The sequence below is a fragment of the Asticcacaulis endophyticus genome (genome assembly GCF_014652575.1).
In the GTDB taxonomy this organism is placed as follows: domain Bacteria; phylum Pseudomonadota; class Alphaproteobacteria; order Caulobacterales; family Caulobacteraceae; genus Asticcacaulis; species Asticcacaulis endophyticus.
Genome location: NZ_BMZB01000001.1, coordinates 517,052 through 632,394, shown reverse-complemented (window position 1 = coordinate 632,394; position 115,343 = coordinate 517,052). Strand labels below are relative to the sequence as shown.

Sequence of the window (115,343 nt, the reverse complement as noted above, 5' to 3'; positions counted from 1 at the left end):
GGTTGCGGTAAAAATCTTGACCATTTCGTCACTATTGTTGGCAAAACTCAAAGAAAAATAAGTTACAGGAATATGGTGCAACAAAAAACCCTGCTTATAGTTGATGACGACGATGAACTGCGCGAAGCTCTGGCCGAACAGCTTGAGCTGCACGAAGAGTTCAAAGTGACCCAGGCCAATAACGGCACCGAAGGCATTCGGCTGGGTAAGACGATCAATGCCGATATCATTTTGCTGGACGTTGATTTGCCGGACATGGACGGGCGCGAGGCCTGTCGGCTGCTGCGCAAATCCGGTCTGACGACGCCGGTGATCATGCTGACCGGACAATCGACCGACTCTGATCAGATTTTGGGACTGGACGCGGGCGCCAATGATTACGTCACTAAGCCGTTCCGGTTTGCGGTGCTTCTGGCGCGTATCCGTGCGCAGGTGCGTTCGCACGAAACGTCCGAAGACGCCACCTTCCGCATCGGGCCGTATGAGTTTAAACCGGCGCTTAAGCTGCTGATTGATCAGGCTCAGAAAAAAGTCCGCCTGACCGAGAAAGAAACGAACATCCTCAAATATCTCTATCGGGCGGGCGGCAAGCCGATCACGCGCGAAGAACTGCTGACTGAGGTATGGGGCTATAATGCCGGCGTCACCACCCATACGCTGGAAACCCATGTCTATCGTCTGCGTCAGAAGATCGAACCCGATCCGGCTAATGCACGGCTGCTGATGACCGACGCGGGCGGGTATCGCCTACAGTTTTAGCAGGGTCACAGACCCTGCACCCATTAGTTATTCAGGATAAGTAACCGGCATCATAATAGGGTGCCGGTTTTTTAGGGGGTGTAATGCAGGAACAGGCCGTAACTTTTAGCATTAGCGGAGACGAAGCGCTGATCATGTTTGAAGCGCTCTCTAGCTATTATGAAAATGCATCTGATAGCTGCCAGCAAACACCTGAATATCGAGTGGCATCCCGGCTAATCGCCATTCTGGAAAAGCAATTGGTTACGCCATTTGACCCGGCTTACCGTGATCATTTGAACACCGCTCGCCAAAGAGTTTTGCTTAGAGATATTCAGTAAGGTCTAGCCAGCGGCCAGCAACTATTCTTCTGTAAGGGACGCCTGATGCTCTGCATCGCCCGCTTCGTCCATGACGTACCAGACAAACCAGGTGGCGTCTTCGATTTTGCCGCCGCTGGCCAGATAGGGCTCAACGTGGGCGGGGAAGGCCTCGCGGATTTGCTGATGAAAATCAAAGTGCTGTTGCAGATCGACCATTTCCTGATGGGACAGTTCGGCGGCCATGCGCACACGCACCTCCCACGGTAAATCGGGCGGCACCATGGCTGCCGGATCGGCATCAACCCAGTCACACTCACCAATACAGCCGGGAATGCGTACCTGAAGCTGCCCGCCTAAGTTCAACAGGTTCATATCCGCCGCCGCCTTGACGACTTCGGGGATGTCTTTGACTCTCCAGGCATATTCGCCGTGCTGAACATCAGCCTTGGCTAAGATATGGGCGGGCAGTTGGGCTTCTAACGGGATGTCGGTCATGGCGGTTTCTCTGATTAGAACCTCCCCTGATTTCAGGGGAGGAGGGAGGATTTGGCTCTCAAGCAGCGAAGCGGTAGAGCATTAAAAATTCAGACCGGAAGGTGGGGTTAAACCCCGGCAAAGGTTAACCCCCTCTTCTGTTTAAGCCAGCTTAAACAGAAGCTCCCCCTGCATCAGGGGGAGTTCTTGAGGTCAAATCGTAAATTCTACCTGTATGGGGGCGTGGTCGGAGGGTCGTTCCCATTCGCGCACCCAGTCGTGAATTTTGGCGGTGATATCGCCGGTGGCGCGGGCTTTGAGTGCCGGATTAAGCAGGATGTGGTCGAGCCTTAAGCCGCGATTGGATTTACGGAAATCGGCAGAGCGGTAACTCCACCAGGTAAAAATTTTCTCAGGCAGAGGATAGGCGTCGCGGAACGGATCATACAACTCACCAGAGGTAATGAACTCACGAAACGCCTCGATCTCCTGCGGGGTGTGGCTGACGATTTTGAGCATCTGGCGGTGGCTCCAGACATCGAACTCACCGGGCGCGATATTGAGGTCGCCGCAGATCAACAGCGGATGGCCCTTATTGCGGGTTTTCAGATGGGCGCTGACCCGCTCATAAAACTCTAATTTGTGGTCGAACTTGTCATTGGCAGTGCGATCCGGCACATCGCCGCCTGCCGGAATATAGAAATTCCAGATTTCGACGCCGTTTACGACAATGGCCTGAACGCGGGCTTCGCCCCGGCGGCAAAACGGTAAAAGCTCATTGGCTTCAAACGGATAGCGTGAGGCGATGGCAACCCCGTGCCAACCCTTTTGACCGGCGATATGGATATGCGGGAAACCTATGTCGGCAAAGGCTTGACGCGGAAATTCATGTTCCTGGCACTTGATTTCCTGAAGGCAGATGACGTCGGCATCAATGGCGTTCAGGAATTTGGCGATCTGCTCCATGCGCAGGCGCACCGAATTGACGTTCCATGACACCACTGACAATCGCATTTAATTTCCTAACCGACTTATTTCCCCATTCCATAAAGAAAAAAGCCCGCTCTGCAAACAGGGCGGGCCTTAAAGGATTGGCATTTAACACGAAAGCGTAAGGAAATGCACACAAGAGAGATGCGTGAGGGTCTGTAAAGCCGCTAACCTCAACAGGTCGCCTCAGCACATAGCGAAACCGTAACACCTTTACATATTTCCGCAATCGCTAAATTTCGCCTGTAAGGCGTATCAATTCCGGGAGCCTGACGGCTTATTCAGCACAAACAGCGACGGTTTGAGGGACGCGGCAGTATTGAGCGTCAGCAAATTAACGCGGGTTGATTTGCCCTGCGCATCCACCACCGTCCAGTCGCCAAGGGTCAGCTTACCGGCCTGATCGCGGAAGGTCATGGTGATGGCACCCTCAACGTCTTTGCGGCGATCGCGGGCTTTCAGGCGAAAACCGTCAGTGGTGCGGGTGACTTCGGTGACGATCACGCCCTGATCGAGACGGATTTGCTTTGACAGAAACAGCGACAGCGGCGTGAACGACAGCGGGTACTGATCAAACGATTTCAGGCGTGGGTCCCACATATTGACGTTTTTACCATCGGCCACGACCAGCACGGAATAGGGGGCGTCATATTCAAAGCGGATCTTGCCCGGCCGTTGCAGCCACCACTGGCCGGAGGTTACGCGACCACGGGAATCGGTCTGCTCAAACCGGCCTGAGGCGGCGCTTAAAGCTTGCAGATAGGCGGTGGCGCGTTTGATGCGGGCCTGATCCTCAACCCCAAAGGTCGGTACACGCACGAACGTGGTGCCGGTGGTTTTGTTCTGGGCGAGCGCGGGCGTGGCGGCTAGGGCGGCCAGTCCTGCGATGAAAGCGCGTTTGGTATATTGCGTCATAAGCTTACCCATAAATCCAAAATCATAATTATCGAATGCTTTAACTGCCGAGCGCGGCATTTTTTCGACGTTGATTGTGGGTTTAGCAATCTACGCCTGAATGGGGCGTGAATAATTGGGCGGGCCTATAGTTAGGTTGGCAAATTTTGCCATTGGTGTTAATCTTCTCACATGACCACCATGAATATATCTCTGCCAGACACGCTGAAATCGTTCATTGATGAGCGGGTTAAGTCACGCGGCTATGGCTCGCATAGTGAATATCTGCGTGATCTGGTGCGCAAAGACGCTATCGAAGCCGACAAAGAAAAAATGCGCGGCCTTATCATGGATGGGCTAAATTCGCCTGTGGGGCGTCCATGGTCGGAAACGAAGGCTGAACTCCTGAAACGTGCCAAAAACTCACCTGAATGAAGCCGGTTATTACCCGCAGGCTTGCCGACACAGATATTGAAACGGCATTTTCATACTACATGCATGAAGCGGGTGGTGCCGTAGCCTCTGATTTTGTTGAAGCCGTCGATGCGCTGTTCAGCCATATTGAGCAATACCCGGACGCTGGATCAAATCACTATGGTGAGCAGCTTGATATACCGGGACTGCAGCATCGCTTATTAACGCGATTTCCCTATGTCGTTTTCTACATCGAACAGCCCGCCTACATGGATGTGCTAAGGGTTTTGCATCAGCAGATGGATATACCGGCGCAGTTACAGGCTAACATTTAACCCCACCCGTCTGCTTCGCTGCGCTCGCATCCACCCTCCCCTGAAATCAGGGGAGGTTCTTAAGTTCCGGGTGCAGGGTCCGCGACCCTGCTAGTGACCGGGGGGTGGGCCGACGAGGATATCGCGTTTGCCTACATGGTTGGCGGGGCCGACCACGCCTTCCATTTCCATCTTTTCCATTAGAGAGGCGGCGCGGTTATAGCCGATTTGCAGTTTTCTCTGGATGTAGGAGGTCGAGGCTTTGCGGTCGAAGGTGACGTAATAGACGGCCTTATCATAAAGGTCGTCGCCGGAACCACCGCCTTCGCCCATGCCGCCATCGCCAGAGCCTTCGCCATCGTCGTCGCCGCCGGCGGTGATGTCTTCGAGGTACTGCGGAGACCCTTGTGAGCGCAGATATTCGGCCACGGCTTCGACTTCATTATCGCCGACAAACGGGCCGTGCAGACGGGTGATGCGACCACCACCAGCCATATAGAGCATGTCGCCCTGACCCAGCAGTTGTTCTGCGCCCTGTTCCCCAAGGATAGTGCGGGAGTCGATTTTTGAGGTGACCTGGAACGAAATCCGGGTCGGGAAGTTGGCCTTGATGGTGCCGGTGATGACGTCAACCGACGGACGCTGTGTGGCCATGATCAGGTGAATACCGGCGGCGCGGGCCATCTGGGCCAGACGCTGAACGGCGCCTTCGATGTCCTTACCTGCGACCATCATCAGGTCGGCCACTTCGTCGATGATCACGACGATATAGGGCATGGGTTCCGGCACCATTTCTTCGGTCTCGAAGATCGGCTGGCCGGTTTCATCAAAGCCGGTCTGGACTTTGCGGATGAAGTTCTTGCCCTCGGCAGCCGTCGCTTTGGCGCGTTCATTAAAGGACGCCACGTTACGCACGCCGATTTTGGACATGCGGCGGTAGCGGTCTTCCATTTCCTTGACCGTCCATTTGAGCGCGACCACGGCCTTTTTCGGGTCGGTCACGACGGGCGCGATCAGGTGCGGGATGCCGTCATAGACCGACAATTCCAGCATCTTAGGGTCAATCATGATGAATTTGCACTGCTCAGGATCGAGGCGATAGAGGATCGACAGGATCATGGCGTTGACGCCGACCGACTTACCCGAACCGGTGGTGCCTGCAATCAAAAGGTGGGGCATTTTGGCCAGATCAGTGACATAAGGCTCGCCGCCGATATTTTCACCCAAAACCATCGGCAGGATGTGACCGGCTTTTTCAAACTCGGCCGAGGCCAGCATATCGCGCAGGTAAACCGTTTCGCGTACGGCATTGGGCAATTCGATCCCGATGGCGTTGCGACCCTGAACGATCGAGACGCGGCAGGAGCGGGCGGACATGTTGCGAGCGATATCATCGGCCAGAGCCACGACGCGCGCGCCTTTGACGCCGGCCGCGGGGGCCAGTTCATAGAGGGTGACAACTGGGCCGGGCCGGATCTGGTCGATCACGCCTTTGACGCCAAATTCGGCCAGTACGCTTTCCAACATACGAGCGTTCTGGCGCAGGGCGTCTTCGTCAAAGCTGGTGGCGCGCGGCTTAGGCTTTGACAGAATATTTAGCTCGGGCAGGCGGAAGTTGCCGGGTTTTAAGAACTCAAAGCTCGATTGACGTTCATCGACCACCGGCTTTGGGGCCTTGGGCATTTTGATGGCGAGCTTGGGCTCATTTGATGCCGCCGCCGCCGCCGCCGGGGCGGCATAGTCGTCATAAGACGGCATATCCGTGTCGTCATCTTCAAACGGAGCGGCCTCGCGCGTGGCGACCATCGGTTCGGTTTGGGGGGTGACATCAAATGGTGGGGTGTCATCGATAAAGGTCTTGGTCGCTTTGGCTTTGGGTTTCTTGCGTACCGGCTCATCAAAATCGGCGTCCGGATCGTGGGCTTTGACGCCGATGGTGGCGGCGAAATTCTGGATACCAAAGGCCACCTTGGCACCAATTTTCATATAGGTGTCTCCGTTCAGGCGCAGGGCATTGTTGAAACACCACAATCCCAGCCCGGCAAAGATAACAGCCGCGATAATCTCGCCGTAAGGCAGCTTCATGAAGGCAAACAGGCTGGCCAGCAGACCATGAATACCTTCACCCCAGAACCCGCCCCAGCTTTGGGCCAGCACCGGATCGGGGTTGCCGGTATGGATGGGGGCCAGCGTCGCGGCCAGCGCCAGACCAAACAGGAACGACCAGAAACTATGGCGGCGCAGGAAATTACGGGTCGCGTCAGGGTCCGTTTCCATCATGCGCAGAAAGCCGAAATAGGCCATGAATAGCGCCATCGGCCACGCGGCCACGCCCAGCGATTGCAGGCCCAGATCGGCGATAATCGCGCCAAATCCGCCGAGGATATTATGCGGTGACTGCGATGAGGCCGTGTTCAGGCTGGGGTCGTTGGCATCAAAGCTTACGAACGCAAACAGGCAGGCCAGACCGAGCAACATGACAAACGCGCCGCGCAGACGCGCCATAGGTACAGAGCGCCAGATCAGGCGGGCATGGGTTTCCAGTTGAGTGATAATCGTCGTGGTCAGGCTGGCCATAGGTTCAGTCGAAGGTTCTAAACGGATACAATGCGGTTATTTGCCACGGATATGGTTAAGAGCTGTTTACGAAATCAAAAAAAGCCTATGGTTTTTTGACCTGTTTTCAACGGCTGAAAGTGGTATCAACCGCTATGGAAAAAACTTGTGACGTAATCATTTCCGGTGCCGGCATGGCGGGCATGACCTTGGCACTGGCTTTGGCGCAGAATGGCCTTAAGCCCGTGTTGATCGAGCGTCAGCCGGTGACGGATCAGTTAGATGCGGGCTATGATGGGCGGGCGTCGGCCATTGCCTATAGCTGCTTCCGGCAATGGAATGTGCTGGGCGTCGGGGAAAAGCTGGCGCCGCTATCGTGCCGGATGGATGAGATCATGGTCACGGACGGCCATTTGCCGGGGGCGGCAACTAAGGCCCCCTTGCCGTTTTATCTGCATTTCCGGTCGCAGGAAATATCGGACCGCTCCGGCGACGAACCGCTGGGCTATATGGTCGAAAACCGTCATATCCGCACGGCGCTTTATGAGGCTATCACCGCGGCGGGGATTGAGGTTATCGCCCCGGCGACCATTGAAACCATTGAGGAAAATCCATCGCGCATTTCGGTGACGCTGAACACCGGCGATGTTTTAAGTGCGCCGCTGCTGGTCGGGGCCGAAGGGCGGCAATCGAAACTCAGAGAATGGGCGGGTATCCGAAATATCGCCTGGGACTATGGTCAGAGTGCTGTGGTGGTGACGGTCAAGATGCAGCATCCGCATAACCACGTCGCCTATGAGTATTTCCTCACGTCCGGCCCATTTGCCATTTTGCCGCTGACCGATAATCGCGCCTGTATCGTCTGGTCGGAAAGCCATGATAAGGCCAAGGCTTTGATGGGCGTGCGTGATGAGCTGTTTTTCGCTCATTTTCAGGAACGGTTCGGGGAGTTTCTGGGTGAGATCGAGCTGGTCGGACCGAAGTTCATCTACCCGCTCGGTTTAAGTCTGGCCGAAGATATGCACAAAGGCCGGTTGGCGCTGCTGGGGGATTCCGCTCACGGTATTCATCCGATTGCGGGCCAAGGCTTGAATCTGGGCCTTAAGGATGTGGCCGCGCTGGCCGAGGTGGTGATTGAAGCGGCGCGTCTGGGTGAAGATATAGGATCGGAACTGGTGCTGGAACGCTATGCTAAATGGCGGCGGTTTGACAATGTGACGACCTCACTGGCAACCGACGGGTTTGTGCATCTGTTTTCCAATAACAACCCGATCCTTCGACCCCTGCGCGGCTTAGGTATGGGCATGGTCAACAAGATCGGGGTGTTCCGGCGATTTTTCATGGAAGACGCGGGTGGAGCCACGGGGGATTTGCCAAGATTGCTCCAAGGGCAGGAACTTTAGCGCTTACCGTCAAAAGTACACTGAGGCGAAGCCGAAGGACTTTTGACGGAGTTTCACTATCCTTTTTGAGGCTCGAACTTGCGGGCCTGATCGACCAGCATGATCGGCACACCGGAGCGGATCGGGAAGGCCAGACCCGTGGTCGGGCTGATCAGTTCCTGAGCGACGCGGTCATAGGTCAGCGGGCGGCGCGTGACCGGACAGACCAGAACCTCCAGCAGGCGCGGATCAATCTCGATATTCGGTTTTTCGGTCGTGTCGGTCATACGGGCCCTCTTTTTTTGTCGCTCTTTCTGATCTGTCAGGTGAAACACCTGACAGGAAACGCTCTAGCTAAACAGAATGGATGACAAACGGCGGCGGCCGGATTTGGCCAGCTCCGACATCTGACCGATAGCAAAGAAAATCTTCACCAGATAATCGCGGGCGGCGCTGTCGTTCCAGTCGGGCGATGCCTTGATGATGGTCAGCAGTTCATCGACTGCCTTTTCCATATCGCCCTGGGCGGCAAGGCCCTTGGCCAGATCAAAGCGGGCCTGATGATTGGCCGGATCGGCTTGAATGGCATCATAGAATGGCGACAAATCGGCGGGCGCATCTTCGGCCAGTTCAAGGGCGGCGCGCAGGCTTAAAATATCGCTGTCCTTGGTGTCAGTTGGAGCCATATCGAGGAAGCCCTTGGCCTGATCAGGTTCACCGACCTTGAGATAGAGGCGGGCGACCCCGGCTATGGCTTTCAGGTTTTGCGGGTCTTGCTCCAGCACGAAACTAAACGCTTCCATAGCGCTGGTGACATCGCCCTGGGCGGCCGATTGCGCGGCCAGTTCGAGCGCGTCATCAATGGTTGGGCCATCACCGGCACCGCCGACCCCGAGCCGTTCGATAAAGGTGCGCAGTTCGGATTCGGACTTTGCGCCCAGAAAACCGTCCATCGGCTTACCGTCCACAAAGGCATAGACGGTGGGGATGGATTGCACGCGCAACTGACCGGCGATCATCGGGTTTTTATCGACGTCGATCTTGACCAGCTTAACCGCGCCCTTGGCGTCCCTGACGACCTTTTCAAGCGCGGGCGTTAACTGCCGGCACGGCCCGCACCAGGTCGCCCAGAAATCGACGATTACCGGACGGATTTTGGATTCTTCGATGACGTCGGCCAGAAAATTGGCGTCGGAGCCGTCGATAATAAGGTCGCTGTCGGCCATTGGGATTACCTGTGCATTGGAAAGTTTGTTTACATCAAGATGGGGTGCGGTCGCAACCGGCGCAAGGGTTTAAGTGGTGGCCTTAGCTAATCGGACGGGCTTCGACCTGATCAAAATCAAATACCTTAAGATCCCGCCCCAGATGGGTGATAAATGTCCGGAAATCGGTCTGAGATAAGGTGGTGGTGGCGGTATTGACCAGCGGGTGAAAGTTGACGAACTCAGCATCGGCCAGATGTTTATCCAGAATAAACTGCACCCGCTGATCAGGATCATTGATAAGGCCGAGCGCAGTCACCGATCCGGGCCTGACCCCCAGCGCCTCATAGAGCCGGTCTTCCGACCCGAACGACAACCGCCCTGAGCCGATATATTTCGGCAGGGCCTTTAGGTTAATCTGCGTCGATTGTTCGGCGCTGATCAGCCACAGCTTGCCCTTATCGTCTTTCAGGAACAGGTTTTTAGTGTGGGCGCCGCGCAAACCGGCCTTGATATCCTCACCTTCGCCGACCTTGAAAACGGCTTCGTGTTTGAGGGTTGCGCTATCCAAACCGAGATCATCAAGGATTTTCAAAAGGCTGTCTTGGGTGTGTGGCATTTTCACAGGTTGATTTTGTGGGATTGTAGTGGTGAAAAGGCTTTACCATGAGTGCGTCGCATAAGGGAATTGGCCAATGGAATTAGAGTGCTTCAGGATGCAGGACCCCGCGCCGGAAATCGTGCCCGGACGGCCCGACCGCGCCTGGATGGACAGCTTTCAATCGCGCTTTCCTTACCGCTGCCTGCCGCTGACCATGGCCAATACGACGGGGTGGGAAATCCTGTGTCCGGTCGATTTCATGGCCGAATGGAACGGCGGCCCGCGCAACGAAGACCTGAAACTGACGCCGCTCGATCCCACCGACAGCCTCGGCCATTTTGTGCAGTCGCACTTTACGCACGGTATTTTGACCATGCACACGGGCTATCTGTTCCGCACGCCGCCGGGCTGGGCCGTGTGGTGTTCGGGCGCGCCCAACCACGTCAAGGACGGGGTGCAGGCCCTGGAAGGCCTGATTGAGACCGACTGGTTGCCGTTTCCGTTTACGATGAACTGGATCATGACGCGGCCGGGTCGTGTCTATTTCAATAAGGGTGAGCCGTTCTGCTTTATCAATCTGGTTGAGCATCAAAAGATGGATACGGTGCAGCCGGTGTTGAAATATCTCGATGCCGATCCGGAGTTGCTCAAGCAATATCAGGTCTGGACCGAAAAGCGCACTGAGTTCAATGCCAAGCTGGAAGAACGCGATCCCGAGACGATGAAACAGGCCTGGCAGCGCTTTTACTTTAAGGGCGAAATTCCGGTCGAAGATGCGGATGCACCGGCAGAGCATATGGTGCGCCGCCGGTTGAAATCCGCGATTGAAGCGCCGCGTCCTAAGAGAAAGTAGGCAGGGCCGCAGACCCTGCACCCGTTAGTTAGGGGCTAATCGAAACGTATCGCGTAAATTATTGCGGGGTGCAGGGGACCAGTCCCCTGCGACTTAAGCAATCGCTACCAAAATCTTCTGCGCCGCCTCGACCGGATCAGCCGCAGCGGTGATCGGGCGGCCGACCACAAGGTGAGACGCGCCGTCGCCTAGCGCCTGTTCCGGGGTGGCGATGCGCTGCTGGTCGTTGGCGGCGGCCCAGATCGGGCGCACACCGGGGGTCACAATCAGGAAATCAGCGGGTACCCGCGCGCGAATGATTTTGGCCTCCAGCGGCGAGGCGACGACGCCGTCCATGCCACACTCTATCGCCTGATCGACACGTTTCAGCACCAGATCAAGCGCTTTGTCCGTATACCCCATTTCCTTAAGGTCGGCATCGGTCAGGGTGGTCATGACGGTGACGCCCAAAAGCTTGGTGTTCGACGATCCACGGCCTTTGACGGCAGCGCGCATCACTTGGGGTTCGGCGTGGACGGTCAGGAAATCACAGGCCCCTAGTGAGGCTGCGCGGGCTGCCCCTTCGACCTGTGCGCCGATATCGTGCAGCTTCCAGTCCTGAAACACCATCTTGCCCTGATCGCGCAATTCATAGGCCAGTTTCAGACCGCCTTGCGCCATCAGGGTCAGGCCGATCTTGAAAAAGCTGACCTGATCGCCCAGCCGTTTGGCCAGATCGCGGGCACCATCAAGGGTCGGCTCATCAAGGGCCACAATTAAACGCGGATCAGCTTTAATCAGTGTGCCCATGATGATGATCCTCAAAGTTTCTGCTGTAACCGAACGGTGGGATTTGATAGGGTCGCGAAATCCCTGCTTCGTCTTATCAAAATTCGGGTCACCCATGAACCTGGTTGAGTTTTACGTCAACTTTTTTATCACCCTGTTCGCCCTGCTTGACCCGATTGGCAATGTGCCGATTTTCGCGGCGGCGACGCGGTCGCACTCAAAATCGACGCGCAAGTGGCTGACCTTTTATATCGCGATATTTTCGGCGCTGTTTTTAAGTTTCTTTTTCTTTACAGGCCTGAAACTGCTGCAATTTTTCGGCATTTCTATGGATGCGTTCCGTATTGCCGGCGGCATTTTGCTGTTCCTGTTGGGCCTTGATATGACGCGTGGCGACTTTTTGGCCATGTTCGAAGAGGTCGAGCACGTCAATGAAAAGCCGGACGCAGACAAGCAGGTCAAAATCCTGACCGGACGGGCGTCGGCCAATATCAGCTTTGAAAAGCTGGTGGTGCCGTTTGCGATTCCGTTGCTGATCGGGCCGGGAGCGATTTCGACGGTTATCATTCAGGCCGGGGAAGCCCAAAAATATGGCTGGGCCGGGATGTTGGTGGGTCTTGGGGCAATTTTGTCCACGGCTGTGGCGATCTTTTTGACGTTCTTTTTTACCGGCACGATTTCAAAACTGCTTGGCCGGGTCGGCATGGTGGTGGTTATTCGGGTGCTGGGTCTGATCCTGTGCGCGCTGGCGATCCAGATCATTATCTCGTCTTTAAGCGTTATTACGCAGGACATCATTACGCCTTCCGCCGCCCACCCGTATGCGACGGTGCATGGGGCATAAATTCAAAATCTTTACCGGTTAATCTTGCGCAAGCGGTTGGAGGCGAACTCCAGCGTCCAGTCGTCAGGCAGAACCTTGAGGGCGGCGGACACGACCTTATTGGGCGCACCAGGGACGCAGGCGGCACGGTTGGCTTCCGCCGCCAGATAGCCTTCGCGGGCGACTTCGTCAGCGCCCATCCATACCCATTCCGGAAACGACTGCGACAACTTTGAGCGCGTGCCGTTGACGTCATGGAACTCGGAATAGGTCCAGCCGGGGCACAGGGCCGAGACATGCACACCATGATCGCGGGTTTCCAGATGCAGACCCTGCGAAAACTTCAGTAGATAGGATTTGACCGGCCCGTACAGCGTATCGCCCGGCGATCCGGGCAGATAGGCCGCAAGGGACGCCACATTGATGATCCGGCCAAACTTGCGCTCGATCATACCGGGCAGGACGCGGTGAGCCAGCTCGGTCGGTGCGTGCAGCAAGACCTGAAGGAAATTGCGGTGGCTGTCCCAGACATTGCCGACAAAGCCTTCGGGGACGCTGTAGCCCGCATTATTGACCAGACCATCGACCTGACGGCCCAGCGCGGTTATGGCGGCCATCAGCTTTTCAGGGGTGGCGGGGTCGGACAGGTCACACGGTACGGCAAAGGCTTCGACGCCAAAGCGCAGCTTAATCTCTTCGACCAGCTTTTCCAGCCGGTCAGCCCGCCGGCCGGTAACCACGACATCCCAGCCGTGGGAGGCGTAGACGCGTGCGAACGCCAGCCCGATACCGGCGGAAGCGCCTGTGATTAAAACGAGACGTCGCGACACGGGAACCTCAGATGCTATTAATCAGATCGGCCACGGTGATTTTGGACAAGGCCCCGGACGCCGCACTATTGGCGACCTTCATGGCCTCATTGACCGCCTTGGGGATGGCCTGACCGACGGGGCAGCCCTTGGCACCCGGTGGTGCGCTGCCCAAATGCGCGCAGCCGTGCACGGCGGACAGAACCTCATCCAGATGAATAGCGTCGGCTTTTTTCAATAGCCACGCCCCGCCGGAGACTCCGGAACAGGTCGCGACCAGGCCGGCCTTGGAAAGCTGGGTCGTCATGCGGCGGATGACCACCGGATTGGTAGGAATGGAGGCGGCCAGCACAGACGATGACACCGCCTGTTCGCGTGAATAGGCGCCTCTGTGAGCCAGATAAGCCAGCGTATGCGCGGCAACGGGAAATCTTTGACTGTCAGACATGATCAAAACATTGTTACGATAATTTTGAGACGGTTCCTAGTGAAAAGCAGGGAGAACGATTGAAACCATCTTAAAAAGGGCGTAATAGCCCCGCCGTTCAAACGAGGGTATTTACGTAGTGCGTGTGTGCGTAACGTAGTTTCCGCCCTCAGGAGAGTACACCATATGATCGGGGATACCCCAAAGGACGACGCCGCCTCCTCTGGCTCGTCAACACCCGGAGCCACTTCGGGCGAAACTATTTCTCACACTGCTATATCTAAGGATGCTGCGGCCTCGAATAAAGAGGCGGCCGCAAAAACAGATTGCGGTGATGGCAAAAGTGCGAGCGAATCTGCCGCGTCGGGTCATGGCGGTGGTCACGGAGCCGCGAAAGGTGCCGGGTTTCTGGCGCTGGCCATCGGCTCGGTCGGGGTCGTGTTCGGCGATATCGGCACGTCGCCCCTATACGCCTTCAAAGAAGCGCTTCATGCCGCCGCCCATGACGGCGTAACGCGCTCTGAGATTTTAGGCGTGGTGTCGCTGGCCCTGTGGGCGCTGATCCTTGTGGTGACCGTCAAATACGTCTTTTTCATCATGCGCGCCGACAACAAAGGCGAGGGCGGGGTATTGTCTCTGATGGCCCTGGCCATGCGCGCCATGGGTAAGCGCACGCCGTTCATATTTGTGCTGGGCGTCATTGGGGCGGCACTATTTTACGGCGATGCGGTCATTACGCCGGCGATTTCGGTTTTGTCGGCGGTTGAAGGGCTGCGCACCATTCCGGGCCTTGAAGATTCCATCAGCACCCAGATGGTGATGCTGATTGCCATTATCATGTTGCTGGGGCTGTTCTTTATCCAGAGCCACGGCACCGAAAAGGTCGGGCGGTTCTTTGGACCGATCTGTATGGTCTGGTTTGCGGTCATGGCAGCACTCGGTGTCAGTCAGCTCATCACCCACCCCGATATTATGCTGGCGATCAGCCCCTACTATGCCGTGAAGTTTCTGGCCGAGCATGGTCTGGCGGGCTTTATTGTGCTGGGGGCGGTGTTCCTGACCGTGACCGGGGCCGAAGCCCTGACCGCTGATATGGGCCATTTCGGACGCTGGCCCATTCAGGCGGCGTGGCTGTTTTTTGTGTTGCCGTGTCTGGCGGTCAACTATCTGGGGCAAGGCGCTTTGGCCCTAAGCATGCTCGATCTGTCTATTGAGAGTGGCGCGCCGTTTCAGGAGCTGAACTGGTTCTTTGAGATGGCCCCGCTGGCCTTGCGTTTGCCACTGGTGCTGCTGGCCGGTGCGGCGACCTTTATTGCCTCTCAGGCGGTGATTACGGGCGCGTTTTCCCTGACGCAGCAGGCGATCCAGCTTGGCCTCCTGCCGCGACTGGATGTGCTGCGCACGTCGGAGACCCAGTCAGGTCAGATTTTCGTGCCGCAGATCAATTCCATGCTGCTGATCGGGGTGTTGGTGGTCATGCTGAGCTTCCAGACCTCTTCGGCCCTCGCCCATGCCTATGGTCTGGCCGTGACCGGGACTATGGTGGTGACCACCGCTATGGCCGCCATTGTCATGCGCCAGTTGTGGAAGTGGCGCTGGGCGCAGGTTCTGGCCTTCCTCATCCCGTTTATGATCCTCGATCTGGCGTTCCTGACGGCCAATATGCTGCGTTTCTTCACCGGCGGCTGGTTGCCGATCCTGATTGCCACGGCTCTGTTTATTGTCATGGCGACCTGGGTGCGCGGCACGCAAATCCTGACCGAAAAGACCCGCCGCGACAGTGTTGGCCTCAATGATCTGGTCGACATGATGCAGGCCCGCCCGCCTCACCGCGCGTCAGGCACGGCCATTTTCCTGACCTCAGACCCTGATGTGGCGCCGGTCGCCCTGATGCACAACCTTAAGCACAATAAGGTTCTGCATGAGAAAAACGTCATCCTGACCGTCAAGACCGCCAACACCCCGCGCGTCGCCCCCGAAGACCGGGTGACGATTGAAATCATCAATGCCGATTTCAAAAAAGTGGTGATTGCCTACGGCTTTATGGAAAGCCCGAACCTGCCCAAGGCGCTGGGCCTATGCCGCAAACAGGGGCTGAAGTTCGACATCATGTCGACTTCGTTCTTTCTGGGGCGGCGCTCGGTGGTGCCGTCGGCCAATTCCGGTATGCCGCTGTGGCAGGACAAGCTCTATATCTTCCTGATGAAAAACGCCGCCAATCCGACCGAATATTTCCATATTCCGCCGGGACGGGTGGTCGAACTTGGAACGCAAGTCACTGTGTAAACCTTCGCCTAACCCTATCTGTGAGGGGCTGCAAAATCCCGTCTTTTTCCGCTCTGCTGCTCACGTACCCATGTACGCTGCGCGGCAGTGCTCAAAAGCCAGAACTTTTCGCCGCCTCACAGCGGGTTATCCATAAGGTTTAAGGGTGCAAAACAACTTGCATCTTGGGGGTTGGGGCTTTAAACGCGCGGACATAGTTTGTCCCCTCTTGTTAAGGCGGTTTTGCCCCATGACCTCGGCCCCTAAACCCTCAGTGAAAAAAGTCGTCCTTGCCTATTCCGGCGGTCTGGATACCTCGATCATTCTGAAGTGGCTGCAAACCGAATATGGTGCGGAGGTCGTAACCTTCACCGCCGATCTGGGGCAGGGCGAAGAACTGGAGCCCGCCCGTAAAAAGGCCGAACTGCTCGGTATCAAGCCGGAAAACATCTATATCGAAGACCTGCGCGAAGAATTTGTGCGCGATTACGTCTTCCCGATGTTCCGCGCCAATACGGTCTACGAAGGCCAGTACCTGCTTGGTACCTCGATCGCCCGCCCGTTGATCGCCAAGAAGCAGATTGAAATCGCCCGCAAGGTCGGTGCTGATGCGGTCTGTCATGGCGCGACCGGCAAGGGCAATGATCAGGTACGTTTTGAGCTGGGTTACTACGGCCTTGAGCCGGATATTAACGTCATCGCCCCCTGGCGTGAGTGGGAATTTGCGTCGCGTGAATCTCTGCTGGCCTTTGCCGAACAGCACCAGATCCCCATCGCTAAGGATAAGCGCGGCGATGCGCCGTTCTCGGTCGATGCCAACCTTCTGCACTCGTCATCCGAAGGCAAGGTGCTGGAAGACCCGGCCGTCGAAGCGCCTGAATTTGTCTATCAGCGTACCATTTCGCCGGAAGCTGCCCCCGATACCCCGACGGTGTTCACCATCGATTTTGAGCGCGGCGATCCGGTGGCCGTTGATGGCGTGGCTCTGTCGCCCGCAGCTTTGCTGACCAAGCTGAACCAGTTGGGCCACGATAACGGCGTCGGTCGTCTCGATCTGGTTGAGAACCGCTTTGTGGGCATGAAGTCGCGCGGTGTCTATGAAACTCCCGGCGGCACGATCCTGCTGGCCGCACACCGGGGCATTGAGTCGATCACGCTCGACCGCGGGGCCATGCACCTGAAGGACGAGCTGATGCCGAAATATGCCAGCATCATCTATAACGGCTTCTGGTTCTCGCCAGAGCGCGAAATGTTGCAGGCGGCGATTGACTACTCTCAGGCCAAGGTCACTGGCCGCGTGACGGTTAAGCTCTATAAGGGCAATGTCACTATCACCGGCCGCGAAAGCCCTTATTCGCTGTACGATCAGGATCTGGTCACGTTTGAAGAAGGCAAGGTTGCCTATGATCACCGCGACGCGGCGGGCTTTATCAAGCTCAATGCCCTGCGGTTGCGTGTGGCGGCTAAGCGCGACCAGAGGGGATAAGTTTGGGGGTCTGGGGCTTGTGGCCCCAGCCTTTATCCTTCAATAGAAAAGCCCGGCCCTTGCGGTCGGGCTTTTCTATTGAACAGTAACTGCGGGGTCTCAGACCCCGCGCCCCATAAACTCAGCGCCCCTATGACCCTGCCCGTCGATCCGTCCAAGTTCTCCGCCTTTCTGGTCGCCATGTTCGTCATGGCGATAGCGCCTGGGCCTGCCAATCTGTTTGCTATAGCCACGGGACGATCGGGTAAGCCTGCCCACGTCTTTTCGGCCATAGCCGGATTGAATGCCGCGACCCTGATCTGGTTTATCGCCGCCGCCTTTGGGCTTCACTTGCTGATACTGGCGGTGCCGCTGGTGTTTCAGCTTATCGCGGTGTTGGGTGCGCTCTATCTCGGCTGGATCGGGTTTAATACCTTCAAAAGCGGGCTGAACCTTGCCGGGGAAACGATAGCCCTGCCCGCGACCATGATTTCAGATAGCCTGTGGCTAACCTTTAAGCGCGGTTTTGGGGTGCAGATCCTGAATCCCAAGGTGACGCTGTTTTTCAGCGCCGTCCTGCCGCCGTTTGTCGATATCACCCGACCCATGCCCGCGCAGATGAGTGTCTTTGCCGCCACGACCATCGGCATGGATATGATTTCCATGACGGCTTACGGGTTAGGGGCGGTCGGACTGGCGAAAGTGCTCAATGATCCGCACAATAAGCAAAAGTTCGATCTGCTGGTTGGCGTGCTGCTGATGGGGATTGCCGCCATGATCTTTTATCATGCGGCTCACGAGCTACTGATGATGCGGCCTTTATAAGTGACCTATTAAAGCCACATTGACGTATAAGCTTTGGGGGAGATAGTATAACCGCATACAGCGGGGGAATTTGACATGAAACCAATGCGTAAAATTTTACTGGCTCTTACAAGTGTTGCCGCCCTGACGCTCGCGGCCTGTGCGACGCCGACACCTTATCAGCCGGCAGACCCGAAATCGTCCGCCAGCTTTGCCCGTGGCTATCAGGAGCAGCGGATTGAGAGCAACCGTTACCGCCTGAGCTTCTCCGGCAATACCTCAACCCCGCGGGAGACGGTTGAGGATTATATGTTGTTCCGCGCGGCAGAACTGACGCTGGAAAACGGCTATGACTGGTTTACCTTGGCCCACCGCAATACCGAAGAAAACAAGACCTATCGCACAACGGTCAGCCGCGACCCGTTCTACAGCCCGTTTTATGGATCTTTGTCGTGGCGCTATTATCAGCGCAACCGCTGGAGCCGTTGGGGCTTTGGCTACAGCGCCTTTGATGAGGTCGATACCCAGGAATTCCGCCGCTACGAAGCCAATGCCGAGGTTATCTTCGGTAAGGGCCCGAAGCCTGCGAATGATGCCATGGCGTTTGATGCGCGCGAGGTGAAGCAAAACCTTGAACCGCGGGTTGTGCGTCCGGCGGCGAAGTAATTATGAGGCATTACGCAGGGGACTTGTCCCCTGCACCCGATATCCAAAACCAATGACGGGTTTGCTCCAAGTTCAGGGTGCAGGGTCTGTGACCCTGCTAAAAATCTGTGACGATGCCCTTACGTTCCCAGTCGCCGTAGCGAGTGGGTTCTAAGCCTGCGGGGCCGCCCTCTTCGATGTCTTTCAGGCGGGCCTGCTCCAGTGCATCGGCCTGTGCGCGACGCTCAGCCGCTTCGGCCAAAGCGCGCTGGGCTTGCGGCGTTAAAGCCTTGGCAGGAATGGGTTCTGGGATTTCGGACGCGGTGTCGGGTTTATCGCTGGCCATGTGGTGTGATCCTCTTGAAATCGCCGGGGTTCATCGCAATATCTAAACCTGAACCCCCATTCTCACAAGGAGATACCACCCGATGAACCCGTTAAAGACCTTTATGCTTCTGGCAGGGATGACCGCCGTGTTCGGCGTCATCGGCCTGACCTTGGCGGGGCCTACGGGGATGTTGATCGCTTTGGGCTTAGCGCTGGCGCTCAACATTTTCGCCTACTGGAATTCGGATAAGATGGTGCTTAAGGCCTACCGCGCCGAAGAGGTCGGGCCGAATGCACCATCATCGCTGGTGCGCAACTATTACGACGATATTGTTGAATTGGCGCACCGGGCCAATTTGCCGATGCCCAAGGTTTATATCATCCAGAACGATCAGCCCAATGCCTTTGCGACGGGCCGTAATCCTGAAAATGCGGCGGTAGCGGCCACGACCGGATTGTTGCAAATTCTGGATCGCGATGAAATCCGCGGGGTTATGGCCCACGAACTGGCCCACGTTAAAAACCGCGATACCCTGATCATGACGGTCACGGCGACTCTGGCCGGGGCTATCTCATCCATCGCCAATTTTGCCATGTTCTTTGGCGGTGGTAATGACGAAGACCGGCCCAATATTGTGGTCGTGCTGCTGATGGCGGTTCTGGCGCCGATTGCGGCCATGATCGTGCAGATGGCCATTTCGCGGGCTCGTGAATATGACGCCGACCGAATGGGAGCTGAAATCTGCGGCGACCCGGAAAGCCTTGCCCGCGCCCTGAAGAAGATTGAGGCCTATGCGCGTGGCATCGTCAATCATCAGGCCGAGCACAATCCGGCGTCGGCGCACATGTTCATTATCAATCCGCTGTCGGGGCAGCGTATGGACAACCTGTTTTCGACCCACCCCAATACCGATAACCGGGTCAAGGCATTGTTTGAACTGGCCGGTCGCATGGGCGCCAGCCGTAAGTCACAGGCCTATACCAGCGTGCCTACCGTTTAATTGTTTTTGCAAGGTTGAAGTCAAGCCGTCCTTTCCTGTAAAGGACGGCTTTATTATTCTTAGGATCTTACATGTCAAAACCGCGTTCTGCCCCGAAATCGGGTGGCAAACCTAATCCCCGTATTCTGGATGACGCTGAAACGCTGGATAACGATATCGGTTTGCGGGCGCGGATTGCCGCCCTTGACCTGATCGCCGCCGCGCAGACCAAGCGTAACGGGTTTGATGAGGCCGGATCGTCGGCAGAATTTATGGCTTTGAGTGAATCCGAGCGCGCCTTTGCCCGTGCCTTGGCCTTGCTGGTGCTGCGCCGGTTGGGTCAGCTTGATTTTATCATCGCCAAGAAGACCCAGAAAATGCCGCCAGATGCCCCCAAGGCTTTGCTGCGGATCGGTATGGCGCAGATTTTCTTCATGCAGGTGCCGGATTTCGCCGCCGTTTCAACGACCGTCAAGCTGGCCGAGCGCAATAACAATACCCGCCCGTTTAAGGGCCTGATCAACGCTATCCTGCGCGGCCTGATCCGTGAGGGCGGCCTTAAAGATGTCAATCCGCAGCGGCTGGTGCCCGACTGGCTGTGGCAGCGCTGGAAGGCGACTTACGGCGAAGAGTCGGCTGGCGGCATTGCTATGGCCCTGACCGAGGAACCGGCGACTGACCTGACCTTCCGCGATATGGATGCGCTTAAGGCCCACACCGAGGCGCTGGAGGGCGAAGCCATCGGCGGGCTGACCCTGCGCTCTAACCTGCGCGGCGATGTGCGCACCTGGTCAGGTTATGACGACGGTGTGTGGTGGGTGCAGGATGCCGCCGCCGCCATTCCGGTCGCACTTCTGGGTGATCTGACCGGCAAAACCGCCATCGACATTTGCGCGGCACCGGGCGGCAAGACCTTGCAACTGCTGGCCAAGGGGGCGCAGGTTGTGGCGCTGGATCGCTCCAAAAACCGCCTGAAGCGCGTTGAGGAAAACCTGACCCGCCTGAAATTCAGCGCTGAAACCCACTGCGTCGATGCGGAAAGCTTTGACGATGACCGGCAATTCGACGTGGTGCTGCTGGACGCGCCCTGTTCGGCCACCGGCACGTTCCGCCGTCAGCCGGACGTGCTATGGGCAGCCAAGCCGTCAGAAGTGTCAAAGCTGGCCGATGTTCAGCACCGGATGCTGGATGCGGTGGCCACGCGCGTCAAACCGGGTGGCAGTCTGGTCTATGCGACCTGCTCACTGGAGCGCGAAGAGGGCGAGACGCAAGTTTTGGCCTTCCTGCGTCGTAACAAAGACTTTACTACCGCCGCCGTTGATACCGCTTTTGCTCAGGACCAATTGGGCTTAGATGCCCGCGATGTGACGGCTGAAGGCTGGTTGCGGCTTTTGCCCCACCATCGCAAAGGTGGGCAGGACGGATTCTTTGTCGCGCATTTAAAGCGGCTGTGATGATATCATGCCCGCTTGTTAGCCATTCATTTACCATCTGCCGCCCACTGTCTTTAACCTGATACCACTTGAGCCTGTCATGACCACACCTCTCATTTGCCCATCGATCCTTGCGTCTGATTTTGCCAAGCTCGGCGAAGAAGTGCGCGCCATTACCGAAGCGGGCGCGGACTGGGTGCATATCGATGTCATGGACGGCCATTTCGTGCCCAATATCACCATCGGGCCGGATGTGGTGAAGGCGCTGCGCCCGCACTCACACCTGCCATTCGATGTGCATCTGATGATTGCGCCCGTCGATCCCTATCTTGAGGCGTTTCGCGCCGCCGGGGCTGATATCATGAGCGTGCATCCTGAATCGGGCGCGCACCTGCACCGTACTCTGCGCCAGATCCGTACCCTAGGTGCCAAGGCCGGTGTCGTGCTTAATCCGGCCACGCCGATTGAGGGGCTGGAATGGATCATGGATGACCTCGATCTTATTCTGGTCATGAGCGTCAATCCGGGCTTTGGCGGCCAGAGCTTTATCGACGATCAATTGCGTAAAATCGAGACCATCCGTGTCAAACTTGACCGCGTCGGCCACCCGGCGATCCTGCAGGTCGATGGCGGCGTCAACGATAAGAATTACCACAAATGCATTGCCGCCGGTGCTACGGCTATGGTCGCCGGTACGGCTGTGTTTAAGGGCGGCCCGTCGATGTATGCCTCGAACATCAAGACCCTGAAAGGCCTTTAAGCCGCCTATGCTGAATTACGAGTCGTCCAGCCCTGTAAGCCAGCAATCCGGTGCCCGCGTGCCGTGGCTGGCCGTGGTCAAGGCCTTTGCCTTAAAGCAGATCGGCGCCGAAGTGTTCGGTATGCCCGGTTATCGCTTTACGCTGGGCGGGGCCGCGGTTGACGGGTTTCAGGCGGCGCCCCATGAGGTGAGACCGGCCTCGGCTCAAGTGGGCAAAGCCATTCTGTCCGGGCGGTATGCTTTTGCCGGGGCGCGCATGAGCGTTCAGGGGTCCGGCGATCCGTGGAACCGGCCCAGCCCCAATCGCGGTTTTGCGCTGGAGCTGCACCGGTTTTCATGGCTGATGCACCTGATGACGCAGGGCGATGCCGGAGCGAGAGAAGGGCTTCGGCTCTATATGCTGTGGCATAAGACCTTTCGCACCTGGACGCCGTTTGTGTGGGGTCAGGAAATTCTGGCCCGCCGCCTGATTAATGTCAGTGTGTTTGCCCGTAAAATTGCGTCCTTTGCCAGTGAGGAAGAAGCTGGCCTTATGGCCCAGTCGCTGGTGCAGCAGGCGCGTCATCTGCTGCGGTTGCCGCGTAACCTGTCATGGTTTGCGCAAAAGGCGGTGGCGCTGGTGCTGGTCGGCTGTGTACTCGGCGGTAAGGCCGGTGATAACCTGCGTAAGACCGGCTTACGGCTGCTACCCAAGGCGTTGAAGCGCACCGTCCTGCCGGATGGCTGCCATGCCTCACGCAATCCGGAGCAGGGCTTAAACCTGCTCTATGATTTGCTGCTGCTTGAGGATGCCCTGTCGCAACGTGGCTTGCCGCTGCCGGAGTACCTTGCCGACTATATCGAAAAACTGACGCGGGCCGTGCGCACGCTGACCCACCCTGACGGATCGCTGTGTGCGTTTCAGGGCTCAGAGTCCTTACCCGCAGAGCAGGTGACACCGGCTCTGGTGCATGAGGATAACCGCCCCAATGCCCAGGCGCGGGTCGCCACATTCCTTGAGCATGGCCGTTATCACCGGCTGAATGGGCGATCCTTGCTGGTCTTTGCCGATGCCGGTGAGCCTAAATCGGGGCTGCTGGGGTATGGTGCTTGCGATCATCCGCTGACGTTTGAGGTATCGGGCGGCTTTGATAAGCTGATTATCGGGCCAGGCTGGTCACCACCGCAGTCTGAGCGTCAGGAATTTCGCGTTGCGGGTGCCGCCAATACGGTCACTATCGGCGAAAGTGCTATCCTCAATCCGGTCAGCGGGAAGTTTGCTGAACTTCTGGGCTTTACGCTGGAGGGGTTGCGGTATCGTGTGCGCAGCCGTCGGGTGGAATCGGATGAGTCCGGCGCCCTGCTTGAGATGGAGCACGAAGGCTGGCGGCCTAAGTACGGCCTGAAACATGAGCGGCGGCTGTTTGTTGATCCGCATAAGGACGAACTGCGCGGCGAAGACCGTTTAGTGCCGGTCGAGGCCAAACCTGACCTGCCGATGGCCGCACCGTTCACTATTCGCTTTTTGCTGCATCCGGATGTGCAGGTGTCGCTGTCGCGCGACCGGAAAAGCGTTTTATTGCGGGGTTTAAGCGGTCGAGGCTGGACCCTGCGCCATGACGCCAAAGAGGTCACCATAGAGCATGGCAACTTGTTTGAAAAAGGCCAGTTACGCAAAACCTCGACGGTGGCATTAAGGGGCGTGTGCCGACTGGATGGGCCGACGAGAGTCCGCTGGAAACTAGCCCCCGCCGATTAGTATAAGTCGCAGGGCCGCAGGCCCTGCACCCGATAGTCATCGAAACCCTCGCCTTGCGCCAACTAACGGGTCAAGGGCCTGTGGCCCTTGTTGTCATCCGGGTGTTTGTATTGTAAACCGCGCGCAATTCCTCCCCCACATATGGATGCTCCATGCCCACAGCACCTGATTTTCCCCCCGCTCCTGATTTCTCAAAACCCGTCCGTGCCCTGATTTCACTGTCCGATAAGACCGGATTGATTGAGGCAGCTAAGGCCCTGCACACGGCGGGGGTTGAGATTATCTCTACGGGCGGAACGCGCGCGGCCATTTCGGCGGCGGGTGTGCCGGTCAAGGACGTGGCCGATCTGACGCAGTTTCCGGAAATGATGGATGGCCGGGTTAAGACCCTGCATCCGAAAGTGCACGGCGGTCTGCTGGCCTACCGGGATGCACCCGAACATGCCAAGGCGTTGACCGATCATGATATCGCGCCGATCGACATCGTCTGGATCGACCTCTATCCGTTTGAAGCGACCATTGCGGCGGGAGGCGCATTCGAGGCGGCGATTGAAAACATCGATATCGGCGGTCCGGCGATGATCCGGTCTTCGGCGAAGAATCACGGCTATGTAGCGGTGTGCGTTGATAAGGCGGGCGTCGATCAGGTGCTGGCGGCCATTTCTGAGACCGGCGGCACGACCTTGGCGCTGCGCAAATCCTTGGCGGCCAAGGCGTTTGCGCGTACCGCAGCTTATGACAGCGCGGTTTCCACATGGTTTGCGGCCCAACTGAACGACACCGCCCCTGAGCGCCTCACCATCGGCGCGTCACGTCTTCAGACCATGCGCTACGGCGAAAATCCGCATCAGACCGCAGCGTTTTACAAGACCGGTGAGAACCGTCCGGGTGTGGCCACCGCCCGTCAACTTCAGGGCAAGGAACTGAGCTACAACAATGTCGCCGATACCGATGCGGCCATTGAACTGGTGGCTGAGTTTGATCCGGCGACACAGGCCGCCTGCGTCATCGTCAAGCACGCTAATCCGTGCGGTGTGGCGGTCGGTGAGGATCTGATCAGCGCTTATCAACGCGCGCTGGAGTGCGATCCAGTGTCGGCCTTTGGCGGGATTGTGGCCCTCAACCGTCGTCTGGATCGTAAGACCGCCGAAAAGATCGTTGAAGTCTTTACCGAAGTCGTTGTCGCTCCCGAAGTTGATGACGATGTGATCGAGGTGTTCGCCGCCAAAAAGAATCTGCGCCTGCTGGTGACGGGTTCGCTGCCTGATCCGTTGGCCGGTGGCAATGTGTTCCGCTCAGTCGCCGGGGGCCTGCTGATTCAGTCGCGTGACACGGCCCGCATTACCCCGGCTGATCTTAAGATCGTCACCAAGCGCCAGCCGACGCCGACTGAAATTCAGGACATGCTGTTTGCCTTCACGGTCGCCAAGCACGTCAAATCCAACGCTGTGGTCTTTGCCAAGGATGGCCGTACGGCGGGGATTGGCGCCGGTCAGATGAACCGGCGCGATTCTACCCGCATCGCCAGCTTGCGCGCCAAAGAAGCCGCCGAGGGGCTGGGATTGGCGGACTCTCTGGCCAAGGGTTCGGCCTGTGCGTCCGAAGCTTTCTTTCCGTTCCCGGACGGTTTGCTTGAGGCGGCGGCGGCGGGTGCCACGGCCGTTATTCAGCCGGGTGGGTCGATCAAGGATGCCGATGTTATCGCGGCGGCGGATGAGGCGGGCCTGACCATGGCCTTTACCGGCATCCGCGTATTCAGGCACTAGATTAGTCCCTCGCCGGGCGGCGGCTCCGCCACCTTGGCCGCCGCCTCAATGGCGGCTTGATTAGAAAAAAGGGCGGGATCATTCCCGCCCTTTTACGTTTTACGGGGCTTTGATCTCACCAGAGAACGTGCCTTTGAAGGCCATGACCTCCAGCGGCTGACGATCGGACGGCGCTTCTCGCGCCCGCAAGCCTTCGGGCAAGGTGGCCGGATCGCCGTGATAGCCGACCGCAATGGCCATGATCAGTTTCAGATTATCGGGCAGGCTCAGCGCGGTGGTTGCCTTATCAAACTCAACACCGCCCATGCCGTGGGTGATCAGCCCCATACTATGGGCCTGCAGGGCCAGCGACATCCACGCCGCACCGGCATCAAAGGCATGGGTCGGGATTGGGCGTTCACCATCAAAGGTGGTCACGGCGGCAGTAAAAATCAAAGCGGCGGCGCCCTTGGCCCAGCCCTGATTGAACGGCACCAAAAGCTCAACCATCTGATCAAATTCCGGCGTGCCTTTGAGGCTGTAAATAAACCGCCACGGTTGCAGGTTTGACGCCGACGGTGCCCAGCGCGCGGCTTCCAGCAGGGTCAGGATTTCGGCTTCGGTTACCGTCTTGTCCGAAAACGCACGGGGCGACCAACGCTCGGTGAACATAGGCAGGATCGGGTGTTGGGCGGTTCTGGGTGTGGTCATTTTGGGCGCGTCCGATTGACAGATATGGGTAGGCAGGCACTATGATGGCAACATAGATTGAATTGCAACCGTGAATGTGGCGGTTTGTGCTGAGTTTATGGGGGTGTTTTGGATACGGTTAGCGCACGTTATCATAAGCTGGAACCCTATATAGAGGTTTTTGGCCCGAAGGATGATCTGCCGCGTCCGGCGATCCTCCTGTTTCATGGCTGCGGCGGCATGCGGCCCCATATCCATCTCTATGCGGAAACGGCGGTGCTGGCGGGGGTGCGAGCGTTTGTGGTCGACTCCTTTGCGCCCAGGGGCTGGGGCCGGTTATTTGCGACCAGTATGGTGTGTTCGGGGGCGGTGTTTCAGGGCGATGAGCGGGCGGGGGATGTGCTGGCGGCCCTGTGGGGTGTCGCGAGTCGGGCGGACGTGATAACCGATAAGGTTATGCTGGCCGGGTGGAGCCACGGCGGCTGGTCGATCATGGACCTGATGACCCACAAACTGACGCGTAAGGGCGAGGCCGGGCTAGCTGATCCCGATCCTGAGATTTTGAAATCCGTGGCGGGACTGTTTCTGGTCTATAGCTATCTCAATTTTCCCGCGCGCAGCATCAGCCGTAACTGGCACTATAAGCCTGAAACCTTTGCGGTCATGGCCGATAAGGATCACCTGTCGGCGGTGAAGGGTGCGCAGAAGGTCTACCAGCGCCTGAAAGACGATGGGGTGCCGATTGAGACCCTGACACTCAAGGCCACCCATGCCTTTGAGGAAGAAAGCTTTGGCAATGCGATCATGAAATATGATCAGGCGGCAACCGAAGCGTCTTTGCAGGCGATGATGGCATTTATTGACCGGGTGTTTGAATTGACGGACGTTGAGGTGTGACGCAAAGATTCGACATCGGCGGGCATTGGCAAAAACTGATGCCGCATATAACGGTCTATGGGCCGGATGATGAGGCTGCGCGTCCGGCGGTACTGTTGTTTCATGGCTCCGGCGGGATAAGGTCGCACCTGCATGACTATGCTAAGGCGGCCGCCACGGCCGGGTGGCGGGCGTTTGTTGTCGATTCTTACGGTCACCGTGGCTGGAAGCGCTGGTTCTCATTTATATTCATCAGTACACTGATCTTATTCCATGGCCATGAGCGTACCGTCGATGTGCGGGCCGCCCTGTGGGGGGTGAAACAACGCGCCGATGTTGATCCGAACCGGATCGTACTGGCCGGCTGGAGCCACGGGAGTTGGACGATCATGGATCTGATGACCTTGGAGCCGGAAACGTCTGATCTGCTGCATGGGGTTACGGGGCTGTTTCTGGTTTATCCCTACATTGGGCCAAAATCACGCACGCCTAAGCACGGCTGGCGTTGGTGGCCGAAGACGATGCTGATCGTCTCAGGTCAGGATCACATTACGGCCAGAGATTTTACACATTCGGTGTTTGCTGACCTGAAAGCGCAGGGTTTGCCGCTGGAGATCAGAAATTTCGACGCCACCCATGCCTATGACGAACCGGGCTTTGCCATCGACTGGCCACCGAACCAGCCGATGCGTCATCACCGGCAGGCTACCAAAGACACCATCGCCGCCTTTGTGGATTTCCTGAAAGGGATTTAGAGCGGAATGATTTCTGGTGGCATCATTCCGCTCAAGCCGCCATTGCGGCGGCGGCCAAGGTGGCGGAGCCACCGCCCGGCGAGGGACTTAAAACAAAATCTGGATCATTATGTTTCTATCAGAAATCATAATGATCTAGTGTGCGGCGGGTGCGGCAGGTGTCATGGATACTGGCATATCGATGGTGATCTCGCCGGCTTTTTCAAACACGAGGGTGACTTTCTGAGTGGCCCCATCGGCAGGACGAGTGCTCAGATCGAATAGCATGATGTGATTGCCGCCGGGGGCAAGCACCAGTTTTTCGCCAGCCTTGATTTCAAAGCCTTCCGGGACGGCAGACATCGACATCTGGCCGTCAGCCATCGACATGGTGTGCAATTCGGTACGCGCCGCGCAAGCGCAGGATGCCGAGACTAATCGCTCGTCGGTTTTGCCGGTATTCTCAATCGTGACATAGGCGCCGGTATTGGGGTTTTGGCCCAGCGGGGTGCGCATGCCGTAATTCGTCAGGACAAACTCAGCCTCAATCTTAGACCCATTTTTGTCTACCGTTGAGGTGACTTTAATGACGCCCTTGTCTTCGGAAACGGATACGCCGATGACTTCGGAGACTTTGCCGTCGGTCTTTTGGGCGTCAGAGCAGGCACCGAGCGTAAGGGCGAAAACACCTAAGGCTAAAAAACGCTTCATAATCCCAATTCCCTTAGTTCCAAAGACCCATGATTTTCTTCGTTTCAGCCACCACCGGCGCGGAAACCTCAATCGCCTTATCGGCACCGGCGCGAAGCACGCGGTCGATTTCAGCCGGGTCGTTCAGCAAAGCGCGCAGGCGCTCAGAGATAGGCGACATCTTGTCCACCACCACCTCAGCCAGAGCGGGCTTGAACGCCCCAAAACCTTTACCGCCGAAATCGCTAAGTACGTCCGCTACCGATACGCTTGCCAAAGCCGCATAGATACCGACCAGATTTTTGGCTTCGGCGCGGCCTTCGAGGCCCGCCTCTTCGGACGGCAGGACTTCGGCGTCGGACTTGGCTTTTTTGATCTTGGAGGCGATGGTGTCGGTATCGTCGGTCAGGTTGATGCGCGAATTGTCCGACGGGTCGGATTTCGACATCTTGGCCGTGCCATCCCGAAGCGACATTATGCGCGCGCCCGGCCCCTGATAAAGGGTTTCCGGCAGAGGGAAATAATCGACCTTATAGTCGTGATTGAATTTTTTGGCGACGTCGCGGGTCAGTTCAAGGTGCTGGCGCTGGTCTTCGCCGACCGGGACGTGGGTGGCTTTGTAGAGCAGGATATCGGCGGCCTGTAGCACTGGATAGGTATAGAGCCCGATTGAGGCGCGCTCTTTGTCCTTACCGGCCTTGTCCTTGAACTGGGTCATGCGGTCGAGCCAGCCCAGACGCGCCACGCAGTTGAACAGCCAGCCGAGTTCGACATGGCCCGGCACCGCCGATTGCGGGAAGATCACCGACCTGTCCGGATCTACACCGGCGGCCAGGTAACAGGCGGCGATTTCGCGGGTCTGCGACAGCAACTGTGCCGGGTCCTGCCAGACCGTGATGGCGTGCAGGTCAGCGATCATATAGTAGCGCTCAGCGTCAAGTGCCTGCATGTCGGCGAATTTCTTGAGCGCGCCCAGATAGTTGCCGAGGTGGAGCGAACCGGACGCCTGAATACCGGACAGAATGCGTTGCGTGGCCATGAGATTACTTTTGTCGTTTCACTATGCGTTTGAGATCGGCCGGTTTCACCGCGCCGATCAGGATCAGCAGACCGCCATAAACCAAAATGCCAGCGAAACAAACGCCTAAAATGGCGATTTCCTTGGCCGCGACATCGGGCAGGGGGCGCTCAAGGGTGGTACGGAAATAGCTGGCGGCGGCGCAAAAGACACCCATACCGAGGCCGGCGATGATGATTTTCAGCAATGACGCTTGCGCCTTTAGCGACGGCGACCAGACCTTACGGCGTATCAGGGTGATGACCATCAGTATGACGTTCGACCAGGCCGACGCGGAGGTCGCGACCACCAGTCCCGGCACACCCATAATCGGGTAGAGCGCAACACACAGGGCGACATTGAGTGCTACCGACACCAGCGCGAACTTCATAGGCCCCTTGGTGTCCCGGCGCGCAAAAAAAGCCGGGGTCAGGACGCGGGTCAGCACAAAGGCCGGAACGCCCCAGCCGTAATGGAACAGCAGCTTGCCGGTTTCCATTGCATCATGGGCCGTAAACAGCCCGCGTGAAAACAGGCCGTCGATCAGGAAAAACGGCATGAACAATAAAGCGGCGGCAGCGGGCAGGGTCAGGGCCATGGAAAACACCATCGCTTCATCCATGGCGGTTTGGGCGCGGTCGTGATCTTCGGCTTGCACGGCCTTTGACAGGGTGGGCAGTAACGCCACGCCGATGGCGACGCCGACCAGGCCGAGCGGCAACTGATAGAGCCGGTCGGCCACGCTCATCCAGGTGCGGGCGCCATCGACATTGCCTGAAAACCATTGCGAGACGAAGATATTGATCTGGGTGGCGGCGGCAGCTAAAGCGCCGGGCACCGCCAACACGATCAGGCCCTTGATTTCGGGGCTTAAGGTCGGGCGGGCCAGACCGATTTTGGCACCGGTTTTGCGACATCCCCACACCAGAAGGCCCGCCTGAGCAACGCCTGATGTGGCGGCGGCCCAGCACAGGGCGACGGCGGCGTCCTGCGGATTATTACGGAACGGCAGGACGGCCAGCAGCATGAACAGGTTCATGACGGTAGGGGCAACGGCCGAAACAATGAACCGCCCCCGCGCGTTCAAAACGCCGGACAATAAGGCGACGATCACCATGCACGGCAGATAGGGCATGGTGATCTGGGTCAGTAATACCGCCCAGTTGAACTTTTCAGGGTTGTCGAGATAGCCGGACGAATAGACGGTCATCAGCCACGGCATGGCCAGTTGGATAACAACGGTAAGGACAATCGTAAAAGCGCTTAAGGTCGCCAGCGCATCGCGGGCGAGTTTGTCGGCGGCGTCCTTACCGTCTTTTTCCAGCACCTGCGAATAAGCGGGCACAAAGGCGGCGGTAAAGGCACCTTCGGCAAAGATGCGGCGGAACAGATTCGGAAAACTGATGGCGGTCGCATAGGCGTCGGCCATGATCGTGCCGGATGCCCCTAACGCAGCCGTGACCACCAGGTCGCGCGCCAGACCCATGAACCGGCTGATCAGGGTAAAGCCCGAATAGATCATCGACGACTTAACCAGTCCGGTCGATTTAGGGGCTTTGGATTCCGCAGGCAGTTCGGTCTGAGACAAGGTGGTGGCGTCCGTAAAATGAGCGCTCAGGCAAACCATAAAAGCGGCCCTGTCGCAAGTTTGATCACACGCTGGATTGAAATCGCGTCTTTAAGAAAGAACTTGGCAAATGTGAAATCCGGTTCTATATAGGCTTCAACATCGACCGGATGCCTTCGGGCCATCGGCGGCGGCCCATAGAAAGGCCAGCCGCTTTTTTGTTGCCTTATGGGTTGCTTTGGCGCTCAAAAAGCGAAGCGTTAGCGCAACGAAATGATGCACAAACCGGACTATTCTAACGGAGACAGTACCTAGCGTGCGCGCCAAAACGACCGAAGATCGTAAGCTTATCGAGATATTCGACCCGATTGCCGAGGCTTTGGGCCTTGATATCGTGCGGGTGCGCCTGATGGGCTCCAATAAGCCCGACGGGGCGCGCCGGTTGCAGGTCATGGCGGAACGTAAAACCGACGGTGACATCAATGTCGCCCAGTGCGCGCGTCTGTCGCGGGCCATTTCGGCCTATATGGACGAAGCTGATCCGATCACCGGTGAATATATTCTTGAAGTTTCGTCGCCCGGTATCGACCGGCCGCTGACGCGCCTTAAGGATTTTGTGACCTATGAGGGATTAGAAGCCCGTATCGAGCTTGACCGGCTGGCTGAGGGGCGTAAGCGCTTTCGCGGTATTTTGGCTGGGATTGAGGACGATCATGTCGCCATCGACCTTGAGGGCGAAGAAGAGACCGCGCTCATGCCGTTCGCGTGGGTGGTTGAGGCCAAGCTGATCCTGACCGACGAGCTGCTGAAGCAGGGGGCTGAAAAAGCCGCCGCGCGCCGCGAGGCTGGTGAGGACGAAGACGATTTTGACGAGGGCGATGACGCCGATGATGGTGTCGTTGCCAATGACGACGACGAAGATTTTGATGACGAAGCGTTTGATGATGACGACTTCGATGACGAACAAGATAATGAAGACGATAAGGATCGCACCCAATGAGCTTTACCGGAATTAGCGCCAACCGCCTTGAACTGCTGCAAATCGCCGACGCGGTCGCGCGCGAAAAGCAGATCAGCAAGGATGTGGTCATTGAATCCATCGAAGAGGCCATCCAAAAGGCCGCGCGTTCGCGTTACGGCGCTGATCACGATATCCGCGTCAAGATCGATACCAAGACCGGCGAAATGGCCATCACCCGCTATGTGACCGTGGTGCCGGACGAGGAACTTGAAAACGAATACGCGCAAAAATCCCTGACCGACGCTTTGAAAGACGACAAGGAAGCCTTTGTCGATAAGACTTACGAGGAAGTTCTGCCGCCGTTTGAACTGGGCCGCGTCCAGACCCAGATGGCTCGTCAAGTGGTCACCCATAAGGTGCGCGAAGCCGAACGTGAGCGGCAGTACGATGAATATAAAGACCGCGTCGGTGAAATCATCAGCGGCACGGTTAAGCGGGTCGAATACGGCAATGTCGTGGTTGACCTTGGTCGCGGCGAAGGCATCATGCGCCGCGATCAGTCGATCCCGCGCGAAGCCTTCCAGATCAATGACCGCATCCGCGCCTATATCTATGACGTGCGTCGTGAGACCAAGGGCCCGCAGATCATGCTTTCACGTGCTCATGGCGGCTTCATGGCCAAGCTGTTCGCCCAGGAAGTGCCGGAAGTTTATGACGGCGTGATCGAAATCAAGTCGGTATCGCGTGACCCCGGTTCGCGCGCCAAGATGGCGGTGTTCTCGAACGACTCATCGATCGATCCGGTCGGGGCGTGTGTGGGTATGCGCGGCTCGCGCGTTCAGGCGGTGGTTGCCGAACTGCAAAACGAAAAAGTTGATATCATCCAGTGGTCGCCGGATGACGCGACCTTCATCGTAAACGCTTTGGCGCCGGCCGAAGTGTCCAAGGTGGTTCTGGATGAAGAAGAAGACCGCGTCGAAGTGGTGGTGCCGGATGAGCAACTGTCGCTCGCGATCGGTCGCCGAGGCCAGAACGTGCGTCTGGCGTCGCAACTCACCGGCTGGCAAGTCGATATCATCACCGAGTCCCAAGACTCTGAGCGCCGCCAGAAGGAATTTGCCGAGCGCACCGCTCTGTTCCAGGAAGCGCTCGATGTCGATGAAGTTATCGCTCAGCTTCTGGTGACCGAAGGCTTCACGACGGTCGAAGATCTGGCCTATATTGATGAAAACGAAATCGCCGTCATCGAAGGCTTTGACGAAGACACCGCCTCCGAACTTCAGGCCCGTGCCCGTGACTTCCTTGAAAAAGAAGTGGCGGAACTGGATGCCAAGCGTGTGGCTCTGGGTGTCGATGATGATCTGCTGACCGTCAATGGCCTCACGCTGGCTATGGCTGTCGCGCTGGGTGAAGCGGGTGTGAAGACGGTTGAAGATCTCGCTGATCTGGCGACCGACGAAATCCGCGGCGGCTATGAGCAGCGCGGCGCTGACCGGGTTAAGATTGCCGGTGCGCTGGAAAGCTTCAGCCTGTCGGTGCCGGACGCGGAAAGCTTGATCCTCAATGCCCGCGTCGCCGCCGGCTGGATCGAAGCCCCTGAAGCCCCGCCTGAGCCTGAGTTTGAGGATGCCGATCTTGACGATGCCGGTCTTGATGACTCGGCTGTCGAAGGCGTAGATGATGAAGGGAGCGCGACCGCAGATGATGTCGCCGAACCCGAACAATGATCCGGTTGTAACCCCTCATAACGATCTAAACCTGTCTTCGGCGTCCGATTTTGAACGGATTGCCGAGGACGGGGTTGAAATCCTGTGCGAGCCTGCCCATGTGAAGGGGCTGAAGCGTCGTGACATCGCCTCTGGTGAAGCGTCGGATGTGGCGGGCCTGATCCGCTTTGTCATTGGCCCGGACGGGCAGGTGACACCGGATCTGCTGCAAAAGCTGCCGGGCCGTGGCCTGTGGGTTAAGGCGTCGCGTGACAGCCTTGATCTGGCCGTCAAAAAGAACCTGTTTGCCCGTGCGGCTAAGCGTCAGGTCAAGGCGAATGCCGATCTGTCGGATACGGTATGTCATCTGTTGCGCAGGCGTTGTCTTGATCTGCTGGGGATGGCGCGTCGTGAAGGCGAGATTATCTCAGGCTTTGAAAAGGTCATGGCGGCTATCCGCTCCGGTAAGGCGGCGTGGATTATCGAAGCGACGGATAGTGCCGATGACGGACGTTCAAAGATTTTGGCACTCGCCAGAGCGGTTGGCAGCGGGGCTTCGGTTTCGCCGAAGGTGTGCGGACTCTTCAGTAATGACGAGCTAAGTCTGGCGCTGGGCCTTGAGAACGCGGTCCATCTGGCGCTGGTGAACGGTAAGCGCATCAGGCGCTGGAAGCATGAAGTGACGCGCCTGTCAGGGTTTGTGCCACTGGTACCACCGGGCTGGAACTATACGGAGGGTGCGCAAGCCACAGCACCCGATTAATACGCTAATGCGCGGATGAATTATCGACCTTGGGGCTATTATGCCTAGTATTTTGAGGCCCAAGGCAGTATGAGAACGCCACAATTCATTGCTTAAGCGGGCCATAGCCTGCATTTTTGGCAATATTGCGGACTTGGTAGTTGAGCGAAACGATCTTCGTTTCCTAAAGGATTATAAGCTAGCGAATGAGCGACGCGAACGATAAGAACGACGGGCCGAAAGGCGACAATACACGGGCACCTCTCACCTTGAAGCCGCGTGTCGGCGGCAGTGTGTCGACCGGCACGGTGAAGCAAAGCTTTAGCCATGGCCGCTCCAAGACCGTGGTGGTGGAAACCAAGCGCCGTATTGGTGTGCCGCCGCCAGCCGGTGGGTCGCGTATCGAAGGCAATATGGCCGCGCCCAAGCCGCAAAATACACAAAATCAGGGCCAGCAACGTCCCCAATCCGGAGGGCGCCCGCCGCAAGGTAGCAATCCCGGCGGTTTGCGTCAGGAAGAGCTGGATGCCCGTCGCCGCGTGATCGAGCAAGCGCGCGTCGATCAGGAGCGCCGTGAGACGGAAACCCGTCAGCGTCAGCAGGCCGATGCCGCCCGCCGCGCCGTCGAAGACGCGTCAAAGCCCGCACCTGCGGCTGAGCCTGTTAAGTCAGAGGCGTCTGCGCCAGTGGCCGCACCGGCCCCGACACCGGCCCCTGAGCCCGCTAAGGCGGAAACGCCTTCGGTTCAACTTAATCCGGCTATCGATCAGGCCCTGTCGCGTCCGGCCCGTGCGCCGCGCGAAGATCAACCGCGTCCGCGCTATGATCAGCGCACCCCCGATAGCCGCAATGACCGCCCGCAAGGTGATCGGCCAACCACGACCTATCAAGCTGGCCGCGACCGCCCGCAAGGCGACCGCCCTCAAGGGGATCGTCCGGGCTATCAGGGTAATCGTCCGCAAGGCGACCGTCCCCAGGGTGATAGGCCACCATTTAACCGTGACCGCCCGCAAGGGGATCGTCCCGGTTATCAGGGCAATCGCCCACAAGGCGATCGTCCTCAAGGGGATAGACCTCAAGGTGACCGTCCGCCGTTTAACCGTGATCGCCCCCAAGGGGATCGTCCGGGTTATCAGGGCAACCGCCCGCAGGGTGATCGTCCTCAAGGGGATCGTCCGCCGTTTAACCGTGACCGTCCGCAGGGTGACAGACCGCAAGGCGATCGTCCAAGACCTGCCGGTGGTGAAACCGTTCGTTATTCTGCCAATTCGCCGCGTCCGCCGCGTCCTGGCGTAGGCGTTTCGGCCAATGCGCCCGCGACACCCGAAGTTGACCGCATCCGTTCATCGCGCGGCGCTGTGCCTGCCGGTAAGCCGGCTGATGTCCGTGGCCGCGTCGGTGAAGATGATGATGCCCGTGGCAAGCGCGGCAAGGCGGGCGCGCCCGTCAAGGCCGTTTCGCAAACCCGTGGTGAACCTAAGCGCCGCGAAGGCCGGCTGACTCTGCAAGCTGTTGTCGGTGACGGTGAGGGCTCGGCTGACCGGATGCGCTCACTGGCGTCGGTGCGCCGTGCCCGTGAACGCGAGCGCGAAAAGCGTAAGGGTTCACAGGCCGAGCAGACCCGTGCGGCCCGTGAGGTCATTATTCCTGATGTGATTACTGTGCAGGAACTGTCCAACCGGATGGCTGTCCGTGCCGTTGACATCATCAAGATGTTGATGAAGCAGGGCATGATGCTCAAGATCAACGACATCATTGATACCGATACCGCCGAACTGGTCGCGACCGAATTTGGTCACACGGTTAAGCGCGTCTCGGAATCGGACGTCGAAGAAGGCTTTATTGACGCCGAAGACCATTCGGACGACACCGTTGTGCGTCCCCCGGTCGTGGCGGTTATGGGTCACGTTGACCACGGTAAGACCTCGCTGCTGGATGCTTTGCGTAAAGCCGATGTGGCGGCGGGCGAAGCCGGTGGCATCACCCAGCATATTGGTGCCTATCAGGTGCGTTTGCCTGCGGGTGAAAAGGTTACCTTCCTGGATACCCCAGGTCACGCCGCCTTCTCGGCTATGCGTGCCCGTGGTGCCAATGTCACCGATATCGTGGTGCTGGTGGTGGCAGCCGATGACGGCGTCATGCCGCAGACCATCGAAGCCATTAACCATGCCCGCGCCGCCAAGACGCCGCTGATCGTGGCCGTCAACAAGATGGATAAGCACGAGGCGAACCCGCAGCGCATCATCAACGAACTTCTGCAACACGAAGTCGTCGTCGAAGCTTTGGGGGGTGACACGCAGATTATCGAAGTCTCGGCCAAGACCGGTCTCGGCCTTGATAATCTGATTGAAGCTCTTTTGCTGCAAGCCGAAGTGCTCGATCTGCGCGCCAATCCTGACCGTACCGCCGAAGGCGTGGTCATCGAAGCCAAGCTCGATAAGGGCCGGGGTCCGGTGGCGACGGTTCTGGTCAAGCGCGGTACGCTGAAACGCGGCGATATTGTTGTGGCCGGCTCTAGCTGGGGCCGCGTGCGCGCGCTTATTAATGAGCGCAATGAACAACTGGCTGAGGCCGGTCCGTCTGAGCCCGTGGAAATCCTCGGTCTGGACGGCGCGCCTGATCCCGGTGATACTCTGGCCGTGGTCGAAAGCGATGCCCGTGCCCGTGAAATCACTGAGTACCGTCAGCGTCTGCGTCGCGAAAAGATGGTGGCTCCGGTCGGTGCCGTCTCTCTGACCGACATGATGTCGAAGTTGCAGGATAAGCGCCTTAAGGAACTGCCGTTGATCATCAAATCCGATGTTCAGGGCTCGACCGAAGCGATTATCGGCTCGCTCGATAAGCTGGCGACCGACGAAGTCCGTGCACGGATCATCCATTCGGGTGCCGGTGCGATTACGGAATCTGATGTCCAACTGGCCAAGGGTTCCAACTCTCCGATCATCGGCTTTAACGTCCGGGCCTCCAAGCAGGCGCGTGATCTGGCCGAACGTGAAGGCGTGGAAATCCGTTACTACGCGATCATCTACGACCTGATCGATGATATCAAAGGCGTGCTGTCAGGCATGCTGGCGCCGATCCAGCGCGAAACCTTCCTCGGCAATGCCGAAGTCCTTGAGGTGTTTGACATCTCCAAGGTTGGCCGGGTTGCGGGCTGTCGCGTTACTGAAGGCCGTGTCGAGAAGGGGGCGCGTGTGCGTATCCTGCGCGACAACATCGTCATTCAGGAAATGGGTGTCCTTTCGACGCTCAAGCGCTTCAAGGACGAGGTCAATTCGGTCGTGGTTGGTCAGGAATGTGGTATGGCCTTCAACGGCTTCCAGGATCTTAAGGCCGGTGACTTCATCGAGTGTTTCACCGTCGAAGAAATTAAGCGCACGCTTTAAGCGTCAAAAGCTAAAACTAAGATTTAAGGGGTGTGGGGTCTATGACCCCACGCCTTTTTTCTTTCAATTGAAACCTTTGACTTTTCGCAAGATTTGCCTGCTATAGCGGTACAAACCTTTGGAATGCGCCTTTGCCTGATACGACCTTTTTCGATCCGTCCCATTATGTCCTGATCATCAAATGCCCGGATACGCGCGGTATCGTCGCGGCGGTGTCTGGCTATCTGAACGACAACGATATTTCGATCGTGGAATCGAACCAGTTCAATGATGCGCAAGGTGATACATTCTATGTGCGCGTCGTGTTCCGACAGGCGGGCGGGCGGATGCCGCCGATGCAGATCCTCGAAGAAGGGTTTAAGCCCATCGCGCACCGTTTTGCGATGGAATGGAAAATCCATAACTTAAGCGTCAAGCCCAAGGTGCTGATTGCCGTGTCGAAATTCGGCCACTGCCTTTATGAGTTGCTGCACCGCTGGCGGGCGGGTTTGCTGCCAGTTGATATCGCGGCGGTGGTCTCAAACCACGAAGACATGCGTTCTTTTGTCGAGTGGAACGGTTTGGCCTATGTCCATCTGCCGATCACTAAGGACACCAAGGCCGAGCAAGAAGCGCAGTTCCTGAAACTGATCGATGACCACAATGTCGATCTGGTGGTGCTGGCGCGCTACATGCAGATATTGTCCGATGAGATGAGCCGCAAACTGGATGGCCGCTGCATCAATATCCACCACTCGTTCCTGCCGTCATTCAAGGGCGCCAAGCCATACCATCAGGCCCATCAGCGCGGCGTGAAGATCATCGGCGCGACGGCGCATTATGTGACCTCAGACCTTGATGAAGGCCCGATCATCGAACAGGATGTGCAGCGCGTTCACCACGGCCATACCCCGGAACAACTGGTCGCCATTGGTCAGGATATCGAGGCGCGGGTTCTGGCGCGGGCCGTAACCTGGCACTCTGAGCGCCGGGTGATTATCAATGGCAGCAAAACGGTTGTCTTCTCCTGAGCCGTGTGAGCGCGCGCAAAAGATTCCCTTAACAGGCGGTTAATTGCCCTTGTCAGGCGCAATTTGGCGTTGCAGTATCGGCCCCCTACAGAGGGGGCTAAAGTCATGTCCGATGCCGTCAAAACGGTTGTAAAAAAAGGGCGTAAGCGAAAACAACCCCAGATTTCAAATCTTTATATAACGCTTTACGGCGAATATGATGGCGTCGGCATGGGCTGTCTCAGTGATGACAGCCTCTATCTGACTCAGCGGGGGCTGGCGCGGTTATGCGGGGTGCAAAACGCCCATATCGGCACGATCAGCACCGACTGGCACACAGATAAGCCGCGCATCCGGGCGATTAAGGCGCGGCTTGAGACGGTGAATGAAAACCGCCCAAGTCCTCACCGCGTCATGAGCCATAAGGGCCGCATCCAGCATACCTACGATATGGCGATGTGTCGGGCCATCCTTGGTTATTACGCCTTTGATGCCGGCCGGCAAACTCAGCCGGAGGCAGAAGCGCATCTGCGGACCTATGACGGCGCGGGACTGGAGGCCTATGTCCGGCATGGTTTGTCGATGGGGCTCACGCCCGCGGAAGGTTCGCTGGCACAACCCATCCGCTTTCAGCCCATTGCCGACGAGCCTGAGATACCGGTGCCACAGGCGGATGCCTTAAGCGACATGATCCGTGCCTATTACGACCTGTCATTCATGATGGCGCAGGCCTATGTGGCGTGGCTGAGTACCTTGATGCAGCGGGCGGCGTGGAATAACCGGCTGGGGCTATATGTGCCGCTCAGGGCGTTTTTGACCTCATGAACGGCACTTTTAGTGTCAGATAGGTCGCCGCCCGCCATAGCCATTCCAGCGGGCCATACCAAAACGCCTTGAACCACAGGTGGGCAAAGGCGACCTGGGCGGCGAAGGCGGCAAGGCCGATCAGTACGGCCTCAGACTGGGTCATGGTGGCGTGCATTCCCAACCCATAACCATAAAATACCGGCACGAAAATCAGCGATTGCGTCACATAGAGCGTCAGAGTCATCCGACCGGCAGGGGCCAGCACATTCAGCGCTTTGTGGGCAAAGCTGTAATAAAGGCTCATGAACCCCAGCATAAGTGCCGCCATGACGCTTAGGTCAAACAGGCTGGAGACGACCGACCCAAACAGGTTACGGGGCATGAACATGGCCTCGGTCGCGGGCATGAGGTCGGTGATGGATTCGCGACTAAAATAAAGCCCGATGGCGGCGATCAGCGCGATGATCAGCCCCGTCAGACGCACGCCGGAAAAGCGGGCAGGCTCGCGGAAAAAGCCGATCCGGCCCAACACCATGCCGATCAGGGACAGACCCAGAATCTGGCTCAGGCGACCGGATTCGTACATAAATAGCCATTTAAAGGCGTGGCCATCGCTGATGTTCATGGCGATGGTCTCAGCAAACCCGCCGCTTAGGTAAGCTTCGGGGATCTTTGCGCTCCAGAATTTTAACGACTGATTGGCCCAGTCGGCACCGTTCAGGCCGCTAATGATCTGCATCCACATCAAGGGCTGCAATAGGAAAAACACGCCGATGACGGCGATCACGACATTGGATTTCACGCGGTAAAACGGCAGCAGGCACAGGCCCATAACCGCCAGAACTTCCAGCACATCGCCGCGATACCACACAGCGTGCGCACAGCCGATGAGCAACAGAACCGTCAACCGCCAGATAAACCGGCCGGTGAAATCGACGCCTTTTTGGGCGGCACGATCCATAATAATAAAGAACGATACCCCAAAGCACAGGGCCAGCAGCGCGAACGCCTTACCGGCAAATACCGTGAAGATGACATCGTGCCAGATAAGCTGAGCCGGATCGGTGACCGGATGAGCCCAGTAAAGCTCGAACAGTTCCGGCATATGGACGATGAACAGCCCAAACAGGGCAAAGCCGCGCAGGGCGTCGAGACCCTCCATACGCGGGGTGAATTCAGGTTTGGTAGCCGCCACGGTATTTCCCCATATCTGTTATTCCGCCCATTTATTCAGGCGGTTTTTTTAGCCGTATAACAGGATTTGGAGCGTCCGGCCAGCGCGGGTCAAACCGCCCGCAATGGCCCGCCGTTGAAGATGAAGCTTAAAATCTTTGAACGGGCAATGCCCAGATAGACGCCCCAGGAACAGATCAGGGTGCCTGTGGTGGTCAGGGCAATCGACAGCAGCGGGTCAATATCAAGCTCAATACATATGCCGCTAAACACCAGCACAAACACCATGTGCCACAGGTAGATGACGAAGGAGGCATCCAGCAGGCGTGCCACCATCGGGTGGGGTTTATTGGCCCATTTGTGCATCAGGCTGAGGAAGATCTGCGTCCCCAAAAGGCCGCACGGCAACCAGTTGATGTTTTGGGCAATCTTACCAATGAACGTATGGGAGTGATCGAAATATACAAAGACACAGATCAGCGCGGCCCCTAAGATATAGGCAAAGGCTGACGGCTTGAGGAACCAGTTAAACAGCTTAGGTTGCCCCGCCAGTATGGCCCCCAGAAAGAAGGCCGGTCCGAACGCCAGTATCGAGCGATATTCATACACACCGAACAGCAGGTCATGTTCCGCGCTCAAAATCCGGCCCAAAGCCGCCAGCCCAAGCCCCCAACCGGACAGAAAGACCAGCATCAGACACCAGACCAGATTGGGTCTGGCGCTGACCTTATCGAGCAAGCGCTGCGGCAAATGGCCGGTCAGACCGCGCTTATGCAGTCCCCAGACCAGTGCCAAAATGCCAATCAGAGCCAAAAGCGTAATCAGGAACCAGCGGTGGGTGATCCATTGCGGCGACAAGGTGGTGACCATGCTTAGCCAATATTCAAAGGCGGGCGGGCCTTCCCGACCGGGCGTGACTGACATGGCGGCCATTTCAAGCGGCGCCAGCAGCAGGCTGCCCAGAATGACGGGTACGCCCAGACGCACGAACTGACGGTCGAACCATTTTCTGACCTCGGTGCGCTTCAGGATCAGCAGCGAGAAACAGCCACTGATGAAAAAGAAGGCGAACATCCGAAAGCTGTGGGTGGTGGCGGCAAAAATGGTCGCAAAATGTGAGGTGTGGGCTGAGGTGATCAGCCAGTCCTTATGTTCGCTGAACACCATAGCGGCGTGGTAGGGAATCCCCATCAGCAGCATCAGCACGCGGCAGGTATTGAGATAATGCAGCCGGTTGCCTGCGGTCTCAGGCACCACCTGACCCCGCATGGCTTCGAGGGCATCTATGGTCTGCACTTCCCAGTCTTCGGGCAGGAAGCCGAGATAGTCCTCGATCGCCAGGGATATCTGCACATAGGACAGGGAATCCCCGGATAGCGACGCAAACGTGGAACTGCCATCCAGCGCTTTGGCACCGGACAGGGCCGTATATATGGCTTCAATGCTGGCCCAGCGTGATTTGGGCGCCGAATGGCCATTGGCTACGGTCTTTGGCTGTTCGGCCTGGCGCAACAAAGCCTGATAGTCGGTCTTGCCATTGGACAGGCGCGGAATAGCCTCAACCTTAAGCACTGACACCATAAAGGCTGGCAGTTTATAGGTTTCACAGACCCATGCGCTCAAAGCGTCTATGTCGGTATCGGCGGTGGTGGCGATGACGATCTTATCGTCAGTGCCGGTACAGGCAACCTCGCCTAGCCGTTCCCGCAGCCTGTGTTCGACATCATCAAGATTGAGCCGCACACCGAAGGGTTTGATAAAGCGCTTAGCACGGCCAATAATATAGAACAGGCCGTCCGCGTTGCGGCAGGCGATGTCGCCGGTCAGCAGGTGGTCAAGCTGGTCGTCACGGCCAAGATCGGGCAGGGCCTCAGCATAGCCCATCATGACGTTGTCGCCTTCATAGACCAGTTCACCGGGCGTATCAGGGGTGGTGATTTCCGTACCGTCCTCGCCCTTAAGCCACAGGCGGCCACCGGGGACGGCGCGACCGATACAGTCAGGGTGGCGGGTCGCCATATCAGGCGGCAGATAGGCCATGCGCGGGGCGGCCTCGGTCTGGCCGTACATCACATAGAACTTCCAGCCCTGTTGCTGGCTGAGTTCGGCATAGCGGGTGACAAGCTTTGGCGATAGTTTGCCGCCCGCCTGAGTGACATAGCGCAGGGTTTTCAGATTACCCAGATAACGGCTGCGCTCCAGCACTTCAAAACTATAGGGCACGCCGGACAGGCCGGTAACCTTGTGGGTCTTGACGGCCTGCCACAGGTCAGCGTCGGTGACCGAGGCTTCGCTTAAGACGACCGATCCGCCGCACAACAGATGGCTGTGCAGGATGGAAAGACCGAAGGAGTAGCTGAATTTGAGATTGAGCAGCCCCCGGTCCTTGGCCGTCAGTTCAAGATATTGTGCAATCGAGCGGGCATTGGCTTGCAGGTTCTTGACCGACAGCTTGACCAGCTTGGCCGTGCCGGTTGAGCCCGAAGTGGACAATAAAACACTGACGTCCGGATGCAGGCCCAGATCCTGAGCGTGGCGGGCCATGATGTCACCGTCAGCCGCTTCGGGCCGGATCACAAAATGCGGATTATAGAGCGCGATCAGGTCATCCAGACGCGCCGGCTCATAGTCCGAAAACAGATGGACGGCATAGCCTGCCCGCAGACAGGCCAGATAGCGCACGACTGACTGGGCATCATTGTGCACACTTAAAAACACCAGCGCCCGCTGATCGGGCAGGCACGTCTTCAGGTGCCGGGCCAGTTGGTGGCAACGCGTTGACAGGTCGCCATAGCTGGTTTTGACATCACCCTCGATCAGGGCGATCGAACGCGAAGGGTGTGTCAAACTGAAAAACGAGGCGGTGGCCATGCGATAATCCGGTGTCGGGCAGGTTGGAGCGTGGTTACTGCAAATCCCATACCAAGGGTCTTGTTAAATATCGGGACTTTCAGAAGTTTTGTCGGTGGCTAAGCTTTATACGGTAGTCACTACCCTACACATCTTAAAAAGCAGAAATATTTCGGCGGCGCAACATTGGCGCGAATAGCGCGCCAAAAGCCGCGTCACACTTTTTGGATGCGCTTTAATTAAAATGATTTATAAGGCGCGGATGAAACGAGCATCTTATACACCCGGCAAAGGCCAAAAGGCCGAAGCTATAGGCCCTACACAGCGACAATTACGCGCCGGGGAACTGGTCCGCCATGCGCTGGTTGAAATCCTGCGCGAAGAAGAAATCCATGACGAAGCCCTGCACGGGGTGTCGATCACCGTTACCGAAGTGCGCTGTTCGCCTGATCTGCGTCACGCGACCATTTTTGTCGAGCCGTTGGGGGCGGGCTTGCTGACCGGGGTGGCACCTGAGAAGGTCAAGCCTGCCATTGATGCGCTCAACCGCCACGCCAAGTTTATGCGCGGCGTTCTGGGGCGCATGATCGACATGAAATTCACGCCCGCGCTGAAATTCCTGCACGACGAAAGCTTCAACGAAGCCTCGCGCCTCAATGCGCTGTTCTCCCGTCCGGAAGTGGCGCAGGATTTGGCGCTAGACCAAGACGACGAAGACTGATGCCTTGGTTCGTGTTTTCTGGCGTGATTTGCGGACTTTCTTTTATTGTCTCAGCTTACATGTCAGTGGAGACTCCTTGGTATTGGCTGATTTTTGCGGCGGGGCTTAGTCAGTTTTTTGTTTTGATCGGCGGGCTTAAATGCCCTCGTTGTCGGTTTGGGTTGGTCGATGACACACGCGGTTATTACACCCCCAGTAAAGGTGTGCGCCCTTATTGCCCCCAGTGCGGACGTAGCCGAAAAGGTGTTTGGCCGTACCAATACAAACTCTATCCTGAACAATGGGATGGCAGATGCATAAGTGATCCCGAACAAGATTAGGAAAGAACTTGGCACGCACTAAAAAAGGCGATCCGGTCAGCGGCTGGGTCTGTCTCGATAAGCCCTATGATATGGGATCGACCGATGCGGTCTCGAAAATCCGCCGGTTGTTCAATGCCCAGAAGGCCGGTCATGCCGGTACGCTCGATCCACTGGCGTCAGGCATATTGCCGATAGCCCTCGGTGAAGCGACCAAGACCGTGCCCTATCTGATGGAAGCCGATAAGGTTTATCGCTTTCGCATCAAATGGGGTCAGACCACCAACACCTATGACGCTGAGGGTGCGGTTACGGCCGCGTCCGATTTGCGTCCGGATGAGGCCGCTATCCGCGACGTTCTGCCTGCCTATATTGGCGACATCGAGCAGGTGCCGCCCGCCTTTTCGGCCATTAAGGTCGATGGCAAGCGTGCTTATGATCTGGCCCGTGACGGTATTGAGGTTGAGTTGGAGGCCCGCACGGTGCGGGTTTTCGATCTGCGCTTAGAGGCCATCATCAGCCCCGATGAGGCCGAGTTTGTGCTCCACTGCGGCAAAGGCACCTACGTGCGCTCACTGGCCCGCGATATCTGTCTTGATCTGGGGGCGTGCGGCCATGTTTCGTACCTGCGCCGGGAGCGCGTCGGGGCCTTTGACCTGACCAACACAAAAACACTGGATAATCTGACGGAAATGGTGCATAGAGCCGCCTCCTTGGAGGCTTTGCTTCCGGTTGAGACGGCGCTGGACGACATCCCGGCGTTGCCTGTGACCGAAGATGAGGCTTTTAAGCTCAAGCGGGGTCAGGCTTTGACCCTTCTGCCGCGTCAGGTTGAGCTGCTCAAAAGTGCCTTTGAAATCCGCCACAATGCGGGCCGAAAAGAGCACCTCAGAACGGTTCAGGCGCGTCACGAAGGTGAGGTGCAGGCCCTGTGCGAATTGCGGGCAGGCCAGTTATGGCCCACCCGGATTTTAAACCCTTAATTTCTCAATAAGGAGAAACCCGATGTCGATCACTCCCGACCGTAAGGCCGAACTGATCCATACCCACGCCCGCGGCGAAGCCGATACGGGTGGCGCTGAAGTCCAGATTGCAATCCTCACCGAGCGCATCACCAATCTGACCGAGCACTTCAAGACGCACAAAAAAGACAACCATAGCCGCCGTGGCCTTCTGAAGATGGTTTCGCAGCGTCGTCGTCTTCTGGACTACCTCATTTCTCGTGACACCGACCGCTATAAGGCGATCATCGAGACTCTGGGTATCCGCCGCTAATCCTTGCGGACACATCACAAAAAGGGCTTGGGGCCAAACCTCAAGCCCTTTTTGCTTATTCGCGGCGCATCACCGCGAAGTCACGGCTAAGTGACGCTATCCGCCCCTCAACAAAAAGTTCAATGGAACTTTCGCGTAAAATGCGATATTGGGCGCGGGCATAGTTAAAATATCGATGCACTCTAAAATGTCGCGCTTCGATTCCGAAAACCCCCAAAACAACACACGGGCACTGTTCGGAAAGCGCTTCGCACCATTGGGAATGGGCCTGATGGGAACTGAAAGAAAAACATATGTTTGATATCAAAAGAAAAACAATTGACTGGGCTGGCCGTAAGCTGACCCTGGAGACCGGCCGTATCGCGCGTCAGGCAGATGCTGCGGTTCTGGCAACCTACGGGGAAACCACGGTTCTGGCCACCGTCGTGTACGCACGCTCGCCAAAGCCGGGTCAGGATTTCTTCCCGCTGACCGTCAACTATCAGGAAAAGACCTTCGCCGCCGGCAAGATCCCCGGTGGTTATTTCAAGCGCGAAGGCCGCCCGTCTGAAAAAGAAACCCTGGTGTCGCGTCTGATCGACCGTCCGATCCGCCCGCTGTTCGTTAAGGGCTTTAAGAACGAAGTTCAGGTCGTCGTGACCGTCCTGTCGCACGACATGGAAAATGATCCGGACATTCTGGCTATGGTCGCCACTTCGGCAGCGCTGACCCTGTCGGGCGTGCCGTTCATGGGCCCCATCGGTGGTGCCCGCGTTGCCCTGATCAATGACGAATATGTTCTGAACCCGACCGTTGATCAAACCAAGGAATCCTCGCTTGATCTGGTCGTTGCCGGTACTCAGGACGCCCTGATGATGGTCGAATCCGAAGCCCAGGAACTGGGCGAAGACAAGATGCTGGGTGCTTTGATGTTCGCCCATGCCGGTATGCAGCCGGTCATCGAAGCGATCATCGAAATGGCCGAACATGCCGCCAAGGAGCCGTTCGAGTTCGAAGCCGAAGACTTCTCAGAAGTCGTCACCAACATCAAGGGTCTGGTCGGCAACGTTATCCGCGAAGCCTATACCCATCAGGGTAAAGAGCAACGCCGCAACGCCGTCGGCGACGCCAAGAAAAAGGCCGCCGCTGCCCTTGTGAAGTCCGATGAAAACCCGGACGGCGTCGATGCCGCCATCTTCGGTTCGGCTTTTAAGGAATGTGAAGCCGACGTTCTGCGCCGCGACATCATCGATCATGGCCGCCGCGTTGATGGCCGTCCGGTCGATAAGGTCCGTCAGATCGTGTCGGAAGTCGGCATCTTGCCGCGCACCCACGGTTCGGCCCTGTTTACCCGCGGTGAAACTCAGGCACTTGTGGTGGCGACGCTGGGCACCGGCGATGATGAGCAGTTCATCGACAGCCTGGAAGGCACCTACAAAGAAAAGTTCCTTCTGCACTATAACTTCCCTCCATACTCGGTGGGTGAAACTGGCCGTATGGGCTCGCCCGGTCGTCGCGAAATCGGCCACGGTAAGCTGGCCTGGCGTGCGATCCGTCCGATGCTGCCGTCGGCGGAAGAATTCCCGTACACCGTGCGCGTGGTCTCTGAGATCACCGAATCCAATGGCTCGTCGTCGATGGCCACCGTCTGCGGTACGTCGCTGGCACTGATGGATGCGGGTGTGCCGCTGAAGTCGCCGGTATCGGGTATCGCTATGGGCCTGATTCTGGAAAAAGACGGCTTTGCGGTTCTGTCGGACATTCTGGGTGACGAAGATCATCTGGGCGACATGGACTTTAAGGTCGCCGGTACCGTCAACGGCATCACATCGCTGCAAATGGACATCAAGGTTCCCGGCATCACCGAGGAAATCATGACCAAGGCGCTGCGTCAGGCTAACGAAGGCCGTCTGCATATCCTGGAAGAGATGAACAAGGCCATTTCCGGTGCCCGTGAAGAGCTGGGTGAGTTTGCGCCTAAGATCGAAACCATCAAGATCGCCACCGACAAGATCCGTGAAGTGATCGGCACCGGCGGTAAGGTCATTCGCGAAATCGTCGAAAAGACGGGTGCTAAGATCGATATTGCTGACGACGGCACCATCAAGATCTCGGCCTCTGAGCAGTCCAAGATCGATGCCGCCCGCGAGTGGGTTAAGTCGATTGCCTCTGAGCCCGAAGTCGGCGCCATCTATAATGGTAAGGTCGTGAAGGTCGTCGATTTCGGCGCGTTCGTGAACTTCTTTGGTGCCAAGGACGGCCTGGTCCACGTCTCCCAGATCAAGAACGAAAAGGTCGCAACCGTTGCCGACGTTCTGAAAGAAGGCGACGAAGTCAAGGTCAAGTTCATGGGCTTTGACGATCGTGGCAAGACCAAGCTGTCGATGAAGGTCGTTGATCAGGAAACCGGCGAAGACCTGTCTGAAAAGCTGGCGGCTGAACGCGCGGCCCGCATCGAGGCCGGTGAGGAAGTGCCGTCGGAAGAACGTGCTGAGCGCTCCGACCGTGGTGATCGCGGCGACCGCCGCCCGCCGCGCCGTCCGCGCCGGGATTAATGGGGTGAAGGGGCCTGTGGCCCCTTCTTCTTTAATAGATAAAAAGAGAGGCGATCCCGCTAAGGGATCGCCTCTCTTTTTACTTCTCAAGGCGAGGGGTCACGAACCCCTCGACCCCATAATCGCACGGTGTTATGCTAATGAAGCAAGGCGAGAAAATGGTAGAACAAGAATACTATCCAGACTATCACGAACACAATGACTTTGGGCCGGCTATGTTGGCGCTAAGTCATTTTATCATTAATTGGAATTGGGTAGAGCATTATTTTAATGTGGTCTTATGGCACTATGCGGGCGATATACAAGTAGGTGCAATGTATACAGCGGGTTTGGGAAACCAATCTAGAGCCGATACTTTATTGGTATTGTCAAAAGCCAAAGAAAAAAATCCTTTAATTCTAGATTTTACTGAATTTTCCGTTTCAGTTTTTGGAAAGTTAAAGTCTAATAGAAACTCTTTAGCTCATTCTCATAGTATCGCACGTGATATAAATGAAGAAAAACCTAGATGGATACGCAGTTCAAACAACCCTAAGTCTAGCCATGTATATGTTTATGCAGACCTTGATGATATCGTTGAAAATTTAAATGCCTGCGGCGCACTAAGCAAAAATCTGCTAGAGCTATCTTTAATACAGATGGGAAAAGGAAATACAGCTTTATTGACTAAATTTCCGGTTCCAAAAGTTTTGTTACCTCATTCAGTTGCTTACGGAAATGAATAATTTTATTGAACAGTTAATTCTCACCGACCAAATTCTCGACCGTGCAGCCATCCTCTTGCTGGCCAATAAGGGCGAGCCGGTAAAGCTTGCGGGCTGCGAGCTGGAAGAGATCGACCTGTCTGATTTTATCCTGAACGCCTGGGTGTTTGAGGACTGTATCCTGCGCAAAACCAAATTCAAATCGACAAAACTGGAACATGCTCAGTTCATCGGCTGCAAGGGCGGGCAGGCCGATTTTACCTCCGCTGATCTGACCGAAGCGCAGTTCACCGCCTGCGATTTCAACAACACTTTATTCAAAGGCACCGTCCTGCCGCAGGCGGCCTTCAAGCGCTGTAAGCTGACCGGTGCCAATTTCAGCGACAGCCGCAATATCGACGTGACCTTTGAAGAGTGTCGCCTGAACGACACGCATTTGCGCGGGTTTTCATTCAGCAAGCAGACGCTGAAATCGCTGGATATGCACAATGCCGATCTGCAACGCTGTGATTTCAGAAAAGCGGTGTTTGAGGACTGCTCTTTGCGCGATGCGATCCTGGATAATGCCCGGTTTGAAGGCGCTGACCTGCGCGGTACGGACATTGGCGGGGTGCGCCTAGAGGATGCCCGCCGCTTCAAAGGGGCGACCATTTCGCGCGCTCAGGCCGCAGAACTTCTGTCCGAACTGGGCCTTAAAGTGCTATAAGCCATAGGCCGGTATCCATAAACCGGCTCAGGTTTCCGTAGCGTAAGGTAAGCGTTATCATCAACCGCAAATAGCTTGTGACCCGTTTGAAAACCGGCTACGCAACGGCCGTTGCTTTCGAGTGACATCGTTATAACTGGAAAATTTAATGCACTCAAAAACCTTTAAGGCCTCGCTGGGGAGCGCTAGGGCCTTAACTGCTACCGCCATAACAAGCGTCGTGGCGATGGCGGGCGCATATGCCGTACCGGCGTATGCGGACACCGAAGACGTGACTGAAGTTGTGGTCACGGCCCAGAAACGGGCGGAACCTTTGGCGACAACGCCATTGTCGGTCGCGGTCGTCACGGGCGACCAACTCAGGCAAGCCGGGGCCCATGACCTCAAAGACCTGCAAAGCCTGACGCCGTCGCTGATCATCACCTCCACCGCCAACGAAGCCCAGACCACGGCCCGCCTGCGCGGCATCGGCACGGTCGGTGATAATCCGGGTCTGGAATCCTCGGTCGGTGTGGTGATCGACGGCGTGGTGCGGGCGCGTACCGCCACGGCCATGAGCGATCTGGGCGAGGTTGATCGTGTTGAGATCCTCAAAGGCCCGCAGTCGGGCCTGTTCGGAAAGGGCGCGTCGGCTGGCCTTATTCAGGTCGTCACCAAAGCGCCGGAAATGGCCCCGCGTCAGACCCTGGAGCTGACCGCCGGTGAGCACGGCACGCTGGGGGTTTCTGGCTATGCCGCCGGGCCGCTTAGTGACACCGTGGCCGGGTCGCTGAACCTGACCTACCGCAGCCGTGAGGGTCAGTACAAAGTCCATACCGGCAATGGCCCGCGTAGCGACGCCCGCGACAATGATCAGAACTATTACTCAGTGCGCGGACAGTTGTTGTTTACGCCCAATGACACCGTGACCGTGCGCGTGATCGGTGACTATACCAAGCGCGATGAAAACTGCTGCGCCGGTGTGGCGGTGGCGAAGGGCGCAACATCCGCCTATATCGACCTGCTGGCGCCCGATAGCGGTGTGGCGCAAATGATCAATATCGAGGGCCGCGAAGTCTGGTCCAACCGCTCGACCGCCCAAAGTCTGACTGATACCGGCCTGTCGGTTGAAACCGTGGTGCGGCTGTCCGACACGATCGACCTGACCTCGATCACGGCGGCGCGTCATTGGGATCACACCAATGGCTATGATGCGGATTTCTCATCAGCCGATATCTATTACCGCGAACCCGACGGCGCGTTCGGCAACCGCTTTGATACCTTAAGCCAGGAACTGCGCGTGGCGGGCCGCACGACAGTGTTTGACTGGATGGTGGGTCTTTATCTGTCGTCCGAGGATTTGGAACGCCACGATCAGTATATTTACGGCTCGGCGTTTGAGCCCTATCTGGGGCTGTTGCTGTCCGGGGGTGCCAATATCAACCGCGTCTCGCAGCTTACCGGGCGTCCCGTGGGGCAATCGTTTGTGGCCGGTGAAGGCATGAACGACGTCTATAACCAGAAAGAGCGCAATATTGCTCTGTTCACGGACAATAGCTGGCATGTCACCCAAGCCGTGACGGCAACCTTGAGTCTGCGCGTCAATAAACAGGATCAGACCCTGATCAGCCGCCATACAAATTCGGACAGCGGTGTGGCCTGTGCGGCGGCTCAAACCTTAAATATCGGTGGGGTTGGCACGATCTGTCAGTCTTTTGCCAATCCGGCCTTTAATGCCCTGTCCTATGGCCAAAGCCATGAGGAAGAGGCCACGACCGGGTCGTTCCGTGTGAAATGGCAGACCCTGCCGTCGCTGATGACCTATGCGTCCTATGCGCGCGGCTGGAAAGGGGCGGGCTATAATCTCGACCGCGAACAGACGGCGGCCTTTGCGGCGGATACCGACACAGCCTTTGCGGCGGAGACCTCGGAATCCTATGAGATTGGCCTTAAGGGCCGGTGGTGGCGGGGGCGGTTGGCGCTGGATGCCGCCGTCTTTGATCAGGCGTTTGAGGATTTTCAGCTCAATACCTTTCTGGGCACCAGCTTCCTTGTGAAGTCGATCCCGGAGCTGAAATCGCGCGGTGTGGAGCTTGAAACGCGCTACAGCATTCCATCACTCGGTCTGAAACTGTGGGGCGGGGCGACCTTTGCCGAGGCTCAATTCGGGCCGCAGGTGGTTGTGGGCCTTCCCGCACTGACTGATCGGCGGGCGGCATTTGCACCGAAATGGTCGGTGACGTCCGGTGTGGATTATCAGCGTGAGGTCGCGAACTGGACGCTGCGGGCCAATCTGACGGCGCGTTATAATTCGGCCTATAATACCGGCTCAGATCTGGCGGCGATTAAGATACAGGACGCGTTTACGCTCCTTAACGGTCGTCTGTCCCTTTTGAGACCGGATGATAGTGTAGCGGTTGAACTGTGGGGCCAGAACCTGACTGATGAGACCTATTATCAGGTCGTGTTTGGTGCCCCGTTCCAGTCAGGGACGTTTAACGCGTTTTTGTCTCAGCCGAGGACGATCGGGTTGACGGTGCGCCTCAAGCGCTAGTTTGCGTCCTTCGACATAACCATGTTAAAGGCCTGACGCCTCTTCCTCCTCCCCTGTCTACGGGGGAGGTGGCATAGGGCCGTCAGGCCCGAAGCCGGAGGGGGCAATGCCACCAACTCCCCCCTCCACCCCGAAGGCAAGCCTTCGCGGTCCCCCTCCCCCGTAAACGGGGGCGGAGATAGATAACGAGTATAGCCTTGCAAGAAAGCGCATCTGCTCCCTACGCCGTGTCGGTGCTGACCATGTTCCCGGAAGCTTTTCCGGGGCCGTTGGATGTATCGGTCATCGGCAATGCTAGAAAAGAATCTGGGCTTTGGACGCTGGAAACGGTGGACATTCGCGCCTTTTCGAGCGATAAGCGCGGCTTCCTAGACGACACCCCTGCGGGTGGCGGCCCCGGACAGGTGCTCAAAGCGGATGTTATCGCCAAAGCGCTTGATTCGATTGATGTTTCCAATCGACCGCTCATTTACATGAGTGCCCGTGGCAAACCATTGACGCAAGGTCGGGTTCGCGAATGGTCTAAGGCCCAAGGCCTTATTGTCCTGTGCGGGCGGTTCGAAGGGGTGGATCAGCGGGTGCTCGATGCCCGCGGGTTCGAAGAAATCAGCGTTGGCGATGCCGTCCTTGCGGGCGGTGAATCGGCGGCAATGGTGACGATTGAGGCGACGTTGCGGCTTATTCCGGGGGTTCTCGGCGCATCGGCCAGCCTTGATAATGAAAGCTTTGAGGATGGTCTCCTTGAACACCCGCAGTATACAAGACCGCGGACGTTTGAGGGCCTCGACATCCCCGAAGTGCTGTTAAGCGGCGACCACAAAAAGGCGGCGCTCTGGCGGCAACAGATGCGAGAGGCAACCACGAAAGAACGACGTCCCGATCTATGGGCGGCGCATCTTTCCAAATCACAGGCAAAAGGCGATTAAGCCTCAACAGTGTGCCAACCGGCACCTACAATATTGGAGACCATAATGAACCTGCTTCAAAAGCTCGAAGCCGAAGAATGCGCTAAGCTGCGCGCCGGCAAATCCTTTCCTGAATTCCAGCCGGGCGACACCGTCCGCGTCAGCGTCAAGATCAAAGAAGGCGACCGTGAGCGCGTCCAGGCCTACGAAGGCGTTTGCATCGCGCGCGCTGGTTCCGGCATCAATGAAAATTTCACCGTCCGTAAGATCAGCTTCGGCGAAGGCGTAGAGCGCGTATTCCCGCTGCTGTCGCCAATGATCGACGGTATCGAAGTCAAGCGTCGCGGTGTCGTGCGTCGCGCCAAGCTGTACTATCTGCGCGACCGTCGTGGTAAGTCGGCCCGTATCGTTGAGCGTTCGCAAAACTCGACCCGCGGCTCCAAGGGCGCTGAACTGCGCGCCCAGATGGCCAGCAAGAGCGAAGCTTCCGAAGGTTAAACGCCTTTATGTTAGATTAAATAAAAAACCCACTTGCGATTTTCGCAGGTGGGTTTTTTATTGTTCGGTCATGCGGAAGCCTTACCTCAAGATGCAACAGATTGTCCGTATGGTCTGAACTCAGGCAAAATCTCCGCAATCGCCTCGAAGTAAGGCGCAAACCTTGCCAGCAGTTTGATCATCGCGTCTGAGATTTCCTTGGCGTCCTGAATGTTATCTATATCGACGGCGTTATTTTTCAGGAATTTGGAGTACTTTTTACCAGCCTCCGCTGCGCCGGACTGGAAGCGGATATCTTTAAGGTCTTGGGCTTCAGCCAATGATTTAATGCGCTCGATGATGTCTGCTCGAAATTTGGAGTCGGCAATTGGGCCGACTTCGGCGATCAGACGCAACTTGCCCTTTGTACCGTCTTCGCCAGTCTCCAGTCGAAACCAGCAGATCATCGGATAGCCTGCCCACCATTTTTCACAACCAGCCCAGCTACAAAGGCCGCTACCCAAATTCGTAAACCAGCTTTCCGGTAGAAAACTGTACTTCCAATGGTTATGCCAGTCATACATAAACCGGCCATGCCCTGTTTCTGTAATCCCACCGCTTTCAAGATTTTCACCGAATAATGCTTCTGCAGCTATTATAAAATCTGTGGCTGCTCCATGCTCCATAATAAAATCCAGCACCTTTTTATGTGTGCGATAAAGATCACGAGCAAGCTGTTCCATATCGTTTTGATCTTGGCTCATGCCGGTTTCTTCCTCAATAATTTCTATATAGTGTCGCAAAAAGGTAGTCACTTCCGCGCCTAAAGCCTGTCCCGCCTGTGCAACCATCGGCGATAGAATTTCAGCTACGGTTTCATAACTTATCGGCACATAGGCTGGATCGTGTGGCTCCTCCTCCAGCAGGGTCAGGAATATGCCGCGCACGGTCATATCAGGATAAATCGATCTGACCTTTTCAGCATATTTAACCAACTGCCCTTCGTGCTGGCGGTTATAATATTTGTTCTCGATAACAAAGGCCCATTTGTACTTGGGCGAAAAGACGAAAATATCGATGTTTTGCCATTCGCGCCGAACTTCGACATCGCGCAAATCAGCCTGAACAATATCGAGCGCGGTGGGTTTGTCCTGCCACCTCTTTCCCCGCAGCACCTCGCTCAGGAATGCTTTCAGAAACCGGTCACCTAAACCGTGGGTTTCGAGCGGGCTCATCAGCCAGCTTAAAATCGACGAATGACGGATCTCCATGCCTTCCATCTTCATGATCCGGATCGGATTGAAGCGGTTGAGATAAGCACCTAATTGATCCATACCGGCATTATTGACGAACAGGGCTTCCAGCTCATCAGTTTCCAAATTACCAGTCATTTCAAGCACCCCCAACATCTATATGATTCAAAATCCCAAGCTAGTTTACTCGATCACCATGGCAAGTAATGTATAATTAAACCCCTTTGTGACTTCACAGAGGGGTTTTTTATGATCTAAACTGACCGCTATAAACATTTCACAGGTGGTAAAATGAAGCGCTCAAACTGGATGATGGGGATTGCCCTCAGTGTGATGGCGGTGACGGCGGCGTGCAATAAGCCCGCAACCTCCCAGAACGCAGCGCCTGCCGCAGAGGCCACCGAATCCTTTGAGGTTGTGACCTATGCCGAAGGGCTGGAGCAGCCGTGGGGCATGGCCTTCCTGCCGGACGGGCGTCTGCTGGTCACCGAAAAAGCCGGACGCTTGCAGGTCATCTCCAAGGACGGCAAGCCTAAACTGGTCAGCGGTACACCGGCGGTGGCCAATGACGGGCAGGGCGGGCTGTTGGGCGTGGCGGTCGATCCGGACTTTGCCCAGAACCAGTATATCTACCTGTCGTTTTCGGAACCCGGTGAAGGCGGTGTGGCGGGCACGTCCGTGGCGCGCGCCAAGCTTTCCGGGCAAGTCCTGACCGACCTCAAGGTCATCTGGCAGCAGAGCCCGAAGGTCAAAAGCAACAACCACTGGGGGTCGCGCATCGTCTTCGCGCCTGATGGCAAGCTGTTTATCACCACCGGCGACCGGGCGTCCTTTCGTGAAAAGGCGCAAGACCTGACCTATACCTTCGGCAAGGTCATCCGCATCAACAGTGACGGCACCATCCCGCAGGACAACCCGTTTGTCGGTCGCAGCGATGCCAAGCCGGAAATCTGGTCATACGGTCACCGCAATATGCAGGGGGCGGCGATCAATCCGGCGACCGGCAAGCTGTGGACCAATGAGCACGGCGCGCAGGGCGGCGATGAGATCAACGCGCCGGAAGCCGGTAAAAACTATGGCTGGCCGGTCATCACTTGGGGCGTGGACTATAGCGGCGCCAGGATCGGCGAAGGCACCACCAAGTCCGGCATGGAACAGCCGGTTCATTACTGGAACCCGTCGATCGCGCCGTCCGGCATGTTGTTCTACACCGGCGATGCCTTCCCGACCTGGAAGGGCGACCTGTTTATCGGCTCCCTCAAGTTCCAGTATCTGAACCATATCAAGCTCGACGGCACAAAGGTCGTGTCGGAAACCAAACTGCTGGAAGACGAAGCTGAACGCATCCGTGACGTGGTTCAGGGGCCGGATGGTTTGATCTATGTCGCCTACGACAGCGGTGATGGCCGAATTGTGCGCCTGCAGCCGAAGTAGTGGGGTCACAGACCCCACGCCCCATTAGTGAACATATGCGGGGCTATTCACGATATACCGATAGTGCTTGAGGGACATGGAGGTCATTCATTAATCTTGCTAAAAAATGCGCCTACGTTTTCCTGTTTTTTATCAAAAGCCAAATACCATATATGATGCCTATCAACGCCATTAATGGATACAAAAATGGCAGATGAAAAGACCATCTTTGTTCAATTATTGAAGCGACAACATCACCGATTAAAGGCAGAAGCATCAGTCGAAACGGCTGGCTTGCTGCCTCCATTTTTGGATTTTTAAACCAAGCCATTTCTCACACCAAATTATTCCTGCATCGGTTTGGAGAAACCGTCAGGGGTTGGGATCGTAAGCGTGCGATTACTGAACCGTCGTGACTTCCGGGGCACCGGGGCCATAGTCGCCAGTGGCCTGTGGTTCGGCTGAGGCGCTGTAGGCTTCGGGGGCGATGGTAGCCGGGGCCGGTTCTGCGGCCGCAGAGGCTGACGGTGCGGGGGCTACGGTCTCAAGCAGGCTGCCCGCCGGGGCTTTTTCAGGCGCACCCAAATCCTCACGCACGAAATGATACATCTTTTCGTCCGAACAGGCGCAGACCTTAAGCTTATTGTCCTTATCGCGCCACATAACGATCGGATAGCGCACTTCGACGCCATTGGCCCGCAGCAGGGGCTCAAGCTGATCCTTGAAGTCACGGCTGGCCTGCACCACGGCCGAGCGTGCCAGATCACCATCCGCCGGACGGATACCGGGCGCGGCCCAGGCCTTAACCGGCGTGGTGCGCCAGGCTTCGTACAAAGACCAGTTCCGGTTAAGCCACAGCTCAGCAATGGTGGAACGCTCAGCCGGAGTTGATTTTTGCAGGCCCTCAACGTCAGCCGGGGCAAAGGCAATCACGCGGCGGTCAACACCAATGGCGGCGAATTTCGGAAACTCCTGATCCTCATAGGTGCTGCATTCCTTGCAGTCGCGGAAGGTGATCACATAAAGCGGCGGGCCTTCGGTGCCAGAGGCGACATAACCGGCTGAGTCTAAAAGCTTTTGGATGGCGGCTTGCTCTTTTTCGACCGTGATCGGCTTATAGCGCTCAAAATAGTTCCAGTAGGCCCACCAGCCGACCCCTACGACCGTCGATACAATCAATAGCGTTAGTGCCGCCCACAGAAAGAACTTACGCATGAAAACCCCCAAAACCGCCAAAAGCCCCTTAAGCCGCGACGCAGCCATATTAACCATGATACACTGTTATCGCGGCGTTTGTTAAGGGTCAGGACAGATTATATAAACCGATCAGGGCAAATACCACACACACCACCATGATGGCCCATAGGGTTAGGTAAGGTTTCATCGCCTTGGGGCGGCGCTTATCCTCGTTAAGTTTGGCTTCATTGGGCTTGGTCATACTTACCCCATTTGCGGCATGATGTAAGAGGTTTCGCCGTCTCCAGCCTTATGTTCGGGCCAGCGAGCGGTGACGGTTTTCACCTGAGTATAGAACCTAATCCCCTCCATACCATGCTGGTTCATATCGCCAAAGGCCGAACGCTTCCAGCCGCCGAAGGAATGGTAGGCGACCGGCACGGGGATGGGGACATTGATACCGACCATACCGACCTGCACCGACAGGGCAAAATCACGCGCCGCCCGACCTTCGCGGGTGAAGATGGCGACGCCATTGCCGTAAGGGTGATCGGACGCCAGCCCTACCGCCTCTTCGAGACTACCTGAGCGCACGATTTGCAGGACGGGGCCGAAGATTTCCTCCTGATAGGTTTTCATGTGTGGCTTGACATGGTCGAACAGAACCGGCCCAATGAAGAAGCCGTTTTCATAGCCTTTGACAGTGATATCGCGATTATCGACCACGATTTCCGCCCCTTCGCGTATCCCCAGATCGACATAGTCCGAGACGCGCTGTTTGTGCGCCGCCGACACCACAGGGCCATAGTGGGCGGTTGGGTCAGTGCTTGCGCCCACCTTAAGGGTCTTGATTTCGGCGATCAGCTTTTCGCGTAAAGCTTCCGCGGTTTTGTCACCGACCGCGACCACAACGGGCAGGGCCATGCAGCGCTCACCGGCCGAGCCGAAGGCTGCCCCCATGATATCCTTAACCGCTTGATCCAGATCAGCGTCGGGCATGATGATGCCGTGGTTTTTGGCCCCGCCCATCGCCTGCACGCGTTTGCCGGTGTCGGCGCACATCCTATAGACGCTGTGGGCGATGTCAGACGATCCGACAAAGCTGACGGCGCGAATGGCCGGATGGGCGCAGATGGCCTCAACCATATCCTTATCGCCATGGACGACATTGAGCACGCCTTTGGGCGCGCCCGCCTCTAATAGCAGCTCCGCCAACCGGTTAGGCGCGGACGGGTCTTTCTCGGATGGCTTAAGGATAAAGCAGTTGCCGGTGGCAATGGCTGGCCCAAACATCCACATCGGGATCATGGCCGGGAAGTTGAACGGGGTAATGCCGGCCACGACCCCCAGCGGCTGACGGATCGACCAGACGTCGATATCCGGCCCTGCGCCATAGGTGAACTCACCCTTGAGCGCGTGCGGGATGCCGCAGCAAAATTCGATGACCTCCAGCCCGCGCTGGATGTCGCCCTTGGCGTCGCTGATGACCTTGCCATGTTCATGTGAGATCAGTTCGGCCAGTTCATCCATATGGACCTCTAACAGGGCCTTGAAATTGAACATGACCCGTGCGCGCCGCTGCGGGTTCAGGCGCGACCAGTCCTTAAAGGCCGCCTGAGACGACGCCACGGCGGCCTCCAGATCGGCGGTATCGCCAAGCTGAACCTGCGCAGTTTGCGTGCCCAAAGACGGATTGAACACCGGCCCCATGCGTTGATCTGGACGGCTTAGGTACGCGCCGTCGACAAAGTGGGTAATAGTTTTCATATCGGCCTCCGGCATTTTGTGATCACAGTCTATACCCAAAGTTTAAAGCTTGCCAAGTTATACCCCTTGTCAAGCGGGCGCATTTGGGCAACATCTGCGCCATGCACGACCTCTATGCCGATACTCTGTCCTTAGCCGGAACCGTAAAACCGTCCGGCCTGCATATTGTTGATGTGCTGATCCATGAGCGGGCGCCGCGCCTGGTGGCCTCGCCCCTGTGGCCGGTGATGCGACCTGTTCTTTATGGTGTTCTGGGCTATGGCGCGGCGGTGGGCATGGCCGATGCGATAGCGCCTCTGTCCGGTCAGGCCGCCCTTGATCATGTATCGGGTTTGTTGTCGCTGGAGGTCGTGACACAAAACCTTGAGCGCGTGCCCGCGTCTGGCCGGTGCGTGGTGGTGTGCAATCACCCGACCGGCATAGCCGACGGCGTGGCGGTCTATGATGCGCTGAAAAAACGCCGCAACGACCTGATCTTTTTTGCCAATGCTGATGCTTTGCGCGTCAGCCCGCGGCTTGATGAGGTACTGATCCCGGTCGAATGGGTTGAGACCAAGCGCACACGCGAAAAAACACGCGCGACCCTGATGGCTGCCAAAGCGGCGTTCGAGGCGGAGCGCTGTGTAGTATTGTTTCCGGCGGGGCGGCTGGCGCGCAAACGGGACGGCATTCTGCGTGACCCGGACTGGGCGACAACGGCCGTGTCATGTGCGCAAAAATATCAGGCGCCGGTGGTGCCGGTCCATGTCGCCGGGCCAAACTCAGTCTGGTTTCATAGTTTCGATAAGATTTCCAAAGAGTTGCGTGATGTGACTCTGTTTCTGGAACTGCTCAATAAGGCCGGTAAGCGCTTTGACCTGACGGTCGGGCCGGTGATTGCGCCGGACAAACTTACCGGAGAGGTGTCGGTGGTGTGCGCGGCGGTGAAGGACTATGTCGAAACCAAGCTGTGTCATGGCGATTCTGCCTTTACGGGGGTGGGGTCATGATAGCGGAAACTGTATGGCTCAAGGATGCAACGGCGACCGAAGCCTTGGGTGCACGCATCGGCCAAAGCTTGAAAACGGGCGATATTGTTTATCTTACCGGCGATCTGGGCGCCGGGAAATCCTGTCTGGCGCGCGGATTGATCCGTTCACGGACGAATGCCGATCAGGATGTGCCATCACCGACATTTACGTTAGTGCAAACCTATGAGGCCGAGGGTGTGGACATTGCCCATTTTGATCTTTACCGCCTGACCGATCCCGAAGAGGTTTATGAGATCGGCCTGTTTGAATTGACAGAAGACCATGCCTGCCTGATCGAGTGGCCGCAGCGGCTGGGCCATCTGGGCTTTGAAGATTATCTGGAAATCCATCTCGAAGCGGGTCAGGATGAACACGGACATCAGGGACGGATCGCAACCCTGACCCCGCATGGACAGTATAGATAAGCTACGCATGAGCCCTGACCGAGAGACGCAAAAAATCGCTTTTCTTAAGGCCCACGGCCTTGAGGGCATGGCGCGCCAGCCCTTACCGGGAGACGCCTCGACGCGCCGTTATGAGCGGTTAAGCGCGGATGGGCGCAGCCTGATGCTGATGGATCAGGCCCCCCTGCCGGAGTTGATCCCGTGTCCGCCACAGGCTGATTATGCTGAGCGCAAACGGTTAGGTTATTTCGCCATGACGCGCCTGTCAGCGGGCCGGATCGAGGCGTTTGCGGCTTGTGCCGCCTATTTACGCACACAGGGCCTGTCGGCGCCGGAAATTGTGGCCTTTGATGCGCAGGCCGGATTTCTGGTGTCTGAGGATCTGGGCGATGGCCTGTTTGCCCGCCTGATCGAGCAGGGCGAGGACGAAATTAGCCTCTATCTGTCGGCGGTGAAGGCGTTGGCCGTGCTGCATCAAACCCCGCCGCCTGACACTCTGCCGGGTGGGTGGCCGCTGATGGTTTATGATGATCTGGCACTGAAAACCGGGGTCGATCTGTTTATCGAATGGTATCCGAAATATGATCCATCGCGTATGCTGAGCGATCAGGCAAAGTCGGATTGGGAGGCGGTCTGGGCACCGATACGAACGCGGGCTCAAGCGGGTGCGTCGGTCTTTATTCACCGCGATTTCCATGCCGAAAACCTGCTGTGGCTGCCGGAACGGGAGGGCTATCGTCGGGTGGGTCTGATTGATTTTCAGGACGCCCTCAAGGGCCACCCAAGCTGGGATCTGCATTCCCTGCTGCAGGATGCGCGCCGGGATGTGTCACCGGACATTGAGGCGGCGGCCTTAGAGCATTATTTCAGTTTGCGTCCCGGCGTTGATCGGGATGAATTTATGAGCATGTATCAGGCGCTGGCGACGCTCAATGAAGCGCGCATTTTGGGCGTGTTTGCCCGCCTGATTATCCATTTTAACAAGCCGCGTTATGAAGCTTTTATGCCGCGCATGTGGGGTCACCTGTCCCGTAATCTTAAAGCGCCACATTTGAAACCGGTGCGCGACTGGTTTGAAGCGAACGGTTTCGGAGACAAACTGTCATGAGCGCACCGACAACGGCTTTGATGCTGGCGGCAGGCCTCGGCACCCGCATGCGGCCGCTCACCAATGATCGCTCCAAGGCTTTGGTTGAGGTTGGCGGTAAGGCCCTGATCGACCATATGATTGACCGGCTGATTGCGGCGGGCTTTACGCGCTGCGTGGTCAATGTCCACTATTTCGCCGACCGGCTGGAGGCGCATTTACGGCAACGCACAGATGTTGAGATCGTCATTTCTGATGAGCGCGAAAAGCTGCTCGAAACCGGCGGCGGCCTGAAAAAAGCCCGGCCACTGTTGGGGGATGAGCCAATTTTTGTCGCCAATATCGATAGTGTGTGGATCGAGGATGATGACGGGGCGGCGATGGCCGATATGGTCGCGCGCTGGGACCCTGAACGCATGGATGCGATCCTGATGCTGGCACCAATGCAGCGTTCCAGCGGGTTTGACGGCGCGGGAGATTTCACATTGTCCGATGACGGACGAATTGCGTTTAGAGGCGACGCGCCATCTGCTCCCTACAACTATATGGGCGTGCATATCACCAAGCCTGATATCGCCGATCATGTGGCAGACGACGCCTTTTCCCTGTCACCTATCTGGCGCGAAAAGGCGGCGGCGGGCCGATTGTTTGGCAGCGTGATGCACGGTGACTGGATGCACGTCGGTGATCCGGTGGCGCGCGATGTCGCTGAAGCCAGACTGGCCATTAAATGACCGGGCTTTTCTCATCAGAGGGCCCGCGCTGGTACTCCATCCCGTCGGGGCGGTCGTTTCTGGATGATCTGGCGCGCGGGCTTTATGACGATCTGGGGCCGCTGGGTTTAAGTGAGGCGCAAATCCTGACGCCAACCCGGCGCGGGGCGCGGGCTATGGCGCGGGCATTCTCAGAACTGGCGCACGGCGGGGCGCTGCTGCTGCCGCAGGTACGGGCTATCGGTGATCTGGATGAGGGCGAGCCGCCGTTTGATTTGGAATTTCTGGCGCTTGATTTGCCGCCAGCCTTAAGCTCAACGCGGCGGCGGTTTGAACTGGCGCGGCTGGTCATGGCGCACTATCGCCCCGATGACTATGAGATGACGTCGAAGGTGGCGCTCGAACTGGCGTCATCCCTGTGTGGATTTTTTGACTCTCTGGCGCTTGAAGAAGTTGACGCCTCCGACCGGCTGGACGATCTGGTTCATCACGAAGCCGCCTCTCAATATGTGATCGATGAGTGGGCAAAGCACTGGCAGGTGTCAGCGAAATTCCTGTCGATCGTGGTGCATGAATGGCCACGAAGACTTAACGAGCTGGGCCTGATGGACCCGTCCCAGCGGCGGGTGGCGCTGATCCGCAAACTTGGGGAACAATGGACCCTGCGCCCACCGCAACATCCGCTGGTGCTGGCCGGATCGACCGGAACGGCGCCGTCCATGGCCGATCTAATGGGGCTGGTGGCGAACCTGCCGCAAGGGGCGGTGGTGCTGCCGGGGCTTGATTTGTCACTGGATGACAAGGCGTGGCGTCAGGTTGAAGATTCCCACCCCCAGGGGGCGATGAAGCGCCTTCTGGAACGGCACGGCGTCGCGCGGGTTGGGGTAAAGACGTGGCCGGCATCGGTTGAAACGGAACGCGGTCCGCGGGCGCGACGGCGGCTGCTGAATGAGGCGCTACGGCCCGCTCAGGCGACTGAGGACTGGTTGCAGCAGATTGCCACTATGAAATCCGAGGCTGACGCTTCTGGATTTGATCCGTTCACGGAAGGTCTGCGCGGTCTGAACCTGATTGAGGCACGTCAGGACGAAGATGCAGCGGCTCAGATCGCGGTTCTCATGCGCGAAACGCTGGAGATGCCGGATAAGATTGCCGCTCTGATCACGCCGGATATCGGTCTGGCGCGGCGGGTGAGTGCACATCTGAGCCGTTGGGGTCTGGCCGCAGACTCATCGGCCGGTGAGCCGCTGGCCCATAGTCTGACCGGACGGTTTTTGCTGGATGTTCTGGCGCTGGCGGTCGATCCTCTTGATCCGGTTCGGTTGTTGTCGGTGTTGAAACATCCATTTGGGCGGTATCGCGATCAGGCTGACCTGATTGACCGGGTGGGTTTGCGAACTGTGCGTCCGCGTGACATGGCTGAGGTCACGTCGCGACTGGATAAATACCCGGAGGTGCAAGGGGTATGGCTCGATTTTTCGACGCGGATCAGCGCATGGCAGGATGGTTTTACCGCCCCGCGTGACCTGAGTGATTTTGTGCGCACATTTGTGGCCACAGCGGAAACCCTGACGCGCGAGGACGGTCAGATGCTGTGGCAGGGGGCGGCGGGGGCGTCAGCCTCGGCGCTGTTGTCCGGTCTGATCACCGAAGGCGAAGGGTTTGAGGTCACCTCTGCTGATGATTTTGCCGATATTGTCGGCCATATGATCAAGACGGAGACCCTGCGCACCGGCGGCAACACTCATCCGCGTCTGCTGATTTTGGGGGCGATCGAAGCGCGTCTGGTCAAGGCGGATCGGCTCATTCTGGCGGGCCTTGAGGACGGGGTGTGGCCACAGTCGCCGCCGCTTGACCCGTTTCTGACGCGGCCGATGCGTAAGGCCTTGGGCCTGCCGTCGCCAGAGCGGCGCACCGGATTAGCGGCCCATGATTTTATCCAGGCGGCGTCCGCTGAGGATGTCTGGCTGATCACCCGTAAGCGCCGCGAAGGTGAGCCCCAGGTTATGTCGCGCTGGCTGTGGCGGCTGAAAACCCTGTGTCAGGGGGCGAAGGTTGCGATTGCCGACGCGCCGCATATTGCCGACTGGGCCCATCAACTGTCCGAAGCGGTAATAGATGCGCCGGACAGCCTGAAACCGGCGGCACGGCCTGATCCGCGTCCGCCTGCCGAGGTGCGGCCCAATTCGATGAGTGTGACCGAAGTCGAGAAATTTGTGCGCGATCCCTATGCCATATACGCGCGGCGGATTTTGAACCTCAGACTGCGCGACCGGGCCAATGAGCCTTTCGAGCAAAGACGGCGCGGCAATGCGGTTCATGAGGCGGCGGAAAACTTTGTATTGCAAGGACATCCGTTGGGGGCTGCGGGTGAGGCAGCGTTTATAGATTTGATGGAACAGGCCTTGCGTGCTGAGAATCTGACCGAGGCGGAAATCGCATTGCAGCGGCCATTGTTTGGCGACTGGGCGCAGCATTTTGTGGCTTTCGAGGCCGAGCGCCGCGCCGGTAAACCGCGATTCATCATCGAAAAAGAGGGCGCTTATAATTTTGAGACCGCGCAAGGCACATTCACGCTCAAAGCCCGCGCCGACCGGATCGAAGTGCGCGAGGACGGCATCGATATACTCGATTTCAAGACGGGCCAACCGCCTTCGGCGAAGGAGGCGGTCGCCGGTTTTTTCCCGCAACTGACCTTGACGGCGGCGATTGTGAAGTACGGGCTTTTTGACGGGATGCGCCATGATAAGCCGATCGGCGACCTGCTCTATGTGCGCCTGTCGCCGGATGGGGCCAAACTGAAACCGGTAGCGGAAAAGGGCATGAGTTCGGACGAACTGGCCGATCAGGCGCTAGATAAATTCAAGACCCGCATCGAAGCTTACGGCAAGGCGTCTCAGCCCTACCGGTCATGGGTCGCGCCGAAGTATCTCAAGAAAAAAGGTGATTACGATCAGCTGGCCCGGCTCTATGAGTGGCACATTATGGGTGATGAGGATGCGTCGTCAGACGCGCCTGCGGAGGACGAGGCATGACCCCGCAAAATGTCGCCGCTGATCCGTCCGCCCATGTCTTTGTCACAGCCAATGCCGGGTCAGGCAAGACGTCGACTCTGGTTAACCGGGTGGCGCGTCTGCTGCTGCGCGGGGCACGGCCTGAGCATATATTGTGCGTCACCTACACCAAGGCGGCGGCTGCGGAGATGCAGGGGCGGTTGTTTGCCCAACTGGGCGGCTGGGCGGTCATGGTGGACGATGAATTGTCGCAGCAACTGGCCAAAATCGGTGAGGATATCAGCGCGGAGAATCTGACCCGCGCGCGCACCCTGTTTGCGGGCGCGCTGGAGACACCGGGGGGGCTGAAGATCCAGACTATCCACGGATTTTGCGAAAAATTGCTGCGCCGGTTTCCGCTGGAAGCGGGGCTGTCGCCATCGTTCAAAATTCTCGATGATCTTGAGGCCAAGGCGCTGATGGCGCAGGCGCTGGAACGGCTATTGACCCTGACGGATGCTGAGGGTGTGCATGGCGACATCAGCGGACGTGACCGGCTGATCAGAACGCTACGGGTGGCGAATTTTGAGAAATTGCTGCGCCAGTTTTCGATGCAGCATGAAGATATACTGGAAAGTGTTGCGGCCCTGATCGGGCAGGCACGGGATAAGGGTATATCTGAAAAAGAATATTTATATCAATCGGTTGGACTTCCTGAAGCTCTGTCGCCGGATGAGCTGACGGCGCAGCTTTTAGGGCGGCTGAACTGGGGCGATATTAAATCTCTGGCGCAATCGCTATCGATTTCCAAGGGTAAGACCGATCAGGAGCGAGGAGCTGCGTTTCTTGAGTTACATGAGCAGTACCTCAACCAAAAGCCTGTTGATATTAGCACTCTGATCAATGTGTTTTTGACCGCTAAGGGTGAGCTGCGCAAAACTTACTACACCAAGGATGTCGCACAGACCGACAAGGATTATCTCGACTGGCTGGCGCCCATTGTGGTCGAATATGTTGCGCAACATAATGCGGCGCGGATTGCTGAAATTACCTATGACGTCCTTATGTTGTTCATGGATTTCAGCGCGATTTACCGCACGCTTAAACGCCGGTCGGGGGCGCTCGATTTTCAGGATCTGATTGTCCAGACCCGGCGCTTACTGCATCAGACCGATATGTCATCCTGGGTGCTCTATAAGCTGGATGGCGGGCTGGAGCATATTCTGGTCGATGAAGCGCAGGATACGTCTGAGGATCAGTGGGCGATCGTTAAGGCCCTGACGTCCGAGTTTTTCGCGGGCGAGGGGGCCAGCCTTAAACTGACCAAAGCCGTGCGCACGGTCTTTGCGGTGGGTGATGAAAAGCAGTCGATCTATGGCTTTCAGGGGGCGCGGCCGGACAAGTTTCTTGAGACGCGGCAGTTTTACGATATGGCCGCCGTCAGTGCCGGTCAGGTGCTTAAAATCCCGGAATTGGTTCACAGTTTCCGCTCCCTGCCGCAGGTTTTGGGCTTTGTTGATGCGGTCTATGACGGCGATCCGGAACTGTCCTATGCCCTGACCTTCACCAGCAATGTCGTCAGGCACGCAGCGGTGCGCAATGATATCGGCTGCATCGAACTGTGGCCGCAGGTCATGCCGATTGATGCAGACGATACCGAAGATGATGGCACCGAGGTCGATCCGGTAGACAAAACCGGGGCCACACCGGCCAAGCGACTGGCGCAACAACTGGCCTTTCATATCAAATCCGAAATCGCTAGCGGGCGCGGGGTGATGGTCAAGGATAAGTGGCGGGCCATGCACGCCGGCGATGTGCTGATACTGGTGCGCAAACGCGACGCCCTGTTTGAAAATATTATCCGTGAACTAAAACAACAGGGCGTGCCCGTGTCGGGGGCCGACCGACTGAAGCTGTCCGAGCATATCGCTTTTCAGGATATCCGTACCCTGATGCGTTTTGCGATGCAGTCCGGTGATGATTTATCGCTGGCCTGTATATTGCGATCGCCGCTGTGTGACCTGAGCGAACAGGATTTGTACGATCTGTCGCAAGGCCGATCAGGTTCATTGTGGGGTACGCTTTTACAAAAACCGTCCGACGACGGGCGGTTTGATGATGCCCGCAGTTTAATGCAGTGGGTTCTGGCCGAAGCGCCCCGTCGGGCCGGGTTCGATTTTCTGGCGCGGCTCCTGAACCGGCGTGATCGCAATGGTCTGACCATACGGCAAAGGTTTTTGACGCGGCTGGGGCCAGAGTGCGAGGACGTGCTGGATGAGACGCTTGCCTTAGCGCTTAAAGGCGAAGGCATTGACGATATTGGCGTTGAGGCGTTCCTGAATTTGTGCGAGTTCAATGCCTCAGACATCAAGCGCGAGCAGGAAGAGGGCGGTGAGCGCGTCCGCGTCATGACCGTACATGGCTCAAAGGGTCTTGAGGCGCCGTGGGTGATTATCCCCATCGGGCCGAATTTCAAATCGAGCCGCAATGATGACCTGCTGCTGATCGACGATGATGGCGGCCTGTTTGTCGATGTCAAACCTGAGCGCGGCAAGGTCGACGCGATTACACGGTTCAAAGACGCCAAGGCGGAAAAGGATGAGCAGGAAGCCTTGCGGCTGTTCTACGTGGCCCTGACGCGGGCGCGCGATCGGCTGACGGTGTGCGGCTATCAGGGCAAACGCGCAGGCTCCGGCCGGTCTTGGTACGGTCTGGCCGCCGACGCATTTTCGCGCTTGCCGGTAGGTGAGGTGTCGGCGGTCGATATGGCGTTGCGGGCCGATTTTGGGCTCGATGATCCGGGTTGGGCGCAGGTCATGATTTACGGTGCGCGAGCCGGAACCTATGTGGCGGACGAAAAATCGGTGCGGGTGAAATCGCCTTTGCCCGCGTTTCTCACCGCCGGAGTTTATGGAGAGGATGATCCGTCCGCAGTGTGGCGGGCGGTGTCGCAAATGGGTGACGATGACCGGACGGAGACTGAGCGGTCGCCGTCGCCGCTGGCTATGCAAAAGGGGTTGGGCCGATACCGGCGCGGCAATCTGATCCATAAGCTGTTTGAAATCCTGCCCGATCTGGCACCTGATCAGCGTGAGGCGGTGGCTATCAAATACCTCGCCAAACAGCCTGACCTTGATGATGATCAGCGGGCGGAAATTACAGGTGCGGTCATGGCGGTGCTGAACGATGATCGCTTTGCCGAAGCCTTTTCGCCCAAATCCCGTCCCGAAGTGGCTCTGGCCGGTCAGATCGGTGTCAACGGGCGCGGCGAGCCGGTCTATCTGTCGGGCCGGATCGACCGTCTGGTGGTCAGCGATGATCATGTGTGGGTGATTGATTATAAATCCAACCGACCTGCGCCGGATCGCGCCGAAGATGCGGCCATCGACTATCAGCGTCAGATGGCGGGCTATGTTGCCTTGCTGCGCCAAATCTATCCGAAGGCGAAAGTCGAGGCGGCGCTGTTGTGGACTGACGGCCCGAAACTGACGCCGTTTTCCGATGATCTGATCACGGTTAGGTTAGCTGAACTCAGCCGCTAGATTTTATCGCGCATTTATATCCGAAAACCGCTTACACTTTTCGGAATGCGCTTAGTATTCACCATTGATTATTTCATAGCATTCACTACCTATGGGAATAGTTGGTCATCAATCGTAATCGGTTCGGTGACAGTTAAAGGATTAAAGTCATGGCGACTGTAAAAATTACCGATGAGACCTTTGAGAGCGATGTCTTAAAGTCCGATAAGCCGGTTCTGGTGGATTTCTGGGCGGAATGGTGCGGCCCGTGTAAGCAGATTGCGCCGATCCTTGAGGAAGTGTCAGAGGCTTACGGCGATAAGCTGGTGGTCTCCAAGATCAATATCGAAGATTCCCCGATGACGCCGTCGCGCTTTGGCGTGCGCGGTATCCCGACCATGATGCTGTTTAAGGATGGTCAGATGACCTCGATGAAGGTCGGCGCCATGCCCAAAGCTAAATTATTGGAATGGCTGGCTGAATCCGGCGTCGCTTAAGTCGGATAGGTCTCTTCCGACAGGGCTAGCACATCTCCCGCCAGATAGAGCGAACCGCAGATCAGGATGCGCACGGGTGCATCGGTTTGCACGGCTCTGACAGCGTCTAAAGGGCTTATTGCGGTGGTCTCGGTAAGCCCTTTGCTTTGGGCGGCGGCGGCCAGTGTGGCCGGATCGGTGGCGGCATCAGACGAAAACCCAACACACACGACATCAAGATCAAGCCCATCAAAGGCTGCGAAAAATTCATCGGCGTCTTTGTTATTCAGCAGCCCGCAGATCAGTTTCAGGGGCTTGGGGTCCTTGGACCCCAAGGTGTCTAAATGCGTCCGCAAAGCCTTGGCGGCATGAGGGTTGTGACCACCATCCAGCCAAAGCTCAGACGCCTTATCGGTCAGCGCGGCATGGAGCGGCCCGGCTTTGAGCGCTTGCAGTCGCCCCGGCCAGACGGCGGTTTGCAGGCCGCGATCGATGGCGTCCGATGAAAAATTAAGCGCTAACGCGGCCTTGATGGCCAATCCGGCATTATCAATCTGATGCGGGCCGGACAGGCGTGGCAGCGACAGATCCAGCAGGGCGTCGTCATCCTGAAACACCAGCCGGTCGTTTTCACGGTACGCGTCAAACCCATGCCCCATGACCGATAAGGGGCTGCGGTGTTTCAGGGCGGCGCGCTCAATAACGGTTTCGGCCTCATGGGCCTGACGGGCGCTGATCACCGGACAGTTGGGTTTGATAATGCCGGCTTTTTGTTTGGCGATGGTGGTCAGATCGTTGCCCAAAAAGGCCTGATGGTCGTAGTCGATGGGGGTGATAATGCTGAGGCGGGGGGCGGAGATAATATTGGTCGCATCCAGTATGCCGCCGAGGCCGGTTTCAAGCAGCAACAGGTCGGCGGGGCGTTCTGAAAAGGCCAGAAATGCGGCGGCAGTGGTGGCCTCAAAAAAGGTCAGGGCCTGACCGCCATTGGCGATTTCAACGCGGTTTAAGACATCGGCCAGATAGTCATTGTCGATCAGGGTGCCATTGAGGCGGATGCGCTCACAAAACCTGACCAGATGGGGAGAGGTATAGACGTGAACGCTTAAGCCTTCGGCTTCCGCCATCGCGCGCAGGAAAGCCAATGTCGATCCCTTGCCATTGGTACCCGCAACATGGACGACGGGCGGCAGTTTATCCTGCGGATTGCCGAGCGCTTCGCAGACCCGCAGCATGCGCTCCAGGGTCAGGTCAATCCGCTTGGGGTGCAGGGCTTTGAGGCGTTCTAAAGGGGCGTCAAATGGCAATAGCCGATCAGTCATATAAAACCTTGGTCTTTGGCCTCTGAGGGCGTTGGCTTCGACTTGCCGCTATTCCCATAGCGGCGGCGCTCGCCGCCTACTCATAGACTCAAATCTCAAGGTTTTATAGCGGTTTAGGCGGTTGGTTCTGTGTTATGTTGTCAAGGTCAGGGCGGCGGATCAGCCAAGCAACGGAGACGCTTATTAGTCCCAACGCTGCACACTGCAAGATTAAGAATGGCTGGATTTCTCCACCAATTAGCGGCACCAAAGCGCCTGTAGAACTGCCTAAAATTCCATGTATCACATAGCCTGTGAAGCCGTGCTTTTGCAGGAGAAGCTGTATGGGCAATCCGATTATGGTAAGTACGGCTAATATAAATAATGACGCCAGACTCGTAACTATTACATTCAAAGATAGAAAGTCACTGATCCCATGAGTTTCGGGCCAGTTTATTATAAGTTGCCATAAATTGGGGGATAGCAATACCAAAACAGAAGCTAAGATTGCTCCAATCGCGCAGCCAAGAATAGATTTAAGAAGCCGTGACCACATTTTTGACTGCATTTTGCCCCCTCCGTCACGACACTAAAGCGCCGCGCCACCTCCCCCGTAAACAGGGGAGGAGAATATTATAGAACCGCCCCCACGGTCTGCTCCCAGTTACGGGTCAAGGGTCATTGACCCTTGCGGCGGCCGCCCATCAGTATTGACATCAGCGCCGACAAGACGGCGGGCAGTTCTTCGCGGGGGACGACACGGTCGACCATGCCTTTTTCGACCAGATATTCCGAGCGCTGAAAGCCTTCGGGCAGTTTTTCGCGGATGGTGGTCTCAATGACGCGCGGGCCCGCAAAACCAATCAGCGCGCCGGGTTCGGCCAGATGAACATCACCCAACATGGCGTAGGAGGCTGTCACGCCACCGGTGGTCGGATCAGTCAGGACGACGATATAGGGTAGTTGAACGGCTTTAAGTTCCTGAATGGCCAGCGTTGTGCGCGCCAACTGCATCAGGGACAGCGTGCCTTCCTGCATACGCGCCCCACCGGACGCGGTAAAGGCGACCATTGGGCATTTGCGGGCAACGGCAGCGCGGGCCGCACAGATAAAGGCTTCCCCGGCGGCGATGCCGAGCGATCCGCCCATGAAGGTAAAGTCCTGCACCAGCACGACGCAGTCCACGCCCTGAACCTTGCCATACCCAATCGCCATGGTGTCGTCTTCGCCGGTGTTTGCACGGGCGATTTTCAGGCGTTCGGTATAGGCCTTACCGTCAGAAAAGCTCAACGGGTCTTCGAAAACTTTTGGCGATTCAATGGTTTCCCACTGCTCATCATCAAAGGTATAGCGCAGGCGCGTTTCGGCATTCAGGCGCATATGGCGGCCATTGGGCGTGACCCAAAGGGCGGCCTCCAGATCGGGGCGGTAGATCATTTCACCGGTATCGGGGTCCTTGACCCACAGATTTTCCGGCGTTTCACGCTTGGACACCAGCTTTGAGACGCCCGGTGCAATCTTGGCCAGCCAGCCGCCGCGTTCACGACGCTCGCCGCCCTTGTCACCTGATCTGACGTTCGTAGGCAATACTCTACCCTTACCCAGTTTGTCGGCAATAGCCATTTACGATAAACTCCGGACGCTTATAGCCGTGCAGTATGGACAGCGTGAGCCAAAATGGCCGCCGTTTCCAGCACTTTTGTGTTAACGGGCGCTTTTTCCGGTAAAGAATTTTTGATGGCGTCGACCAGAACTGAGCCCACAACCGACCCATCGGCGACGCGCGCGATGGCGGCGGCGGCCTCTGGCGTCTTGATACCAAAGCCCACGACGACCGGCAAACCGGACGCTTTTTGGACGCGGGCAACGGCGTCTTTGACACTGTCGGCACTGGCCGACTTGACGCCGGTGACGCCCGCGACTGAGACGTAATAGACAAAACCCTTGGTGCGTTTCACCAGCGTTTTCAGGCGGTTATCGTCTGTAGTCGGGGTCGCCAGCCGGATCAGCGCCATGTCATTGGCATCCAGCGCATCAGTCAGGCCGTCAGCTTCTTCGGGCGGGCAATCGACGACGATGACGCCGTCGGCACCGGCCTCAGAGGCGGTTTGTGCAAAGCGCGCATAGCCCATGTTTTCGACCGGGTTCATATAGCCCATCAGGATGAGCGGCGTATCCTGATCCAGTTCGCGGAACCGCTTAATCAGGTCAAACACATGGGCCATTTTGGTGCCGGATTTGAGCGAACGCTCGGCCGCCAACTGAATGGTCGGGCCTTCGGCCATCGGATCGGAGAACGGAAAGCCTAGTTCGATGATGTCGGCACCCGCCGCGGGCAGACCTTTGAGCACCTCAAACGAGGCCTCAACATCGGGGTCGCCCGCCATGATATAGGCCACAAACGCGGCTTTGTTTTCCGCCTTAAGTTTGGCGAAGCGGGCGTCAATTCTAGCTATGCTCATACTACATACCACTCATGGGCTTACCGATAGCGTTTGCCACCGTAAAGATGTCTTTGTCGCCACGGCCCGACAGGTTGAGGACGACGATCCCGCCCTTACCCACATCTTTGGCGATCTCACCCACCCGCGCCAGGGCGTGCGCGCATTCAAGGGCAGGTATGATCCCTTCAAGCCGTGAGGTGAGCTGGAAGGCTTCCAGCGCTTCGGTATCGGTCGTGCTGACATAACGGGCGCGGCCAATATCGAACAGGTGAGCGTGCTCCGGCCCGATGCCTGGGTAATCAAGGCCTGCCGAAATCGAATGGCCCTCTAAGATCTGGCCATCATCATCCTGCAGCAGATAGGTGCGGTTGCCGTGCAGAACGCCCGGACGACCGCCGGTCAGAGATGCTGCGTGACCATTATAGACATCAAGACCATGACCGGCGGCTTCGACGCCGATCAGTTTGACGTTTTCATCATCAATAAACGGGTGGAACATGCCAATGGCGTTTGACCCACCGCCGACGGCGGCGATCACCGCATCGGGCAGGCGGCCTTCCAGTTCCATGATCTGTTGCTTAGTTTCCTTACCGATCACGGTCTGGAAATCGCGCACCATCTCAGGATAGGGGTGCATACCGGCGGCGGTGCCGATCATGTAATAGGTGTCGTGGACGTTGGTCACCCAGTCGCGCAGGGCTTCGTTCATGGCGTCTTTGAGCGTGCCATTGCCTGCGGTTACAGGATTAACCGTGGCCCCCAGCAGATTCATGCGGAAGACGTTGGGCTTTTGGCGCTCAACATCAAGCGCGCCCATATAGACGACGCACGGCAAATCAAAGCGCGCGCAGACGGTGGCTGAGGCCACACCATGCTGACCGGCCCCGGTTTCGGCGATAATGCGGGTGCGGCCCATGCGTTTGGCCAGCAGGATCTGGCCGATGCAGTTATTGATTTTGTGCGCGCCGGTGTGGTTCAGCTCTTCGCGTTTGAAATAGATCTTGGCCCCGCCGTAATAGTCGGTCAGGCGCTCAGCAAAATAGAGCGGCGACGGGCGGCCCACAAAGAATTTCAGAAGGCTATGATATTCCGCCCAGAAGGTTTCGTCTTTTTTCGCGTCTTCCCACGCCTGCGTCAGTTCGAGCACGAGCGGCATGAGGGTTTCGGGCACATAAAGCCCGCCGAAATCACCAAAACGCCCCTTGGCGTCCGGCAGATTATAGCTGTTGGACAAAACAGCCGGTTCGGATAACTCAGTGGACACGGAGGCATTCCTTTATGGGTCAATCAGTTCTAAATGCCTTTTACGGCCTTAAGAAAGTTTGAGATCAGGGAGGCGTCTTTTAAGCCAGGACCGCGCTCTACACCAGAGGAAACATCCACCATGGGTGCTTTTGCGGTGATGATGGCGTCGGCCACATTCCACGGATCAAGCCCGCCGGCCAGAAACCATGGGGCCGAGCCTTTGTAGCCCTCCATCAGCGTCCAGTCGAACTTGGCTCCGACCCCACCGGGCAGGGCCGCATCTTTTGGGGGTTTGGCATCAAACAGCATGTGCGCTACCAGCGGTTCATAGGCGCGGGCGGCGGTCACATCGTCTTTTGAAGATACGCTGATGGCCTTGATCAGCGGCACATTCAGGCGGGCACGGATATCGGCGACCCGTTCCGGCGTTTCATGGCCGTGAAGCTGGATGAAATCAGGCTTAAGCTCGCGTCCAATGTGATCCAGAAGTTCATTGTCAGGGTTTACCACGACGCTGACTAAATTGACTTTGTTCGCGCGCATGGAGGCGTGTTGCCGTGCCTGCTGCATTAAGGCGTGTGCGCTGTCGATCGGCAGATGACGCGGGCTTTTACTGAAATAGATGAAGCCTAGCAGGTCCGCGTCATTATCAATAGCCGTCTGTGCGGCCATAAAGCTGTTAATGCCGCAGATTTTTGCTAATATAGTCATGAGAAGCAGATACCGCATTTTTGGCCGTATTTCGCGCTCATTTGCGGTAGCTTTTAAGATTAATCAAGACTTATCGCCTACTGTGAGCGCTAACACATAAAGAGAGTCCTAAAATGGACATAAGATACAGGGACATACAGGAACATGGTACAATCGGTACTCTTAAGTGATATCTCAAGCGGCGACTATCTGAAACTGGCTTTGGCCCGTCCGGGCGAACGTCCGGGCGCGTTCATGCACTATACGTGCTCAAGCCTTGATGAGTTTAATGCCGATATCATGGAGTTCCTGTCGGCGAACGGTAATCCGCGTCTGAGGGGGGCGGCTTTTTCGACTTCGGGCTGGGAAACCAATGGCGTGGTTGAGCTGGTGCGTTACGGGTTTCACCTGAAACGCGGAGATATCCGTAACCTTCTGGGGATTCAGCGTCTCAATATCGTCAACAATCTGGTGGCTAAGGCGCTGGCGGTGCCACAGCTTGAGCCCCATGAGCGTGAAAAGCTGTTCGGGGGCGATGCCACACCGGATCAGCCGATCGCCGTCATCGGGCCTGAGCACGGGCTGGGGGTAGCACTTCTGGTGCCGGACGGCATGGGTAACTGGACGGCCATGCCGTCTGAAGGGGGGCATACAGACCTGTCCGCAACCAACGCCGAAGAGGCGGCGGTACTGGAACTGATGGTGAAAAAGTTCGGTCACGTATCGCGCGAGCGGGCGGTGTCGATTGCCGGTCTGGCTGAAATCTGGCGCTGTCTGGCGCTGCTGGACAAGGACGATGTGCCGACGCCGCCACCCGAAGAGATTGTGGCGCGCGCCTATGCCGAAGATGAGCGTTCAAAACGCGCCATTGCCCTCGCTATGGGCTGGTATGCGGCGATGGCGGCGGATGCAGCCCTGATGATGGGCGCGCGCGGCGGGATTTACCTGTCGGGTGGGATCGGCGACCTTGTTGGCGACCTGTTTGATATTGAGGCGTTTGCGACCCGTTTTTACGATAAGGGCCGGGTGATCAGCTTCCTGAAAGGGATTCCGGTCTATCGCACCAAGGCCAGTGAGATGGAAATCTTAGGGCTTACGACCCTGTTTGACCCTGATCTTATGCCCGTTTAGAGCGTCATAGACGCTCTAAACGGTTATTTGACGCGCATTTGACGCGCATCTGAATCCAAAAACCGCGTCACACTTTTGGGATGCGCTCTCAGCCTATTCATCATCCGGGATAGTGTCCAGGTCGCGCCCCGTATAGTCCTTAAGGCACAGAAGGGCTACCACGACCGCCAATGACCCGATAATGACCGGATACCACAGGCCGAAATAAATATTGCCGGAGCCCGCCACCATCGAAAACGATATGGCAGGCAGCAGCCCTCCGAACCAGCCGGTGCCGATATTGTAGGGCAGGCTGAGCGCCGTATAACGCACATTGGTGGGGAACATCTCAACCAGCATCGACGCCATCGGCCCGTAAAGGGCGGTCGCCCCCAGCGCAAAGACCATCAGCACGGCAAATACACCCCACAGATTGGCCCGCTTCGGGTCGGCTTTCTCAGGGTAACCGGCGGCAATCAGGGCGGCCTTGATCTGAGTGGTGGCCTGAAGCTTAAGGTCGCGGACCTCAGCCGGTTCAAGACCGGCACCGGAGCGAATGGCGACCATTTCCGTGCCGATCTGCACGGTCGCGGCCACAGCACCGGGTTCAGAGGCGCGGCTTTGATAGGGCACACCCAGATTGGTCACAATCCCTTTGGCCAGATCGCAGGGGGAGGTGAACTGGGCCTTACCGACCGGGTCAAACTGCACCGAGCAATCGCGCGGGTCGGCAAAAATCAGCACCGGAGTCTTTGATATGGCCTGATCCAGCGCCGGATTGGCAAACTTTACCATCATATGAAAGCCGGGGAAGAAGCTGATCACCGCCACAGCGATACCGGTGACCATGACTTTTTTACGCCCGATCTTGTCCGACAGAGAGCCAAAGAAAATATAGAGCGGCGCGCTCAGCACGGTCATGGCCATGACCAGATAATTGATGGTGGCGGGTTCAAGCCTGACGGTCTTTTCCAGAAAAACCTGCGTGTAGAAAAAGGTGGTGTACCAGACCACACCCTGCGCGGTCATGAACGCAAACAGGGCGATCAGAACCTTTTTCAGATTGCTCCATTTGCCAAAGCTCTGGCGGAACGGGTCTTTGACGACCGCGCCCTTATCGTGCAGGGCCTTGAACGACGGGCTTTCCGCCGTCTTGGTGCGCACATAGACCGAAACCGCCAAAAGGCCGATTGAGATAATGAACGGGATGCGCCAGCCCCAGTCGGCGAACGCCTCTTCGCCGGTGAGGGTGCGCGTCACCAGAATGACCGCCAGGGCCGCAATCAGCCCAAGGCCGGCTGAGGTCTGAATCCAGCTTGTGAACGCGCCGCGCTTATCGGCGGGCGCATGTTCGGCGACATAGATGGCGGCCCCGCCATATTCCCCGCCCATGGCGATACCCTGAACGATGCGCAGGGCCATCAAAAGCAGGGGTGCGACGATCCCGGCCTGTTCAAAGGTTGGCAAAAACCCGATCAGAACGGTGGCTATACCCATGATCAGTATGGTGTATAAAAACGTGCCTTTGCGGCCTTTGCGATCGCCTATATGGCCAAAAATCAGGGCCCCCAGCGGACGCGACATAAAGCCGAGCGCAAAGGTCAGCAGCGCCAAAATCATGCCCGCCGTATCCGACAGGCCGCTGAAAAAGTTTTTGGTGATGATGCTGGTCAGGGTGCCGAAGATGAAGAAATCATACCATTCAAAGGTCGTGCCCGCTGCCGACGCCGCGACAATGGTTCTGAGTCCTGATTTTTTGCCGCCGTTTTCGGTAGTGGCAGGTGCGCTGTCATTGGCCATGTGAACGGTTTTCCCTGATTTTGTTCACCTTGTCTGGCAAACAGGCTCAGCAATGACAAGTGTTTTGTGGCAGGCGCTGTAACACCGGATGATTTCACAGAAACTTCGTGGTAATTTATCTTAAGCCGTGTAAGCTTTGCACGGATGCCAGACGGGGGTTTTGTGAACGGGGGTTTTGCGATGAAATTTCAAGCTATGACGCGCCGCGCTGAAGGGGTCGATTCCTATGCCTCGGGTAAATCCGTATCGCCGACCCAAAGCCTGATCAATGTTTTGTCGGGGATATTAAGTCTTCTTGGGGCGGTGCTGCTGATCCTGCTGCTGAAAGAAGGCTCGTTCACTAAGGCCGGGGCCTTTATGGATGTGGGTTTAACCAAAGCGGTCGAGGGGATCGCTATCGTGATCGGTTTTGTCCGCGGCCTTATCGGATAGGCACGTCATTTACCATTTTTGGGGTTGTCAGGGGTGCGGCTTGGCCTTATCTCGCCAGTACTTTCTCTCAGTGACGTAGTTTCTCTCAGTGAAAAGGACACCGCGATATGGTTGACAGCCTCATTGAAAATAACCGCCTATGGGCGCGCGAAAAAACCCGCGTCGATCCCGATTTCTTTTCGCGGTTGGTGCGCCAGCAGGCGCCGGACTATTTATGGATTGGCTGCTCGGACTCGCGCGTGCCCGCCAATGAAATCGTCAATCTCGATCCGGGTGAGCTGTTTGTTCATCGCAATGTCGCCAATCTGGCCCCGGCTCAGGACGCCAACTACCTGTCGGTGCTGCAATATGCCGTCCATGTGCTTAAGGTAAAGCATGTGCTGGTCGTTGGCCACTATGGCTGCGGCGGGGTGCGGGCCGCTATCGATTCCAAGGATCATGGCCTGATCGATCACTGGTTGTCGCCTATACGCGATGTCGCCCATAATCATCGCCATGAACTGTCAGCGTTTGACGACGATAATGCCAAGATCGACCGGCTGTGTGAGCTGAACGTCATCGCGCAGGTGCGTAATGTGTCCGTCAATCCGATCATTCACTCGGCCTGGGTGCAGGGCCATCAGGTCGCCATTCATGGCTGGGTGTACTCGATCGCCAATGGTCTGGTGACCGATATGAACGTGTCGGTGCGCAGCATGGCCGACCGTCAGCGTCTGTTCGACATCTGATTAGAGCGGAATGATTTTTAATGGAAACATTCCGCTCAAGCCGCCATTGAGGCGGCGGCCAAGGTGGCGAAGCCACCGCCCGGCGAGGGACTGAAACTAAACCAGATCATTATGTTTGACCTGAAAACATAATGATCTAAATGGCGAATAAATATGGGGCGTAACGGTTTTTCAGGTGAAAGCTGTAAATAACCCATAAAAATAGGGGCCGTGATCACGACGGCCCCGAAATCTTCAGAACTTGTTTAGCACTTTTCGATGTAATGGCCCAAAGCAGCGGATTCGTTATGTGTCGGCTGCGCCATAATATCGGGTGTTGAACAAGGCTTTATGACGCTGAAAACCTTTATATATATTGGGTTTAGTGGCCGCGCCTGCGATACGGCGGACGGTTTCCTATGACCGCAGCCCTGGGTCTTGGCTCGGCGCAGTTTGGCACCGACTACGGTATTTCCAACCCGCGCGGTCGGGTGACGGAGGATGAGGTGCGCCACATCCTGCAATATGCCGCTGACTGCAAAATCCTGCCGATTGATGTGGCGTTTTATGATGGTGATGTTGAACGAATTTTAGGCCGCTGCTGGCCATTTCCGTCACCGTTCAAGCCGCAAATCCGCACCCAAAGCCTCGATAAGGGCCTTGACTGGATCGAAGCCCGCCTCAAGCGCAGCGTCGACCATATGGGTCTGGCGCGCGCCCATGCGGCTTTGGTCGATTGCCCCGAAGATTTGATGGGTGCCGGTGGTGCTGATCTGTGGCGCCGGCTGGAAGCCTTGCGCGGCAACGGCATGATCTCCAAAATCGGCATCAGCGCCCACATTGACGATGAACCCCTGCTGTTGGCCAAGCGCTTCAAGCCCGACATCATGCAGGTGCCGGTCTCCATCCTTGATCAGCGTCTGGTCGAAGACGGCACGCTTGAGGCTCTGGCCGACATGGGGGTTGAAGTTCAGGTACGCTCGGTCTTCACCCAGGGCCTGCTATTTGTGCCGCGTGAGGGCCTGCCTGCCAGCCTGCAGCCCTTCGGGCCGCATCTGTCAAAGCTGCGCCGTATCATGGCGGAGGCCGGGACTGACCCGCTCCATGCCGCCCTGAGCTATGTCATGAACCTCAAAGGGGTCTCGACCGTGATTGTCGGCGTCACCTCAGCCGCCGAACTGCGCGCCATTGTGGCCGCCTCTGAGCGTCCCAAGCCGGACCTGCCTTGGTCAGGTTTTGCGCTCAGCGAAGACCGCATTCTTGATCCGCGCCTGTGGTTCCTGCCGGATGATGAGTTGCCGCAAAAACCAGCCTCCCACGTCATCAAAGCCGCCTAGCAGGGCCTTGGGCCCTGCACCCGGTTGACCAGAGGTTGCCAACATAAATCCGTATTCGTATATCTCTCCTCCCCTGTTTACGCGGGAGGTCGCTTAGACCAAAGGTCTAAGGTGGAGGGGGCATACGCCCTGTGCGAGGTTCTTTTATGCCCGAATTACCCGAAGTTGAAACCGTAAAGCGCGGATTAGCACCGTCTTTGGAAGGTGCCGTTCTGTCGAATGTGCGCTTGAACCGTCCGAACCTGCGTTATCCTTTCCCCGATCGTTTTGCGGAACGGGTGAACGGCGCTACGGTTACGCGACTGGAACGGCGGGCGAAATATTTGCTGGCCTATATGGATGCCGAAGATATTTGGGTAACGCATCTGGGCATGACCGGCCGGTTTCAGGTAACGCCATTAGGGGGCAATGCCGCCAAGGCGCTAGATGGTAATTACTACCATTCAGTCGATACGAATACTAAACACCTGCATATGTCGGTGGTGGCTACCAAAGGCGACCAAATCCATCTTATCGATTATTACGACCCGCGCCGGTTTGGGTTTATGCTGCTGCTGACGCCCGATGAGCTTAGCGCCTCGAAATGGTTTCAGGGGTTGGGAGTTGAGCCGCTGGATGCGGCACTGAACGCAGATTTTCTGATGGCGCAATTTGCGGGCCGCGCGGCCAATCTCAAGACGCTGCTGATGGCGCAGGGGCTGATTGCGGGCCTTGGCAATATCTATGTCTGTGAGGCGCTGTACCGAGCCCGCCTGAGCCCCGACATGGCCGGACGTGGCCTGGCCCCAGTTGGTGCTGAGCGTCTGTCGGCGGCGATTAAATCGGTGATTGCTGAGGCTATAGCGGCGGGCGGGTCATCGATCAGCGATTTTGCCGCGACATCGGGTGAACTCGGCTATTTTCAGCACCGCTTCAAGGTCTATGACCGCAAGGGTCAGCCGTGCCTGACGGAAGGGTGCGCGGGCGTAATCGAGCGCAAAGTCCACACTGGCCGCTCCACCTTTTTTTGTTCGACTTGTCAGAAATGACGACGCTGTGCCGCAAGGCGTATCGGCGGGTCGCCCTGCGACCTGTCCACATGGGGAAAATTCCCAAATTACGTTATTGACCTTAAGCTGGCGTTCGGTTATATCCCGCCCCTCTTGAAATTCTTGTCTTTGAGGGCCGCGTGGCGGCTTTTGCAGGCATTTCGTTTACTCTCGTCCCCAAAGGTGATGAATGGCTAATAATCCCGGCGCCAAGAAGGCGATCCGCAAGATCGCCCGCCGCACTGAAGTTAACAAGGCGCGTCGTTCGCGCGTGCGTACCTTCGTTCGTAAGTTCGAAGAGGCCCTGAGTGCGGGCGACGTGGCTGTGGCCAAGACCGCTTTTGTCGAAGCGCAATCCGAGCTGATGCGTGCGGTCTCTAAGGGCGTGGTTCATAAGAACACCGGCGCCCGTAAGGTGTCGCGTCTGGCGGCAGCCCTGAAGAAGCTGGCGGTTGCCTAATTAAAGATCTGCCGGTGCGGGGTCTATCCCTGATGCGGGCGGTCACTGCTGATTAAGCCTTTCCAGAAGGGCCCGACCGCTTATGCACGGGCCCTTTTGTTATGGCTGATGGGTGTCATTTCAACGCTATTGTGATCTCAGTTTTTCACTTTGTGAGGTGTCGTTAAACCTTCCGAAGACGGTAAACTGCGTGCGTAAAAACCACTCGGAAAGACCGAAAAATAAATCGTAAAATATTTATTAAATTCTCTTTGCGAGCGAATAGGTTACCGGAGTCAACAGAAAATTCCGCACCGCCATGCAAATAGATTCGTTGACCGAGGCGCTGGCTTGATTAAGTTGTAGGTCTCTTCACCCTTTCCATCCCAACACGGATGAATTGGACACTGCGCGAGCTATGCTCACACGGTGGGAGAGAACCTGTCTCTGGTGTACGGGGCGTTTGCGGTTTTCAGGTCAATATCTGGGGCGCAAACTCACAAAGCCTTGAACCCGAAGCCGGAGGCCTTGCGAACCTTTAATCTCTGCGGCGGGAGGCAAACGGCCCGACCGGTGCGAAGGTTCGTGTAATCGGGGACTGGCTCTAAGATGACCGGCATGAGGCGCCTTAAGGATTGGGGGCGCCTTAAGATAGGTTGAGCCGGAAAATGTTTGTGCGGACGGCGGGTCCGGGTATGTGGCGTGACTTGAATTCAGGGTGGTAGAGTTGAGTGTTGGTTTGGGGAATATTGATCGGGGCGATAATAAAATGCCAGGTTTAAACAACTGGTCGCCGATCCTGCCTGAAACGGTATGGTCCAAAGTGGCGTCGGCGCTTCGCCAGGAATTGGGCGACGGGCCTTATAATTCTTATGTGGCGCCCTCAGCGCTTAAGGTCACTATCGACGGTGATCCGGTTCTGGTGACGCCGACCGTGTATGCGCGTGACTGGTTTCAGCGTAACGCCCTGCGTCGTATTCATGAGTTATGGGCGCAGTTTGATCCGGAGGGCCGGGTGCTTGATCTGCAATCGCGCATTGATTATGACACAGCTGAGCGTCAGCGTCAGGCCCAGAAGGCTTTGTCGGAAACCTTAGACGTGGCGAAATCGGCAGGCCGTTCAGAGGCCGACGTGCCTTTGTCGTCGGTGAAAACCAACGATCCGGCGATTGTGGCCGATACCGGTGTCGCAAAGCCAGTTGAGCTGTCAGGTCTCGAAGCTGCCCAGGCTCAAGCCAGAGCTGATCTCAACCGCATTGCCGGTTTGCAGGATCGCCTGACCTTTGAAACCTTTGTCGCGGGCCGCGGCAATGAATTTGCCTATACCATGTCGCGTCAGGTGGCGGGTTGGGGCGATGGTCATTTTAATCCGGTGTTTTTTCATGGCCCCTACGGCTACGGTAAGACCCACCTTCTGAACGCGATCGCCTGGGAGGCCAAGGTGCGCCGCCCGGACGCCAAGATCGTCTATCTGACAGCGGAAAAGTTCACCAATACCTTCGTCAAGGCGGTGATGGATCGCTCACAGAGTGTCTTCAAGGAAGAAATCCGCAGTGCCGACCTGTTGCTGATCGATGATGTCCATTTCATCGGTGGCAAGACCTCTTCGCAGGAAGAGCTGTTCCATACCCTGACGGCGCTGATCGAAAAGAACCGTCGCGTCGTGTTTACCGCCGATCGTCCGCCCACTCAGCTTACGGAAATCGAGGCGCGGCTAAGATCACACTTGTCATCCGGTCTCGTCTGTGCTTTGGACGTGGCCGATCAGGCCTTGAGAATAGGCATCATCGAGCGCAAGCTCGAACAACTGTCGCGTCGTCTGGGATTGTCCCGGATGCCGCATGTCGACGTATTACAATTTATAGCAGACAGCGTACCCGGTTCCATTCGTGAACTCGAAGGGGCGGTGAATACGCTTGCCGCTTCGGCAGGTGCGCGTCTGGGGAGTTTGACTTTGGACGAAGCTATGGCCCTGTTGCAACCGAACCTTAAGGTTTCCGTTGAGCGCCGTGTAACTGTTGATGAGATTCAAAAGCTGACGGCTGATCATTTCAGCCTGAAACAGGCCGACCTGTTGTCGGAGCGCCGCACGCGCAGCGTCGCCCGTCCGCGTCAGGTGGCTATGTGGCTGTGTAAGCAGCACACCACCCGTTCTTATCCTGATATTGGCCGTCGCTTTGGCGGGCGGGATCATACTACCGTTCTTCATGCGGTTAAAAAGATTGAGGAACTGCTGCAATCGGACGAACAGATCGCCCGCGACGTAGAAGCCCTGACCCGTAAGTTGCGCAGCAACTAATCCGGCTAAAACGTGGATTTAAATTAAGGGGTGCGGGGTCTTATGACCCCGCATCTTTTTTTACTTAAACGATTAAAAGATATGGGGTCTCAGACCCCAAACCCCATTTACAGGGCGTGGTTTGCACACTAATCTCCGCCCTCCTTGTTAAGCCGGTAACAGACCGGCAGGGTAATTTTGGGACGTCAAGATGCAATTGATCATCGAGCGGGGCGCGCTTTTAAAGGCTTTGGGTCACGTACAAAACGTGGTGGAACGCCGCAATACGATCCCCATTCTGTCCAATGTGCTGTTGTCTGCCGAAGGCTCTCAGGTGTCGTTTTCAGCGACCGACCTGGACATGGAAATTGTCGATGTCGCCGAAGCCATTGTCTCCATTCCGGGGCAGATCACTGCTCCGGCTCACACCCTTTATGAAATCGTGCGCAAACTGCCGGAAGGCGCTGATGTCGAGCTGAAGTTTGCTTCCGGCGAAGACCCGCGCCTGACCGTATCGGCCGGCCGGTCGCGCTTTGCCCTGCCGGTGCTGCCGGCTGGTGATTTTCCGGTTATGTCCGGCGACCACGAAGGCGTGACCTTTCAGGTCTTAAAAGAAGACCTTAAGCGCCTGATCGATAAGACCCGCTTTGCGGTGTCGACCGAAGAAACCCGCTATTATCTCAATGGCCTTTATTTGCACACCCTGACCGAAGAGGGTTCCGGCTATCTGCGCGCGGTCGCCACCGACGGTCACCGTCTGGCCCTGGCGGAAATGCCGGCTCCCGATGGCTCCATGGGTGGCCCCGGCGTGATCGTGCCGCGCAAGACCATCGATCAGGCCCGTCGTCTTCTGGATGATGGTTCCGGTTCGGTCGAAGTGACCGTCAGCCCCGCCAAGATCCGTTTCAATTTCGGTCAGGCGGCCTTGACGTCCAAGATCATCGACGGTTCGTTCCCAGACTATGGCCGCGTGATCCCCAAGAACAACGAAAAGATCATGCGCGTCGATTCCGGCGTCCTGTCCAAGGCCGTTGACCGGGTGTCGACGATCTCGGCTGAAAAAAGCCGCTCGGTTAAGCTGGCCATTGAGCCCGGTCGTCTGACGCTGACTGTGCGCAATATCGAAGCCGGTCAGGCCGTCGAAGAGGCCGAAATCGACTATGACAATGATGCTATCGAAATTGGCTTTAATGCCCGTTATATCCTTGATGTCATGGGTCAGATCACCGGCGATGTGGTTGAGCTGCGCCTGAATGATGCATCGTCTCCGACCTTGGTTATTGATCCGGCTGATCAGGGCGTACAATACGTTTTGATGCCCCTAAGAGTCTAGCGGTTAAAAGTCCCTCGCTGACGCTCGGTGTACATTTTAACCGATCCAATAAGGTCAAATCAAAGCTAGGGGCTGCCCTTCGCTTTGATTTGGCTTTTTGGGTTTAGTGGGATAGGTATCCGGCTGTGAAAACCTATATCCACCGCCTGTCCCTGACCGATTTCCGATCCTATACGTCGCTGGATTTTGATCTGGCAGGACGCAGCGCCTATCTGTTTGGGCCGAATGGGGCAGGCAAAACCAACCTCCTTGAAGCCATCAGTGTTTTAAGTCCGGGACGGGGCTTGCGCGGGGCCGCTCTGGCTGATCTGGGCCGTAAGAACCCGGACGAGGCTAAGGGCCGTCCGTGGGGGGTGGCCGCACGCCTGCTCAGCGAAGACGATGACATCAACATCGGCACCGGCTCTGACCCGCGCGACCTCAATAAACGTGGAGTGCGGCTGGATGGCCAGAATGTCTCTGCGGCGCGCCTGCTGGATCATTTGCGGCTGGTATGGCTGACGCCTGCGCAGGACCGCATCTTCCTTGAGGCCCGCGCCGAGCGGTTACGCTTTTTCGACCGGCTGGTGTTTGCCGATGAGCCCGCCCACGCCAGTGTCGTTAATGCCTATGAGAAAGCCTTGCGCGAACGCCTGAAGCTGCTCGTCCACGGCCCCGCCGATGACGGCTGGCTGAGTGTGCTGGAGCAGCGTCTAACTGAGTCTGGTGCGCGCATGATCGCGTCACGACAGCGTGCCATGATCGCCCTTCAGGCTGAGATCGAAGACCACCATGGCGCTTTCCCGAAGGCTGATCTGGCCCTGCTGGGGGCTGATAATCCTGATGATCTGCTGGACGGTTATCGCCGGGCCCGCGCCAGAGATGCCGCTGCCGGACGCTCGCTGTTCGGGCCGCACCGCATGGATCTCAGCGTCTTTCATCGTGACAAAAATCGCACGGCGTCGGACTGTTCGACGGGTGAGCAAAAGGCGCTGGTGCTCAATATGATTTTGGCCCAAGGCTCACGTCTGTCACGGCGCTCTGATCTGCCCAATCCGGTGCTGTTGCTGGACGAAGTTGCCGCCCACTTAGACCCCGTCCGCAGGGCGGCTTTGTTTGACGAAACCACCCATTTAAGGCTACAAACACTGTTTACGGGAACGGATGAAAATCTGTTTGACGCCTTACGCGGGCGCGCCCTTGGTGTCCGCATAGATGGCGGGCAACTCACGGAATTTGTTGATTAAAGTTTGGAAAAATCATGAGCGACGAACCTATCGATCCTACCCTCGCCGAAGGTGAAGAACCGATGGCTGCGGAATACGGCGCTGATTCGATTAAGGTGCTCAAAGGTCTGGACGCCGTGCGTAAGCGTCCGGGCATGTATATCGGTGATACGGACGATGGTTCGGGCCTGCATCACATGGTCTACGAAGTGGTCGACAACGCGATTGATGAGGCCTTGGCGGGCCATGCCACCCGCGTCGAAGTGATCCTGAATGCCGATGGGTCGTGTACGGTCACCGACGATGGTCGCGGCGTGCCGGTCGACATCCACGAAGGCGAAGGCGTGTCGGCGGCTGAGGTCATCATGACCGAACTGCACGCTGGCGGTAAGTTCGATCAGAACTCCTATAAGGTCTCCGGCGGTCTGCACGGCGTCGGCGTGTCGGTGGTGAACGCGCTGTCGGATTATCTTGATCTGACCATATATCGTCAGGGCAAGAAGCACGAAGTGCGCTTTGAGCGCGGCGTGACCGTCAGTCCGCTGAAAGTCACCGGTGAGGCGCCTCTGCGTGAAAACGGCAAGGACTATACCGGCACCGAAGTGACATTTTTTCCGTCGCTGACGACCTTTGCGTTCATCGAATTTGACCGCAAAACACTGGAGCACCGTCTGCGCGAACTGGCGTTCCTGAACTCCGGTGTCCACATCCGTTTTGCCGACCTGCGCGAAGCCGAACCCTACGACATCATCCTGCATTATGACGGCGGTATCGTTGAGTTCGTCAGGCACCTTGATAAGGCCAAGTCACCGATCATCAAGGCGCCGGTTTCTGTGCGCGGTAAGCGTGATAAGGTCGAGCTCGATCTGGCCCTGCAATGGAACGACAGCTACCACGAAACCATGCTGTGCTTTACCAACAACATCCCGCAGCGCGACGGCGGCACCCATCTGGCGGCGTTCCGCGGGGCACTGACGCGGGTGATGACGGCCTATATGGAATCGTCAGGTGCTGCCAAAAAAGAAAAGATCACGGTTACCGGCGAAGACGCCCGCGAAGGCCTGACCTGCGTACTGTCGGTTAAGGTGCCGGACCCCAAGTTTTCATCGCAAACCAAGGACAAGCTGGTCTCCTCTGAGGTGCGTCCGGCGGTTGAAGGCTTGGTTTACGATAAGCTGACCCAGTGGTTTGAAGAAAACCCGGTCGAGGCCAAGCAAATCGTCTCCAAGATCATCGAAGCCGCCTCGGCCCGCGAAGCCGCCCGCAAAGCCCGCGATTTGACCCGCCGTAAGTCGGCGCTCGATATCTCGTCCCTGCCCGGTAAGCTGGCCGACTGTCAGGAACGCGATCCGGCCAAGTCTGAGATTTTCATCGTCGAAGGTGACTCCGCCGGGGGTTCGGCCAAACAAGCCCGTAACCGCGAAAATCAGGCCATCCTGCCCCTGCGCGGTAAGGTCTTGAACGTCGAGCGCGCGCGCTTCGATAAGATGCTGTCGTCCGAGCAGATCGGCACCCTGATTGTGGCCTTGGGGGCTGGCATCGGCCGCGACGACTTTAATATCGAAAAGCTGCGCTACCACAAGATCATCATCATGACCGATGCTGATGTCGATGGCGCGCACATCCGCACGCTGCTTTTGACCTTCTTCTATCGCCAGATGCCCGAAGTCATCCGCAACGGTTACCTCTATATCGCCCAGCCGCCGCTCTATAAGGTCGCCAAGGGTAAGTCGTCGCGCTACCTCAAGGACGACACGGAACTGGACGCCTTCCTGATCGAAGAGGGTGTGCAGGACGCGACCTTGGAACTGCGCAATGGTGAGCGTGTCATGGGACTTGATCTCGAAGAACAGGTCCGTACCGCCAAATCGTTCAAACAAAGCGTCGATCGTCTGTCATCGCGCGCCCCGGCCTTTGCCATCGAACAGGCGGCCTTGTCGGGCCTGTTTGGCGCGAACCCGGATATGGCGCAGGCCGCAATCCGCCTTGATCGCCGCAACGAAGACGGTGATGGTCCGTGGTCAGTCGTGATCGGCGAAGGGGGCGGTTATGTCTTTTCGCGTATCCGGCGTGGTGTGACGGAGCGGGTCGTGCTGGACGAGGCTATGATGCACTCAGCCGATGCGCGCCGCCTGTCTGAGCGGGCCGATGCGATTGGCGACCTCTATACTGAGGCGTCTATTTTCCGCCGTAAGGATAAGGTTACCGACATTCGCGGGCCGCTTGATCTGGTGGCGGCGGTGCTGGATGCGGGCCGTAAGGGCCTGTCGATCCAGCGCTATAAAGGCCTTGGGGAAATGAATGCCGAGCAGTTGTGGGAAACCACGCTCGACAAAGACGTGCGCACATTGCTTCGGGTCGATGCCGAAAACCCTGATCTGGCCGATGATATGTTCAGCCGCCTGATGGGTGATCTGGTCGAACCGCGCCGCGAGTTCATTCAGGAAAACGCCCTCGACGCCGAGGTGGATGCCTAGCAGGGGCGCGGCCCGTGCCTTATCCAGTTGGGCTGCTTCCTAAGCCGCCTAGGCCATGTCCACGAATTTCATTCCATACGGCACGAGCCATTTTCATGTGATTTGGTGATAAGGCTCTGGCTATGACATACGGTGGAACTTGATACTCATGCGAAAGTTGCATAACAGACTTTCCGCTTGCAATATCTGAGGCCCGAAACTCAAATGGGTAAAGCAATTCAATAGCAGCAATTTCTGCTAAATGTTCGGACTGGGTTTCTGACATTACCTTGTTTATGCCGCTATAGCCATTTTCCTTAATTAATTCATCAAGTGTGAAGCAGCCGTCAGGGTTCCAGTCTTCTTTTTCGTCTATCCCTAAATGAACAATTTCTTTTAAAGTTATAAACCTGTGCCAATATAAATTAATGTCTTTGTTGGCATCTTGATATTCGCGTACGAAAACATTTGCAGTTCCGTCTTCGTAGCGCTCCATCATACCCCGAATATGCTGAGCCTCGAAATCAACAAGTTCTTTCCGAATTTTAAGGCCATATTTTTGTTCTACGGCCCATTGAACATCTTCGATAGATACGGGAATTTTATCCGGGGAGATAACGTAAGTTCGAACAAACTCTTGAATGTCCCGAACCTTTCTAAACGCATACTCTAATTTTTCAGAATAGACCCAGCTAGTCCCATGAGATGCGTCAGTCATTTAGTCACTCCAAAAGAAAAGGCTCTAGCGATTAGCCAGAGCCTTCAACCGTTATTTGGAGGTAGCCATACTTCAGATTCTTGTCAAGTATTCGCTCGACGGGAATCCTCAAAGTTTAACGCCTTGATCTTACCAGCAGAACGTGCGGCATATAGCGCATTAACCTCGGAACAAACTTGCTCCGAAACGGCCTCATCTAAATTGCGGACATAAAATTTTACGTCCACCAATCCTTGCTTCGCTAGATCTTTAAAGTGACTAGCGAGTGTCATGCATTCAGTCATATCTAACTCGCCTCCTTTTTTGACGTTAACCATTAGAACCTTGTCATAGCAATTTGCTATAGCTACGTTAATATACGTTTAAATCGTGTTATTTCAATGACGCGCTAGCGCACTAACATAAAAAAACTGTATGTCAACTTTTATGACGCGCTATCACTCATGATAAGTGCAGATTTTATATCCGTCTAGGTAGGCGGGGAAATATTTTTTTAATTATAGTTAACGCACTCAAAAGTACACTGAGTGAAACGAAGGACTTTTGAGTGAGGTCTTTACGCCTGCATCGTCCAGCCTTCGACGCCCATAGCTGCCTGCTTAACGGCCTCAGAGCGGGTCGGATGCGGATGGCAGGTGCGCGCCAGATCTTCGGACGCGCCGCCAAAGGCCATCAACACGCACGCTTCGCCGATCATTTCCCCGGCCTGCGGACCAAGGATATGCACGCCGTAGACCTTATCGGTCTTGGCATCGGCGAGGAACTTCACGAAGCCGTCGGTCTCATGGTTGATCTTGGCGCGGCTGTTGGCCATGAACGGGAACTTGCCGGTTTTATATTGCACACCCGCGGCCTTAAGCTGGTCTTCGGTCTTACCTACCCACGCCACTTCGGGGAAGGTGTAGACGACCGACGGCACCAGATCATAATCGACGTGACCGGCCTTACCGGCGATCAGTTCGATGACGGCGACCGCGTCTTCTTCGGCCTTGTGGGCCAGCATCGGGCCGTGGATCACGTCACCGATGGCCCACACGCCGGGTGCGGAGGTCTTGAAATGATCCGTGGCGATAAAGCCGCGCTGATCGGGCGTGATGCCGACGGTATCAAGCCCCAGACCGGCGGTGAACGGACGGCGACCGATAGCCACCAGAACCACATCGGCTTCGAGGGTTTCGGCATTGCCACCGGCGGCGGCCTCTAAGGTCAGGCTGACGCCAGACTTACCGGTCTTGGCCGAAGTGACCTTGGTGCCGAGCTTAAAGGCAAAGCCCTGCTTGGTCAGGATTTTCTGGAACTGGGTGGCGACTTCGGTGTCCATACCCGGCGTGATGCGGTCGAGGAATTCGACCACGGTCACCTTGGCACCCAGACGACGCCAGACCGAGCCGAGTTCAAGACCGATGATGCCGGCACCGACGACGACGAGGTGCTTGGGCACCGCCGGCAGCGACAGCGCGCCGGTGGAATCGACGATCTGCTTTTGGTCAACCGTGACACCCGGCAGCGGGGTCGGCTCAGAGCCGGTGGCGATGACGATGTGCTTGGTGGTCAGTTGCTCGACCTTGCCGTCAGCGGCGGTGACCGAAACCTTACCGGCCCCTTCGATTTTGCCGAAGCCCACAAAGTAGGTGACCTTGTTCTTCTTCATCAGGAATTCGACGCCCTTGGTCAGGGCGTTGACGCTGTCCTGCTTGGCCTTCATCATCTGGATGAGGTTGAGCTTGGGGGCCGGGACTTCGATGCCGATATGGGCAAATTCACCTGATGCGGCTTCGAACAGTTCTGAGGCGTGCAGCAGAGCCTTTGAGGGCATGCAGCCGACGTTCAGGCAGGTACCGCCCAGTACGCCGCGCGATTCCACGATCGCCGCTTTCAGCCCCAGTTGTCCGGCGCGCACCGCCGCATTGTAGCCGCCCGGCCCGCCGCCGATGATGACTACGTCAAAGTTCGTGTCCGCCATGATAGCTGCCTTTTTTCATATCAAATGGTATCCTTGACCTAGGAGCCTAAGCCCCATGGGTCAAGCCTGTTGGCAGGAAAATCGCATGTTTTTTAGGGGACGCGCCGACAATCAGAACGGGCGGCGGTTAACGGGCCGCAGACGGGCCATCGCCATGATAAACCCTAAGCCCAGCGCCACCAAGGTCAGCACATAGCGCGGGTCCCAGCCCGACAGGATTTCAAGCACCTTATCGAATATACCGGCCCCCGCTTCGCCCTTGGTCAGATAGGTCAGGACGACATCGGCGATAAATCCCAGGCCATAAGCAAAGGCGGCGCGCAAATTGCCATTGGCGAACAAAAACGCGGCGATGACATATAGCGCCACGACCGACGCCCACAGCCAGATTACCGGCTGATTGTCGGTCTCTATGGCCTCAAGCGCCGTGCGTCCCTGAATGGATTCAGCCAGCGGCGGGGCATAAGGATCGCGGACGGGGGCCATACTGTAGCCGCCGCGATAGTCGATGTCATCGGCGGCGCGCGACGACACAAACGGCTCATCGGGCTGCCCCAAAACCTTGGCCTGAATGACCGGCCAGCTAATCCAGACCGTATAGGCCAGCACCAGTGCTGCGATAAACCAGCGCAGAATTTTCATGGCCGCATCCATTAGAGCCCCCTCCGGATCATCTGAAATCTGCGCGATATTAGCCTATTAACTATAACTTGCCCACAGGGATTGTTAAGGGATAGGGCTATCCGTCGCGACCGGGGTGATCTGAGCGATGGGATCGTCTTTCAGCGTGTTCAGCCGACCCAGATTGGCGGCGGCAAAGGCTGAGACCTTATTGAAATAGTCGCGCCCGCCGCACGCTGCAGGGCCATAGCGCAGAGCCTCGGTATGGATAGTCCGGGCGGTGGCCTTGACCTCAGCCAGCTTTTCCGGCGTCAGATGTGAGACTGAGGCGGCATCTACCCTTTGGGCCTTTTTCATTTGCTCAGAGATTTTGGCATACATGGCGCAGGACTGCGCTGCGTAGACCATATAACGGTTCAGCACGGTCTCTTCGCTGAAACGATAGTCTTCGGGACGGAAGGTGTTATCGTTGAGATCATAAGCGCCGAAATTGAGCGTTGAGACAGCGCCGGTCGTGTCGCTGATCAGGGTTGTGCCGCCCATCAGCCGCATATGTTGCGGTTTTCTGCCAAAGACACGGGCCATCATGATCCAGAAATCGGGCTGCCCCAGAAGCGCATCTTCGTCGCCTTTGAGGGCAATATTGTCTTTTTTGTAGACAAATTCATTGAGAAAGTCCTGAAACACGCCCTGCACCTTGGCCCGCTGGGTGGGGCTGAGGGTGGCAGGTTCGCGTCCCAATTCGAGGGCCAGGCCATAGGCCAGAACATATTCCGGCTTAAGCTCCGCTGCCTGATCCAGCAGTTGCGGCATGGGTGCGGTCATGGCCAGGTCCAGATGCGGCTGGGCACGGCGTGAGGCCACCGTGTTATATTGACCACCTTTGGATTTGGCGGCGGCTTCAGCCATGGGTGCCCACAGGGAGGTCAGTATTATCAGTGCGCTGAATAATTTTATGGCGCTATTCACTGTCCGGTGTGGCGTCCGCCCCGTTTGTGTTTCCCCGTGCGTGCGTGGTCGTCCCATCTGCGTTTCCCCGTCTCATATTATTATTGGGGTGACGATAGCGCTAACAGATTAAGTGCGCCACTCAAAATCTTTCGCCTAAAACGAAAAAGGCCGCTCCGTAAGGAGCGGCCTTTTGTGATCAATGTAAACTGATCCTAGACGTCGAGGATAAAGCGCTGCGGGTCTTCGAGGCCTTCCTTGATGCGCACCAGGAAGGTCACGGCTTCCTTGCCGTCAACGATGCGGTGATCGTAGGACAGGGCCAGATACATCATCGGACGGGCAACAATCTGACCGTTCACGACCATCGGGCGCTGGACGATGTTGTGCATCCCTAAGATACCGACCTGCGGCATGTTGAGGATCGGGGTCGACATCAGCGAGCCGTAGATACCGCCGTTGGTGATGGTAAACGTCCCGCCCTGAAGCTGATCCAGTGACAGGGTGCCGTCACGGGCTTGCTTACCCAGACCGGCGATACCCTTTTCAATACCGGCCAGAGACAACTGATCGACATCGCGCAGAACCGGCACCACAAGGCCTTTATCGGTGCCGACGGCAACGCCGAGGTCATAGTGGTTCTTATAGATGATGTCGGTGCCGTCGATTTCAGCGTTAACCGCCGGAATGTCTTTCAGGGCCGCAACCACGGCCTTGGCAAAGAACGACATGAAACCGAGTTTCACACCGTGACGCTTTTCAAAGGCATCCTTATAGGTGTTGCGCAGGTTCATGACGGTCGACATGTCGACTTCGTTGAAGGTGGTCAACTGAGCGGCGGTCGATTGCGACTCTTTCAGGCGGCGGGCGATCGTCTGACGCAGGCGCGTCATCTTTACGCGCTCTTCGCGGGCGGCGGCCGGACGCGGAGCTGCCGGGGCCGAAGGCGTTGGCGCCAAAGCGACGGGTGTCGGAGCGGGCGATGACAGGGCCGCGAGCGCGTCGCCCTTGGTGATGCGACCGTCTTTGCCGGTGCCGGCAATGGCGGAGGTGTCGAGGTTGTTTTCGGTCGTGATGCGCTGCACCGACGGGGACAGATGCTGAGACGCGGCGGGGGCAGCCGCAGCCGCGACTGGGGCCGGAGCCGGAGCCGGTGCGGCAGCCGTTGAACCGGCAGAGGCACCGGCGGCGATTTTAGCGATGACCTGACCCGGCGTGACGGTGGCACCATCAGCGGCCACGATTTCAGCCAGTACGCCGTCTGCCGGTGAGGCGACTTCGACGGCGACCTTATCGGTTTCGATCTCAACCAGAACTTCGTCCTTTTTGACGGCGTCACCGGCTTTTTTTAGCCAGGTGCCGATAGCGCCTTCGGCTACGGATTCACCCATGACCGGGGTTTTGACCTCGACCAGATTACCCGAAGCGGGGGACGAAGCGGCGGGTGCCGGTGCTGGTGATGCGACGGGAGCAGGAGTTGGGGCTGGGGCTGCCGCTGGCGCCGGAGCGGCGGGGGCACCGGCAGCACCAATGCGGCCAAGGATAGTGCCGGGGACAACGGTGTCGCCTTCGCCGACCAGAATTTCCGACAAAGTACCGTCAGCGGGGGCGGCAACTTCGAGGGAGACCTTATCGGTTTCCAACTCGACCAGGACTTCGTCCTTTTTGACAGCATCGCCGGGCTTTTTGGTCCAGCGGGCGATGGTGGCTTCGGCAACAGATTCGCCCAGAACGGGGGTTAAGATATCAGCCATGAGGTTTCAGGCTCCGATTTTGAATTTTGAAAAATGCGTGTGGGGAAAGGCGCTCGCGCTTACGCGAACGCCTCATTGAGAAAGGTTTCAAGCTCTTTGAGGTGGCGGCTCATGACACCGGCGGCGGTCGAGGCCGAGGCCGGACGGCCGACATAACGGGCGCGCTTGGCCTTGACCTTCAGCTTATCCAGCGTCAGTTCCAGCCACGGCTCGACAAACGTCCAGCCGCCCATGTTTTTCGGTTCTTCCTGACACCAGACCAGTTCGGCGTTCTTGAAGCGACCAAGCTCCGTCAGCAGCGACTTCATCGGCCACGGATAGAACTGCTCAAGACGCATCAGATAAACGTCCTTGATACCCTTCTTTTCGCGGTCTTCGAGCAAATCGTAATAGACCTTGCCCGAACACAGAACGACGCGGCGGATCTTGTCGTCAGCGACCAGCTTGACACCAGCCACTTCCGGGCGTGTCTGGGCGTCGTCGTGCAGGACGCGGTGGAAGCTAGACCCCTCAGAGATATCCGCAAAAGTTGAAACCGCCTTCTTGTGACGCAGAAGCGATTTCGGCGTCATGATAATCAGGGGTTTGCGGAACGGACGGTGGATCTGACGGCGCAGGATGTGGAAGTAGTTGGCCGGCGTCGTGCAGTTGGCAACCTGCATATTGTCTTCGGCGCAGGCTTGCAGGAAGCGTTCAAGGCGAGCGGACGAATGTTCCGGGCCCTGACCTTCGTAGCCATGCGGCAGCAGCATCACAAGGCCCGACATCCGCAGCCACTTGCGCTCACCCGATGAGATGAACTGGTCAATCACCACTTGCGCGCCATTCACAAAGTCGCCGAACTGGCCTTCCCACAGGGTCAATGTGTTCGGATCGGCGAGGCTGTAACCGTACTCAAAACCAAGCACGGCTTCTTCGGACAGGGCCGAGTCGATCACTTCGTACTGAGCCTGACCTTCGCGCAGATTGTTGAGCGGGAAGTATCGTTCTTCCGTGGTCTGATCAACGAAAGCTGAGTGACGTTGAGAGAAGGTGCCGCGTACCGAATCCTGACCGGACAGGCGCACGGGGAAACCTTCGTCGAGCAGCGAGCCATAGGCCAGATGCTCCGCCAAAGCCCAGTCGATATTCTCACCGGAATCCACCGCTGCACGACGGGCATCAATAACGCGCTTCAGCGTCTTGTGCATATCGACGTGGTTAGGGATTTCAGTGATCTTGCGGCCGATTTCATTAAGTTTGGCGCGGGGCACGGAGGTGGTGCCGCGACGCTCATCTTCTTCGGGCAGGCCAAGGCCTGACCACTTGCCGTCCAGCCAGTCGGCCTTAGACGCCTTATAGACCTTACCCGCTTCAAATTCGGAATCGAGGAAGGTGTCGAAGTCCTTGATGAAGCCATCAACCTCAGCCTGAGAGACGGTGCCCTCAGCGATCAGACGCTGCGAATACAGTTCGCGCGTTGACGGGTGGTCCTTAATCTTGGCGTACATCAGCGGCTGGGTGAAGGTCGGATCATCGCCTTCGTTGTGACCGAAGCGGCGATAGCAGAACATGTCGATGACCACGTCTTTGGCGAAGGTCTGACGGAACTCGGTCGCCAGTTTCGCGGCAAACACCACAGCTTCGGGATCGTCACCGTTGACGTGCAGGATAGGCGCCGCGACCATCAAGGCCACGTCCGAAGGATAGGGGCTTGAGCGTGAATTGTGCGGCGAGGTCGTAAAGCCGATCTGGTTATTGATGATGAAGTGGATAGTGCCGCCGGTCTTATAGCCCTTAAGGCCCATCAGCGCGAAACATTCCATGCCGACACCCTGACCGGCAAAGGCGGCGTCGCCGTGGATCAGCAGCGGCAGGGTGCCCGAACGATCAAGCGTGCCGTCGTTCTTTTCCTTGATCTGGTAGTACTGCTTGGCGCGCGCCTTACCCAGAACGACCGGGTTGACGATTTCAAGGTGCGACGGGTTGGCGGTTAGCGACAGGTGGACATTGTTACCGTCAAAGGCACGGTCAGATGACGCGCCCATGTGGTACTTCACGTCGCCGGAACCTTCGATGTCCGACGGCAGGGACGAGCCGCCCTGGAATTCGTGGAACACGGCCTTATAGGGCTTGCCCATCACGCCGGCCAGCACGTTCAGGCGGCCACGGTGGGCCATACCGAGGATGATGTCCTTCATGCCGAGCGCGCCGCCGCGCTTGATGATCTGCTCCAGCGCCGGGATCATGGCTTCGCCACCGTCAAGGCCGAAGCGCTTGGTGCCGGGGAAACGACGGTGGATGAAGCGCTCAAAGCCTTCGGTTTCGATCAGCTTCTTCAGGATGGCGATCTTGCCTTCCTTGGTGAAGGTGATTTCCTTGTCGCGGCCCTCAATGCGCTCCTGAATCCAGGCTTTTTCAGCCGGATCGGCGATGTGCATGTACTGCACGCCGACATTCGAGCAATAGGTGCGCTTAAGGATGGTGATGATTTCGGTTAAGGTCGCGGTCTCTAAGCCCAGAACGCCGTCGATAAAGATCGGACGGTTCAGGTCAGCGTCGGTGAAACCCCAGTGTGAGGGCTCCAGCTCAGGGTTGGTGCCCTTGGGCGAAATGCCAAGCGGATCAAGGTTCGACTGCAGGTGGCCGCGAATACGGTAGGCGCGGATCAGCATCAGAGCGCGCACGGAGTCGCGCGACGCGGCGCGCAGAGCCTCCGGTGACGGTGCGGCTGAGCCGGTGACCACCGCGGCGGTCTTTTCCGGCATCTTGGCAGCCTTGGCTTCGACGGCGGGCCAGAACCCGTCCATAGCCGAGGTAAGCTCATCGCGGACGGCGGGAATGTCGCGCGCCCATGACCCGGCGTCAGCGTTATCCGCGACGACCGAGGGCTGGTCCATCAACTGATCGAAGAAGGCCCGCCAGGCGGGGGAGACGGAACTGGGGTCTTTGGCCCATTTTTCCTGAATTTGTTCGATAAAAACGGCATTGCCGCCATACAGAAACGAGGTTTCTGCGAACACCTGATTTAAACGGCCGGAATCATCCGCCATGAGGCTACCTGCTGAAGCGGCCAATTACGACACCGCTTCCCTTTCATGTTTCGGTTTAGGCGGCCAATTACGACACCGCCTGCCTGATCACTAGGCAATAGGACGCACTGCGACTATTCGCAGGCTTAAGTTACGCATACTCTTTTTTTTGACGGTTGAGAACCGTCAAAAACGGGTGAATTAATTGTCAGACAAAATTTTTCATTTCGGTTTGTGACCGTAAATTCGTGTCTGAAAATGGCTTTCGCCCACAAAAAAGGCGGCTCCGTAAGGAACCGCCTTCAACGTGTAGTTTAGGGGTATTGATTAACCCTTAAGGACCGACAGGAGCGTCTCGCCCAAGGCTGCCGGAGACGGCGACACCTTGATGCCCGCCGCTTCCATAGCGGCGATCTTGTCTTCCGCGCCGCCCTTGCCACCGGAGATGATCGCACCGGCATGGCCCATGCGACGGCCCGGAGGGGCTGTGCGGCCTGCGATGAAACCGGCCATCGGCTTTTTACGGCCGCGCTTGGCTTCGTCGATCAGGAACTGAGCGGCGTCTTCTTCGGCAGAACCGCCGATTTCACCGATCATGATGATCGACTTGGTTTCATCATCCGCTAGGAACATTTCCAGCATGTCGATGAACTCGGTGCCCTTGACCGGGTCGCCACCGATGCCGACAGCGGTCGTTTGACCGAGGCCAGCATTGGTTGTCTGGAACACAGCTTCATAGGTCAGGGTGCCGGAGCGCGAAACCACGCCGACCGAGCCCTTGGAGAAGATGTTGCCCGGCATGATGCCGATCTTGCACTCGTTCGGGGTCAGGACGCCGGGGCAGTTCGGGCCGATCAGGCGCGACTTGGAACCCGAAAGGGCGCGTTTGACCTTGACCATGTCCAGCACCGGAATACCTTCGGTGATGCAGACGATCAGCGGGATTTCCGCCTCAATAGCCTCAAGGATGGCGTCAGCCGCGAAGGGCGGCGGCACGTAGATGGCCGAGGCCGTGGCACCGGTACGCTCTTTGGCTTCGGCGACCGAGTCGTAGACCGGCAGACCGATATGGGTCGTGCCGCCCTTACCCGGCGTAACGCCGCCGACGACCTTGGTGCCGTAATAGGCGATAGCCTGCTCGGAGTGGAAGGTGCCTTGCGCGCCGGTGAACCCTTGGGTGATGATCTTGGTGTCTTTGTTGATCAGGATTGACATGTCTGAACCTTAGCCCTTCACAGCTTTGACAATTTTCGCGGCCGCATCGGCCAGATCGTCGGCGGCGATGACATTAAGGCCCGACTCATTGATGATTTTCTTGCCCAGTTCGACATTGGTGCCCTCTAAGCGGACAACCAAAGGCACCTTCAGGCCGACTTCTTTCACGGCGGTGATCACACCGGTCGCGATGATGTCGCACTTCATGATGCCACCAAAGATGTTGACCAGAATACCTTTGACCTTGGGGTCGGAGGTGATGATCTTGAAGGCGGCCGTCACCTTTTCAGTCGTGGCACCGCCGCCGACGTCGAGGAAGTTGGCAGGCTCAGAACCGTACAGCTTGATGATGTCGAGCGTGGCCATGGCCAGACCGGCACCGTTGACCATGCAGCCGATTTCGCCGTCAAGAGCGATGTAGCTGAGGTCGAACTTTGAGGCTTCGATTTCCTTGGGGTCTTCTTCGGTCAGGTCGCGTAGGGCCTGAATGTCGGGATGACGGAACAGGGAGTTGGAATCGAACGACACCTTGGCGTCCAGAACCAGAAGCTGGTCGTCGCCGGTGATGATCAGCGGGTTGATTTCCAGCATGTCCATGTCCTTGGCGTTGAACGCCGCGTACAGTTGCTGGAGCAGCTTATAAGCTTGCTTGGACAGGTCGCCCTTGAGGCCAAGCGCGGCCGACAGGGTGCGGCCGTGATGCGGGAACACGCCCGTAGCCGGATCGATAGTGAAGCTCAGAATCTTCTCAGGCGTCGAATGGGCCACTTCTTCGATGTCCATGCCGCCTTCGGTCGAGGCGACGACCGAGACGCGCGATGATACGCGATCAACCAGCAGCGACAGATAAAGCTCTTTTTTGATGTCCGCGCCTTCTTCGATGTAGAGGCGGTTGACTTGCTTGCCCGCAGGGCCGGTCTGGTGGGTCACGAGGACGCGGCCCAGCATTTCATCGGCATTGGCTTCGACTTCAGCCGGAGACTTGACGACGCGCACGCCGCCCTTGGCATCGGCGCCTAAGCCTTCAAACTTGCCCTTGCCGCGACCACCTGCGTGGATCTGCGACTTGACCACCCACACCTTGGTGGAGTCGTCTTTCAGGTTCTTGGCGGCCTCAAGGGCCTCCTTGGGGGAAAACGCGGGATAGCCGCGCGGAACGGCAACGCCGAACTCTTTCAGTACGGCCTTGGCTTGATGTTCGTGAATGTTCATGGAACCCGTCTGTGCTTTGCGAAAGCTTGGAAATATCTTTGGGGCGTAAGCCCCTGGCGAACGGTACTTGAGGGCGAACCTCATTGTCCGTCCCGCGACCAAGCTGCCTTATAAAGTCCCAAACACTTGTGTGCAACCGCTCAAATGCACCTATTTTGCAATCGCAAAGCCAAATTTACGGGCTCTATATCATATAAATTAAGCCTTAAGCTGAACGGTAAGCGCTGTCATGACGCTTGCGCACTAAAGTATATCATATATTATTTTAGCGCTAACATCGCTGATATTTATCCAAAAAAGACCCGCCACATCAGGCGTCCTGGCATAAAGGTCAGCGCCCCGGCGATAATCAGTCCGCCCATAAACAGGCTGATGGCGGCATTTCTGTGCTGTTTGATATTTCCCTTGCGGGCTGCATAAATGATCATGGGGGACGATACGGCGGTCCAGCCGGACAGCAGATGGATCAGGCTAAAGCTGCCCTGATTGATTTCCCGAATAAAAAAGCTTGATATGGCGGTGATCAGCATAAGCCCGACCCAGATCCAGCCCAGTATGCGGTGCGGCATTTTGCCTTTCGGGCCTAAAAACTGAATTAGCCCGATCACAAAAGCAGAGGCGGCGGCGGCAATATGGATCTGAATGGCTGCGGGCTGAAGCATAATCAGCGCCCAGTTCGGGGCATGGGGGACGAAGTTTTCAGCCGCAGACACCATGCGGGCGCGCACATTGGCATCCATGGATTGCAAGGCCAGATAAATGATGCCGACGGTCAATAGTGTTGGCAGAATGAATTGCAGCAGAAGTTTGCGAACCACAGGCGGTTCTCCTTTGACGGGGGTGATCCAATGGCTGTAAATCTGTCAGATAGTTTTTCAGGATGCCTGCCCCGATGCGCGAAACCGCCAGCGAAATACGTGAAATGCCGGTAACTGCCGTTCGCGCTTCGCGAATAACCGACGCGCTGATGCCGTGGGCCAAGACCTATGGTATCGCGATTGGTATGGCTTTGTTTCTGACGGCGATTGCCGCGTCAGGCACGGAGGTCTTCGGCTTGCCCGCGCGGTTTCTGTACTGGGCGAGCCTGATGGTCGGCGGGACGTTCATTGCCCACGGGGTCAGTTTTGTGATGGATCGCATCATGCCCGGACGCGGCTCTAATCTGCTGCGTATTCTGATCCATCTGGCGCTGATTATTGTGCCTATCACGGTCATGGTCTGGATCGCCAACGCCGCCCTCGGCAGCATCCCGCTTCACCCCAAGTATCTGTTATATTTGGTCGGGCCGGTCGCCCCCATCTGCGTGGCCATGACGACGCTATATTGCTTGGCCAACCGGACCCCGATGCAGAGCCATGCCCATGCGGTTTCAGATGAGGTGGCGTCGGATGCGGGTGTTTTCCGCCAGCGCCTGCCGTTTAAGTTCCGACACGCTGAGATCTACGCCTTGTCGGCGGAGGATCATTATCTGCGGGTGCACACCAGTGTGGGCCAGACCCTGATCCTGATGCGGCTTTATGATGCCATCCGCGAGTTGGACGGCATCGAAGGCTCCCAGACCCACAGGTCATGGTGGGTGGCCAAGGACGCCATAGACGATGTCATAAAAGACAACGGGCGCGTCACCTTCCGCCTGAAAGGGGAGGTGAGCGCGCCCATCAGCCGCAGTTTTCAGAAAGCGCTTAAATCTGACGGCTGGCTTTAAGTCAGAGCGCTTTCCGAAAAGTGTATAGCGGTTTTCGGAACTAAAAGCGCGAACTAATGTGTTCCTGTAAGGTAGGCTTCCATCATATCGATCATGGCGTTGGTGCCGTGGATGCGGTCATCCAGATGATCGGAGCCATCAAGGAACACGATCTGCTCATTGAGGATCAGCTTTGTGCCCTTGGCTGAGGGTTTGAACTCGATGGTTGCCAGCGACACGGTGATCAGGGTCGTATCGAGATACATCGAAAAGCTGGAAATGATCCGCTCCTCCGGCACTATGTCGTGGTAGACGGCTTCCATGCGGTGGGGCGGCCCGTCCTTGGGGCCGCCCGCCGACCTTTCCTTGCCACCGACGCGAAAATCGAGGTGGTGCGGCTCGGCCTCCCAATCCGGTGGCCCGCTGAACCACTTCGCCTTGGCGGCAGGATCGGCCCAGGCTTTAAAGACTACGTCAGGGCTAAAGGCCAGATCACGCTCTATGGTGATCAGGTGGTGATGGGCTGAACGGGTCATGGTCTAGTTCGCCGGTGTCGCGGTGGCTGACGATGCCGCGGCTTCGAGCGGCGGGCCGGTAAATTCGGCCTCAAGCATGATCTCGACCTCATCACCAACACCCATGGTCGTGCCGGGTTCAGGGATGCCGTAGGTCATGCCAAAGTCCGAGCGCTTGATCTTGCCCTTGGCCGAAAACCCGATGCGCGCCGCTGGATCATAAGGGGCAAAGCCTGCATAGCCGCCGTTGAATTTGGCCTCCAGAGTAATTGGCTTGGTAACCCCTTTCAGGGTCAGGTCGCCGTCGATTTTGGCCGTATCGGGCCCGGTCATGTCGATCTTGGTCGAGCGAAAACTGATCTGGGGAAACTTGGCCGTATCAAACCAAACCGGCCCAAGCAGGGTGTTCAGGAACCCTTCGGGCGGGGTGGGGATATCCAGCGATTTGACATCGACGGTGGCATTGACTGAGGCGGTCTCCGGTTTTTCCGGGTCGAGTTTCAGGTTAGCATCAAAGCTTTTGAACTGGGCCGTATAGTTGGAAAAGCCGGTATGGTTGACCTTGAACGTCAAACTGGCGTGGGATTTGTCGAGTGTGTAATCGCCCGCCGGGGCTTCGGTCGAGGCGACCTGCTCGATATCCGACGGCAGGGTCGCCGGCTGCGGGGGCGGGGCATCACCGGGCTTGGGCGAACAGGCGATCAAGGCCAAAAATCCAAACAGCATGGGACTATATTTCATTATCAGCGTTTCCTTACTTCAGAGTGTTTTAGCGAGCGCTTCGAGTTGGTCGGCGGCAGCGCCCCAGCCTTCGTGAAAGCCCATCTGTTCGTGTTGTTGTTTCTTTTCCGGTGACCAGTGGCGGGCGCGGGCGACATAAAGCGTCTTGCCGCCCGGTGCGTCCTCAAAGGTCACAACCGCGGTCATAAACGGATCGGTCGAAGGCACCCAGCCGACCGTAAAGGCGTCAGTCGAGACGATCTTTTGCTGATGGATGACTTCAAGGAACACGCCGTCCTGGGGCATAGCTTCACCATCGGGGCCGTGCATGACACAGGCCGACCGGCCGCCGGGTTTCAGATCCCACACGACCTGATCAATATACCAAGGCTTGGGGCAGTACCACTTCGCCAGCAATTCTGGCTCGGTCCAGCAGCGCCAGACCAGATGGCGCGGGGCATCAAGGGTGCGGGTCAGAACCAGTTCGCGGTCATCAGTTGCAGCGGTCATGGTGAGCGTCCTTAGAGCGATATGTGTAAGATTTCAGTGCCCAAATGCGGGCAAATTGAGGGCGCAAACATCCATCCGGCGGTCAGGCCAGCGAAAATGTTTGCAAAGTATGGGCGGGTTTAACCCGGCATATAGCCTTCAGGCGCCGCCGCGTTGATCATCCACGGCTGATCATATTTGTCGATCAGCATGCCAAACATTGGCGACCAGAAGGTCGGCGCCAGCGGCATATGTATGGCCTTGGCATCGGCAGATAATCCTTCCCAGATGCGTTTGGCTTCCTCAACCGTATTGACCCCGATTGAGGCGCAGAACCCTTGCGGTGTGCTGGCCCACTGCGGCGGGGCATCCGCTCCCATGAAAGACGTCTCTCCCACATTGAGCGTGGCGTGCATGATGCGACCTCCGAAGGAAGGGTCAGTGCCGCCAGAATCGGCAGGCGCATCTTCGTATTTGAACAGGAACAGCTCCCCGCCCAGAATGGATTTATAGAACGCGAACGCTTCGGCGCAATTGCCGTTGAAACTCAGGTGGACTTCGATACGCATAATGATCGCTCCTGTTTGAGAGGGTTCGGGATTACTGTTCGCTTAGGGTTTTGAGGGATTGCAGGCCTTTTTCAAAGTCCTTGCCCACCACCTTGTCCATGTTGAAGATCAGGCCAAACAACTTCGATATATAGGGCGATGGCCCATACATGGCCCAGCTCACCACCGTCTCATCGCCATTTGGAGTCAGAGTAATTTCGGTGGTGTTGGTCGTGGTCATCGGCTTTACGAAATCGAGCTTGATGACCAGTTTTGAGGACGGTGTATGTTCGGTAATTTCCATCCGTCCGGCCCCGGCCTTTTTGCCTTCCCAGACATAGACGGCCCCAAGGCCTGACGGTGAGCCCATATAGGTGCGCTCCAGATCGGGATCGAGGTTTTCCCACGGCGACCAGGCGCGCCATTTATGGAAATCATTGATGTGGCCGTAGATCACTTCGGGCGGGGCCTTGATAGTGATGCGCCGTTCAATGCGAAAACTGTTTGGCCGGAACGCGGCGATGACGAGCACGGCCACAATGGCCAGCCCCACAATTATGGCGATGGTTTTCAGCATCAGATGTCCCCCTGTTGTTTTAATTGAGCATGATAGACCGCAAGCCGTTCACAGTTTTGGTCGTTGGCCTGTGGGATGAAGGCCTTGAGCATGGCTTCATGTTCAGAAGGTGCAAAATCCATGCGCCAGATCATGTCAGTATGATCGCCATGCGGCTGATATTCGATGGTCATGCGGAATTGGTGCGACGGTTGATAATGGTCGAAGACGATGCGTTCATTCGCTACGATTTCGACAAAGCGTTTGTGGTTATCATGATCGCGGCCATCCGGCCCGTGCATGATAATGCGAAACGCACCCCCCTCAACGAACTCGAACGCAGGGATGGTGCTGGTAAAGCCCTCCGGCCCCCACCATTCCTTAAGGTGTGCCGGGTCGGCAAACAGCGCGAACAGTTCGGCGGGCGTGGCCTTAAGCCGGTGAGTGGTGACGATTTCAAAGCGCGGCAACTGGGTGAGTTCAACCGCCAGCCGTTCAAAGCTGTCCGCCCAGCCCCCCGCAAAGCCACCGGCAATGGCGTCCTCGCGCTGCTGCGCGCTGATCATGCGGCTATGGAGCACCAGCTTGGTACCGACGGTGCCATCGCGCTGAGGTTCATCCTTGAAGGTAATGAAGACCGTGGCTTTGGGCGGCAATCCAGCACCGCACGGATGCTCGATATGGGGCGCGCCTTCATAGACAATGCGCTCATCCGGCACGATGTCCTGATAGGTGCCTTCGCACGGGTACACCACGCCGTCCGGGGCGCGCATGTCGATGTGGAACGTGCCGCCGATGCGAAAATCCATCTCGACATTTATATTTACAAACCCCGCAGGCCCCCACCAGTTGCGGACATGCTCAGGTTCTGACCACAGCCTATACACAAGCGCACGGGGGGCGTTGAGCGCGCGGGTCATGACGATTTCGATTTCGGACGGAAAGCTGACCTCGAAACTTGACATCAGTGTCTCTTTCAGGGCGGCGCTCATTTTATGTCTCCGTCTTTGTCGTCTTTCGGTTTTGCCGATTGCACCGGCGTATCCTTGGCCTGTAGTTCCTTGAGATAAGCCTCCAGCCGGTCGAGGCGCTGCTCCCACATCTTGCGATAGTCCCTGAGCCACATATCGACCTCCTTGAGCGGCTCCGGCTCCAGCTTGCAGGGCCGCCACTGCGCCGTGCGGGTACGGCTGATCAGGCCCGCACGCTCCAGCACCTTAAGGTGTTTGGAGACCGCGGGCAGGCTCATCTCAAACGGTTCCGCCAGTTCATTGACCGTAGTTTCCCCCAGCGACAATCGCGCCAGAATGGCCCGACGGGTCGGGTCGGCCAGCGCGTTGAGGGTCAAGGACAGACGATCGGGAGGTGGGGTATTCAGGGACATTAAGCGGCACTCGTGATTAACTAAACAGTTAAATAAACCGTGTGACCAGACGAGTCAATTCAGAAATCGGGGTTATGCGATTTTATTTTACCGGACGGTTAAATTCTGTGCGCCATTTAGAGCTGTCGTCACCGGTTTCCGGTCCGGCCTGATAAACTTCCCACAAGTCGCCAACAGGTTCATAGCCATTATCGGCCAGCCATTGATCGAGCTTCCCCCACGCCTCAGCCAGACCTTCATAGGGGCCGTGGTAAACCGTGCGCACGACCTTGGCGGCGGGAAGGTGCGACGGGATAACCCGGCCATTCGGGGCGATCAGTTCCGCCACCGGCACACCAACTTCGAAATCGAATACATCCGGCGACATGGTGAGGTGATAGGCAAACAGGGCGTCCTGCGGGATAATCCCCTCGGCACCAACAACGCCCATGACTTCCTGAATGGCAGGGCCCATAACCACCTGAATCTGATCGCGCGGTATGGTCAGGTGAATAACCGCGGTCGGCTGACGCTGAGTTTGGACAATGACGGGGGTGTCGATCATGGGGCGCTCCTGTTTTGGTCTTTTACTTTGACGCGCATTGGTGCGCCGGTGATCAAACTCCGTCAATAAGGAAAGCTATTGGCTTTTCCGTTGCTTCCATTCGTCGCGCGTCTGGCCCCAGATATTGACGGGCTCATTAGCGTAAGGGTCGGGCAGTTTTCCCGGCCCATGATCATAGGAGCCCAGCGCCTTGGCCAGATTGGCAGAGGCGTGGTTTTCAGGCGCAATCGTGTGGACAACGTGATCCCAGCCCAGCACATCGAACACATAGTCGATGCAGGCGGTCGCCGCCTCTTTGGCGTACCCCTTGCCCTGCGCTGACGACAGTATGCCCCAGCCGACTTCGCGGTCGGGCCAGCCGTGCGGATAGAGCGGCCCGATCCGACCGATCCATTGGCCGGATGATTTTTCAATCACGCTGAACATGTGAAACCCATCAAGCGCCCATGCGCCTGCAAGGACGCGCATGATGCGCCAGACCAGGGCCGGTGACACGGCTCCGCCGATAAATTTCATAGCGTCTGCGTCGGCATGAAAGGCGCAAAAAGCTTCGAAGTCCTCAACCACGGGCGGGCGCAGGATCAGGCGCTCAGTCTCAATCGTCGGGCCAAGCGGTGAAGTCAGGGGCAGGGTCATTAGGGTTTCCAAAACAGCAGAGGCCAAAACCTTTCGGTTTTGGCCTCTTAAAGCAAATCAATATGCCCACTCAAAATGTATTTGCGTGTAACGCAAAACTTTTGAGTGATCTTATTTAGGCAAGCGACGGATCGATTTCCTTACAGGCGGCAATCAGGCCCTGAACGCTTTCGACCGACTTCTTGAACATGGCTTTCTCGTCCTCGTTGGTCGAGAATTCGATGACCTTTTCAACGCCGTCCTTACCGATAACCGCAGGCACGCCGACATAAAGACCCGACAGGCCGTATTCGCCGTTCAGGAAAGCTGCGACCGGCAGGACGCGCTTTTTATCGGACAGGTAGGACTTGGCCATGGCAATACCGGATTCCGCCGGGGCATAGAACGCCGAGCCGGTCTTGAGCAGGGCGACGATTTCGCCGCCACCGCCACGAGTACGCTTTACGATCGCGTCCAGTTCGTCCTGGGTCAGGAAACCCTGAGCGACCAGTTCCGGCAGAGGCAGACCGCCAACGGTAGAATGGCGCACCATCGGCACCATGTCATCGCCGTGACCACCCAGGGTCCAGGCGTGGATGTCTTCGACCGAAATGCCGGTCTTTTCAGCCAGGAAGTAAGCAAAGCGTGCCGAATCCAGAACGCCAGCCATGCCGACGACCTTTTCGACCGGCAGACCCGAAAACTTTTGCAGCGCCCATACCATGGCGTCCAGCGGGTTGGTGATGCAGATCACGAAGGCATTCGGGGCATATTTCTTGATGCCTTCACCGACAGCCTTCATGACCTTGAGGTTGATACCCAGCAGATCATCGCGGCTCATACCGGGCTTGCGCGGCACACCGGCGGTGACGATACAGACGTCAGCATCAGCAATGTCGGCATAGTCATTGGCGCCTTTGAGGGCGACATCCGAACCAAACACGGCGGTCGCTTCAGCAATATCGAGCGCCTTGCCCTGCGGCACGCCTTCGGTAATGTCGAACAGGACAACATCACCCAGTTCTTCGCGGGCCGCGATGTGGGCCAGCGTCCCACCGATCATACCCGAACCAATCAAAGCAATCTTAGCGCGCGCCATGGGAACTCCTCTTTGCAGTGCGTCATTGGATTATCGCGATGCCTTAATCCTCTTAAGACCCTTTCGCAAGTCTTTGATACGCGGTCGGCTTTATAGTGATGCAAAAGGACGACAAATCTGGCACAGACGGGCATAAAAGGAGCCATGCCAATGACCGCCCCCGAAACCATCATTACGCCCTGCCTTGATTGTGAATACCGGCTTGATGATGGATTTATTCTGGATGCGCGCATCGAAGCGTCATCTGCGTTCATCGCGCATCTCAATCTCTGTCAGATGCGCCTGCAAAACGACGGGCGCTTTCCGTGGCTGGTGCTGGTGCCGACGATTGCAGATTTCAGGGAACTGACCGAACTGTCCGATCCGCAAATTCTGGATATGATGAGCGACATCAGGAAGGCTGAAAAACTGCTGCGCGCTGCCGCGGGTCACTTGGGGTTTGAGATTGAAAAACTGAATATCGCCAACCTCGGCAATATCGTCGCGCAGCTGCATATCCACGTCATTGGCCGCAACAGCTCAGACCCCGCCTGGCCGGGGCCGGTATGGGGCTTTGGTCAGAGCGAAGCTTACGCGAACACAGCCGATTTGATTGCGGCTTTACGCAAAGCCTTATGATGCCTGATCCGGCATCATAATGACCGGGGTCGCGTGACCACTGCCATCGGTCAGGGTGCCGCGCCAGCGTCCGTCTTCGCTTTTTTGTAACTTAAGGTGCGAAGGCATGCGCGCCCCTCTTTCCATATAACTGAGCGACAGTTCATTGCTTTCGCTTAAGGAAGCGTCGGACACAAGCCCTGAGCGGTTAAGCCCAAACCCGCCCGACAAGGCCCGCCAGGCGCCATCAACCTGCCCGCCGGTTTTGCCGCGCAGTTCAAGCGACAATAGCCGTTGCCCGTCTTGTCCGGATACCAGCCATGACCCTTCGAGACTGCCCATCTGCCCGACCTTGGAGCCAAAGGCGCGGGCAATGCCCGCATCATATTGCAGTTCGCGGCCTGATTTCGGGCCTTCGTAGTCGCGGTTATAGGCCTCGACCTTGACGGCCTTGGCGGCGGTGGTTGGCAGGCCCGCCGGGGGCAGGACGGCCTTGGGCTGAGCCATGACCGGGGCGATATTGGAGGCCACCGGAGCGCTGAGGGTTGCAGGCGGGGTGACGGCATCGGGTGTTTTGGCGGTCAGCACCGGCGTCGAAGCGACCGTTGTGGCTGGGGGGATCACGGGCTCAGGTTTAATGATCGGGGCGGCGGGCGGCACGACCGATGCGGTGACTGTGACGGGCACAGGGGTGGGTGCCGGTTGCGGAGGGGTAGCTTCAGCCTTGGCGGCCTCGGCGATCACTTCGGGCGGTAATATATCGGCCAGAGGATTAAGTGGCGAGGTCTGGGTTTCGATGGCCTCAGCGGGCGGGGACACGGGTGGCGTAAAAGGTGCCGGGGCGACGAAGGCGGCAATCGATTGTGCAGGCTGTGACGCCGGAGTCACCGACTGAGTGCCCGACTGAGTGCCCGACTGAGTAACTGGCGGAGTCTGAGGTGTTGCGGCCTGTACGGCAGGGGGCGTAATTAACGGTGCTGGTGTAGCCGCCTTAACTACCTGCGTCATCTGCGGCTTGGCCCGCTGAGCGGCGATCGCTTTCTTATCCGGCATGACCCACGGGGTCTTTGCGGTTTCAACCGGCTTTGCTTTCGTGGCCTCGGTCTTTGGTGCTGCTTTTTTGGCGCTCGATTTTTTGGATGAGGTTTTCTTGGTCTCGGCTTTCTTCTTTGCCGCCTTCTGGGCTTCGGCCTTTTTGGACGAAGTTTGCAGTTTTTGCGCGGCGGACGCAGATGCATCTGCGCGCGTCAAAACCTCAGTGGCCAGGTCAGCGGATGGCGAGGCCGAAAGCGCCAGAGACAGATAGAAAATAGCCTGCAACACGGTGTTTACTCATCACTGAAAGTTAACAGATGACGCCGCAAATCAGGGGCGGCGAGGGCGGTCGAGCTTCGGCAACTAAACTTGATAATAATTATCAAAATCAATTGCTTGAATCTGCGGCGTTTGGCCACGGCTTTTAGAATTGGTTAAAGCCCATTCATCTAAAAGATGATTAAAGACCGATAAATTTGTCAATCCAAGGGCCTTGATCGCACATTTCGTCAATAAATATAGAAATCCGGCAAAAAACCGCTTTGCAGGCTTAAGCGTATCATTGACAGATGACTTGCAAGGTCTAAAACACCGCCAAAAGTTCCACGCCGAATTGTCATACATTTCGGATAGATTTTCCTGCGACTCTAAGGCCATACCATGACGCAGCCGCCCAATGCTCCTAAAGCCGTTTACCGGCCGCTTTCCCCTCACTTGCAAGTCTGGCGCTTCCACATCACCATGTTGACCTCGATCCTGCACCGGGCAACCGGGCTGGCGCTGGTGGTGGGGGCGGTGCTGGTGGCCGCGTGGCTGGTGGCGATTGGCCTGACGGCGTCGGGCTGCTTCCCGCAAGCCTACACGGTCTTTTTGTCGTTTGCCGCATCGCCGTTTGGTCTGTTCATCTGGTTCGGGTTGTCGCTGGCGGGGTTCATTCACCTGACCGGTGGCATCAGGCACCTGATCTGGGACATGGGGCTGGGCTTTGAGCTTAAGTCAGCCAATGCCTTATCGTGGTGGGGGTTGATACTGGGGATTGCGCTCACGGTCGGGTTCTGGGCGGTTCTGTTAGCGACGGGCAAGGTGGTGCTGTAATGGTCGATTCATATCTGCGTGAACGGTCTTCAAAGGACTGGAAGAAATCAGAAAAGCATGGGGCTGCGGAATGGCTGGCGGAGCGCTGGACATCGATCGCCCTGATCGTGCTGACCGGCTGGTCGCTATGGAGCGCGTACGGCCTGATGGGGCAGGGCTATGACGCCGCGCTGGCATTCCTGAGAGTGCCTTTGAATGCGGGCCTGATGGCGCTCACCTTTGTGATCACCGTTTGGCACACCTATATGGGTCTTAACGCCAACGTGCTCGATTACTTCCCTAATTCCCGTCTGATCAAGCTGGTCAGTTTTATCTTTTGCCTGCTTTTGCTGATCGCAGCATTGGGCGGCCTGTTTCTCGCTTTTAAGGTCTAATCCATGACGTACAAGATCATTGAACACGAATATGACGTGGTGGTCGTGGGTGCCGGTGGTGCGGGTCTTCGGGCCGCTTTGGGTGCCGGTCAGGCGGGCCTTAAGACCGCCTGTATCACCAAGGTGTTCCCGACCCGCTCGCACACGGTTGCCGCCCAGGGCGGTGTCGCCGCTTCGCTTGGCAATATGGGTGAAGACAAGTGGGAATGGCACATGTACGACACCGTTAAGGGGTCGGACTGGCTGGGCGATCAGGACGCCATTGAATACCTTGTGCGTAACGCGCCCAAGGCGGTTTACGAACTGGAACACTGGGGCGTGCCGTTCTCACGCACCGAAGACGGCAAGATCTATCAGCGTCCGTTCGGCGGCATGACCAAGAACTTCGGCGAAGGCCCGGTGCAGCGCACCTGCGCGGCCGCTGACCGTACCGGCCACGCCATGCTGCATACCCTCTATGGTCAGTCCCTGCGCGAAGATGTTGAGTTCTTCATCGAATATTTTGCGCTTGATCTGATCATGGATGACGGTGTGTGCCGCGGTGTGACCTGCCTTAAGCTTGATGACGGCACGATCCATGTCTTCCGCGCCCATCTGGTGATACTGGCGACCGGCGGTTATGGCCGCGCCTATTTCTCGGCCACCTCGGCTCATACCTGCACCGGTGATGGCAATGCGATGGTGCTGCGCGCGGGTCTGCCGCTGCAGGATCTTGAGTTCGTGCAGTTCCACCCGACCGGCATCTATGGCTCCGGCTGTCTGATTACCGAAGGCGCGCGTGGCGAAGGCGGTTACCTGACCAACTCGGCCGGTGAGCGCTTCATGGAACGCTACGCGCCGTCGGCCAAGGATCTGGCCTCACGCGATGTCGTGTCGCGCTCGATGACCATGGAAATCCGCGAAGGCCGCGGCGTTGGCCCCAACAAGGATCACATCTTCCTGCATCTGGATCACCTGCCGCCTGACCTGCTGCATAAGCGTTTGCCGGGCATTTCAGAGTCGGCCAAGATTTTTGCTGGCGTTGATGTCACCAAGGAACCGATTCCGGTCATCCCGACCGTCCACTATAATATGGGCGGTATTCCGACCAACTATCATGGCGAAGTGCTGAATAAGGTGAACGGCGACCCTGACTCGGTGGTGCCGGGCCTGATGGCCGTGGGCGAAGCGGCTTGCGTGTCGGTGCATGGGGCCAACCGTCTGGGTTCCAACTCGCTGATCGACCTTGTGGTGTTCGGCCGGGCCTGCGGCCTGCGCGCCAAGGAAGTCGTAAAGCCCGGCGTGGCTCACAAAGATATCGGTAAGTCGGCTGTCGATGCCCATCTGGCTCGTCTTGAGAAATTCCGTACCGCGTCAGGCTCGACCCCGGTCGCTGATCTGCGCCTTAAGATGCAGCGAGCTATGCAGGAAGATGCCGCCGTGTTCCGTACCGGCGTAACCCTGCAACAGGGTGTCAACCGGATGGCCGAAATCTATTCGGCCTCCAGCGATATCGGCATCAAGGATCGCGGCCTGATCTGGAACACCGACCTGATCGAAGCGCTCGAATACGACAACCTGATCGGTCAGGCGGTGGTGACGGTGGGTTCGGCCCTGAACCGTCAGGAATCGCGCGGCGCCCACGCCCGTGAAGACTTCCCGAACCGCAATGACGACGAATGGATGAAGCACACCCTGGCGTGGCTCGATCTGTCGTCAGGTAAAGTCAATATCGATTACCGTCCGGTCCATACCTACACCATGACCAATGACATCGCTTATATCGCGCCCAAGGCGCGGGTTTATTAAGGGGATTGCAAGACTATGGTTGAATTAACCCTCCCCAAGCGTTCGCAGATCAAGACCGGTAAGCGCTATAAGGCTCCGTCCGGTGCCAAGAATGTCCGCGTCTATAAGATCTATCGTTTCGATCCGGAAACCGGTGAGAACCCGCGCTGGGATAAGTACGAAGTCGATTCCAAGGCCCACGGGCCGATGCTGCTCGACAGCCTCATTTACATCAAGAACAACGTCGACTCGACCCTGTCGTTCCGTCGCTCCTGCCGGGAAGGCATCTGCGGATCGTGCGCCATGAACATCGGCGGCCGCAACACACTGGCCTGCACCAAGGGCCATGATGAGTTTTCCGGTGAGATAACCATCGCCCCTCTGCCGCACATGCCGGTGGTCAAGGATCTGGTGCCGGACTTGTCGGGATTCTATGCGCAGTACGCTTCGGTCGAGCCCTATCTGCAATCGACGACGCCTGATCCTGAAAAAGAGCGCCTGCAAACGCCGGCCTCGCGCGATAAACTGGATGGCCTTTATGAGTGCATTCTGTGCGCGTGCTGTTCGACTTCGTGCCCATCCTACTGGTGGAATCAGGACAAGTATCTGGGCCCTGCGGCGCTTTTGCAGGCCTATCGCTGGATCGCCGATTCGCGTGACGATAAGACCAAGCAACGTCTGGAATCGCTCGAAGACCCGTTCAAGCTTTACCGCTGCCACACCATCATGAACTGCGCTCAGGTTTGCCCCAAGGGTCTTAATCCTGCCAAGGCGATTGCTGAGATCAAGAAGATGATGCCAGCGAAGTAAAGCTCACGAAAAAGTTTGGCCTAAGAGGCCAATACATTTTTCGTGTAATATAGTTCAATGCCAAATCCGGCGAAGGGCCGCCCCGAGCCGGATTTGACGTTATGGCTCCGTGAAAAAGTACACTGAGCGCAGCGAAGGACTTTTTTACGAGTATGCCCAAAATTATCTACATTGAACAAAACGGCGAGCGCCACGAGATCGACGCCAAGGTCGGCAATACCGTCATGGAAGGCGCGATCAAGAACAACGTGCCGGGCATTGACGCTGACTGCGGCGGGGCCTGTGCGTGCGCGACCTGCCATGTCTATGTCGCCGAGGAATGGTTCGAAAAGGTTG

General features: G+C 57.2%; 107 protein-coding genes (2 of these 107 running past the window's edge). 58 read left to right on the top strand and 49 right to left on the bottom strand.

The genetic code is table 11. The features are described 5' to 3' along the window. Window positions 1-24: the beginning of a L,D-transpeptidase family protein gene (locus IE102_RS02930; protein WP_189484875.1), read on the bottom strand. The gene continues 510 nt to the left of window position 1, outside the view; the window shows 24 of its 534 coding nt (coding positions 1-24); it begins with the start codon at window positions 22-24; its stop codon lies off the left edge, out of view. A 48-nt stretch (window positions 25-72) separates the two neighbouring features. On the opposite strand from IE102_RS02930, the gene IE102_RS02925 reads away from it, so the two are divergent. Further along, window positions 73-759: a response regulator transcription factor gene (locus tag IE102_RS02925; protein WP_189484874.1), complete on the top strand. Its 687-nt coding sequence runs from the start codon at window positions 73-75 to the stop codon at window positions 757-759. An 83-nt stretch (window positions 760-842) separates the two neighbouring features. Beyond that, window positions 843-1,079, top strand: a complete 237-nt coding sequence (locus IE102_RS02920; protein WP_189484873.1) for a hypothetical protein — start codon at window positions 843-845, stop codon at window positions 1,077-1,079. A gap of 21 nt (window positions 1,080-1,100) precedes the next feature. Here IE102_RS02920 and IE102_RS02915 read toward each other — a convergent pair whose 3' ends face one another. The 3 genes from IE102_RS02915 to IE102_RS02905 all read right to left on the bottom strand — a co-directional run bounded on the left by IE102_RS02915 (window position 1,101) and on the right by IE102_RS02905 (window position 3,440). Next, on the bottom strand, window positions 1,101-1,556 hold the full coding sequence (locus tag IE102_RS02915; RefSeq protein WP_189484872.1) for a hypothetical protein: 456 nt from the start codon (window positions 1,554-1,556) through the stop codon (window positions 1,101-1,103). Window positions 1,557-1,748: 192 nt separating this feature from the next. Then, window positions 1,749-2,549, bottom strand: a complete 801-nt coding sequence (xth, locus tag IE102_RS02910) for an exodeoxyribonuclease III (RefSeq protein ID WP_189484871.1) — start codon at window positions 2,547-2,549, stop codon at window positions 1,749-1,751. Window positions 2,550-2,780: 231 nt separating this feature from the next. Beyond that, complete coding sequence (locus IE102_RS02905; RefSeq protein ID WP_189484870.1) at window positions 2,781-3,440, bottom strand: LolA family protein; 660 nt, start codon at window positions 3,438-3,440, stop codon at window positions 2,781-2,783. A 171-nt stretch (window positions 3,441-3,611) separates the two neighbouring features. Between IE102_RS02905 and IE102_RS02900 the strand changes: the two genes are divergently transcribed. Together IE102_RS02900 and IE102_RS02895 are read left to right on the top strand one after the other, a co-directional pair. After that, entirely contained in the window at window positions 3,612-3,854 is a 243-nt protein-coding gene (locus IE102_RS02900; protein ID WP_189484869.1) for a ribbon-helix-helix domain-containing protein, read from the top strand. Then, window positions 3,851-4,168 carry a type II toxin-antitoxin system RelE/ParE family toxin gene (locus IE102_RS02895; RefSeq protein WP_189484868.1) on the top strand — a complete coding sequence of 106 codons (318 nt, stop codon included), beginning with the start codon at window positions 3,851-3,853 and terminating at the stop codon, window positions 4,166-4,168. The genes IE102_RS02900 and IE102_RS02895 overlap by 4 nt, the downstream gene beginning before the upstream one ends. A gap of 90 nt (window positions 4,169-4,258) precedes the next feature. Here the strand turns inward: IE102_RS02895 and IE102_RS02890 are convergent, their stop codons facing one another. Then, a complete protein-coding gene (locus IE102_RS02890) occupies window positions 4,259-6,724 on the bottom strand; it encodes a DNA translocase FtsK (protein WP_189484867.1) in 2,466 nt (821 codons plus the stop codon). Between the two features lie 134 nt (window positions 6,725-6,858). Between IE102_RS02890 and IE102_RS02885 the strand changes: the two genes are divergently transcribed. Next, window positions 6,859-8,106 carry a UbiH/UbiF/VisC/COQ6 family ubiquinone biosynthesis hydroxylase gene (locus IE102_RS02885; protein ID WP_189484866.1) on the top strand — a complete coding sequence of 416 codons (1,248 nt, stop codon included), beginning with the start codon at window positions 6,859-6,861 and terminating at the stop codon, window positions 8,104-8,106. A gap of 56 nt (window positions 8,107-8,162) precedes the next feature. Here the strand turns inward: IE102_RS02885 and IE102_RS02880 are convergent, their stop codons facing one another. From IE102_RS02880 to IE102_RS02870, 3 genes are all read right to left on the bottom strand, one after another. Then, complete coding sequence (locus tag IE102_RS02880; protein WP_189484865.1) at window positions 8,163-8,372, bottom strand: Trm112 family protein; 210 nt, start codon at window positions 8,370-8,372, stop codon at window positions 8,163-8,165. A 63-nt stretch (window positions 8,373-8,435) separates the two neighbouring features. Beyond that, window positions 8,436-9,311: a thioredoxin gene (gene trxA, locus IE102_RS02875; protein ID WP_189484864.1), complete on the bottom strand. Its 876-nt coding sequence runs from the start codon at window positions 9,309-9,311 to the stop codon at window positions 8,436-8,438. An 82-nt stretch (window positions 9,312-9,393) separates the two neighbouring features. After that, window positions 9,394-9,909: a prolyl-tRNA synthetase associated domain-containing protein gene (locus IE102_RS02870; protein ID WP_189484863.1), complete on the bottom strand. Its 516-nt coding sequence runs from the start codon at window positions 9,907-9,909 to the stop codon at window positions 9,394-9,396. Between the two features lie 76 nt (window positions 9,910-9,985). On the opposite strand from IE102_RS02870, the gene IE102_RS02865 reads away from it, so the two are divergent. Beyond that, the gene (locus IE102_RS02865) at window positions 9,986-10,744 is read left to right on the top strand and encodes a DUF6065 family protein (protein ID WP_189484862.1); all 759 of its coding nucleotides are present in this window, start codon (window positions 9,986-9,988) and stop codon (window positions 10,742-10,744) included. A 93-nt stretch (window positions 10,745-10,837) separates the two neighbouring features. Here the strand turns inward: IE102_RS02865 and pyrF are convergent, their stop codons facing one another. Continuing rightward, entirely contained in the window at window positions 10,838-11,521 is a 684-nt protein-coding gene (pyrF, locus tag IE102_RS02860) for an orotidine-5'-phosphate decarboxylase (RefSeq protein ID WP_189485978.1), read from the bottom strand. 106 nt (window positions 11,522-11,627) lie between these two features. Between pyrF and IE102_RS02855 the strand changes: the two genes are divergently transcribed. After that, the gene (locus IE102_RS02855; RefSeq protein WP_189484861.1) at window positions 11,628-12,356 is read left to right on the top strand and encodes a MarC family protein; all 729 of its coding nucleotides are present in this window, start codon (window positions 11,628-11,630) and stop codon (window positions 12,354-12,356) included. Window positions 12,357-12,367: 11 nt separating this feature from the next. Here IE102_RS02855 and IE102_RS02850 read toward each other — a convergent pair whose 3' ends face one another. Further along, a complete protein-coding gene (locus tag IE102_RS02850) occupies window positions 12,368-13,165 on the bottom strand; it encodes an SDR family NAD(P)-dependent oxidoreductase (protein ID WP_189484860.1) in 798 nt (265 codons plus the stop codon). A gap of 7 nt (window positions 13,166-13,172) precedes the next feature. Beyond that, window positions 13,173-13,592: an Rrf2 family transcriptional regulator gene (locus IE102_RS02845; RefSeq protein ID WP_189484859.1), complete on the bottom strand. Its 420-nt coding sequence runs from the start codon at window positions 13,590-13,592 to the stop codon at window positions 13,173-13,175. A 165-nt stretch (window positions 13,593-13,757) separates the two neighbouring features. Here IE102_RS02845 and IE102_RS02840 point away from each other — a divergent pair, with 165 nt between their 5' ends. The 4 genes from IE102_RS02840 to IE102_RS02825 all read left to right on the top strand — a co-directional run bounded on the left by IE102_RS02840 (window position 13,758) and on the right by IE102_RS02825 (window position 18,771). Further along, window positions 13,758-15,857 carry a potassium transporter Kup gene (locus IE102_RS02840; protein ID WP_229807532.1) on the top strand — a complete coding sequence of 700 codons (2,100 nt, stop codon included), beginning with the start codon at window positions 13,758-13,760 and terminating at the stop codon, window positions 15,855-15,857. A gap of 229 nt (window positions 15,858-16,086) precedes the next feature. Further along, window positions 16,087-17,322, top strand: a complete 1,236-nt coding sequence (locus tag IE102_RS02835) for an argininosuccinate synthase (RefSeq protein WP_189484858.1) — start codon at window positions 16,087-16,089, stop codon at window positions 17,320-17,322. Between the two features lie 132 nt (window positions 17,323-17,454). Further along, on the top strand, window positions 17,455-18,126 hold the full coding sequence (locus IE102_RS02830; RefSeq protein ID WP_189484857.1) for a LysE family translocator: 672 nt from the start codon (window positions 17,455-17,457) through the stop codon (window positions 18,124-18,126). Between the two features lie 75 nt (window positions 18,127-18,201). After that, window positions 18,202-18,771 (top strand): CC0125/CC1285 family lipoprotein, encoded by a 570-nt coding sequence (locus IE102_RS02825; RefSeq protein WP_189484856.1) that lies wholly within the window; start codon window positions 18,202-18,204, stop codon window positions 18,769-18,771. Between the two features lie 97 nt (window positions 18,772-18,868). Here IE102_RS02825 and IE102_RS02820 read toward each other — a convergent pair whose 3' ends face one another. Next, window positions 18,869-19,096: a DUF1674 domain-containing protein gene (locus tag IE102_RS02820; protein WP_189484855.1), complete on the bottom strand. Its 228-nt coding sequence runs from the start codon at window positions 19,094-19,096 to the stop codon at window positions 18,869-18,871. Window positions 19,097-19,178: 82 nt separating this feature from the next. Between IE102_RS02820 and htpX the strand changes: the two genes are divergently transcribed. From htpX to purH, 5 genes are all read left to right on the top strand, one after another. Beyond that, window positions 19,179-20,078 (top strand): zinc metalloprotease HtpX, encoded by a 900-nt coding sequence (gene htpX, locus IE102_RS02815; RefSeq protein ID WP_189484854.1) that lies wholly within the window; start codon window positions 19,179-19,181, stop codon window positions 20,076-20,078. Between the two features lie 71 nt (window positions 20,079-20,149). Then, a complete protein-coding gene (locus IE102_RS02810; protein WP_189484853.1) occupies window positions 20,150-21,511 on the top strand; it encodes an RsmB/NOP family class I SAM-dependent RNA methyltransferase in 1,362 nt (453 codons plus the stop codon). 79 nt (window positions 21,512-21,590) lie between these two features. Next, window positions 21,591-22,250 (top strand): ribulose-phosphate 3-epimerase, encoded by a 660-nt coding sequence (gene rpe / locus IE102_RS02805; protein WP_189484852.1) that lies wholly within the window; start codon window positions 21,591-21,593, stop codon window positions 22,248-22,250. Window positions 22,251-22,257: 7 nt separating this feature from the next. Next, window positions 22,258-23,988, top strand: coding sequence for a heparinase II/III family protein (locus IE102_RS02800; protein WP_189484851.1), 1,731 nt, complete (start codon window positions 22,258-22,260; stop codon window positions 23,986-23,988). 152 nt (window positions 23,989-24,140) lie between these two features. Further along, window positions 24,141-25,754 carry a bifunctional phosphoribosylaminoimidazolecarboxamide formyltransferase/IMP cyclohydrolase gene (gene purH, locus IE102_RS02795; protein ID WP_189484850.1) on the top strand — a complete coding sequence of 538 codons (1,614 nt, stop codon included), beginning with the start codon at window positions 24,141-24,143 and terminating at the stop codon, window positions 25,752-25,754. 99 nt (window positions 25,755-25,853) lie between these two features. On the opposite strand, the gene IE102_RS02790 is transcribed toward purH, so the two are convergent. Then, window positions 25,854-26,444 (bottom strand): nitroreductase family protein, encoded by a 591-nt coding sequence (locus IE102_RS02790; RefSeq protein WP_189484849.1) that lies wholly within the window; start codon window positions 26,442-26,444, stop codon window positions 25,854-25,856. Between the two features lie 108 nt (window positions 26,445-26,552). Between IE102_RS02790 and IE102_RS02785 the strand changes: the two genes are divergently transcribed. Together IE102_RS02785 and IE102_RS02780 are read left to right on the top strand one after the other, a co-directional pair. Then, a complete protein-coding gene (locus tag IE102_RS02785) occupies window positions 26,553-27,320 on the top strand; it encodes a dienelactone hydrolase family protein (protein ID WP_189484848.1) in 768 nt (255 codons plus the stop codon). Further along, the gene (locus tag IE102_RS02780) at window positions 27,317-28,054 is read left to right on the top strand and encodes a dienelactone hydrolase family protein (protein ID WP_189484847.1); all 738 of its coding nucleotides are present in this window, start codon (window positions 27,317-27,319) and stop codon (window positions 28,052-28,054) included. The genes IE102_RS02785 and IE102_RS02780 overlap by 4 nt, the downstream gene beginning before the upstream one ends. Window positions 28,055-28,189: 135 nt before the next feature. Here the strand turns inward: IE102_RS02780 and IE102_RS02775 are convergent, their stop codons facing one another. Genes IE102_RS02775 through murJ form a run of 3 tightly spaced genes read right to left on the bottom strand, consistent with a single transcriptional unit; the run spans window position 28,190 to window position 31,407 of the window. Continuing rightward, on the bottom strand, window positions 28,190-28,744 hold the full coding sequence (locus IE102_RS02775) for a copper chaperone PCu(A)C (protein ID WP_189484846.1): 555 nt from the start codon (window positions 28,742-28,744) through the stop codon (window positions 28,190-28,192). 13 nt (window positions 28,745-28,757) lie between these two features. Next, complete coding sequence (trpS, locus tag IE102_RS02770) at window positions 28,758-29,762, bottom strand: tryptophan--tRNA ligase (RefSeq protein ID WP_189484845.1); 1,005 nt, start codon at window positions 29,760-29,762, stop codon at window positions 28,758-28,760. A 4-nt stretch (window positions 29,763-29,766) separates the two neighbouring features. Next, a complete protein-coding gene (murJ, locus tag IE102_RS02765) occupies window positions 29,767-31,407 on the bottom strand; it encodes a murein biosynthesis integral membrane protein MurJ (RefSeq protein WP_189484844.1) in 1,641 nt (546 codons plus the stop codon). A gap of 256 nt (window positions 31,408-31,663) precedes the next feature. Between murJ and rimP the strand changes: the two genes are divergently transcribed. The 6 genes from rimP (at window position 31,664) to IE102_RS02735 (ending at window position 39,956) form a co-directional block, all read left to right on the top strand. Continuing rightward, window positions 31,664-32,347, top strand: a complete 684-nt coding sequence (gene rimP / locus IE102_RS02760; protein WP_189484843.1) for a ribosome maturation factor RimP — start codon at window positions 31,664-31,666, stop codon at window positions 32,345-32,347. After that, complete coding sequence (gene nusA, locus IE102_RS02755) at window positions 32,344-34,035, top strand: transcription termination factor NusA (RefSeq protein WP_189484842.1); 1,692 nt, start codon at window positions 32,344-32,346, stop codon at window positions 34,033-34,035. Before rimP ends, nusA begins: the two co-directional genes overlap by 4 nt. Continuing rightward, window positions 34,013-34,777 carry an RNA-binding protein gene (locus IE102_RS02750; RefSeq protein ID WP_373295587.1) on the top strand — a complete coding sequence of 255 codons (765 nt, stop codon included), beginning with the start codon at window positions 34,013-34,015 and terminating at the stop codon, window positions 34,775-34,777. The genes nusA and IE102_RS02750 overlap by 23 nt, the downstream gene beginning before the upstream one ends. 185 nt (window positions 34,778-34,962) lie before the next feature. After that, window positions 34,963-38,142 (top strand): translation initiation factor IF-2, encoded by a 3,180-nt coding sequence (gene infB, locus IE102_RS02745; RefSeq protein WP_189484840.1) that lies wholly within the window; start codon window positions 34,963-34,965, stop codon window positions 38,140-38,142. A 131-nt stretch (window positions 38,143-38,273) separates the two neighbouring features. Further along, on the top strand, window positions 38,274-39,152 hold the full coding sequence (gene purU, locus IE102_RS02740) for a formyltetrahydrofolate deformylase (protein ID WP_189484839.1): 879 nt from the start codon (window positions 38,274-38,276) through the stop codon (window positions 39,150-39,152). A gap of 105 nt (window positions 39,153-39,257) precedes the next feature. Continuing rightward, entirely contained in the window at window positions 39,258-39,956 is a 699-nt protein-coding gene (locus IE102_RS02735) for a hypothetical protein (protein WP_189484838.1), read from the top strand. Here IE102_RS02735 and IE102_RS02730 read toward each other — a convergent pair. Continuing rightward, a complete protein-coding gene (locus IE102_RS02730; RefSeq protein ID WP_229807531.1) occupies window positions 39,934-41,133 on the bottom strand; it encodes a DUF418 domain-containing protein in 1,200 nt (399 codons plus the stop codon). The two genes, IE102_RS02735 and IE102_RS02730, sit on opposite strands and share 23 nt — an antisense overlap. 89 nt (window positions 41,134-41,222) lie before the next feature. After that, window positions 41,223-43,982, bottom strand: a complete 2,760-nt coding sequence (locus tag IE102_RS02725) for an AMP-binding protein (protein WP_189484837.1) — start codon at window positions 43,980-43,982, stop codon at window positions 41,223-41,225. 241 nt (window positions 43,983-44,223) lie between these two features. Between IE102_RS02725 and rbfA the strand changes: the two genes are divergently transcribed. The 9 genes from rbfA (at window position 44,224) to rplS (ending at window position 54,136) form a co-directional block, all read left to right on the top strand. After that, window positions 44,224-44,682: a 30S ribosome-binding factor RbfA gene (gene rbfA / locus IE102_RS02720; RefSeq protein ID WP_189484836.1), complete on the top strand. Its 459-nt coding sequence runs from the start codon at window positions 44,224-44,226 to the stop codon at window positions 44,680-44,682. A 328-nt stretch (window positions 44,683-45,010) separates the two neighbouring features. Beyond that, window positions 45,011-45,964, top strand: a complete 954-nt coding sequence (gene truB / locus IE102_RS02715) for a tRNA pseudouridine(55) synthase TruB (RefSeq protein ID WP_189484835.1) — start codon at window positions 45,011-45,013, stop codon at window positions 45,962-45,964. Window positions 45,965-45,986: 22 nt separating this feature from the next. Next, a complete protein-coding gene (gene rpsO, locus IE102_RS02710) occupies window positions 45,987-46,256 on the top strand; it encodes a 30S ribosomal protein S15 (RefSeq protein ID WP_189484834.1) in 270 nt (89 codons plus the stop codon). Window positions 46,257-46,549: 293 nt separating this feature from the next. Beyond that, window positions 46,550-48,790, top strand: coding sequence for a polyribonucleotide nucleotidyltransferase (pnp, locus tag IE102_RS02705; RefSeq protein ID WP_189484833.1), 2,241 nt, complete (start codon window positions 46,550-46,552; stop codon window positions 48,788-48,790). 140 nt (window positions 48,791-48,930) lie between these two features. Further along, window positions 48,931-49,515, top strand: a complete 585-nt coding sequence (locus IE102_RS02700) for a hypothetical protein (protein WP_189484832.1) — start codon at window positions 48,931-48,933, stop codon at window positions 49,513-49,515. Then, the gene (locus tag IE102_RS02695; protein WP_189484831.1) at window positions 49,508-50,200 is read left to right on the top strand and encodes a pentapeptide repeat-containing protein; all 693 of its coding nucleotides are present in this window, start codon (window positions 49,508-49,510) and stop codon (window positions 50,198-50,200) included. Before IE102_RS02700 ends, IE102_RS02695 begins: the two co-directional genes overlap by 8 nt. Window positions 50,201-50,348: 148 nt before the next feature. After that, window positions 50,349-52,733: a TonB-dependent receptor gene (locus tag IE102_RS02690; RefSeq protein ID WP_189484830.1), complete on the top strand. Its 2,385-nt coding sequence runs from the start codon at window positions 50,349-50,351 to the stop codon at window positions 52,731-52,733. 197 nt (window positions 52,734-52,930) lie between these two features. After that, window positions 52,931-53,659 (top strand): tRNA (guanosine(37)-N1)-methyltransferase TrmD, encoded by a 729-nt coding sequence (gene trmD / locus IE102_RS02685; RefSeq protein ID WP_268247444.1) that lies wholly within the window; start codon window positions 52,931-52,933, stop codon window positions 53,657-53,659. A gap of 45 nt (window positions 53,660-53,704) precedes the next feature. Then, complete coding sequence (gene rplS, locus IE102_RS02680) at window positions 53,705-54,136, top strand: 50S ribosomal protein L19 (protein WP_189484828.1); 432 nt, start codon at window positions 53,705-53,707, stop codon at window positions 54,134-54,136. Between the two features lie 86 nt (window positions 54,137-54,222). On the opposite strand, the gene IE102_RS02675 is transcribed toward rplS, so the two are convergent. Next, window positions 54,223-55,506, bottom strand: coding sequence for a PDDEXK-like family protein (locus IE102_RS02675; RefSeq protein ID WP_189484827.1), 1,284 nt, complete (start codon window positions 55,504-55,506; stop codon window positions 54,223-54,225). Window positions 55,507-55,659: 153 nt separating this feature from the next. On the opposite strand from IE102_RS02675, the gene IE102_RS02670 reads away from it, so the two are divergent. Continuing rightward, window positions 55,660-56,802: a PQQ-dependent sugar dehydrogenase gene (locus IE102_RS02670; protein WP_189484826.1), complete on the top strand. Its 1,143-nt coding sequence runs from the start codon at window positions 55,660-55,662 to the stop codon at window positions 56,800-56,802. A gap of 112 nt (window positions 56,803-56,914) precedes the next feature. Here the strand turns inward: IE102_RS02670 and IE102_RS02665 are convergent, their stop codons facing one another. From IE102_RS02665 to IE102_RS02655, 4 genes are all read right to left on the bottom strand, one after another. Further along, window positions 56,915-57,112 carry a hypothetical protein gene (locus IE102_RS02665; RefSeq protein ID WP_189484825.1) on the bottom strand — a complete coding sequence of 66 codons (198 nt, stop codon included), beginning with the start codon at window positions 57,110-57,112 and terminating at the stop codon, window positions 56,915-56,917. Window positions 57,113-57,180: 68 nt separating this feature from the next. Next, window positions 57,181-57,996: a hypothetical protein gene (locus IE102_RS02660; protein ID WP_189484824.1), complete on the bottom strand. Its 816-nt coding sequence runs from the start codon at window positions 57,994-57,996 to the stop codon at window positions 57,181-57,183. Window positions 57,997-58,084: 88 nt separating this feature from the next. Beyond that, entirely contained in the window at window positions 58,085-58,219 is a 135-nt protein-coding gene (locus IE102_RS17960; protein ID WP_268247443.1) for a hypothetical protein, read from the bottom strand. A 2-nt stretch (window positions 58,220-58,221) separates the two neighbouring features. After that, window positions 58,222-59,724, bottom strand: coding sequence for a CoA-acylating methylmalonate-semialdehyde dehydrogenase (locus IE102_RS02655; protein ID WP_189484823.1), 1,503 nt, complete (start codon window positions 59,722-59,724; stop codon window positions 58,222-58,224). Between the two features lie 101 nt (window positions 59,725-59,825). On the opposite strand from IE102_RS02655, the gene IE102_RS02650 reads away from it, so the two are divergent. The 7 genes from IE102_RS02650 to trxA (IE102_RS02620) all read left to right on the top strand — a co-directional run bounded on the left by IE102_RS02650 (window position 59,826) and on the right by trxA (IE102_RS02620) (window position 69,949). Next, window positions 59,826-60,713 (top strand): GNAT family N-acetyltransferase, encoded by an 888-nt coding sequence (locus tag IE102_RS02650; RefSeq protein ID WP_189485975.1) that lies wholly within the window; start codon window positions 59,826-59,828, stop codon window positions 60,711-60,713. After that, complete coding sequence (gene tsaE, locus IE102_RS02645; RefSeq protein ID WP_189484822.1) at window positions 60,710-61,159, top strand: tRNA (adenosine(37)-N6)-threonylcarbamoyltransferase complex ATPase subunit type 1 TsaE; 450 nt, start codon at window positions 60,710-60,712, stop codon at window positions 61,157-61,159. Before IE102_RS02650 ends, tsaE begins: the two co-directional genes overlap by 4 nt. Window positions 61,160-61,166: 7 nt before the next feature. Beyond that, window positions 61,167-62,246, top strand: coding sequence for an N-acetylmuramate/N-acetylglucosamine kinase AmgK (gene amgK / locus IE102_RS02640; RefSeq protein ID WP_189484821.1), 1,080 nt, complete (start codon window positions 61,167-61,169; stop codon window positions 62,244-62,246). After that, entirely contained in the window at window positions 62,243-62,959 is a 717-nt protein-coding gene (gene murU / locus IE102_RS02635; RefSeq protein ID WP_189484820.1) for an N-acetylmuramate alpha-1-phosphate uridylyltransferase MurU, read from the top strand. Before amgK ends, murU begins: the two co-directional genes overlap by 4 nt. Beyond that, complete coding sequence (addB, locus tag IE102_RS02630; protein WP_189484819.1) at window positions 62,956-65,973, top strand: double-strand break repair protein AddB; 3,018 nt, start codon at window positions 62,956-62,958, stop codon at window positions 65,971-65,973. Before murU ends, addB begins: the two co-directional genes overlap by 4 nt. After that, a complete protein-coding gene (gene addA, locus IE102_RS02625; RefSeq protein WP_189484818.1) occupies window positions 65,970-69,473 on the top strand; it encodes a double-strand break repair helicase AddA in 3,504 nt (1,167 codons plus the stop codon). The genes addB and addA overlap by 4 nt, the downstream gene beginning before the upstream one ends. A gap of 149 nt (window positions 69,474-69,622) precedes the next feature. Then, window positions 69,623-69,949: a thioredoxin gene (gene trxA / locus IE102_RS02620; RefSeq protein WP_189484817.1), complete on the top strand. Its 327-nt coding sequence runs from the start codon at window positions 69,623-69,625 to the stop codon at window positions 69,947-69,949. Here the strand turns inward: trxA (IE102_RS02620) and IE102_RS02615 are convergent. From IE102_RS02615 to IE102_RS02595, 5 genes are all read right to left on the bottom strand, one after another. Next, a complete protein-coding gene (locus tag IE102_RS02615) occupies window positions 69,946-71,250 on the bottom strand; it encodes a bifunctional folylpolyglutamate synthase/dihydrofolate synthase (protein ID WP_189484816.1) in 1,305 nt (434 codons plus the stop codon). The genes trxA (IE102_RS02620) and IE102_RS02615 overlap by 4 nt on opposite strands. A gap of 657 nt (window positions 71,251-71,907) precedes the next feature. Beyond that, window positions 71,908-72,852, bottom strand: coding sequence for an acetyl-CoA carboxylase carboxyltransferase subunit beta (locus IE102_RS02610; protein ID WP_189484815.1), 945 nt, complete (start codon window positions 72,850-72,852; stop codon window positions 71,908-71,910). 20 nt (window positions 72,853-72,872) lie between these two features. Next, on the bottom strand, window positions 72,873-73,691 hold the full coding sequence (gene trpA, locus IE102_RS02605) for a tryptophan synthase subunit alpha (protein ID WP_189484814.1): 819 nt from the start codon (window positions 73,689-73,691) through the stop codon (window positions 72,873-72,875). Window position 73,692: 1 nt separating this feature from the next. Beyond that, complete coding sequence (gene trpB, locus IE102_RS02600) at window positions 73,693-74,907, bottom strand: tryptophan synthase subunit beta (protein ID WP_229807641.1); 1,215 nt, start codon at window positions 74,905-74,907, stop codon at window positions 73,693-73,695. A 59-nt stretch (window positions 74,908-74,966) separates the two neighbouring features. Then, entirely contained in the window at window positions 74,967-75,629 is a 663-nt protein-coding gene (locus IE102_RS02595) for a phosphoribosylanthranilate isomerase (RefSeq protein WP_189484812.1), read from the bottom strand. Between the two features lie 144 nt (window positions 75,630-75,773). Here IE102_RS02595 and IE102_RS02590 point away from each other — a divergent pair, with 144 nt between their 5' ends. Further along, window positions 75,774-76,739, top strand: a complete 966-nt coding sequence (locus IE102_RS02590; RefSeq protein WP_189484811.1) for a glucokinase — start codon at window positions 75,774-75,776, stop codon at window positions 76,737-76,739. A gap of 93 nt (window positions 76,740-76,832) precedes the next feature. Here the strand turns inward: IE102_RS02590 and IE102_RS02585 are convergent, their stop codons facing one another. After that, window positions 76,833-78,518 carry an MFS transporter gene (locus tag IE102_RS02585; RefSeq protein ID WP_189484810.1) on the bottom strand — a complete coding sequence of 562 codons (1,686 nt, stop codon included), beginning with the start codon at window positions 78,516-78,518 and terminating at the stop codon, window positions 76,833-76,835. A 180-nt stretch (window positions 78,519-78,698) separates the two neighbouring features. Between IE102_RS02585 and IE102_RS02580 the strand changes: the two genes are divergently transcribed. From IE102_RS02580 to gyrB, 9 genes are all read left to right on the top strand, one after another. Beyond that, on the top strand, window positions 78,699-78,950 hold the full coding sequence (locus IE102_RS02580) for a hypothetical protein (RefSeq protein ID WP_189484809.1): 252 nt from the start codon (window positions 78,699-78,701) through the stop codon (window positions 78,948-78,950). 107 nt (window positions 78,951-79,057) lie between these two features. Next, window positions 79,058-79,678, top strand: a complete 621-nt coding sequence (locus IE102_RS02575) for a carbonic anhydrase (RefSeq protein WP_189484808.1) — start codon at window positions 79,058-79,060, stop codon at window positions 79,676-79,678. Between the two features lie 398 nt (window positions 79,679-80,076). Beyond that, on the top strand, window positions 80,077-80,994 hold the full coding sequence (locus tag IE102_RS02570; RefSeq protein ID WP_189484807.1) for an aldo/keto reductase: 918 nt from the start codon (window positions 80,077-80,079) through the stop codon (window positions 80,992-80,994). Between the two features lie 146 nt (window positions 80,995-81,140). Continuing rightward, on the top strand, window positions 81,141-82,022 hold the full coding sequence (gene mutM, locus IE102_RS02565; protein WP_189484806.1) for a bifunctional DNA-formamidopyrimidine glycosylase/DNA-(apurinic or apyrimidinic site) lyase: 882 nt from the start codon (window positions 81,141-81,143) through the stop codon (window positions 82,020-82,022). 190 nt (window positions 82,023-82,212) lie between these two features. Further along, window positions 82,213-82,482, top strand: coding sequence for a 30S ribosomal protein S20 (gene rpsT, locus IE102_RS02560; RefSeq protein WP_189484805.1), 270 nt, complete (start codon window positions 82,213-82,215; stop codon window positions 82,480-82,482). A gap of 748 nt (window positions 82,483-83,230) precedes the next feature. Then, the gene (gene dnaA / locus IE102_RS02555) at window positions 83,231-84,760 is read left to right on the top strand and encodes a chromosomal replication initiator protein DnaA (protein WP_189484804.1); all 1,530 of its coding nucleotides are present in this window, start codon (window positions 83,231-83,233) and stop codon (window positions 84,758-84,760) included. A 190-nt stretch (window positions 84,761-84,950) separates the two neighbouring features. Next, the gene (gene dnaN, locus IE102_RS02550) at window positions 84,951-86,072 is read left to right on the top strand and encodes a DNA polymerase III subunit beta (RefSeq protein ID WP_189484803.1); all 1,122 of its coding nucleotides are present in this window, start codon (window positions 84,951-84,953) and stop codon (window positions 86,070-86,072) included. Window positions 86,073-86,197: 125 nt separating this feature from the next. Then, window positions 86,198-87,298 (top strand): DNA replication/repair protein RecF, encoded by a 1,101-nt coding sequence (recF, locus tag IE102_RS02545; RefSeq protein WP_189484802.1) that lies wholly within the window; start codon window positions 86,198-86,200, stop codon window positions 87,296-87,298. Between the two features lie 14 nt (window positions 87,299-87,312). Next, window positions 87,313-89,754: a DNA topoisomerase (ATP-hydrolyzing) subunit B gene (gene gyrB, locus IE102_RS02540; RefSeq protein WP_189484801.1), complete on the top strand. Its 2,442-nt coding sequence runs from the start codon at window positions 87,313-87,315 to the stop codon at window positions 89,752-89,754. Between the two features lie 19 nt (window positions 89,755-89,773). On the opposite strand, the gene IE102_RS02535 is transcribed toward gyrB, so the two are convergent. The 9 genes from IE102_RS02535 to IE102_RS02495 form a co-directional block, all read right to left on the bottom strand. Further along, window positions 89,774-90,451, bottom strand: a complete 678-nt coding sequence (locus IE102_RS02535; RefSeq protein WP_189484800.1) for a hypothetical protein — start codon at window positions 90,449-90,451, stop codon at window positions 89,774-89,776. Between the two features lie 556 nt (window positions 90,452-91,007). Next, a complete protein-coding gene (lpdA, locus tag IE102_RS02530; RefSeq protein WP_189484799.1) occupies window positions 91,008-92,414 on the bottom strand; it encodes a dihydrolipoyl dehydrogenase in 1,407 nt (468 codons plus the stop codon). Window positions 92,415-92,525: 111 nt separating this feature from the next. Beyond that, a complete protein-coding gene (locus IE102_RS02525; protein ID WP_189484798.1) occupies window positions 92,526-93,056 on the bottom strand; it encodes a hypothetical protein in 531 nt (176 codons plus the stop codon). A gap of 84 nt (window positions 93,057-93,140) precedes the next feature. After that, the gene (locus tag IE102_RS02520) at window positions 93,141-93,944 is read right to left on the bottom strand and encodes a hypothetical protein (protein WP_189484797.1); all 804 of its coding nucleotides are present in this window, start codon (window positions 93,942-93,944) and stop codon (window positions 93,141-93,143) included. Window positions 93,945-94,198: 254 nt separating this feature from the next. After that, window positions 94,199-95,737, bottom strand: coding sequence for a 2-oxoglutarate dehydrogenase complex dihydrolipoyllysine-residue succinyltransferase (gene odhB, locus IE102_RS02515; RefSeq protein WP_189484796.1), 1,539 nt, complete (start codon window positions 95,735-95,737; stop codon window positions 94,199-94,201). Window positions 95,738-95,796: 59 nt separating this feature from the next. Next, a complete protein-coding gene (locus IE102_RS02510; RefSeq protein WP_189484795.1) occupies window positions 95,797-98,769 on the bottom strand; it encodes a 2-oxoglutarate dehydrogenase E1 component in 2,973 nt (990 codons plus the stop codon). Window positions 98,770-99,075: 306 nt separating this feature from the next. Then, entirely contained in the window at window positions 99,076-99,963 is an 888-nt protein-coding gene (sucD, locus tag IE102_RS02505; RefSeq protein ID WP_189484794.1) for a succinate--CoA ligase subunit alpha, read from the bottom strand. A gap of 9 nt (window positions 99,964-99,972) precedes the next feature. Beyond that, window positions 99,973-101,175, bottom strand: a complete 1,203-nt coding sequence (gene sucC, locus IE102_RS02500) for an ADP-forming succinate--CoA ligase subunit beta (protein ID WP_189484793.1) — start codon at window positions 101,173-101,175, stop codon at window positions 99,973-99,975. A 287-nt stretch (window positions 101,176-101,462) separates the two neighbouring features. Next, window positions 101,463-101,993, bottom strand: a complete 531-nt coding sequence (locus IE102_RS02495; RefSeq protein ID WP_229807530.1) for a DUF2306 domain-containing protein — start codon at window positions 101,991-101,993, stop codon at window positions 101,463-101,465. A 74-nt stretch (window positions 101,994-102,067) separates the two neighbouring features. Between IE102_RS02495 and IE102_RS02490 the strand changes: the two genes are divergently transcribed. Beyond that, window positions 102,068-102,880, top strand: coding sequence for a LytTR family DNA-binding domain-containing protein (locus tag IE102_RS02490; protein WP_189484792.1), 813 nt, complete (start codon window positions 102,068-102,070; stop codon window positions 102,878-102,880). Window positions 102,881-102,933: 53 nt separating this feature from the next. Here the strand turns inward: IE102_RS02490 and IE102_RS02485 are convergent, their stop codons facing one another. The 10 genes from IE102_RS02485 to mdh form a co-directional block, all read right to left on the bottom strand. Further along, on the bottom strand, window positions 102,934-103,395 hold the full coding sequence (locus IE102_RS02485) for an SRPBCC family protein (RefSeq protein WP_189484791.1): 462 nt from the start codon (window positions 103,393-103,395) through the stop codon (window positions 102,934-102,936). A gap of 3 nt (window positions 103,396-103,398) precedes the next feature. Further along, window positions 103,399-104,115: a YceI family protein gene (locus tag IE102_RS02480; protein WP_189484790.1), complete on the bottom strand. Its 717-nt coding sequence runs from the start codon at window positions 104,113-104,115 to the stop codon at window positions 103,399-103,401. Between the two features lie 18 nt (window positions 104,116-104,133). After that, complete coding sequence (locus IE102_RS02475) at window positions 104,134-104,604, bottom strand: SRPBCC family protein (protein WP_189484789.1); 471 nt, start codon at window positions 104,602-104,604, stop codon at window positions 104,134-104,136. A gap of 119 nt (window positions 104,605-104,723) precedes the next feature. Further along, the gene (locus IE102_RS02470) at window positions 104,724-105,152 is read right to left on the bottom strand and encodes a VOC family protein (protein ID WP_189484788.1); all 429 of its coding nucleotides are present in this window, start codon (window positions 105,150-105,152) and stop codon (window positions 104,724-104,726) included. A 31-nt stretch (window positions 105,153-105,183) separates the two neighbouring features. Then, window positions 105,184-105,708, bottom strand: a complete 525-nt coding sequence (locus IE102_RS02465; protein WP_189484787.1) for an SRPBCC family protein — start codon at window positions 105,706-105,708, stop codon at window positions 105,184-105,186. Next, window positions 105,708-106,679 (bottom strand): SRPBCC family protein, encoded by a 972-nt coding sequence (locus IE102_RS02460; protein ID WP_189484786.1) that lies wholly within the window; start codon window positions 106,677-106,679, stop codon window positions 105,708-105,710. The genes IE102_RS02465 and IE102_RS02460 overlap by 1 nt, the downstream gene beginning before the upstream one ends. After that, window positions 106,676-107,071 (bottom strand): ArsR/SmtB family transcription factor, encoded by a 396-nt coding sequence (locus IE102_RS02455; protein ID WP_189484785.1) that lies wholly within the window; start codon window positions 107,069-107,071, stop codon window positions 106,676-106,678. Before IE102_RS02455 ends, IE102_RS02460 begins: the two co-directional genes overlap by 4 nt. 82 nt (window positions 107,072-107,153) lie before the next feature. Continuing rightward, entirely contained in the window at window positions 107,154-107,615 is a 462-nt protein-coding gene (locus IE102_RS02450) for a GyrI-like domain-containing protein (RefSeq protein WP_189484784.1), read from the bottom strand. Window positions 107,616-107,690: 75 nt separating this feature from the next. Beyond that, window positions 107,691-108,251, bottom strand: coding sequence for a GNAT family N-acetyltransferase (locus IE102_RS02445; RefSeq protein ID WP_189484783.1), 561 nt, complete (start codon window positions 108,249-108,251; stop codon window positions 107,691-107,693). Window positions 108,252-108,366: 115 nt separating this feature from the next. After that, window positions 108,367-109,329, bottom strand: coding sequence for a malate dehydrogenase (gene mdh / locus IE102_RS02440; protein WP_189484782.1), 963 nt, complete (start codon window positions 109,327-109,329; stop codon window positions 108,367-108,369). A gap of 150 nt (window positions 109,330-109,479) precedes the next feature. Between mdh and IE102_RS02435 the strand changes: the two genes are divergently transcribed. Further along, entirely contained in the window at window positions 109,480-109,947 is a 468-nt protein-coding gene (locus IE102_RS02435; RefSeq protein ID WP_189484781.1) for an HIT domain-containing protein, read from the top strand. Here the strand turns inward: IE102_RS02435 and IE102_RS02430 are convergent. Continuing rightward, window positions 109,942-111,249, bottom strand: a complete 1,308-nt coding sequence (locus IE102_RS02430; protein ID WP_189484780.1) for a hypothetical protein — start codon at window positions 111,247-111,249, stop codon at window positions 109,942-109,944. The two genes, IE102_RS02435 and IE102_RS02430, sit on opposite strands and share 6 nt — an antisense overlap. 372 nt (window positions 111,250-111,621) lie before the next feature. Between IE102_RS02430 and sdhC the strand changes: the two genes are divergently transcribed. The 5 genes from sdhC to IE102_RS02405 all read left to right on the top strand — a co-directional run. Then, on the top strand, window positions 111,622-112,056 hold the full coding sequence (gene sdhC / locus IE102_RS02425; RefSeq protein ID WP_189484779.1) for a succinate dehydrogenase, cytochrome b556 subunit: 435 nt from the start codon (window positions 111,622-111,624) through the stop codon (window positions 112,054-112,056). Further along, window positions 112,056-112,430, top strand: coding sequence for a succinate dehydrogenase, hydrophobic membrane anchor protein (gene sdhD, locus IE102_RS02420; protein ID WP_189484778.1), 375 nt, complete (start codon window positions 112,056-112,058; stop codon window positions 112,428-112,430). The genes sdhC and sdhD overlap by 1 nt, the downstream gene beginning before the upstream one ends. Before the next feature lie 3 nt (window positions 112,431-112,433). Then, the gene (gene sdhA / locus IE102_RS02415; protein ID WP_189484777.1) at window positions 112,434-114,218 is read left to right on the top strand and encodes a succinate dehydrogenase flavoprotein subunit; all 1,785 of its coding nucleotides are present in this window, start codon (window positions 112,434-112,436) and stop codon (window positions 114,216-114,218) included. A 15-nt stretch (window positions 114,219-114,233) separates the two neighbouring features. Further along, window positions 114,234-115,007: a succinate dehydrogenase iron-sulfur subunit gene (locus IE102_RS02410; protein ID WP_189484776.1), complete on the top strand. Its 774-nt coding sequence runs from the start codon at window positions 114,234-114,236 to the stop codon at window positions 115,005-115,007. A 152-nt stretch (window positions 115,008-115,159) separates the two neighbouring features. Continuing rightward, on the top strand, window positions 115,160-115,343 hold the 5' portion of the coding sequence (locus tag IE102_RS02405; protein WP_189484775.1) for a 2Fe-2S iron-sulfur cluster-binding protein. 137 nt of this gene lie beyond the right edge of the window; the window shows 184 of its 321 coding nt (coding positions 1-184); its start codon is at window positions 115,160-115,162; its stop codon lies beyond the right edge, outside the window.

Coding starts and splice junctions, on each gene's coding strand:
- mutM (WP_189484806.1), top strand. CDS start 81,141: ATGCCCGAATTACCCGAAGTTGAAACCGTAAAGCGCGGATTAGCACCG.
- IE102_RS02810 (WP_189484853.1), top strand. CDS start 20,150: ATGTCAAAACCGCGTTCTGCCCCGAAATCGGGTGGCAAACCTAATCCC.
- IE102_RS02520 (WP_189484797.1), bottom strand. CDS start 93,944: ATGGCTGAAGCCGCCGCCAAATCCAAAGGTGGTCAATATAACACGGTG.
- IE102_RS02445 (WP_189484783.1), bottom strand. CDS start 108,251: ATGACCCTGCCCCTGACTTCACCGCTTGGCCCGACGATTGAGACTGAG.
- IE102_RS02790 (WP_189484849.1), bottom strand. CDS start 26,444: ATGACCACACCCAGAACCGCCCAACACCCGATCCTGCCTATGTTCACC.
- IE102_RS02475 (WP_189484789.1), bottom strand. CDS start 104,604: ATGACCGCTGCAACTGATGACCGCGAACTGGTTCTGACCCGCACCCTT.
- gyrB (WP_189484801.1), top strand. CDS start 87,313: ATGAGCGACGAACCTATCGATCCTACCCTCGCCGAAGGTGAAGAACCG.
- IE102_RS02905 (WP_189484870.1), bottom strand. CDS start 3,440: ATGACGCAATATACCAAACGCGCTTTCATCGCAGGACTGGCCGCCCTA.
- IE102_RS02585 (WP_189484810.1), bottom strand. CDS start 78,518: ATGGCCAATGACAGCGCACCTGCCACTACCGAAAACGGCGGCAAAAAA.
- IE102_RS02895 (WP_189484868.1), top strand. CDS start 3,851: ATGAAGCCGGTTATTACCCGCAGGCTTGCCGACACAGATATTGAAACG.
- IE102_RS02725 (WP_189484837.1), bottom strand. CDS start 43,982: ATGGCCACCGCCTCGTTTTTCAGTTTGACACACCCTTCGCGTTCGATC.
- tsaE (WP_189484822.1), top strand. CDS start 60,710: ATGATAGCGGAAACTGTATGGCTCAAGGATGCAACGGCGACCGAAGCC.
- IE102_RS02900 (WP_189484869.1), top strand. CDS start 3,612: ATGACCACCATGAATATATCTCTGCCAGACACGCTGAAATCGTTCATT.
- IE102_RS02880 (WP_189484865.1), bottom strand. CDS start 8,372: ATGACCGACACGACCGAAAAACCGAATATCGAGATTGATCCGCGCCTG.
- IE102_RS02925 (WP_189484874.1), top strand. CDS start 73: ATGGTGCAACAAAAAACCCTGCTTATAGTTGATGACGACGATGAACTG.
- purH (WP_189484850.1), top strand. CDS start 24,141: ATGCCCACAGCACCTGATTTTCCCCCCGCTCCTGATTTCTCAAAACCC.
- IE102_RS02575 (WP_189484808.1), top strand. CDS start 79,058: ATGGTTGACAGCCTCATTGAAAATAACCGCCTATGGGCGCGCGAAAAA.
- dnaA (WP_189484804.1), top strand. CDS start 83,231: ATGCCAGGTTTAAACAACTGGTCGCCGATCCTGCCTGAAACGGTATGG.
- infB (WP_189484840.1), top strand. CDS start 34,963: ATGAGCGACGCGAACGATAAGAACGACGGGCCGAAAGGCGACAATACA.
- rbfA (WP_189484836.1), top strand. CDS start 44,224: ATGAAACGAGCATCTTATACACCCGGCAAAGGCCAAAAGGCCGAAGCT.
- sucC (WP_189484793.1), bottom strand. CDS start 101,175: ATGAACATTCACGAACATCAAGCCAAGGCCGTACTGAAAGAGTTCGGC.
- IE102_RS02410 (WP_189484776.1), top strand. CDS start 114,234: ATGGTTGAATTAACCCTCCCCAAGCGTTCGCAGATCAAGACCGGTAAG.
- IE102_RS02480 (WP_189484790.1), bottom strand. CDS start 104,115: ATGAAATATAGTCCCATGCTGTTTGGATTTTTGGCCTTGATCGCCTGT.
- rpsO (WP_189484834.1), top strand. CDS start 45,987: ATGTCGATCACTCCCGACCGTAAGGCCGAACTGATCCATACCCACGCC.
- IE102_RS02750 (WP_373295587.1), top strand. CDS start 34,013: ATGTCGCCGAACCCGAACAATGATCCGGTTGTAACCCCTCATAACGAT.
- IE102_RS02595 (WP_189484812.1), bottom strand. CDS start 75,629: ATGACTATATTAGCAAAAATCTGCGGCATTAACAGCTTTATGGCCGCA.
- amgK (WP_189484821.1), top strand. CDS start 61,167: ATGAGCCCTGACCGAGAGACGCAAAAAATCGCTTTTCTTAAGGCCCAC.
- IE102_RS02580 (WP_189484809.1), top strand. CDS start 78,699: ATGAAATTTCAAGCTATGACGCGCCGCGCTGAAGGGGTCGATTCCTAT.
- htpX (WP_189484854.1), top strand. CDS start 19,179: ATGAACCCGTTAAAGACCTTTATGCTTCTGGCAGGGATGACCGCCGTG.
- IE102_RS02665 (WP_189484825.1), bottom strand. CDS start 57,112: ATGGCTTGGTTTAAAAATCCAAAAATGGAGGCAGCAAGCCAGCCGTTT.
- trpA (WP_189484814.1), bottom strand. CDS start 73,691: ATGAGCATAGCTAGAATTGACGCCCGCTTCGCCAAACTTAAGGCGGAA.
- IE102_RS02485 (WP_189484791.1), bottom strand. CDS start 103,395: ATGACCCGTTCAGCCCATCACCACCTGATCACCATAGAGCGTGATCTG.
- IE102_RS02455 (WP_189484785.1), bottom strand. CDS start 107,071: ATGTCCCTGAATACCCCACCTCCCGATCGTCTGTCCTTGACCCTCAAC.
- IE102_RS02835 (WP_189484858.1), top strand. CDS start 16,087: ATGACCTCGGCCCCTAAACCCTCAGTGAAAAAAGTCGTCCTTGCCTAT.
- nusA (WP_189484842.1), top strand. CDS start 32,344: ATGAGCTTTACCGGAATTAGCGCCAACCGCCTTGAACTGCTGCAAATC.
- IE102_RS02840 (WP_229807532.1), top strand. CDS start 13,758: ATGATCGGGGATACCCCAAAGGACGACGCCGCCTCCTCTGGCTCGTCA.
- trxA (WP_189484864.1), bottom strand. CDS start 9,311: ATGGCCGACAGCGACCTTATTATCGACGGCTCCGACGCCAATTTTCTG.
- murJ (WP_189484844.1), bottom strand. CDS start 31,407: ATGGTTTGCCTGAGCGCTCATTTTACGGACGCCACCACCTTGTCTCAG.
- IE102_RS02650 (WP_189485975.1), top strand. CDS start 59,826: ATGCACGACCTCTATGCCGATACTCTGTCCTTAGCCGGAACCGTAAAA.
- IE102_RS02845 (WP_189484859.1), bottom strand. CDS start 13,592: ATGTCTGACAGTCAAAGATTTCCCGTTGCCGCGCATACGCTGGCTTAT.
- IE102_RS02775 (WP_189484846.1), bottom strand. CDS start 28,744: ATGAAGCGTTTTTTAGCCTTAGGTGTTTTCGCCCTTACGCTCGGTGCC.
- dnaN (WP_189484803.1), top strand. CDS start 84,951: ATGCAATTGATCATCGAGCGGGGCGCGCTTTTAAAGGCTTTGGGTCAC.
- IE102_RS02865 (WP_189484862.1), top strand. CDS start 9,986: ATGGAATTAGAGTGCTTCAGGATGCAGGACCCCGCGCCGGAAATCGTG.
- rpsT (WP_189484805.1), top strand. CDS start 82,213: ATGGCTAATAATCCCGGCGCCAAGAAGGCGATCCGCAAGATCGCCCGC.
- IE102_RS02525 (WP_189484798.1), bottom strand. CDS start 93,056: ATGAAAATTCTGCGCTGGTTTATCGCAGCACTGGTGCTGGCCTATACG.
- IE102_RS02885 (WP_189484866.1), top strand. CDS start 6,859: ATGGAAAAAACTTGTGACGTAATCATTTCCGGTGCCGGCATGGCGGGC.
- addB (WP_189484819.1), top strand. CDS start 62,956: ATGACCGGGCTTTTCTCATCAGAGGGCCCGCGCTGGTACTCCATCCCG.
- IE102_RS02890 (WP_189484867.1), bottom strand. CDS start 6,724: ATGGCCAGCCTGACCACGACGATTATCACTCAACTGGAAACCCATGCC.
- IE102_RS02915 (WP_189484872.1), bottom strand. CDS start 1,556: ATGACCGACATCCCGTTAGAAGCCCAACTGCCCGCCCATATCTTAGCC.
- odhB (WP_189484796.1), bottom strand. CDS start 95,737: ATGGCTGATATCTTAACCCCCGTTCTGGGCGAATCTGTTGCCGAAGCC.
- IE102_RS02855 (WP_189484861.1), top strand. CDS start 11,628: ATGAACCTGGTTGAGTTTTACGTCAACTTTTTTATCACCCTGTTCGCC.
- rplS (WP_189484828.1), top strand. CDS start 53,705: ATGAACCTGCTTCAAAAGCTCGAAGCCGAAGAATGCGCTAAGCTGCGC.
- IE102_RS02655 (WP_189484823.1), bottom strand. CDS start 59,724: ATGAAAACTATTACCCACTTTGTCGACGGCGCGTACCTAAGCCGTCCA.
- IE102_RS02690 (WP_189484830.1), top strand. CDS start 50,349: ATGCACTCAAAAACCTTTAAGGCCTCGCTGGGGAGCGCTAGGGCCTTA.
- trpS (WP_189484845.1), bottom strand. CDS start 29,762: ATGGCCACGCAACGCATTCTGTCCGGTATTCAGGCGTCCGGTTCGCTC.
- IE102_RS02870 (WP_189484863.1), bottom strand. CDS start 9,909: ATGCCACACACCCAAGACAGCCTTTTGAAAATCCTTGATGATCTCGGT.
- IE102_RS02920 (WP_189484873.1), top strand. CDS start 843: ATGCAGGAACAGGCCGTAACTTTTAGCATTAGCGGAGACGAAGCGCTG.
- IE102_RS02825 (WP_189484856.1), top strand. CDS start 18,202: ATGAAACCAATGCGTAAAATTTTACTGGCTCTTACAAGTGTTGCCGCC.
- IE102_RS02470 (WP_189484788.1), bottom strand. CDS start 105,152: ATGCGTATCGAAGTCCACCTGAGTTTCAACGGCAATTGCGCCGAAGCG.
- IE102_RS02465 (WP_189484787.1), bottom strand. CDS start 105,708: ATGCTGAAAACCATCGCCATAATTGTGGGGCTGGCCATTGTGGCCGTG.
- rpe (WP_189484852.1), top strand. CDS start 21,591: ATGACCACACCTCTCATTTGCCCATCGATCCTTGCGTCTGATTTTGCC.
- IE102_RS02800 (WP_189484851.1), top strand. CDS start 22,258: ATGCTGAATTACGAGTCGTCCAGCCCTGTAAGCCAGCAATCCGGTGCC.
- mdh (WP_189484782.1), bottom strand. CDS start 109,329: ATGGCGCGCGCTAAGATTGCTTTGATTGGTTCGGGTATGATCGGTGGG.
- IE102_RS02535 (WP_189484800.1), bottom strand. CDS start 90,451: ATGACTGACGCATCTCATGGGACTAGCTGGGTCTATTCTGAAAAATTA.
- trxA (WP_189484817.1), top strand. CDS start 69,623: ATGGCGACTGTAAAAATTACCGATGAGACCTTTGAGAGCGATGTCTTA.
- IE102_RS02660 (WP_189484824.1), bottom strand. CDS start 57,996: ATGCGTAAGTTCTTTCTGTGGGCGGCACTAACGCTATTGATTGTATCG.
- IE102_RS02615 (WP_189484816.1), bottom strand. CDS start 71,250: ATGACTGATCGGCTATTGCCATTTGACGCCCCTTTAGAACGCCTCAAA.
- lpdA (WP_189484799.1), bottom strand. CDS start 92,414: ATGGCGGACACGAACTTTGACGTAGTCATCATCGGCGGCGGGCCGGGC.
- addA (WP_189484818.1), top strand. CDS start 65,970: ATGACCCCGCAAAATGTCGCCGCTGATCCGTCCGCCCATGTCTTTGTC.
- murU (WP_189484820.1), top strand. CDS start 62,243: ATGAGCGCACCGACAACGGCTTTGATGCTGGCGGCAGGCCTCGGCACC.
- IE102_RS02675 (WP_189484827.1), bottom strand. CDS start 55,506: ATGACTGGTAATTTGGAAACTGATGAGCTGGAAGCCCTGTTCGTCAAT.
- IE102_RS02830 (WP_189484857.1), top strand. CDS start 17,455: ATGACCCTGCCCGTCGATCCGTCCAAGTTCTCCGCCTTTCTGGTCGCC.
- IE102_RS02490 (WP_189484792.1), top strand. CDS start 102,068: ATGCGCGAAACCGCCAGCGAAATACGTGAAATGCCGGTAACTGCCGTT.
- sdhA (WP_189484777.1), top strand. CDS start 112,434: ATGACGTACAAGATCATTGAACACGAATATGACGTGGTGGTCGTGGGT.
- IE102_RS02700 (WP_189484832.1), top strand. CDS start 48,931: ATGAAGCAAGGCGAGAAAATGGTAGAACAAGAATACTATCCAGACTAT.
- IE102_RS02510 (WP_189484795.1), bottom strand. CDS start 98,769: ATGGCGGATGATTCCGGCCGTTTAAATCAGGTGTTCGCAGAAACCTCG.
- IE102_RS02610 (WP_189484815.1), bottom strand. CDS start 72,852: ATGGCTATTGCCGACAAACTGGGTAAGGGTAGAGTATTGCCTACGAAC.
- sucD (WP_189484794.1), bottom strand. CDS start 99,963: ATGTCAATCCTGATCAACAAAGACACCAAGATCATCACCCAAGGGTTC.
- xth (WP_189484871.1), bottom strand. CDS start 2,549: ATGCGATTGTCAGTGGTGTCATGGAACGTCAATTCGGTGCGCCTGCGC.
- IE102_RS17960 (WP_268247443.1), bottom strand. CDS start 58,219: ATGACCAAGCCCAATGAAGCCAAACTTAACGAGGATAAGCGCCGCCCC.
- IE102_RS02460 (WP_189484786.1), bottom strand. CDS start 106,679: ATGAGCGCCGCCCTGAAAGAGACACTGATGTCAAGTTTCGAGGTCAGC.
- IE102_RS02670 (WP_189484826.1), top strand. CDS start 55,660: ATGAAGCGCTCAAACTGGATGATGGGGATTGCCCTCAGTGTGATGGCG.
- IE102_RS02735 (WP_189484838.1), top strand. CDS start 39,258: ATGTCCGATGCCGTCAAAACGGTTGTAAAAAAAGGGCGTAAGCGAAAA.
- IE102_RS02590 (WP_189484811.1), top strand. CDS start 75,774: ATGGTACAATCGGTACTCTTAAGTGATATCTCAAGCGGCGACTATCTG.
- IE102_RS02820 (WP_189484855.1), bottom strand. CDS start 19,096: ATGGCCAGCGATAAACCCGACACCGCGTCCGAAATCCCAGAACCCATT.
- sdhD (WP_189484778.1), top strand. CDS start 112,056: ATGGTCGATTCATATCTGCGTGAACGGTCTTCAAAGGACTGGAAGAAA.
- sdhC (WP_189484779.1), top strand. CDS start 111,622: ATGACGCAGCCGCCCAATGCTCCTAAAGCCGTTTACCGGCCGCTTTCC.
- pnp (WP_189484833.1), top strand. CDS start 46,550: ATGTTTGATATCAAAAGAAAAACAATTGACTGGGCTGGCCGTAAGCTG.
- IE102_RS02435 (WP_189484781.1), top strand. CDS start 109,480: ATGACCGCCCCCGAAACCATCATTACGCCCTGCCTTGATTGTGAATAC.
- IE102_RS02450 (WP_189484784.1), bottom strand. CDS start 107,615: ATGATCGACACCCCCGTCATTGTCCAAACTCAGCGTCAGCCGACCGCG.
- IE102_RS02695 (WP_189484831.1), top strand. CDS start 49,508: ATGAATAATTTTATTGAACAGTTAATTCTCACCGACCAAATTCTCGAC.
- IE102_RS02570 (WP_189484807.1), top strand. CDS start 80,077: ATGACCGCAGCCCTGGGTCTTGGCTCGGCGCAGTTTGGCACCGACTAC.